This is a genomic window from Pseudorhodoplanes sp., from assembly GCF_050250235.1.
GTDB lineage: Bacteria > Pseudomonadota > Alphaproteobacteria > Rhizobiales > Xanthobacteraceae > Pseudorhodoplanes.
The window spans coordinates 115,343-210,059 of record NZ_JBFWPA010000003.1 but is presented as its reverse complement, the minus strand read 5'-3'; the positions used below and the strand labels follow the sequence as shown (position 1 = coordinate 210,059).

At 63.3% G+C, this 94,717-nt stretch carries 67 protein-coding genes and 1 pseudogene (1 of these 68 only partly in view); 33 read left to right on the top strand and 35 right to left on the bottom strand.

What is annotated here, in order from left to right; translation table 11 throughout:
• Positions 1-411: 411 nt before the first annotated feature.
• From AB7F49_RS03105 to AB7F49_RS03085, 5 genes are all read right to left on the bottom strand, one after another.
• Positions 412-1,536 (bottom strand): zinc-binding metallopeptidase family protein, encoded by a 1,125-nt coding sequence (locus AB7F49_RS03105; RefSeq protein WP_428520206.1) that lies wholly within the window; start codon positions 1,534-1,536, stop codon positions 412-414.
• 66 nt (positions 1,537-1,602) lie between these two features.
• Entirely contained in the window at positions 1,603-2,484 is an 882-nt protein-coding gene (locus tag AB7F49_RS03100; protein ID WP_428520204.1) for a transglutaminase family protein, read from the bottom strand.
• Positions 2,481-4,961: a circularly permuted type 2 ATP-grasp protein gene (locus tag AB7F49_RS03095; RefSeq protein ID WP_428520202.1), complete on the bottom strand. Its 2,481-nt coding sequence runs from the start codon at positions 4,959-4,961 to the stop codon at positions 2,481-2,483. The genes AB7F49_RS03100 and AB7F49_RS03095 overlap by 4 nt, the downstream gene beginning before the upstream one ends.
• Positions 4,962-4,985: 24 nt before the next feature.
• The gene (locus AB7F49_RS03090) at positions 4,986-8,300 is read right to left on the bottom strand and encodes a DUF2126 domain-containing protein (RefSeq protein WP_428520200.1); all 3,315 of its coding nucleotides are present in this window, start codon (positions 8,298-8,300) and stop codon (positions 4,986-4,988) included.
• Between the two features lie 170 nt (positions 8,301-8,470).
• Positions 8,471-10,501, bottom strand: a complete 2,031-nt coding sequence (locus tag AB7F49_RS03085; RefSeq protein ID WP_428520198.1) for a sensor histidine kinase — start codon at positions 10,499-10,501, stop codon at positions 8,471-8,473.
• Between the two features lie 277 nt (positions 10,502-10,778).
• Between AB7F49_RS03085 and dxs the strand changes: the two genes are divergently transcribed.
• Entirely contained in the window at positions 10,779-12,701 is a 1,923-nt protein-coding gene (gene dxs / locus AB7F49_RS03080) for a 1-deoxy-D-xylulose-5-phosphate synthase (protein ID WP_428520196.1), read from the top strand.
• A gap of 364 nt (positions 12,702-13,065) precedes the next feature.
• On the opposite strand, the gene AB7F49_RS03075 is transcribed toward dxs, so the two are convergent.
• The 3 genes from AB7F49_RS03075 to AB7F49_RS03065 all read right to left on the bottom strand — a co-directional run bounded on the left by AB7F49_RS03075 (position 13,066) and on the right by AB7F49_RS03065 (position 16,454).
• Positions 13,066-14,142 carry an alpha/beta fold hydrolase gene (locus AB7F49_RS03075; protein ID WP_428520194.1) on the bottom strand — a complete coding sequence of 359 codons (1,077 nt, stop codon included), beginning with the start codon at positions 14,140-14,142 and terminating at the stop codon, positions 13,066-13,068.
• Between the two features lie 91 nt (positions 14,143-14,233).
• Positions 14,234-15,442 carry an FAD-dependent monooxygenase gene (locus AB7F49_RS03070; protein ID WP_428520192.1) on the bottom strand — a complete coding sequence of 403 codons (1,209 nt, stop codon included), beginning with the start codon at positions 15,440-15,442 and terminating at the stop codon, positions 14,234-14,236.
• Positions 15,443-15,461: 19 nt separating this feature from the next.
• Positions 15,462-16,454, bottom strand: a complete 993-nt coding sequence (locus AB7F49_RS03065; protein WP_428520190.1) for a Bug family tripartite tricarboxylate transporter substrate binding protein — start codon at positions 16,452-16,454, stop codon at positions 15,462-15,464.
• Positions 16,455-16,672: 218 nt separating this feature from the next.
• Here AB7F49_RS03065 and AB7F49_RS03060 point away from each other — a divergent pair, with 218 nt between their 5' ends.
• The 5 genes from AB7F49_RS03060 to AB7F49_RS03040 all read left to right on the top strand — a co-directional run bounded on the left by AB7F49_RS03060 (position 16,673) and on the right by AB7F49_RS03040 (position 22,840).
• Positions 16,673-17,473 (top strand): alpha/beta fold hydrolase, encoded by an 801-nt coding sequence (locus tag AB7F49_RS03060; RefSeq protein WP_428520188.1) that lies wholly within the window; start codon positions 16,673-16,675, stop codon positions 17,471-17,473.
• On the top strand, positions 17,470-18,741 hold the full coding sequence (locus AB7F49_RS03055) for an acyl-CoA dehydrogenase family protein (RefSeq protein ID WP_428520186.1): 1,272 nt from the start codon (positions 17,470-17,472) through the stop codon (positions 18,739-18,741). The genes AB7F49_RS03060 and AB7F49_RS03055 overlap by 4 nt, the downstream gene beginning before the upstream one ends.
• 182 nt (positions 18,742-18,923) lie before the next feature.
• Entirely contained in the window at positions 18,924-20,429 is a 1,506-nt protein-coding gene (locus tag AB7F49_RS03050) for a long-chain-fatty-acid--CoA ligase (RefSeq protein ID WP_428520184.1), read from the top strand.
• Positions 20,430-20,583: 154 nt separating this feature from the next.
• Positions 20,584-21,678 (top strand): NAD/NADP octopine/nopaline dehydrogenase family protein, encoded by a 1,095-nt coding sequence (locus tag AB7F49_RS03045; protein WP_428520182.1) that lies wholly within the window; start codon positions 20,584-20,586, stop codon positions 21,676-21,678.
• Positions 21,679-21,856: 178 nt separating this feature from the next.
• The gene (locus tag AB7F49_RS03040; protein ID WP_428520180.1) at positions 21,857-22,840 is read left to right on the top strand and encodes a 3-hydroxybutyryl-CoA dehydrogenase; all 984 of its coding nucleotides are present in this window, start codon (positions 21,857-21,859) and stop codon (positions 22,838-22,840) included.
• A 147-nt stretch (positions 22,841-22,987) separates the two neighbouring features.
• Here AB7F49_RS03040 and AB7F49_RS03035 read toward each other — a convergent pair whose 3' ends face one another.
• Genes AB7F49_RS03035 through AB7F49_RS03020 form a run of 4 tightly spaced genes read right to left on the bottom strand, consistent with a single transcriptional unit; the run spans position 22,988 to position 26,356 of the window.
• Positions 22,988-24,034: a peptidase M29 gene (locus tag AB7F49_RS03035; protein ID WP_428520178.1), complete on the bottom strand. Its 1,047-nt coding sequence runs from the start codon at positions 24,032-24,034 to the stop codon at positions 22,988-22,990.
• Complete coding sequence (locus AB7F49_RS03030; RefSeq protein WP_428520176.1) at positions 24,034-24,804, bottom strand: ABC transporter permease; 771 nt, start codon at positions 24,802-24,804, stop codon at positions 24,034-24,036. The genes AB7F49_RS03035 and AB7F49_RS03030 overlap by 1 nt, the downstream gene beginning before the upstream one ends.
• Complete coding sequence (locus tag AB7F49_RS03025; protein WP_428520174.1) at positions 24,801-25,583, bottom strand: ABC transporter permease; 783 nt, start codon at positions 25,581-25,583, stop codon at positions 24,801-24,803. Before AB7F49_RS03025 ends, AB7F49_RS03030 begins: the two co-directional genes overlap by 4 nt.
• Positions 25,580-26,356, bottom strand: coding sequence for an ABC transporter ATP-binding protein (locus AB7F49_RS03020; protein ID WP_428520172.1), 777 nt, complete (start codon positions 26,354-26,356; stop codon positions 25,580-25,582). The genes AB7F49_RS03025 and AB7F49_RS03020 overlap by 4 nt, the downstream gene beginning before the upstream one ends.
• Positions 26,357-26,810: 454 nt before the next feature.
• On the opposite strand from AB7F49_RS03020, the gene AB7F49_RS03015 reads away from it, so the two are divergent.
• From AB7F49_RS03015 to AB7F49_RS02990, 6 genes are all read left to right on the top strand, one after another.
• Positions 26,811-27,779 carry a helix-turn-helix domain-containing protein gene (locus AB7F49_RS03015; protein WP_428520170.1) on the top strand — a complete coding sequence of 323 codons (969 nt, stop codon included), beginning with the start codon at positions 26,811-26,813 and terminating at the stop codon, positions 27,777-27,779.
• A 150-nt stretch (positions 27,780-27,929) separates the two neighbouring features.
• The gene (locus tag AB7F49_RS03010; RefSeq protein ID WP_428520168.1) at positions 27,930-29,174 is read left to right on the top strand and encodes an acyl-CoA dehydrogenase family protein; all 1,245 of its coding nucleotides are present in this window, start codon (positions 27,930-27,932) and stop codon (positions 29,172-29,174) included.
• Between the two features lie 64 nt (positions 29,175-29,238).
• Positions 29,239-29,958 carry an SDR family NAD(P)-dependent oxidoreductase gene (locus tag AB7F49_RS03005; protein WP_428520166.1) on the top strand — a complete coding sequence of 240 codons (720 nt, stop codon included), beginning with the start codon at positions 29,239-29,241 and terminating at the stop codon, positions 29,956-29,958.
• 305 nt (positions 29,959-30,263) lie between these two features.
• Positions 30,264-30,686 (top strand): SxtJ family membrane protein, encoded by a 423-nt coding sequence (locus AB7F49_RS03000; protein WP_428520164.1) that lies wholly within the window; start codon positions 30,264-30,266, stop codon positions 30,684-30,686.
• 10 nt (positions 30,687-30,696) lie between these two features.
• A complete protein-coding gene (locus tag AB7F49_RS02995) occupies positions 30,697-30,849 on the top strand; it encodes a DUF5989 family protein (RefSeq protein ID WP_428520162.1) in 153 nt (50 codons plus the stop codon).
• Positions 30,850-30,861: 12 nt separating this feature from the next.
• Positions 30,862-32,697, top strand: coding sequence for a carbamoyltransferase family protein (locus tag AB7F49_RS02990; protein WP_428520160.1), 1,836 nt, complete (start codon positions 30,862-30,864; stop codon positions 32,695-32,697).
• On the opposite strand, the gene AB7F49_RS02985 is transcribed toward AB7F49_RS02990, so the two are convergent.
• Positions 32,670-33,884, bottom strand: a complete 1,215-nt coding sequence (locus tag AB7F49_RS02985; RefSeq protein WP_428520158.1) for an SGNH/GDSL hydrolase family protein — start codon at positions 33,882-33,884, stop codon at positions 32,670-32,672. The genes AB7F49_RS02990 and AB7F49_RS02985 overlap by 28 nt on opposite strands.
• Before the next feature lie 186 nt (positions 33,885-34,070).
• Here AB7F49_RS02985 and AB7F49_RS02980 point away from each other — a divergent pair, with 186 nt between their 5' ends.
• Positions 34,071-34,541 (top strand): hypothetical protein, encoded by a 471-nt coding sequence (locus AB7F49_RS02980; RefSeq protein ID WP_428520156.1) that lies wholly within the window; start codon positions 34,071-34,073, stop codon positions 34,539-34,541.
• Positions 34,542-34,795: 254 nt separating this feature from the next.
• Positions 34,796-37,888 carry a hypothetical protein gene (locus AB7F49_RS02975; protein WP_428520154.1) on the top strand — a complete coding sequence of 1,031 codons (3,093 nt, stop codon included), beginning with the start codon at positions 34,796-34,798 and terminating at the stop codon, positions 37,886-37,888.
• A gap of 62 nt (positions 37,889-37,950) precedes the next feature.
• On the opposite strand, the gene AB7F49_RS02970 is transcribed toward AB7F49_RS02975, so the two are convergent.
• Positions 37,951-39,144 (bottom strand): acyl-CoA dehydrogenase family protein, encoded by a 1,194-nt coding sequence (locus AB7F49_RS02970; protein ID WP_428520152.1) that lies wholly within the window; start codon positions 39,142-39,144, stop codon positions 37,951-37,953.
• A 26-nt stretch (positions 39,145-39,170) separates the two neighbouring features.
• On the bottom strand, positions 39,171-40,325 hold the full coding sequence (locus tag AB7F49_RS02965) for a CaiB/BaiF CoA transferase family protein (protein ID WP_428520150.1): 1,155 nt from the start codon (positions 40,323-40,325) through the stop codon (positions 39,171-39,173).
• 180 nt (positions 40,326-40,505) lie between these two features.
• Here AB7F49_RS02965 and AB7F49_RS02960 point away from each other — a divergent pair, with 180 nt between their 5' ends.
• Positions 40,506-41,468 carry a tripartite tricarboxylate transporter substrate binding protein gene (locus AB7F49_RS02960; RefSeq protein ID WP_428520148.1) on the top strand — a complete coding sequence of 321 codons (963 nt, stop codon included), beginning with the start codon at positions 40,506-40,508 and terminating at the stop codon, positions 41,466-41,468.
• On the opposite strand, the gene AB7F49_RS02955 is transcribed toward AB7F49_RS02960, so the two are convergent.
• Positions 41,469-43,826 carry a xanthine dehydrogenase family protein molybdopterin-binding subunit gene (locus AB7F49_RS02955; RefSeq protein ID WP_428520146.1) on the bottom strand — a complete coding sequence of 786 codons (2,358 nt, stop codon included), beginning with the start codon at positions 43,824-43,826 and terminating at the stop codon, positions 41,469-41,471. It abuts the gene before it with no gap.
• Between the two features lie 170 nt (positions 43,827-43,996).
• Here AB7F49_RS02955 and AB7F49_RS02950 point away from each other — a divergent pair, with 170 nt between their 5' ends.
• The 5 genes from AB7F49_RS02950 to AB7F49_RS02930 all read left to right on the top strand — a co-directional run bounded on the left by AB7F49_RS02950 (position 43,997) and on the right by AB7F49_RS02930 (position 49,181).
• Positions 43,997-44,497, top strand: coding sequence for a DUF3237 domain-containing protein (locus tag AB7F49_RS02950; RefSeq protein WP_428520144.1), 501 nt, complete (start codon positions 43,997-43,999; stop codon positions 44,495-44,497).
• A gap of 14 nt (positions 44,498-44,511) precedes the next feature.
• Positions 44,512-45,159 (top strand): hypothetical protein, encoded by a 648-nt coding sequence (locus tag AB7F49_RS02945; RefSeq protein ID WP_428520143.1) that lies wholly within the window; start codon positions 44,512-44,514, stop codon positions 45,157-45,159.
• Between the two features lie 152 nt (positions 45,160-45,311).
• Positions 45,312-46,268 (top strand): sulfate adenylyltransferase subunit CysD, encoded by a 957-nt coding sequence (gene cysD / locus AB7F49_RS02940; RefSeq protein WP_428520212.1) that lies wholly within the window; start codon positions 45,312-45,314, stop codon positions 46,266-46,268.
• Complete coding sequence (gene cysC, locus AB7F49_RS02935; protein ID WP_428520141.1) at positions 46,268-48,130, top strand: adenylyl-sulfate kinase; 1,863 nt, start codon at positions 46,268-46,270, stop codon at positions 48,128-48,130. The genes cysD and cysC overlap by 1 nt, the downstream gene beginning before the upstream one ends.
• Positions 48,131-48,182: 52 nt before the next feature.
• Positions 48,183-49,181: a DUF808 domain-containing protein gene (locus AB7F49_RS02930; RefSeq protein WP_428520139.1), complete on the top strand. Its 999-nt coding sequence runs from the start codon at positions 48,183-48,185 to the stop codon at positions 49,179-49,181.
• 54 nt (positions 49,182-49,235) lie between these two features.
• Here the strand turns inward: AB7F49_RS02930 and AB7F49_RS02925 are convergent, their stop codons facing one another.
• The 7 genes from AB7F49_RS02925 to AB7F49_RS02895 all read right to left on the bottom strand — a co-directional run bounded on the left by AB7F49_RS02925 (position 49,236) and on the right by AB7F49_RS02895 (position 59,355).
• Positions 49,236-49,853, bottom strand: a complete 618-nt coding sequence (locus AB7F49_RS02925) for a thioredoxin family protein (RefSeq protein ID WP_428520137.1) — start codon at positions 49,851-49,853, stop codon at positions 49,236-49,238.
• 28 nt (positions 49,854-49,881) lie between these two features.
• Complete coding sequence (locus AB7F49_RS02920) at positions 49,882-51,990, bottom strand: protein-disulfide reductase DsbD family protein (protein ID WP_428520135.1); 2,109 nt, start codon at positions 51,988-51,990, stop codon at positions 49,882-49,884.
• A 13-nt stretch (positions 51,991-52,003) separates the two neighbouring features.
• Positions 52,004-53,437, bottom strand: a complete 1,434-nt coding sequence (locus AB7F49_RS02915) for an MFS transporter (protein WP_428520133.1) — start codon at positions 53,435-53,437, stop codon at positions 52,004-52,006.
• Between the two features lie 4 nt (positions 53,438-53,441).
• A complete protein-coding gene (locus tag AB7F49_RS02910) occupies positions 53,442-54,332 on the bottom strand; it encodes a polyphosphate kinase 2 family protein (RefSeq protein ID WP_428520131.1) in 891 nt (296 codons plus the stop codon).
• A 16-nt stretch (positions 54,333-54,348) separates the two neighbouring features.
• Positions 54,349-56,886 carry a plasma-membrane proton-efflux P-type ATPase gene (locus AB7F49_RS02905; protein ID WP_428520129.1) on the bottom strand — a complete coding sequence of 846 codons (2,538 nt, stop codon included), beginning with the start codon at positions 56,884-56,886 and terminating at the stop codon, positions 54,349-54,351.
• A 218-nt stretch (positions 56,887-57,104) separates the two neighbouring features.
• On the bottom strand, positions 57,105-58,214 hold the full coding sequence (locus tag AB7F49_RS02900; RefSeq protein ID WP_428520127.1) for a hypothetical protein: 1,110 nt from the start codon (positions 58,212-58,214) through the stop codon (positions 57,105-57,107).
• Positions 58,215-58,311: 97 nt separating this feature from the next.
• The gene (locus AB7F49_RS02895) at positions 58,312-59,355 is read right to left on the bottom strand and encodes a phytanoyl-CoA dioxygenase family protein (RefSeq protein WP_428520125.1); all 1,044 of its coding nucleotides are present in this window, start codon (positions 59,353-59,355) and stop codon (positions 58,312-58,314) included.
• 169 nt (positions 59,356-59,524) lie between these two features.
• On the opposite strand from AB7F49_RS02895, the gene AB7F49_RS02890 reads away from it, so the two are divergent.
• From AB7F49_RS02890 to AB7F49_RS02875, 4 genes are all read left to right on the top strand, one after another.
• Positions 59,525-60,520, top strand: a complete 996-nt coding sequence (locus tag AB7F49_RS02890) for a UDP-glucuronic acid decarboxylase family protein (RefSeq protein ID WP_428520123.1) — start codon at positions 59,525-59,527, stop codon at positions 60,518-60,520.
• 68 nt (positions 60,521-60,588) lie between these two features.
• A complete protein-coding gene (locus AB7F49_RS02885; RefSeq protein WP_428520121.1) occupies positions 60,589-61,947 on the top strand; it encodes a cytochrome P450 in 1,359 nt (452 codons plus the stop codon).
• A 5-nt stretch (positions 61,948-61,952) separates the two neighbouring features.
• Positions 61,953-63,119, top strand: a complete 1,167-nt coding sequence (locus AB7F49_RS02880; protein WP_428520119.1) for a glycosyltransferase — start codon at positions 61,953-61,955, stop codon at positions 63,117-63,119.
• Positions 63,120-63,179: 60 nt separating this feature from the next.
• Positions 63,180-64,112: a class I SAM-dependent methyltransferase gene (locus AB7F49_RS02875; protein ID WP_428520117.1), complete on the top strand. Its 933-nt coding sequence runs from the start codon at positions 63,180-63,182 to the stop codon at positions 64,110-64,112.
• A 3-nt stretch (positions 64,113-64,115) separates the two neighbouring features.
• On the opposite strand, the gene AB7F49_RS02870 is transcribed toward AB7F49_RS02875, so the two are convergent.
• On the bottom strand, positions 64,116-64,943 hold the full coding sequence (locus AB7F49_RS02870; RefSeq protein ID WP_428520115.1) for a sterol desaturase family protein: 828 nt from the start codon (positions 64,941-64,943) through the stop codon (positions 64,116-64,118).
• 9 nt (positions 64,944-64,952) lie between these two features.
• Positions 64,953-66,464 (bottom strand): LTA synthase family protein, encoded by a 1,512-nt coding sequence (locus AB7F49_RS02865; protein ID WP_428520113.1) that lies wholly within the window; start codon positions 66,462-66,464, stop codon positions 64,953-64,955.
• A 149-nt stretch (positions 66,465-66,613) separates the two neighbouring features.
• Between AB7F49_RS02865 and AB7F49_RS02860 the strand changes: the two genes are divergently transcribed.
• Positions 66,614-67,879: a capsule biosynthesis protein gene (locus AB7F49_RS02860; RefSeq protein WP_428520111.1), complete on the top strand. Its 1,266-nt coding sequence runs from the start codon at positions 66,614-66,616 to the stop codon at positions 67,877-67,879.
• 53 nt (positions 67,880-67,932) lie between these two features.
• Here AB7F49_RS02860 and AB7F49_RS02855 read toward each other — a convergent pair whose 3' ends face one another.
• From AB7F49_RS02855 to AB7F49_RS02830, 6 genes are all read right to left on the bottom strand, one after another.
• The gene (locus tag AB7F49_RS02855) at positions 67,933-69,237 is read right to left on the bottom strand and encodes a glycosyltransferase family 4 protein (RefSeq protein ID WP_428520109.1); all 1,305 of its coding nucleotides are present in this window, start codon (positions 69,235-69,237) and stop codon (positions 67,933-67,935) included.
• 198 nt (positions 69,238-69,435) lie between these two features.
• On the bottom strand, positions 69,436-70,800 hold the full coding sequence (locus AB7F49_RS02850) for an aminotransferase class I/II-fold pyridoxal phosphate-dependent enzyme (RefSeq protein WP_428520107.1): 1,365 nt from the start codon (positions 70,798-70,800) through the stop codon (positions 69,436-69,438).
• Positions 70,797-78,269, bottom strand: coding sequence for an SDR family NAD(P)-dependent oxidoreductase (locus tag AB7F49_RS02845; RefSeq protein ID WP_428520105.1), 7,473 nt, complete (start codon positions 78,267-78,269; stop codon positions 70,797-70,799). Before AB7F49_RS02845 ends, AB7F49_RS02850 begins: the two co-directional genes overlap by 4 nt.
• A gap of 169 nt (positions 78,270-78,438) precedes the next feature.
• The gene (locus AB7F49_RS02840) at positions 78,439-79,782 is read right to left on the bottom strand and encodes a glycosyltransferase family 4 protein (protein ID WP_428520103.1); all 1,344 of its coding nucleotides are present in this window, start codon (positions 79,780-79,782) and stop codon (positions 78,439-78,441) included.
• Complete coding sequence (locus tag AB7F49_RS02835) at positions 79,782-79,961, bottom strand: hypothetical protein (protein WP_428520102.1); 180 nt, start codon at positions 79,959-79,961, stop codon at positions 79,782-79,784. The genes AB7F49_RS02840 and AB7F49_RS02835 overlap by 1 nt, the downstream gene beginning before the upstream one ends.
• Positions 79,962-80,038: 77 nt before the next feature.
• On the bottom strand, positions 80,039-81,526 hold the full coding sequence (locus AB7F49_RS02830) for a glycosyltransferase family 4 protein (protein ID WP_428520100.1): 1,488 nt from the start codon (positions 81,524-81,526) through the stop codon (positions 80,039-80,041).
• A 451-nt stretch (positions 81,527-81,977) separates the two neighbouring features.
• Here AB7F49_RS02830 and AB7F49_RS02825 point away from each other — a divergent pair, with 451 nt between their 5' ends.
• A complete protein-coding gene (locus tag AB7F49_RS02825) occupies positions 81,978-83,237 on the top strand; it encodes a hypothetical protein (RefSeq protein ID WP_428520098.1) in 1,260 nt (419 codons plus the stop codon).
• A 216-nt stretch (positions 83,238-83,453) separates the two neighbouring features.
• Positions 83,454-84,362 carry an FkbM family methyltransferase gene (locus AB7F49_RS02820; protein ID WP_428520096.1) on the top strand — a complete coding sequence of 303 codons (909 nt, stop codon included), beginning with the start codon at positions 83,454-83,456 and terminating at the stop codon, positions 84,360-84,362.
• Here the strand turns inward: AB7F49_RS02820 and AB7F49_RS02815 are convergent.
• Positions 84,325-85,371, bottom strand: a complete 1,047-nt coding sequence (locus tag AB7F49_RS02815) for a hypothetical protein (protein WP_428520094.1) — start codon at positions 85,369-85,371, stop codon at positions 84,325-84,327. The genes AB7F49_RS02820 and AB7F49_RS02815 overlap by 38 nt on opposite strands.
• A 258-nt stretch (positions 85,372-85,629) precedes the next feature.
• On the opposite strand from AB7F49_RS02815, the gene AB7F49_RS02810 reads away from it, so the two are divergent.
• The 4 genes from AB7F49_RS02810 to AB7F49_RS02795 are packed head-to-tail and all read left to right on the top strand — an operon-like array spanning position 85,630 to position 89,516.
• Positions 85,630-86,700, top strand: a complete 1,071-nt coding sequence (locus AB7F49_RS02810; RefSeq protein WP_428520092.1) for a capsule biosynthesis protein — start codon at positions 85,630-85,632, stop codon at positions 86,698-86,700.
• Positions 86,693-87,517: an ABC transporter permease gene (locus AB7F49_RS02805; RefSeq protein ID WP_428520090.1), complete on the top strand. Its 825-nt coding sequence runs from the start codon at positions 86,693-86,695 to the stop codon at positions 87,515-87,517. The genes AB7F49_RS02810 and AB7F49_RS02805 overlap by 8 nt, the downstream gene beginning before the upstream one ends.
• Positions 87,514-88,785: a capsule biosynthesis protein gene (locus AB7F49_RS02800; RefSeq protein ID WP_428520088.1), complete on the top strand. Its 1,272-nt coding sequence runs from the start codon at positions 87,514-87,516 to the stop codon at positions 88,783-88,785. Before AB7F49_RS02805 ends, AB7F49_RS02800 begins: the two co-directional genes overlap by 4 nt.
• Positions 88,785-89,516, top strand: a complete 732-nt coding sequence (locus tag AB7F49_RS02795; protein ID WP_428520086.1) for an ABC transporter ATP-binding protein — start codon at positions 88,785-88,787, stop codon at positions 89,514-89,516. The genes AB7F49_RS02800 and AB7F49_RS02795 overlap by 1 nt, the downstream gene beginning before the upstream one ends.
• Before the next feature lie 134 nt (positions 89,517-89,650).
• On the opposite strand, the pseudogene AB7F49_RS02790 reads toward AB7F49_RS02795, so the two are convergent.
• The 3 genes and pseudogenes from AB7F49_RS02790 to AB7F49_RS02780 all read right to left on the bottom strand — a co-directional run.
• A pseudogene (locus tag AB7F49_RS02790) lies at positions 89,651-89,770 on the bottom strand (IS3 family transposase); the annotation flags it as partial.
• Between the two features lie 14 nt (positions 89,771-89,784).
• Positions 89,785-90,462: a class I SAM-dependent methyltransferase gene (locus tag AB7F49_RS02785; protein ID WP_428520084.1), complete on the bottom strand. Its 678-nt coding sequence runs from the start codon at positions 90,460-90,462 to the stop codon at positions 89,785-89,787.
• Positions 90,463-90,943: 481 nt separating this feature from the next.
• Positions 90,944-91,888 carry a hypothetical protein gene (locus tag AB7F49_RS02780; RefSeq protein ID WP_428520082.1) on the bottom strand — a complete coding sequence of 315 codons (945 nt, stop codon included), beginning with the start codon at positions 91,886-91,888 and terminating at the stop codon, positions 90,944-90,946.
• A gap of 325 nt (positions 91,889-92,213) precedes the next feature.
• Here AB7F49_RS02780 and AB7F49_RS02775 point away from each other — a divergent pair, with 325 nt between their 5' ends.
• Both AB7F49_RS02775 and AB7F49_RS02770 read left to right on the top strand, forming a co-directional pair.
• Positions 92,214-94,451 (top strand): FkbM family methyltransferase, encoded by a 2,238-nt coding sequence (locus AB7F49_RS02775; protein ID WP_428520080.1) that lies wholly within the window; start codon positions 92,214-92,216, stop codon positions 94,449-94,451.
• 141 nt (positions 94,452-94,592) lie between these two features.
• Positions 94,593-94,717: the start of a hypothetical protein gene (locus tag AB7F49_RS02770; protein ID WP_428520078.1), read on the top strand. 835 nt of this gene lie beyond the right edge of the window; 125 of the gene's 960 nt are visible here — the first part of the coding sequence; it begins with the start codon at positions 94,593-94,595; its stop codon lies off the right edge, out of view.

The window sequence follows — 94,717 nt, the reverse complement described above, 5'->3', positions numbered from 1 at the left end:
ATAGCCGGATACGATCGCTGTATGGCTTTCGTTGGCGACCACCTCGGCGGTCGTCGGGCCGGCGGAGGGCAGCGCAGGACAGCCCGCGAGAGCGGCGACCAATGCGCAACAAAGTCCCGCGCTCAGATGCCGCAATGGCACTCCAGAGCCCTCCGATTCACAACCATTCGTTACCATAGACCGTAAATATGGAGCGGCAATATGGACGAACCGTTCATCCGCCGGGTGTGGTAGCCCGGCCACAGCCGGAAAAGGTGGGTCAACACACTGATAAGAAACGGGTTTCTGATCTTTTTGCAGGGTTCGATGGGTGTCATGCGGAAACAACTGGTGGAAAGAGTACAACGCGATTAACCGGGGGTAACCAAAACCGCCGGACGCCCGCCCCAAAGTTCCCGGCCGCCCGCTGCCTCACCCAGGCAGCGGCCCAGCGGCTCCTCTCTTGAGAAGAGCGATCATCGCCTTCAGCGTGACCTCGTCCGCGATGTCGGGTGGATGCGGACACCGGTGGACCAGCCGGTAGACGTAGTCGAGCTTGACCACGATGGCGGGAGCGATAACGAATGGATAGAGGTCATTCAGGCCCATCGAGCGGTTGAGCGAATTGATTGCGAATGTGAGCGGCAGCCAGGCCTCGATCAGCTGGTCGATGGTTGCGCCGTAAGGATCGAAATCGACCGGCGTCTCCAACGAGGCCGCGCTCGCAACCCGGGGTTGCGTGCTTACGCCGAAAGCGCGGGCGGTCTCGAGCGTATCCACGATGTGGAAATAATGCGCCCATGTCTCGGCGAAATCCTCCCACGGATGCGCGCTGGCGTAGGCCGATACGTAATTCGCGGCCCAATCCGCCGGCGGCCCGCTTGCGTGATGACGCCGCAGCGCCTCACCGTAATCGGCACGCTCGTCACCGAAAACCGAGCGAAACGCCTCGATCGAGCTTTCGTTGTTGGCGAGCAAATCCCAGTAATAATGCGCGATCTCGTGCCGGAAGTGACCGAGCAGCGTGCGGTAGGGCTCGCCCATGGCTCCGCGTTGGCGCTCGCGTTCCGAATCGTCGGCTTCCGCGAGGTTGATCGTGATCGCACCGTTCAGATGCCCGGTCACGACCGGCTGATACGTGGTTGCGAGAAAATCGAATGCCAGTCCCGCCGGATCCTGCACCCAGGTCACGAGCGGCAATTGCAGCCGCAGCAGGCTGTAGAACAACCTGCGCTTCGCCGTCTCAAGACGGCGCCACAGAACCAGATTATTGCCGGCGGAGAGGTCGGGGATGGTGCGATTGTGTCGGCAGGCGACGCAAAAGCTTTGCCCGCTGTCGGCGGCGACAAGCCAGTTGCAGCTCTCGAATTGCGCATTGGCACAAAAGCCGTACTGCCTTTCCGTATCCGCAAGCGCGCGCCACCCGGTATTCACCGGATCGAGTGCGGTCATCCGCGTCAGCCTCGGCAGGTAGCCGACCTTGCGGCTGCAGCTTCCGCAGACGACATTCTCGAAATAGAGCGGCTGACCGCATCCCTGGCACACAAACAGCCGCATCTCGCCCTGTCACCCTTGCGAACGGTCAGAACGAACGGGGTCCACGCAAGGTTCCGGCGCCTCGGTTCATGCCGCATCGACCGGAATCACATCGACCTCGACCTTCAGCTCGTTCTCGCCGGAGCCCACGAAGACGCCATAAACCGGCGACACATCCGAGAAGTCCCGCCCGATTGCGAGCGTGATGTGATCCATTCCTGCCAGGATGGCATTGGTCGGATCGAACCCGATCCAGCCATTGTCCGGCCCGGTCCAGGCCGACACCCAGGCATGGGTCGCGTCGGCGCCCTGCAGGCGCGGTTTCCCGGGCGGCGGTATCGTGCGCAGATAGCCGCTGACATAGGCAGCCGGCAGGCCGAGCCCGCGCAGGCCGCCGATCATGATCTGCGCGAAGTCCTGGCACACGCCGGCCCGCTGCGCGAAGGCCTCGGCGATGGATGTCGAAATCTCCGTGGCGTCCGGCCGATAGTCGAAATCGTCGCGGATCCGCGTCATCAGATCGGTGCAGGCCTCCACGATCCCGCGTCCTGGCGTGAAGCTCGCCCGCGCGTAATGCGTCACCTCGCGCGCCAGCCTGATGCGCGGACTCGTGAACATGAAATGCGTGGGCGCCGCGGCGCTCAGATCGCGCTCCGACAACGCCGCCCGGCTGACGCACTCCCATGCCAGATCGGGGCCGGAAAGTTCCGGCCGGGGCGCAACCTCGACGCGGGCGATGGACCGGATCTGCAGTTCGGTATGCTGCGTGTCGATGCTCACCAGTTCGACGACATTGCCGAAATAGTCGCGATGCGACGTGGCGTGATCGGGCTCCGGCGAAATCCTGACCTCGTGCGCGAGGCTGCGCTGCGTCAGCGTGTTGCGCGGCGTCAGCCGCAACGCAAGCGAAGCCGACGAGACCGGCGCCTCGTAGGAATAGGCGGTCAGGTGATCGATGTCGTAGATCACGCGAGACTGCTGATTCCGGCCCCGACCACGCCTGTCTGACGCCGCAGGAAATAGCGCGCGGCGACGGCGTGGGCGAAGCTTGTGATGCGCTGCTCGATCGCAAGCACGACGGAATCATCGAGATTGTGCGCCGTGGTGGTTTCCAGATCGGTAGCAAGCCGCGCGGCAAGACGCTGCGGCTCTTCCGGCACCCCGTCGAGGTGAAGCGCCGGGAGGGTGGCGACATGCCTGTTGATGGTCATCAACTGGAATCCCACGGAGCGCGGATTGTAGGGATCGAGCATCGCCATGTCGCGCACCGGGGCGAGCGCGATCCCCGTCATGTAGCGCGAGCGATAGGTGATCTGGCAATCGATCAGATCAAGCATCACGTCGAGGTCTTCGGCGCTCGCATCGTCCGAAGCGAATAGCCGCGCCAGCCGACAGGTATTGATGGCACGCTCGGTGCGCCGCCCGATATCCAGAAAGCGCCAGCCGGCATTGCGATTCATGTTTTCCTGACCGAGACCGGACAAGGCGGCGAGAATTTGCAACGCGCGATCGGCGGCATCGAGCACGTCGGTCTCGCTCGGCAATTCACCGACATCGGACAGAAGCTCGTCGAGCCGACGCGACAGCTTTGAGGCATCGACCGAAATCCGTTCGCGGATGACGGAGCCGGCATTGCGGGCCATGCGCACGCCCGACAGACCCGACCCATAGGCGTTCTCGTCCGCGAGCGCGGTGCGCGCGATGACCAGCGTCGAGGCGTCCTCCTGCTCTTCCGGCACCGCGCCCCATGCCACCAGCTGACGGGTGAGCTTCTCGATGGTCGCGGGCACATTTCCGGAGACGAAATCCATATCGATCGCGCGGGCACACAGGCAGCGCACCACGCGCAGCGTCGCCTCCGCGCGCTCCAGATAGCGCCCGTACCAGAACAGGTTGTCCGCCGCACGGCTCGGGATATTGCCGAGGATGCGCTGGATATGGATATCGGTGCCCGCCGGAAGAAGCGTTTCTGGCGCAACCGGTCTGCTCGACAGCACCCAGACATCGGCGGATTGCACGCCTTCGCGCATGCTGATGGCGCGTGCATCGGACTGCGCCGAAATCCGGCAGAAGCCGCCGGGCATGACTTCCCAGCCATTCGCGGTCGCCGCCGCAAACACGCGCAGCACGAACGGACGCGGCACCAGCCTGTCGCCGGCCCAGACCGGCGTGGTGGAGAGTTGCACCACTTCCTGACCGACAAAGTCGACGCCACGCTCCTCGATCGCCTCTCGCAGCGTCTTGCGCTGGGCCTCGTCCAGGTCGGCAGGCAGAATCTGGGTCTCGCCGAACAGTTCCGGAAGGCGGCCGGCAAAGGCGCCGGAAATGGCCATACGGTTGAAATTGTCGAGCACGCGGCGGCGGCCGGCTTCGTCGCCGCACCACCACGTCGCGATATTGGGAAGCGCCAGTTTCTCGCCGATCAGATGCGAGGCGAGCGACGGCATCACGCTCATCAGCGCGCGCGACTCCGCGAAGCCCGCGCCCGGCATGTTGGCGACGACCGTACCGCCATGGCGCAGCGCCGAAACAAGGCCCGGGATGCCAAGTCGCGACTTCCCGTTGAGTTCGATTGGATCGACATAGTCCGAATCGACGAAACGCCAGATCACGTCCGCCCGCTTCAGGCCGGCGATGGTCCGAACATGGGTGACCCCGTCATGAACGACGAGATCGTCGCCTTCCAGCAGCAGGAAGCCAAGATAGCGCGCCAGATAGGCCTGTTCGAAATAGGTCTGGCTGTATGGCCCGGGGGTAAGCAGGCAGATGCGCGGTTCGGGGCGCTCGGCAGCGTCGGCGAGCGTCGAACGGAAATCGCGGAAAAATGGCGCGAGCCGACGCACATTCATTCGCCGGTAGCCGGTCGGCAGCGCCCGCGACATGACCAGGCGGTTTTCCAGCGCATAGCCCGCACCCGACGGCGCCTGGGCCCGATCGCTCAGGACCCACCAGCGGCCATCGGGACCGCGGCCGAGGTCGACCGCATAGATATGAAGCCAGCGCCCGTCCGGCGGCTCGACCCCGACCAGCGGCCGCATGAATTCGCTCGAACCGGAGACCAGTGCCGCCGGCAGCACGCCGTCCTTCACCAGACGGCCCTGGCCGTACACGTCCGCGAGCATCGCCTCGATCACGCGTGCGCGCTGGGTGACGCCGGCAGCGATCGCATTCCATTCTTCGTCTTCGATCAGAAGCGGCAGCCGGCTCATCGGCCAGGTGCGTTCGCGTGCCTCGCCGTGCACGCGATAGGAAACGCCGATGTCCTGCAGATGCCGGTCGACAGCCGCCAGCGACTGTTCGTCGGCCGAAAGCTGATGGAGAAAATTCAGCCAGGCCCTGCGCGGACGCCCGTCAGGCCCGATCAGCTCATCGGGCACCCCGCTGAGCGGCACATAATCGTCGTACCAGGCCGGGCGCGGCGTTTCGGCCGAAGCCGCTTTATTCATGGGTCATTCCACCGCTATGGGGCACTAGTCCGGACGCCGTGCGCTGCGGCGCAGATCGAGGGTCAACGGGAATTCGCTCGCCGGCTCTTCCGGCGGCAAGTCCACGATTCCCGCAGTATGTCCGTGATCCTGGAAGCGCGCCAGCCGCCGCGCCTCCGCCTCGTAGGAGTTGACCGGAAAGGTCTCGTAGTTGCGGCCGCCGGGATGCGCGACATGGTAGACGCACCCGCCCAGCGAACGCCTGTTCCAGGCATCGATGATGTCGAAGGTCAGCGGCGCGTGCACCGGAATCGTCGGATGTAGCCCCGAAACCGGCTTCCAGGCCTTGAAACGAACGCCCGCGGCCGCTTCTGCGGTCTCGCCGGTCGACGCCATCGGCATCCGGCGGCGGTTGCAGGCGATGACGTGCCGCTCCGGCACGAAGCCCGTGACCTTCACCTGCAGGCGCTCGACCGACGAATCGACGAACCGCACCGTACCGCCTGCGGCGCTCTCCTCGGCCAGCACATGCCAGGGCTCCAGTGCCTGCCGCAGTTCAAGCCTGACGCCGGCATATTCCACGGCCCCGTAGAACGGAAACCGGAATTCCCATTGCGCCTTGAACCAGTCCGGATCGAAGTGATAGCCGGCGCGACCGAGATCGGCGAGCACGCCGAGAAAATCCTGCCAGACATAATGCGGCAGCATGAAGCGGTCATGCAGCGTCGTGCCCCAGCGCGTCAGCTTGCCGAATTGCGGCTCGCGCCAGAACCACGACACCAGCGCGCGGATCAGCAATTGCTGCGCGAGCGACATCCGCGGATCGGGCGGCATCTCGAATGACCGGAACTCGATCAGTCCGAGCCTGCCGGTCGGGCCGTCGGGCGAATACAGCTTGTCGATGCAGATTTCCGCGCGATGCGTATTGCCGGTGACATCTGCGAGGATGTTGCGGAAAAGCCGGTCGACCAGCCATGGCGGCACGTAAGCTTCACCCTCCGGCATCAGATCGAGCGCGACTTCGAGCTCATACAGGCCGTCGTGGCGCGCCTCGTCCATGCGCGGCGCTTGACTGGTCGGACCGATGAACAGGCCGGAGAACAGGTACGACAGCGACGGATGCCGCTGCCAGTAGAGCACGAGGCTGCGCAACAGGTCGGGCCTGCGCAGAAACGGCGAGTCAGAAGGCACCGCGCCGCCCAATACGACATGATTGCCGCCACCGGTGCCGACATGTCGGCCGTCGATCATGAACTTGTCGGTGCCGAGCCGGGTTTGCCGCGCTTCCTCATAAAGGTCGGTGGTGATCCCGACCGCTTCGCGCCAGTTCGACGCCGGATGCACGTTGACCTCGATCACGCCGGGATCGGGCGTCACCTTGATGACGTTCAGGCGCGGATCGTGTGGCGGCGGATAGCCTTCGATATGAACCGGCGTCCCGGTCGCACGCGCGCTGTGTTCGATCGCGGCGAGCAATTCGAGATAATCCTCGAGCCGCTCCACCGGCGGCATGAACACGCAGAGGATGCCGTCGCGCGGCTCGATCGAGATCGCGGTACGCACGGCGCCCGCAACTGCGACCTGCTCGACCCGGGTCTGGCGATCCGCATTGGCCTCTGCCGATCCGCCACCATCATTATAGATTTGCGCCAGTTGTTCGCGCGACGGCAGAGGCTCGCGCGGCTCGGTCGGGTCCTGCGGGTGGACATAGGGATAGTCCGACCGCGGCACCCAGGGCAGCGCACCCAGTGGCAGCCGGAAGCCCACCGGAGAGTCGCCCGGCACCAGAAACAGCTTGCCGCGGCGCAGCTTCCATTTCTCGCTCTTCCAGCGGCGGTCGGTCGATCGCGATTGCCAGGCCTGGATCGGCAGCACGAATCCCGACGGCTTCGACAGGCCGCGCTCGAAGGTGCGGACCATGCGCGCGCGGGTTTCCGGATCCTCGATCTTCGGATCGGTCGGATCGACATTCTCCGGCAGTTCGGCCTCCTTGAGCGCCCAGACGGCAGGGTCCTCGAAGGCCGGGAGCGCGAAATCGGCACCGACACCCAACCGGTCGGCAAAGTCGACGGTGAATGCCTCAGCCTGTTCAATCACGGCGTCGCGCGGACCCGCCTCCCGCGCGATCAGCGAGGCGTCGCCCCAGATCGGCTCACCATCCTTGCGCCAGTACAGCGCGAAGGCCCAGCGCGGCAGGCTCTCGCCCGGATACCACTTGCCCTGCCCGTAATGCAGAAACCCATTCGGCGCGAAACGCGCGCGCAGCCTGCGGATCAGGGTGTCGGCCAGCGCGCGCTTGGTTGGGCCGACAGCGGCCGTATTCCATTCCGCGCTTTCGAAGTCGTCGATCGAAACGAAGGTCGGCTCGCCACCCATGGTGAGCCGGACATCGTTCGCTTTCAGGTCGCGATCGACCTGCTCGCCCATCGCATCAAGCTTGACCCAGGTCTCGTCCGAGAACGGCTTGGTGACGCGCGGCGCCTCGTGGATACGGTCGACCCGCATCTCGAAGCCGAAATTGATGTTGGCCGCATCGACCGTGCCGGTGATCGGCGCCGCCGACTGGTAATGCGGGGTCGCGGCGAGCGGGATATGTCCCTCTCCGCACAGCAATCCCGAGGTCACGTCGAATCCGACCCAGCCGGCACCGGGAACGTAGATTTCCGTCCAGGCATGCAGGTCGCAGAAATCCTTGTCGGTGCCCTTGGGGCCTTCCAGCGGATCGACGTCCGCTTTCAGCTGGATCAGATAGCCCGATACGAAGCGCGCAGCGAGCCCGAGATGGCGCGCGACATTGACCAGCAGCCAGGCCGAGTCGCGACAGGAGCCGGACGCGATCGAAAGCGTCTCCTCCGGCGTCTGAACGCCGGCTTCCATGCGGATCAGATAGCGAACGCGCTGCTGTAGCCTGTGATTGAGGCCGACCAGGAAGTCGATTGTCCGCTCGCCGCCGCTTGGCAGAGACGCGACGAATTCGGACACCAGCGGACCGGCCGGCTCCGGGGTCAGATAGGCGGCAAGATCGACCTTCAGGTCGTCGGTATAAACGAAGGGGAAATATTCCGCGTAGGACTCGACGAAGAAGTCGAACGGATTGATCACCGACAGATTGGCGGTGAGATTGACCTCGACCCGGAATTCCTCGGTCTTCTCTGGAAATACCAGTCGCGCCAGCCAGTTGCCGTGGGGGTCCTGCTGCCAATTGATGAAGTGCTGCGATGGCCGCACGTTCAGCGAATAGCTCGGAATCTGCGTCCGGCTATGCGCCGCCGGCCGGAGCCGGATCACCTGCGGCCCAAGACCGACCGGCCGGTCGTAGCGGTAGGAGGTGACGTGGTGAAGCGAGACTAGGATCGCCACTGCGCCGACTTCCGAAATGCATCAATCATGGTGGCGCACATCCCCCTCGCACGCGCTGCGCCGTCAGTGTAGCAAGGCGGACGGAGCGCCCTCGCCTACTTTTATTGCAACGGCCGCACAAGATCGGGTCAATGGCCGTCGGCGATACCGCGTCCCGACCCGAACAACCATCAGGCGATTGCATTGATCAGCGAGTATGGCGCCTCGAGTTTCCATACCACCCCGGATTCCCCAAACGAATACTCGATGCTGGCCTGCGGCACATGCGAGGCGATCCGCTTGAGCACGGTGGAGCCAAACCCCTCCCGTTGCGGCGGGGTTACCGCCGGTCCGCCCTGCTCCCTCCATTCGATCTGAAATTTTCCCCCGTCCGTGACCCGCCATCGGATGATCACGCAACCGCTTTCCTGCGAGAGCGCGCCATATTTGGTCGCGTTCGTCGCCAGTTCGTGAAACGCCATCGCAAAGACCTGCGCAACGTCGGGCTTCAGCAGGACATCGACACCCTCGGCATCCACCCGGTTCCGACTGGCAAACGGCGCAATCTGGGATTGCACGACCTCCGCAACCGAAGCACCTTCCCAATCGTGCTGGATCAGCAGGTCATGAAGCGCGGCGAGCGAGTGCAAGCGGCTGTCGAAAGCCCGCTGGAACTCGCCAAAATCCTCGGTCTGCTTCGCGGTCTGTCGCGCGATCGACTGGATCACGGTCAGAAGATTCTTCGACCGGTGCGAGAGCTCCCGCATGACAAATTCCAGATGCTGCGCTCGTTTCTCGAGATCCGTCACGTCGGTTGAGACGCCGACGATGCCGATGACCTTCCCGGACGGATCACGCAACGGCGTCTTGGTGGAAAGGAACACCCGCCGGCCATGAACGCCGGTGAAGGGCTCCTCGAATTGCATGGATTCGCCGCGCTCCATCACAATCCGGTCGTTCTCGACGATCCGCTCGACCTCGTCACTGTTTGGATGCCATTCGATCGCACCGCGGCCTTTCACGTCGTCAAGCGTCTTGCCGTAAAGCCGCAGCGTTGCAGGATTGGTAAGAATTGTCTTGCTGTCGGCATCCTTGACGTAGACGAGGTCGGGCGTGAGATTGATGATCGAATGCAGAAGGTTGGATGTGCGATGCAGTTCCGCCACCGCCTGGTCGCGCTCCCTGATCATGCTCTCGGCTTCGATCAGGGTCCTTCCGACATCGTTGAATTCGGAAATCGAATGCGGTTCCCAGCGCAGCGGCTCACCCTTCCCTAGCGCAAGCGCATTGCGTTGCAGGGCCTGTACCGCGGATATGGTGCTTCGCCCGGCGATCGCAGCCAGCAGCAATGCCAGCGAAACAGCGGCGACCAATGCCGCCAGCACGATCAACCGGCTGCGGCCCGACGCGGCATTCATCAGGTGCTCGGGAACCGCAACCACGGCCGTCCAGCCCGACAGATCGGATCGCTGGAACGAACTCTCGACCGGCACGCCTTCGTGGGTGACGTTTGAAAAGCTGCCGGTGCGCGCGCCACTGCGTGCCGCCTCGATCAGTTCCGGCCGTCCCGGCTTTCCGATATGGAATTGCGGGCTATGGCTTCGGGCAACGAATATGCCATTGCGATCGATGATGGCGGCGATCCATTCGGCGGGCAATCCTGCCTGCTTCAGGGTGGAACTCAGCAGGTCGGGCGAAACGCTCATCGACAACGCATGGGTCGCGGGCTTGCCTGGCAAGGGCACGGTGACCAGGGCCAGCGGAGCTTTCGTGATCGCCCCCGTGACGACGTTGGAGACCTGGGGGCGATCGACGGCGACCGGAGTCACATCAGCGGGCGCCGAATCGGGCGATCCATCCGGGGCACGCGTCGACAGGATGTGCTTGCCGCTGCTGTCGTGCAAAATGACGGCTTCGTTGAAATGCGCACCGACCGCCGTTGCCATCCGGAGCGCCTCCGCGGACTCGAATGAAAGGCTCTCGATGGAAGCGGCAACTGTCTTCAGAGCGGCGATCCGTTCGGCAATCAGCCGGTCGATGAGGAACGCCGCGTTCGTCGCGACGTCCAGCCGCCGCGCCTCGATCACCCGTCTTTCCGCGTCGGAATAAAGCCAGCCCAGCGCCCCGATCGCGAGCAGCATCGGGAGCAATACCAGTCCGACGATCATGAGCGACCGCGAATAGACCGTGGAAAGGGCGCCGCGAAACCCGCTGTGAACCATGGGCCGATGATGCCAAAGAATGTGTCGATCACATACTGTCGTCTGGTCTGCAAGAGCAGACGATGTGCCGGCTCAGCGGGTTCCCGAGGCCCGATACCACCGGCGATGGCACCGCGGATGCCCGGTACCGGCGACGACGTGCCGTCATCGGACGGCGTCGGATGCGGCCGCTGGCAAAGGCTTCAGCCGGCAAATTGCCCCGGCTGCCAGCAGCCGCTATAGCCATTGTCGCAAAAGTCATTAGATAAGATACCCGTCCAGAAATCAGGGAAATTCGGTGTCCCAGGCTTCCAAAACGCCCCTCCTCGACCGGGTCCATATTCCCTCCGATCTGCGGACCCTGCCGGAATCCGACCTGCCTCAGTTCGCCGCGGAACTCCGCAAGGACATGATCAATGCGGTTGCCGTCACCGGCGGCCATCTGGGTGCCGGGCTTGGCGTGGTCGAACTCACCGTCGCCCTGCATTATGTCTTTGACACGCCCAACGATCGGCTGATCTGGGATGTCGGCCATCAGGCCTATCCGCACAAGATCATCACCGGCCGCCGCGACCGCATCCGCACGCTGCGCCAGGGCGGCGGCCTATCCGGCTTCACCAAGCGCGCCGAAAGCGACTACGATCCGTTCGGTGCCGCGCATTCCTCGACCTCGATTTCGGCCGGCCTCGGCATGGCGGTGGCGCGCGATCTGAAGAAGGAATCGCGCAACGTGATCGCGGTGATCGGCGACGGCGCGATGTCGGCCGGTATGGCCTATGAGGCGATGAACAATGCGGGCGCGATGAATTCGCGCCTGATCGTGATCCTCAACGACAACGACATGTCCATCGCCCCGCCGGTCGGCGCCATGTCGGCCTATCTGGCCCGCCTGCTGTCAGGCAAGACCTATCGAGGCTTGCGCGAGATCGGAAAGCAGCTTGCGCACCGGCTGCCGAAATTTTTCGAGGAGCGCGCCCTGCGCGCGGAAGAATACGCCCGCGGAATGGTGACCGGGGGCACGATGTTCGAAGAACTGGGCTTCTATTATGTGGGCCCGATCGACGGACACAATCTCGACCATCTGCTGCCGGTGCTGAAGAATGTCCGGGATGCCGAAAGCGGTCCGATCCTCGTCCACGTCGTGACGCAGAAGGGCAAGGGCTATGGTCCCGCCGAAGTGTCGGCAGACAAGTACCACGGCGTTACGAAGTTCGACGTCGCAACGGGCGCACAGTCGAAGTCGAAGGCCGCGGCGCCGGCCTATACCAAGGTTTTCGGAGATGCGCTGGTGGCCGAGGCGCAGCGCGACGACAGGATCGTGGCGATCACGGCCGCTATGCCATCCGGCACCGGCCTCGACCTGTTCGCGAACAAGTTTCCGGATCGCTTCTTCGATGTCGGTATCGCCGAGCAGCACGCGGTGACTTTCGCCGGTGCGCTCGCGACCGAGGGGCTCAAGCCGTTCGCCGCGATCTACTCGACATTCCTGCAGCGCGCCTACGATCAGGTCGTGCATGATATCGCGATCCAGTCACTGCCGGTGCGCTTCATGATCGATCGCGCGGGCCTCGTCGGCGCCGACGGGCCCACCCATGCCGGCTCCTTCGATGTCGCCTATCTGGGCTGCCTGCCGGGCTTCGTGATCATGGCCGCGGCGGATGAAGCGGAACTGGTTCACATGGTTGCGACGGCGTCAGCGATCGACGACCGGCCCTCGGCCTTGCGTTACCCGCGCGGCGAAGGCACCGGCGTTGCGCTGCCGGATCGTGGCATCGCGCTCGAACTCGGAAAGGGCCGGATTGTCCGCGAGGGTACCAAGGTTGCGCTTTTGTCTTTCGGAACCCGTCTGTCGGAATGCCTGAAAGCGGCGGACGAACTCGCCGGGTATGGCCTCTCGACCACGGTTGCAGATGCGCGCTTCGCCAAGCCGCTGGACACCGATCTGGTGCTCAGGCTCGCGCGCGAACACGAGGTGCTGGTCACCATCGAAGAAGGAGCGATTGGCGGTTTCGGCTCCTATGTCCTTCAGGCTCTTGCAGAGAATGGTGCGCTGGAGAACGGGCTGAAAGTCCGCACGATGGTATTGCCCGATGTGTTCATCGATCACGACACACCGGCGGCCATGTATGCGAAAGCCGGGCTCGATGCTCCTTCGATCGTCGCAAAGGTCTTCGAGGCGCTCGGCCGCGAGATGGCGGCGCGGAACAAGAGCGCGAGCTGACTGCCTCTCGATCGCCGTTGGCACCAGGCAAAGAATCAGGAGCGCGCCTCAGGAAAGAGAAAGGGCCCGGCACGAACGCCAGGCCCCTCGCTGACGATTGAGCGGCGTCCGCAGCCAGCTCAAAGACGCCGTCAAGCGTCGTTGCGCGGATTGACTTGCGTACATGCGCGCTGCCACCTCATCATGTCGTCAGACATCGACTCATAGATGCCCGCCATCACGATAACCGGAAACCAAAGCAGCATTGGCATTGCGAATTCTCCTGCGCGCGAATTCCGCGCCGCGATTGCACCACCTGACCACGTGGCATGAAAACGCTGCAAGGCGTCCATGGTTCCGGCAGATCTGTGCAGCTTTCGACCGCTCAGCGATCGCCCCGACGGCCGAGACCGTGGTCGCGGGCCATGATGACGGCCTGGGCGCGACTTCCGACCTGGAGTTTGTCGAAGATCGTTGAAACATGGTTTCGGACCGTCTTCGCCGTGATTCCGAGTTCACCGGCGATCTCCTGATTGCCCTGACCTCGCGCAATCGCATCCAGCACCTGACGTTCCCGCTGCGTCAGACTGCCAAGTGCCGCCGCGGGCGGCAGCGATGCCGGCAGGAATTCGTCGACCGCGGATGTAAACGGACGCCATCCCGGTTCGGGATCCACCAGAATGTGATTGCCGCTGTCGATCGGCACGAAGCGTGCGCCGGGCACGAGGCTCGCAGCCAGTCTCCCTTCCTCGAAAGGGACGATGGGATCTCCGTTGGCATGCAGGATCAGGGTCGGGCACTGAACAAGCTGCAAGGCAGCCCGAAGGTCGAGACGCCAGTAAGACCGGATGATTCCGACGGCGACCTGGGGCGACGTTGTGGCGCGCAACAATTCGCTCAACGAGCGATTATATTCGGGCGGCGCGTCGGGCGCATGCATCGCGGCGAAAAAACCGGCGAACGCGCTGCTCCGGGTCGTCCAGCCGAGCTGGAAAGCTTCGAGGCGCGCTTCTGCTTCCCGATCCTCGTCCGGCGATCGTGACCGGCACAACCGCCCGCGGGTATGGCATCCCCACAAAACAAGGCGCTCTATCCGGTCCGGATATCGGCCGGCATACCTGACCGCCGGAGCGACGTTTCCGGCTGTCCCGAAAAAGATGAAGCGGCCAAGACCCGCGGCATCCACCACCGCTTCGAAATCCTCCGCCAGTCGTTCCAGCGAGATGTCCGGCACGTCGCGGTCGGACAACCCGCAACCTCGCAAATCGTAACGGAAAACGCTGTGCCGGCGGCCTAGCCAGGACAGCCAGGCCGACCAGACCGGGTTGTGCCAGTCCAGTTCGAGATGCCGGGCGAAATGCCCCACCCAAAGCAGCGGCGGCCCTTCGCCGAAGCTGGCATAGGCGATGCGCGTTCCGTCGGCGCTACGACAAAAGCGAATATGCTGGTGCGGTGACGGCATTGCGCCCTCCGCACATGAGTATATCGCGGCGGCGCAATGAAGACGAGGGAGCGCGAGACAGCAATACGCCTTCAGACAGCAATACGCCTTGTCAAGCCTGCGCCTCGCCCGCGGCACCGAACTGACGCATGACAAGCGCTGGCGAACGATAGAGTTCGCCCTGCCTCCTTTCGTCACGCGGTTTCAGTTGCGCTTCGAGATAGGCGCCAAGCTCTCGCCCACGTGCGACGAGCCGCCGGCCATATCCAAGACGCTCGGCCTCGTAGCTTTTCAGCGCAGTGTTCAGATCGGAACCGCAAGCGAGCAGGTTATCGGCAAGAAGCGCTGCATCCAGCGCTGCCTTGGTCACCCCGGTGCCGACATGCGGACGGGCGACAAAAGCCGCATCGCCAAGCAAGACCACGCGTCCGAACACCAGCCGCGACGCCTCGAAATCGAAAATTGGCTGGAGAACGGGATTCTGGAGCGCCCTGAACAGGGCAGCCATTTGCGGAGCCAGAATCTCCGCACGTTGCTTCAATTCATCAATGACCGCCGGACGCACATGTCCCGGAGCGATCGACATCCGGCGACCCGCTCCCGCGTCGTCGATGCACCATTCGCGCAATCCAATCTCGAGGTCGGCCGGCCTGAACCATGTGATCTGCACCCGGCCGGCACCGCCGGAAGCCGATGCAGGCATCGGCACCGACAATGCGAGTTCGCCCTCGGGAAAGCAGAAGTTCATGTGCTCGGAAGTCAATCGATGCCACTCGGGTGGGACGTCTGCAGCATCGACGGCGCCACGCCACGCGACATAGCCGGCATAGCGCGCTTTGGCGTCCGGAATGAATTGTTGTCGTACAGTCGAGTGAATGCCATCGGCTGCGATCAGGAGATCGGCCTCGACCTGTGCTCCGTTCGAAAAAACGGCGCGAGCGACGTCCTGTTCCTGCTTCACCCGATCGAGAGCCATGCCGCCCTTGTATTGGGGCGCAGGCAGCGCCGACCGCAGCGCGCGATAGACGCAATCCCAGGCGGTCGCGACCGATGCTATCGGCACCTCACAATGAACCGTACCGTCCGGATTCAGACACAAACGTGACCTGATGCGAATACCGATCCCATCATCCACGAGAATGCCGATACGCCGCAAGACAGCAAAGAGCGAATCATGCGTTCCAAGTCCTGCACCGCGACTTGAAAGGTCGGCAACCGATCGCTCATAGACGGTGACGCTCCAGCCGCTTGCGCGAAGAAGGTTGGCAGCGAACAAGCCTCCAAGCGATCCACCGATCACAACCGCGCGGCGCCCGTTCATGATCGGCGCCCGTGGCGTTTCAGCGCGCTTCGAGCGCGGCGGCTTCGAGCATCCGGGCCCATCGCTCGCGCTCGCGCTCGAGGAAGGCAGCTGTCTCACCCGGATTGCCGCCGACTGGCTCCGCCAGAAATTTGCGGAAGCGCTGCGACACGTCAGGCTCGCGCAAGATATCGGAGATGGTACCGGAAAGCTTTTCCGCGATCGGTGCCGGCGTCCCGGGCGGAGCCACGACCGCGAACCAGGCCGTCACCACGAAGCCGGGATATTGCTCCGCAATCGCCGGAAGGTCCGGCAATTCAGAAAACCGTTCCGCGCTGGTGACGCCCAGTGCCTTGAGCTTGCCGTCCTTGAGCAGCGGCAGCACGTTGAAGGTATTGTTGAACATCATGTCGACATGGCCCGCGGCCACATCTGAGAGAGCCCGCGCGAGACCGTTATAGGGAACATGCGTCATGCGCACGCCTGCGCGGTCAGCGAGCCACTCCATCGCGAGATGAGGCGAGCTTCCGACCCCGGCGGATGCATATCGCAACGCGCCGGGATGGGCTCGCGCATAGGCAATCATTTCCGGCAGCGTGGAAAATGGCAGATTCGGTGCCGCAACCAGCACATTGGTAATCGTAGCCAGAATGGTGACCGGCACGAATGCTTGCGGATCGAAACCGACCTTCGCAAAGAGCTTTTGATTGACCATAAGCGGCGGCGGCGGTGTCGCGAGCAAGGTGTATCCGTCGGGCGCCGCCTGTGCTGCGGCCTCCGCGCCGAGATTGCTGTTCGCTCCCGGGCGGTTCTCGATCACGACCGCGTGGCGCCACAGGGCGGCAAGCTTCTCTGAAACGATCCGCGGCAGGATGTCCGCGGCCGCGCCGGGCGGGATCGGGACGATCACCTTGATCGCACGGCTCGGATACGCGGCATCGGAAAGCACAGGACTTGTCGGGAGCGTTGCGACAACCGGAGCCAGGGCCAGAACCAGAGCCGCTTTCATTCGCCAGGTGGCAGCGTTCGCCATGAGCTCACCCCTGAGTACAGTATGGGCCGCGAGTCATGACTCATCATCGCGGCCGCCACATGGGCAGATTGTCCTACCACGGGAGAAAATCGCTGCGGGACAAACGGGACAATGGAGGTCGGCAGAATATTTTAGATATAAAATTGTTTGACCGGCGGGCGCTGTTCCCTACGATAGCGGCGAAGAACGCCGACCATCCCAGACACTCTGACGAGCGAATGCCAGACAACGACCTGCCATCACCGACAAAAGGCGTCGTTTTCATCCACGGCGTCGGCGGATCAGCGCGAGCCTGGCAATGGCAGGCCGAGAGTTTCCGTGCGGCCGGATATATTCCGCTGGCTTTGGACCTGCCCGGCTATGGCGGTCGTCCGGCGATCGAACGCATTGATTTCGAAGAGTTTTCCGAGGACGTCGAGGCGCAGATCGCGGCCGCCGGAATGGTGCGGCCGGTGCTCATCGGCCATTCCCTTGGCGGCATGATCGCGCAGACCATGCTGCGGCGAAAACCCGATGGATATCAGGCGGTTGTGCTCGTAGGCACCAGTCCTGCGTTCGGCAAACCGGACGGGGATTTCCAGAAAAAATTCGTCGCCGATCGCCTGGCCCCGCTGCGATCCGGCAGGACCATGGCCGAGCTCGCGGCCGGAATGATCAATGAAATCATAGGCCCGAACGCAAATCCGGAAGGGAAGCAGATAGCGATCGCCTCCATGGCGTCGGCGCCGGCCGCGACCTATCAGGCCTGCGTGGAGGCGATTGTAACCTTCGAAGAACGCGCCAACCTCGGCAATATAAGAGTGCCGACGATGTGTCTGGTGGGCGAGTTCGACACCAATGCTCCCGCGCCCATGATGGAGCGCATGGCCGCGAAAATTCCCGGCGCCAAGTTCACCCTCCTGCCCGGCCTCGGCCATCTCCCCAATCTGGAAGACCCGGCCGCCTTCGACGCGGCGGTCCTCGGCTTTCTGCGCGACCTCGATGCCAGCGAACCAACCACACGGAGTGCCGCCGGATGAACAAAATCGACATCGACAAGGTCGATACCGACGCCCCGATCTTCGCGCCCGACGCGTTCAGGCTGAACGATTTCCAGGCCGAACTGATCGCGAAATGCCGGCGCTTCGGCAAGAAATATCTGGCGCCGCGCGCGGCGCAACACGATCGCGACGCCACCTTCCCGATCGAGAACTTCCGCGACATGCATCCCGAGGGTCTGCTCGCGATCTGCATCCCGAAATCGGATGGCGGCATCGGCGCCGACTACATGACCTACAGCCTCGCCGCCGCCGAGATGGGACGCTATTGCGGCGCGACCACCTTGTCCTGGAACATGCATGTCTGCTCCACGCTGTGGTCTGGCCCGCTCTCGGATGACATGGAAATTCCGGCCGACGTGCGCAAAACCCACCTTCAGCGGCGTGCCGTTCACTACAAGCGCATCATCGATGACGGCGCCGTCTATGCGCAGCCCTTCTCCGAAGGCGGCGCCGCGGCGGCGGGCGCCGTCGCCTTCGGCACCGAAGCAAGACCGGTCGACGGCGGCTACATCGTCAACGGCAAGAAGATCTTTGCCTCGCTTTCCGGCTCGGCCGACTATTACGGGGCGCTGTGTACCCGCCGCGCCGAGGGCGAGGAAGCCATGCGGCGCAACACGCTCTATCTCGGCATTCCCGCCAATGCGCCGGGAGTCTCCGTGACCGGCGACTGGGACCCGCTCGGCATGCGGGGTACGGTCTCGCGCACGCTGATCTTCAAGGATGTGTTCGTGCCGGAGGACGCGGCGCTGATGCCGCCCGGCGTCTATTATCAGGCGGTGCTTCGCTATCCGCACATGTTCCTGACGCTTTCGCCCACCTATATGGGGCTCGCACAGGCGGCCTACGACTTCACCGTGGCGTATCTTCGTGGCGAAGTGCCCGGCATGCCGCCAGTAAAGCGGCGCATGTTCCCGACCAAGCAGCTCGCGGTCGCCGAAATGAAGCTGATGCTGGAACAGACCAAGGCGCTCTGGTTCCAGGCGATCAGCGAGGCTCGTGCGAATCCGTCGAAAGATTCGATCCTGCGAGCTTATGCCGCCCAGCACACCGTGATGGAGAATGCCAATGCGCTTGCGGTCAAGGCGATCCGCACCTGCGGCGGACAGGCAATGCTGAAGAGCCTGCCGTTGGAGCGCATCTATCGCGACAGCCGCTGCGGGTCGCTGATGCTGCCCTGGACGGCGGAAATCTGCATGGACCGGCTCGGCAAGGAGACGCTGTATGAGCCTGGCGAGAAGGATGAATAAACATCTCTCGTGTCCCGGACGCGGCGCAAAACGAAGCAACGCGAAGTTGTGCGCCGCTGATCCGGGACCCACTCAATTCTACTTCTCTGCACTATGGGTCCCGCTTCTGCAGCGCATCACTTCGTGCCGCGCTGCGCCCGGGACACGAGGCTTGGGTTCGCGGCCGGTCTAGAAATAACTCCATGGACCTCTCCGACCTCATTGCCCGCAACGCCGACTTCACCCCGGACAAGACCGCGATCCGCTTCGGCGACCGGACGCTCAGCTATGCCGCGTTTCATGCCCGCATCGCCGACACCGCACGTGCGCTGAAATCCGAACTCGGCGTCGGACGTGGCGACCGCGTTGCGATTCTCGCCGCCAACCATTCCGATTATCTCGTCACGCTTTACGCCTGCGCCAGGCTCGGCGCGATGCTGGTGACGCTGAACTGGCGGCTGGCGGTTGCCGAGCAGCTCTACATCCTGACCGACAGCGGCGCGAAGGTGCTGGTGGTGGACAAGGAATTCTCCGCCGTGGTCACGCAGCTTGCGCAACAGCTTCCCGACATCAAGGTGGTCGGCCTCGACTACACGCCCGCGGGCGCACCATCGTTCGGCGATCTGCTCGCGGCAGGCTCGGGCGACGGGCGCAATCCGCACACCGACACCTCCAATCCGCTGCTGCTGGTCTACACCTCCGGCACCACCGGGCGCCCCAAAGGCGCGGTGCTGCGCCAGGAGGCGCTGGTCTGGAACGCGCTGATGAGCCACCACGCGCATGACATGCGCTCGGACGATCACATCCTGACCTTCCTGCCGATGTTCCATGTCGGCGGCCTCAACATCCAGACCACGCCGGCCCTGCAACTCGGCGCGACCGTCACGATCCAGCCGCGCTTCGCGCCGGACACCGCGCTGCAGGCGATTGCGACCGACAAGCCGAGCCTGATCGTGATGGTGCCGGCGGTGATGCAGGCGCTGAGCCAGCATCCGCTCTGGGACAGCACCGACCTCTCGGGGATTCGGGCGGTCGCCACCGGTTCGAGCCAGATTCCGGTGCCGCTGATCAAGGCGTTCAATGAGCGTGGTATTCCGGTGATCCAGATTTATGGCTCGACCGAAACCGGCCCGACCGCCGTCTATACCCGTGTCGGCGGCGATCTCTCCCGCATGACCTCGACCGGGCTGCCCGGCCTCTATTGCGAAGCCAAGGTCGTGGACGACGACGGCCGCGAAGTGCCGCACGGCACCAGCGGTGAAGTGGTCATCCGCGGGCCGAACGTGCTCTACGAATACTGGGGCAATGCGGATGCAACGGCGGAGGCTCTGCGCGACGGCTGGTATCACACCGGCGATATCGGCACCCGCGACGCCGACGGCTATTTCTATATTCAGGACCGCAAGAAGAACATGATCATCTCGGGCGGCGAGAACATCTATCCGGCGGAGGTGGAGCGGGTGCTGCACGACCATCCCTGCATCGCCGAGGCGGCCGTGATCGGCCGGCCCGATCCGAAATGGCAGGAGGTACCGGTCGCGTATCTCGTCTGTCGCAAGGACATGACGATCGGCGCGGAGGAGGTGAAGACTTTTGTCGGGCAACATTTGGCGCGCTTCAAGATTCCCCGCGAGATCGTCTTTGTTGAAAGCCTGCCACGCACCGCGCTCGGCAAGGTGCAGCACTTCATGCTGCGGGAGCGGGAGTGATCTCGTGTCCCGGACGCGGTGCAGCATGAAGCAAAGCGAAATGATGCACCGCTGAGCCGGGACCCATATACCGAAGAACAAATTGGTCCCGGTTCTGCAGCGCACCGTTTCACGCTGCGCTGCGCCCGGGACACGAGACTTGGAGACTTGATCGATGCGCATCGCAGTTCTGGGTGGCGGCAACGGATCGTTCGCGGCGGCGGGAGATTTCGCGCTCGCCGGACACGACACGCGGCTGTGGCGGCGTGACGTGCCTGCGGTCGAAGCGCATCGCGCTGCCGGATCGGCCATTCTGATCAAGGATTATTCCGGCCAGCGGGTGGCGAAGCTGTCGCTCGTCACCAACGACATCGCCGAAGCCGTTCGCGACGCCGAACTGATCGTCTGCCCCGCGCCCGCGCATGCACAAGCCGACATCGCCAAGACACTGGCGCCGCATCTGAAAGACGGACAGGTGGTGTTCCTGCCGCCCGGCACCTTTGGCTCGATGTTGTTCGCTCAGGCGATGCAGGCAGCGGGCAACAAGGCGAAGGTCGCCTTCGCCGAGACCGGTACCTTGCCCTGGCTCACCCGCAAGCACGGCCCGTTCGAGGCCGCGGTGACGGTGCGCGCCAAGCGGCTGCCGACCGGCGTGTTTCCGCTGACGCTGAAAGATCATGCGCTGAAGGTTATCGGCGAAGCGTTCCCCGGCGTGATCGAGGATTGCGGGGATGCGCTGTCCGGCGCGCTGATGAATGCCGGCGGCATCATCCATCCGCCGCTGATCACCATGAATGCCGGGCCGCTCGAGCATTTCGAGAGGTGGGACATTCACAAGGAAGGCACGCAGCCCTCGATCCGCCGCGTGACCGACGCGCTCGACGCCGAACGGATCGCCGTGCGCGAGGCGCTGGGTTATTCGGCCCCGCATTTCCCGCTGGCCGACCACTACGCCAAGGAAGGCGACGAGTGGATGTATGGCCGCGGCTCGCACGACAAGCTGACCGATTCCGGCGACTGGCGGGAGCACATCGTCCTGACCCGGCACCGCTACATGCTGGAAGACACCCGCATGGGTCTGTCATTCCTGACGTCGGTCGGCGAACTCGCCGGCGTGCCGACGCCGCTGGCGCGCGCGTTTCTTGCGATCGGCGGCGCCGTGGTGGGCGAGGATTTCGTGGTAACGGGGCGGACGCTGAAGGGCATGGGGCTTGGACGATATGACAAGGCGGGATTGCAGAAGCTGCTGCGGGATGGGTTTGGGGGATGAAGTCCCGTCGGCAAGAACGTCTCTCGCGTCCCGGACGCGACGCAGCATGGAGCGGAGCGGAATGGTGCGTCGCTGAGCCGGGACCCATTCGAAAGGCATTATGGGTCCCGGTTCTGCAGCGCACCGTTTCACGCTGCGCTGCGCCCGGGACACGAGACCAATTTCGGGGTAAGCGATCATGACAAACCGCGACACCATCGCCTGTCTTGGTGCCGGCCGCATGGGACGCGGCATTGCCGTCGTGTTCGCCTATGCTGGGCATCCGGTGAAGGTGGTCGACTTCAAGGCGCGCAGCGCGGAGGACTTCGAGAAGCTCGAAGCCGAGGCGCTTGGCGAAATCCGCGGCGTGCTGACCTCGCTCGCGGCCTTCGGCATGTTCGATCCGGCGAAGGTGGATGCGATCCTGTCGCGCGTCAGCATCGTGCCGGAGAGCGGCGCGCAGGCCGCCTTCTCCTCAGCCGCGGTGATCTTCGAGGGCGTCCCGGAAGTGCTCGACCTCAAGCGCGAGGCGCTGGCGCGGGCCTCGCAACTTGCCGGCCCCTCACCGATCATCGCCTCGACCACATCGACCATTCTGGTCGACGACATTTCGAGCGCCGTCGAACATCCCGAACGCTTCCTCAACGCGCATTGGCTGAACCCGGCGTTCCTCGTACCGCTGGTCGAAATGTCGCCCGGCAAGCACACCGATCGGGCGGTCACCGCAAAGCTGAAGGCGCTGCTCGAAGGCATCGGCAAGGTGCCGGTGATCTGCGCGGCGCGTCCGGGCTACATCGTGCCGCGCATCCAGTCGCTGGCGATGAACGAGGCTGCGCGCATGGTCGAGGAAGGCGTCGCATCGCCGGAAGACCTCGACAAGGCGATCAAGTACGGCTTCGGCTTCCGCTTCGCCGTGCTCGGCATGCTGGAATTCATCGACTGGGGCGGCGGCGATATTCTCTATTATGCGAGCCGGTATCTGACCAAGGCGCTCGACAACGACCGCTATGCCTCACCCGACATCGTCGCGCGCAACATGGAAGCCGGACATATCGGATTGAAGACGCAGCGCGGCTTCCTCGATTACGAGGGCATGGATGTCGACGCCTATCGCGCCGACAGGCTGAAGGCGTTCGTGGCGATGCTGCGGCATTTCGATCTGGTGAAGCCGCCGGTGGTGTGATCTTTACCCTCCCCCGCGAAGCGGTGGGGAGGGTCGATCGACTGAGTGGAGCGAAGGCGATCGGGGTGGGGGGATTTTTGAGAGCAGCCCCCCACCCGGCTCGCTACGCTCGCCACCCTCCCCACCGCTTCGCGGGGGGAGGGAAAGTCACCCGAATACATCCTGCAGCACGCCGTTCTTCACCACCACCGTGTTGTCCAGCGTGATGGTGGTCTTCATCACCGGCAGATCGAAATGCCCCGCGGTGTAGCGGCCGGCGAATTCGTTGGCGCCGGTCGAGAACAGGAAGTTGCCGGGCACCGCGCGGATTTCGGTGCCGTTGGTGTCGCGCTGGCCGTACATCGCCAGCGCCTCATAGCGCGCGCCGGGATTCATGCCCCATCCGACATGCGACACCGCATAGGCTTCGCGGTCGCCCCAGGCGGCGAGATATTTGCGAAACATCTCGGCGTCGGTGCCCTCGCCGATGATGTCGGTGATGTAGTCGTCCTTGAAGTCGAGGCGGATCGGATCGGCCATGTAGCGCTTGAAGGTGAGGTTGATGTCGCCGCGGTCCAGCACCAGCCGGCCATTCACCGAGTTGGCTTTCGGGAAAGAGACCACGATGCCACCGGGCCAATGCGCGAGCGTGCCGGGCTTCTCGGTCCAGCCCCAGATGCCGACGGTCTGCGCGCCCTCCATGTTGACGTCGAGATCGGTGCCGGCTTCGGATGTCACCTTCATGCGCTTGGAGCCGCGCAGCATGCGCGCGGCGTTGCGGACCTGCGTTTCGAGCGCAGGATCGGGACGCATGCGTTCCAGCGCTTCCGGATGCTCGTTGGAGATCACCATGATGCGGGCGCCGGCCTTCAGGATGTCCGGCGTCTCCGGTGCGTGCATCAGACCTTCCAGCGTGCAGTCGACCACGAATCCGGCCTGCTGCAGCGCTGAGACCACCGGCGCAAGCTTGCCGATCGCCAGGCTCGCGCCTGTCGAGCGGATCGGGACGATATATTGGTTGCGCGGGGTCGGCACCACCACATGGAACGGCTTTGCGCCCAGGCGCAGCAGAGCCAATTCGGCAAGCTGCACATTGAGCTGGCGCGACTGGGTTTCGGACAGGATGGCAGCGGTGTCGCCCGTCTTGACCGCGCATTTTTCAAACAGCTCGCAGAAGGCGTCGATCCACTTGCCTTCGATCCGGTCCGCCAGCATCAGTTTTCCTCCGGAAATCCGACCAGGAGCCAGGCCCGCAGCGCGTTGAACGCGCCATTCAGGATCAGGCCGAGCGCCGAAATCGCGATGATGGGCACGAACATGTCCACCGTCTGGAAATTGCGCGCGGCCCGGACCAGGAGCTGCCCGAGCCCGTCGGTCGAGGATATCATTTCCGACAGAAAGACCACGATGCAGGAAATGACAAGGCTGATCCGGCAGCCGGTCAGGATCGAGGGGAGTGCGGCCGTCAGCACCACGGTGAACAGGGTCTTCAGCCGGCTCACCCCCATGGCTCTCGCCGACCAGACCAGCTTCGGCTCGACCGAGATCGCGCCCTGATAGGTTGCGAGCAGGATCGGGAACAGCGCGTCGGCGAAAACCAGTGCAATCTTGGACGAATGGTCGAAGCCGAGCGTCAGGATGAAGGCTGGATAGAGCGCGATTTTCGGCACTGGCGCCAGCACCCGGATGAGGGGGCGCAGGAGCGCCCCAATCGTGGGACTGCCCGCAGCGGCGATCCCGAGGCCAACGCCGACGATCACGGCAAGGCCGAAGCCCCAGAACAACCTGTACAGCGTGGTCGCGGCGTGGCCGAGGAAGGTCGGGTCTCCAAGCAGCTGGATGAAGCGCCCGAACACCGCGCCGGGCGGCGGCAGCAGGGTTGGCGGGGCAAAGTTGAACGCGGTCAGATATTGCCACAGCAGCAGCAGCAGCAGGATCGGGATCAGCCCGATCGCAATCTCGGAGAGACGGCCGCGCGCGCTCATGCCGAGCCGACCGCGATCTGATGCACCGGATCGGCCCATCCAACCATAACGTTGCGAAACCGTTCGAACAGCAGGTCGAGCACGAAGCCAAGCACGCCCACGATCACGATCGTGGCGTAGACGGTGTGGTATTGTGCGAGGTCGAGCGAGTTGAAGAGAAGGTTGCCGATGCCGGCCTGGCGCACGATCATCTCGCTGGTGACCATGGTGATCAGCGCCAGCACGAGGCCGGTGCGGCAGCCGACCATGATTTCCGGCAACGCCGCCGGCAGCACGATCCGGAACAGCCGCTCGCGCGCCGACATGCCCATGGCGGCGCCGGACCAGAGCAGCTTTTCGCCGACCGCCCTGGCGCCCTGATAGGTGTGATAGATCAGCGGCAGCGACACGCCGAGGAAGATCACCAGCGTCTTCGACGCTTCCCCGATGCCGAGCCACAGCATGATGATCGGCATCAGCGCCGCTTTCGGCACCGGATAGATCATCATGAACAGCGGATTGAAGAACGCCGCGACCTTCTTGCTGCGACCCATCATCAGCCCGATCGGAACCGCGAACACGAAAGCGAGCGCGAACCCGATCACCATGCGGCGGACCGACGACAGAATGTCGTAGAGCGAGCGCGGATCGGTCAGGATTGCCGGAAGATCGCGCAGCGTTTCCCAGGCCGTCGGCAGCGATTCCAGCGCGATCAGGCGCGCGCCGATCTCCCATGCCACCAACAGCGCGAAGCACGCGATCAGCGGCGGAACGCCGGGGATGGCGGTGAGGTTCTTCATGCGTGCGCCGCCTCGTCCGCCGGATTCTCCATCATCTTCTCGATGCCGACCACGTATTCCTGATACTTGCGGTTGACCAGAAGCTCCGCCCGGTGCCGCGGTCGCGGCAGATCGATCGGGATGATCTCCTTGATGCGGCCGGGCGAGCGCGTCATCACCATCACCCGGTCGGACAGGAACACCGCCTCGTCCACGCTGTGGGTGACGAACATCACGGTCTTGCGGTCGCGTTCCCAGATGTCGAGCAGTTCGTTCTGCAGGCGCACGCGGGTATGGGCGTCGAGCGCACCGAATGGCTCATCCATCAGCAGGATTTTCGGGCGGTAGGCGAGCGTGCGGCAGATCGCGACCCGCTGCTTCATGCCGCCCGACAATTCCTTCGGGTAGAAATCGGCATAGCGGGTGAGATTGACCATCGCGAGCAGTTCGCGCGCACGCGCTTCGGCCGCCTTGCGGCTCTCGCCCTGCTCGAGCAGCCCGTACATGACGTTACCCAGCACCGTCTTCCAGGGAAACAGCGCAAATTCCTGGAACACCGGTCCCCGATCGGGGCCGGGCCCGTCCACCGGCTTGTTGTCCACGAGGATGGTGCCGGTCGACGGCGGCACGAAGCCGCCAACGATATAGAGCAAAGTCGACTTGCCGCAGCCCGACGGCCCGAGGATCGAGACGAACTCGCCATCCCCCACCTTCAGGTCGATATCGGTGATCGCGAGATGAGGCCGGTTGCGCTGCGTGTCGAAGGTTTTTGACAGGCCTTCAATCGAGATCATCGTGCAGCCAATAGCCAAGCATTAACGTCCACCTCTATGCCGCTCGTCGCCACACCTGTGTCTGCGCCTCGCGCAGCCCGAGCCTAAGACTTGGGCGGCGACCCGGAGCCAGACTTGCTGGATTCCCGCTTGCGCGAATAAGCGGAGAGCGGAGGAGTTGCATCACGCAGGCTCAAGGCGTGCGCACGATAGCGGGGCGTTGGATGAGCGGCAAGCACCCGGAATCGGCAGCGATTGCGTGCGTGATGGGCACAATCGGACGTGAATCACGGGCTTCCAGCATCGAAACTCGCGAAAAGCAAATATTGAGGGCTGGGGCGAGAGAACCCAAAGCTCCGGGTTGCAGCCGCAGCGACTATGGCGTTACTCTTTCACATTGTAGGCGATCATTTTCCGTGATCTGCTGCAAAGCATCCGGCGTAGTCTGGCTGTCCAGCGATTGTTGGCAAGCGTCGTGGAATGGTCATCAAAACCATCTCGGGTCGATCAAGGCTTTGGCACCTGGGCTGATGATCTGGCCGCGGCATTCGTTCGGCTCGAGCCCCGCAAGATTGCCGATCAGCCCTTCCAGGGAACGATAGCAAGGGCTGACGCCGACCCCGTAGCGGTTTCCCGGGTCACCGCAAGCAGACACACCGTTCTGCGCCTTCCCGCGCATATCGCGCGAAGCAGCGATGACCTGAGTTTCATAAACCTTCAACTGAAAGGAACAGGCCGGTACGCCCAGCGCGGCCACGAGCAAGTCTGCGGCCCAGGGGATCTCGCGGTGGTGGATACGACGGAGCCCTTCGAAATCGCCAACGGTCTGGACTTTGAATTGTTCTGCTTTGCGATTCCCCGAAAACTTTTGCCACCCGGCTTCTTCGAGCGGCCACGGCTGAGGTTGGCCGGCACTGAAGTCGGCAGGGCGCTTTCGCGAGCGCTTGCCGGCCACGCCGAGCTCTGCCTCGCCTCAAACGTGCCCGAAGTCCTGCTGTCCGCAAGCGGTGCGCACATCGTCGATCTCGTGTGCCATGCGCCCTGCGCGATCGAGGAAGAGCCAGCCAGACGGTTGAATGCGCCCGTCTTGATGTCGATGATGCTGGACCATATTGCGCATCACAGCGACGACTGCGATCTCTCCGCCGCTACATTGGCGCGAACATTTCATTGTTCGGAGCGTTACGTCCACAAGCTGTTTGCATCGACCGGCCGTTCCGTCGGCGAGCACGTCAACGACCGGCGAATCGCCGCCTGCATTCGCGACCTCCTGGTGCAGCCAAAGCGGACCATCGCCGAGATAGCATTCGCAGCGGGCTTTCGGGATATCTCGCATTTCAACCGGCTCTTTAAGCGCCTGAATGGCACATCCCCGCGAGAATTCCGCCGTGCGGGCCCGTCCGACGCCGTCGCGATGCGCCGACGAAGCGGGACGCTGACCTGAGGCAGCAAGACCGCGGCGGGGTTGGCCGCCAGAATGCGCTTCACCCGTGCGCTGGAAGCCAAGAAATCGGGCGTCAGCATCCAAGACCTGCCCGCTTCGATCCGATAACCGTCGCCCATCGACAAGCCGCTATCAGGCGCGGATAAGTCCATGGCGATTGATTTTGCATTGACCCCTCGGCAGCGTGATCTTCAACGCGAATCCCGCAACTTTGCGCGCGACGTGCTTGCCGGCGCGCGCATTGCGGAATCGCTGCCGACGCCGGAGGAGCGATTCCTCGCGACCCGGCCGGTCTACGAGGCCATGGTGGCGGCCGGCTTCCTGCGCAAATGCGTTCCCGCTGCCGCCGGTGGCGAGAACGCCGGCCTGGTCGACATGGCCATCATGGCCGAGGAGTTCTACAGCGTGGATGCGAGCGTCACGCTGACGATGCTCGGAACCGTGCTTGGCTTTCTGCCGATCCTGCTCGGTGGCACACCGGAGCAATGCGGCCGGTTGCTTGGCCCTTTCCTGAAAACGAGCGGGGCGCCGCTGGCCAGCTTCTGTGCCAGTGAACCCGGGGGAAGCGCCAACGCAGCGTCTCCGCCGCCGGGCGAAGGTGTGCGTACCACGGGCAGGCTTGCGGGCGACAAATGGATCATCAACGGCCGCAAGAAATGGGCTTCGTCGGCGACCGGATGGGACCGCAAGGGAGCCGACATCCTGTGCGTCGTGTGCCGAACCGATCCCCTCGCGGTGCCCACGGAGGCGATCTCGATCATCGTCGTTGAACGCCCTGCATCCGGTATCGTTTTCGAGCGCGCAATCGACACGATTGGTCATCGCACGCATCTCGTCCCGGAATTCCGTCTCGACAATGTCTCTGCGCCGCGGGACAATTTGCTTGGCGAAACGGGAAGCGGCCTTGCGCTCTCGGCGGCCAGTTTCACCGGGACCGCGGCGCTGGTCGGGATTTTCGGCGTCGCGCTGATGCGGGCGGCGTTTGAGTTTTCGCTGCACTTCGCCAGAAACGAAAAGCGCGGCGGCGTTCATCCCATCATAGAGCATCAGGCCGTAGGATATGCGCTGGCCGACGCCAAGACGTCGATCGAAGCGGCGCGGTACCTCAGCTGGCGCGCCTGCCATGCGGTCGACACGCAATCGCCTGCTGCCGACGAACTTGCGATCCAGGCCAAGATTTACGGGTCGGAGACGGCGGTTCGCGTGATCACCGATTTGATGCGAGTCGTCGGCGTCGACAGCTATGACCGCGAGGTTCCGCTTGGACGGCTTCTGCAGGACGCGCTCGCGCTTCCGATCTTCGACGGGGGCAACATGGGCGTTCGCCGCCGCCAGCTCCACACCATGCTGAAATCGCCCGACTACGACCCGCTCGCGGCGATCAGCACAGCCTGAAGGAATACACCTCGACCGCAACAGATCGTCATTTCCGTCAGTCATCCACAGAACGGTCCAAACCATGATCACAGCAAACCCAGTAGCGGTTGTAACGGGAGCGTCGCAAGGAATTGGAGCGGCAATCGTCAAGGCGCTCCGAGCGCGCAACTACCGCGTGGTCGCGACCTCGCGCTCCATCCAGCCAGGCGGCGATCCGGATACCGTGACGGTGCAGGGAGATATCGCCGATCCGGACACTGCTGACGCGGTCTTCAAGCAAGCCCTGGATCGCTTCGGCCGGGTCGACACGCTGGTCAATAACGCGGGCATGTTCATGGCCAAGCCGTTCACGGCTTACTCCCGGGACGATTACGCGCTCTACACAGCAACCAACGTGACCGGCTTCTTTCACATGACCCAACGCGCGGTCGAGATCATGGAACGCCAGGGCCGCGGCCACGTCGTAACGATTACGACCAGCCTGGTCGACCAGCCCATGACCAGTGTGCCGTCCGTGCTCGCATCGCTCACCAAGGGCGCCCTGAATGCGGCGACAAGGTCGCTCGCGACCGAGTTCGCACGGAAAGGTATCCGCGTGAACGCAGTTTCTCCCGGGATCATCAAGACACCGATGCATCCGGTCGAGGCCCATCAGGCTCTCGCCGCATTGCATCCCATGGGTCGGATGGGTGAGACGTCGGACATCGTGGATGCGGTGCTGTATCTGGAAACCGCAGGCTTCGTGACCGGGGAAATTCTTCACGTCGATGGCGGCCAGGCAGCCGGTCACCACGCGATCTGATCCGCCCTGCAGTCCGAACCATCCGTCCGTCGATACGATCGCGGCATAGCGAGAAGGTTGCGACCGGTCCGGGCGAGGACGCGGTCCTTCGGGGGGTACCGCCCCGCGGATGCCGGCGGCTGCGCGCCCCGCAAGGGCCGAATTCCGCCGTCAAGAAGGCGCCTTGCGGGGGGTCCCGGGGCACACCCGGCGTGCGGACATCGCCATCTTCCGGCCGGAGAATATCGAGGTTGACCCCGCGGACGCGATGTCCCATGCCTACGCACCGTTTGGAGCCCCTCCAATCGGACACCTGCGCAAGCGCCATGCACGAGAACTTTTCCCGCGAAGAAACCATCGAAGGTTCGTCGGATCGAGCCTTTGGCGTGGTGATGGCCGCATTCTTTCTGGTGGTCGGGCTGTTCCCGCTCATTTTCCGCTCGTATCTGGATATCCGCTGGTGGTCGATCGCGATTGGCGTGGTCTTCGCGGCATTGGCCTGGCTACGGCCCCGCATGCTGAACCCGCTCAACCGGTTGTGGCTTCGCCTCGGCCTGTTATTGTCGAAGATCGTAAGCCCGCTGGTGCTGGCGCTGCTGTACTACGCCACCGTAACACCCATCGGCCTGCTCATGCGTGCCGCCGGCAAGGACCCGCTGCGGACGCGCAGAGACCCTTCCGCCCAGAGCCACTGGATATCACGCGAGCCACCGGGCCCCGCTCCCGACACCATGCGGAACCAGTTCTGAGAGATCGAGCATGCTTTCGTTCCTGCGTGAGTTCTGGCGGTTCCTGCGCGTGCGCAAGAAGTATTGGCTGCTGCCGGTCTTCGTCATGATGGCGATTTTCGGCGCGCTGATCGTCCTCACCAAAGGATCCGCGGTCGCTCCTTTCATCTATACGATCTTCTAGATATTGCCTCCGATGCGCATTCTCGGATTGTCCGCATTCTATCACGACAGCGCGGCCGCGCTGGTCGAGGACGGCCGGATCGTAGCCGCGGCCCAGGAAGAGCGCTTCACGCGCAAGAAGCACGATTCCGGCTTTCCCCATCACGCGATCGCCTTCTGTCTCGAGGCAGCCGGCACCGACCTCGACGGCATCGACCAGGTGGTGTTCTACGACAAGCCGTTCCTGAAATTCGAGCGCCTGCTCGAAACCTATCTGGCTTTCGCGCCGAACGGATTTCGCTCCTTCCGCATGGCCATTCCGCTGTGGCTGCGCGAGAAGCTGTTTCAGAAGCAATTGCTGCGCGACGAGTTGCGCAAATTCTCCGCCGACTTCGACTGGGAAAACCGGTTGCTGTTCACCGAGCATCATCAAAGCCATGCGGCCTCGGCCTTCTTCCCCTCTCCGTTCGAGGAGGCGGCGGTGCTGACGATGGACGGCGTCGGCGAATGGACGACAACCTCTACCGGTTTCGGACGCGGCAACACGCTGACCATCCGCAAGGAACTGCACTTTCCGCATTCGCTCGGCCTTCTGTACTCGGCCTTCACCTATTACACCGGCTTCAAGGTGAATTCCGGAGAATACAAGGTCATGGGGCTCGCGCCCTATGGCGAGCCACGTTACGCCGGCCTGATTCTGGAACATCTGATCGACCTGAAGCCGGATGGAAGTTTCTGGCTCGATCAGAGCTATTTCGATTATTGCACCGGCCTGCGAATGACGAACGAAAGATTCGACCGGCTGTTCGGCGCGCCGCCGCGCAGTCCCGAAGAATTGCTGACGCAACGGCACATGGATCTCGCCGCGTCGATCCAGGCGGTCACCGAGGAAGTCGTGCTACGGCTGACGCGCGCACTCGGCGCGGAGACCGGCAGCGACAATCTGTGCCTTGCGGGCGGCGTCGCGCTCAATTGCGTGGCAAATGGCAAGGTGCTGCGCGACGGGGCTTTCAGGAATATCTGGATCCAGCCGGCCGCAGGCGATGCCGGCGGCGCCATCGGGGCGGCGCTCGCCGCCTATCACATGTATCACGCCAGGCCGCGCGCGATCGGGGACCGGATCGACGGCATGAGCGGGTCCTATCTCGGCCCCGCCTTCAGCGACGACGACAGCGAGCGGCGCCTGCGCGAGGCCGGGGCGAGGTTCACGCGACTTGACGACCATGCAATGGTCGAACGCGCGGCCGCGGATCTGTCGCAGGGCAAGGCGCTCGGCTGGTTCCAGGGAGCGATGGAGTTCGGCCCGCGCGCGCTCGGCAACCGCTCCATCATCGCCGATGCCCGATCAAGCGACATGCAGTCGGTACTCAATCTGAAGGTGAAATATCGGGAGTCGTTCCGCCCCTTCGCGCCGGCGGTCCTGCGCAGCGATGTTGCCGAGTGGTTCGACCTCGACAGCGACAGCCCCTATATGCTGCTGGTCGCCGACGTCGTTGCCCGCCGGCAGCGCCGCATGACCGCAGAGGAGCAGGCGCTGTTCGGCATCGAGAAGGTCAATGTGCCGCGCTCCGACATCCCGGCTGTGACCCATGTCGATTATTCGGCGCGCGTGCAGACCGTGCATGAGGAGACCAATCCGCGCTTTCACGCACTGCTGACGCAATTCAAGGCGGTGACCGGGTGTCCGGTCCTCGTCAACACAAGTTTCAATGTGCGCGGGGAGCCGATCGTTGCAACGCCGGAGGATGCCTTCCGCTGCTTCATGGGCACCGAACTCGACGCGCTCGCGGTCGGCAATCTCTATCTGGTCAAGGAAGAGCAGGACATGTCGCTCAGGCGCGATTACAAGGGCGCCTTCGAGCTGGACTGAGCCGGGACAAGGAAGCGGCTGCAGACCCAGTCGGCAATCAGCTTGCCGCCCAGCGCGTTGCCTGTACCGTTCAGGTGCCCGCTTCCGAGCTTTGGCGGGAACCCGTAAAGAAAAACACGCTCGCGGTCGCCGTGCTCCCGGAACGGCTCCAGCAGGCTGAGCGTCGGCATCCCGTTCTGCGTCGCGAATTGAGCCAGCCGGCTGACCGGGTAGTCGAGGTCGGCGGCTCCGATCGCCTTCGCATTGCTGTCGCGTTCGGCTTGGCCAGGCAGGGCCTGCACCGGATCGGGAATGATGACGAGGCCGAAGCCGAGCTGCCGCTGCCGCGACCAGTCACGCATCTGCAGGAAGGTCTTCTCGGTCACGGACCAGGCCGAGCGCCAGGTCTCGTCGCCGGGCGGTGCGTAGAGTCCGATCGCTTCCGGACGGTAACGCCCCCGCAGCTTTCCATCGACGGCGGTGCTGAATTCAAGCGGCGCCGGCACCATCGTCTTGCCGCGCGTGACCTGTTTGAGCGCCTGCAACAGATAGGACGAATTGACCAGCCGCCGCTGCCAGTCTGAACGTACCTCGTTGCGAAACGCCTCGCTGTCGCGGAAGCTCGTGTCGAGTTGCAGCGCGCCGTCCGGCTTTTCGAGGAAATAGGGCTTGGTCTTCTGGCCCTCCACGCTGAGCGCCTGGCTGTTGTTCATCACATCGTTGCCGGCATAATATCCGACAAGCACGAGCTGCGGCTGAAAGCCGGCCACTTTCTGCTGGAGCTGCAGAAACTGCTGACCGGTCCCGTAGCCGGAGACACCGAAATTCAGCACCTCGACGCGACGGCCGGCCAACGCGGGACAGGATGCGATTTCCTTTTCGACGACGCGGTTCAGCGCCTCATCCTCGCTCAAATTCGTGGAGTCGAGGAACGAATCGCCGAGCATGGCAATGCGGATCGTTTTCCCGTCCGGCCGCTCCGGCCAGTCCGGGCCCCGAAAACCGTAACGGTTCATCCGCACATGGGCGGTGTTCTCGTGGGTCGACCAGCCGCTGACATGGGGCCGAAACGACCAGCCGAGGTCCCGGTCCGGCTGGGCGAAGAGCGGGAACGACCAGCCCAGCAGCCGCAGCATCGCCTCGATCAGCACCAGGCTGAACAGCAAACTTGCAGCAACCAGTCCGGCCTGCTTCAGCCAATTCGACATGCGCGACGTCATCGGGCGCCTTTATACCCGTGCAGACACCGGAAAAGGAATGGGGTTGAAGGAATATGCGAGGTAAGGCAACGTCGTGAAGGCGAGTGGCAAGAGCAACGGACCGGCGACTCGTCCGATTGACGCACAGGTAATTTCATGATCAAGGCGCTGGGACTTGGCGGCCTGAGCCTGCTGATGCTGGCGCAGGCCGCAACGACCGCCGATATTGCCACGGACAAGTTTCATGACGAATTCAACACGGCGGTCGGGCGCCGCGGCGGCAAATTCCAGCTCACGTTGAGCGGGTGCCAACTTCAGGACAATGGTCAGCACCATGTTTGCTATTACGCGCTGGGCGAGGATGTGGCCGTACAGGTTCAGGGCGGTGAAAGAGAACGGCTCGTCGACCGGATCAAGGCAACTGTAAAGACCGGCAATGAAGGGTTCCAGAAGATCGGCTATCTGATCACGGCGGTCGCGCTAACTTTCTTTCCCGACATGACGAAGTCCGAGATCAACAGGCTCCTTGACGAGACCACCGCCGGGCGCTTCGCGGAATCGCGCCCGCAGAACCAGCGCTCCCTCACCTTCCACATGGAGGTGGAGAAGAACAACTGGATCTTGCCGAACAAGACCACCTTGACGATTTCCGTCACCCGGCACTGAGCCGGGGCCGCTCCGGCCTCCCGAACGTGTCCAAGAGCCGCGGGCGCCGGCGGTGATGCGACAGCCCGCCCGGATGGCGGGGCAAGGCCTGCCTGCCGCGAATCTCAAGAATCTGTGATCGAAAATCCCGCCGAAAGCTGTCCAAACGACGCGATTTTTCCGCTCCACGGCGGATTTCCGCCCGCCAAGCCTGAACTTGGGACCGGTCCCCTCCGACAAATCGCAGAGACACACTTCTCGGGTGGGAGGCGACAATGGCACAACCGACAACACAAGAAGTCCTGATGTGGGCGCTACTGAACCGCGCGCGCCTCAACCCGCAGGGCGAAGGCATCGACATCAACGAAGGCGGGGTACGAGACTTCAATGGCAATCCGGTCTTCCTGACCGCTGAATCCCGACAGCCGCTCGCCTGGAACGACAAGCTCGGCGACCTGACCGACTTCCACAATCAGGAACAGCTTGCCGCCCAGAAGATGTTCCACCACCTCGGCGATGCTGCGGCCGCCGCTTATCACCGCCACGGATATCAGTTCAGCTGGCGCGGCGAGAACGTCGCCAATGCGGATCTCTGGGGCAATGTCACGCAGGATACGGCCATCGCCCTGCAACATCAGGGCCTGTTTCACGACACGCACTGGGATGGCCGCGGCCACCGTTACAACATCCTTCTCAACGATTTCCAGGAGGTCGGCGTTGGTCAGCTCATCGGAACCCTGAACGGCAAGACCCAGTCGATCATCACACAGAATTTCGCCAAGCCGACCACCAACACCCAGTTCTTGACCGGCATCGCCTACAACGACAGTGACGCCGACAAGTTCTATTCGATCAATGAAGGCCGGGCCGGCGTCACCGTCACAACGACCGCTGGCAGCGTTTCGACCGCGAGCGCGGGCAATTACTCAAAGGAAATCTCCGCCGGAGTACAGACCATCTCGTTCTCCGGTGGCGGGCTGCCGACCTCGATCTCGGCCGAGATCACCGTGACGGCAGGACGCAACGCGCTGGTCAACCTGGTCGATACCTCGACGCTCGAAACCTCGGTCTCGCTGAAGGCGATCAGCGGCGTCGTCAAGATCATCGGCCTCGGCAATATCGGGCTGACCCTGACCGGCAACGCGCTCGACAACACCATCGTCTCCGCGCTCGGCAGCGACACGATCAACGGCGCAGACGGCACCGACACGGTGGTCTATTCCGGACTTCGCGCCAGCTACGTCATCAACACCAATGTCGCGACCGGAATCACCACCGTTACCGGATTCGGCGCAACCGACACGCTCTCCCTTGTCGAAAAGCTGCAATTCAGCGATCAGTTCATCACCATCGGCGGGCCCGCCAACCGCGCGCCCACCGTTGCAGTCGCGGACAAGGCACTGAACATCGGGCAAGCTGCCAATATTGCATCCTGGGTGGCCTATTCCGACCCCGATGGCAATCCGGCGACCCAGTTCCAGCTCATCGACAACGGCGCCGCGGCAAATAGCGGTGTATTGCTCGCGCCGAACGGCAGTGTCGTCGCCGCAGGCACCACTCTTTCGGTTTCAGCCGCCGATCTCGCCAATGACTTGATCCGCGGCGGCACGGCCGCGGGCACCGAGACCGTGCAGATCCGCGCTTTCGACGGCACGACCTGGAGCGCCTGGGACTCGTTCAACTTTACCACCAATCCTCCGGCCAACCGCGCGCCGACCGTGGCGGTCGGTGACAAGACCCTGGCTGCCAACGCGGCCGTGAAGATTGCCTCCTGGGTGTCCTACAGCGATCCCGATGGCAATCCGGCGACCCAGTTTCAGCTCATCGACAACGGCACCGCGGCAAATAGCGGCGTATTGCTCGCGCCGAACGGCAATGTCGTCGCCGCAGGGACCACTCTTTCGGTTTCAGCCGCCGATCTCGCCAACGTCTCGATCCGCGGCGGCACCGCGGCGGGCACCGAGACCATGCAGATCCGTGCGTTCGACGGCACGGCCTGGAGCGCCTGGGACTCGTTCAACATCACGACTACTGCGCCGCTGAACCGCGCCCCGGTCGTCACCATCGACGACAAGACGCTCAAGGTAAATCTCTGGGGCCAGGTGACCGACTGGCTAAAATATTCCGACGCCGACGGCAATGCGGCAGTCCAGTACCAGTTCATCGACAAGTTCGCCGCCACCGGCAGCGCGTATTTCTGGAACAACGGCGTCACGCCAGTCGCCAACCAGGTGTTCACCGTGAATGCCGCCGACATCGGCAATGTCTGGGTGCGCGGCGCGACGGTCGGCGGATGGGACAACATGGAAGTCCGCGCTTTCGACGGCACCAGCTGGAGCGCATGGGACTCGTTCAAGGTCACCACGCTTCCAAACAACGCACCGGTCGCTCTGATCGCCGACAAGACTGTGAAGTTGAACCAGTGGGTCAACATCGCCGATCTCATCGGCTATTCCGACAAGGATGGCGACGCGGCGGTACAATACCAGTTCAACGACCTGTATGCCGGCAATGGCAGCGCCTATCTCTGGTTCAACGGAGCAAAGGTCGCCAATCAGGCTTTCACCGTGAATGCTGCCGATCTCGGCAATGTCTGGGTCCGCGGTGCTGCAGGTACTGGCTGGGACAACATGCAGGTACGTGCCTCCGACGGCATGTCCTGGGGCGCCTGGGATACCTTCAAGGTGACCACCGTCGCCAATTCCGCGCCGGTTGCGACCATCAATGACACGACCCAAAGCAAGAACCTCTGGGTACAGGTATCCACACTCGTCAAGGCGACCGACGCCAACGGCGACGCGATCACGGAATTCCAGTTCGTCGACCAATATGCCGGTGCGGGCAGCGCCTATTTCTATACGCCCGACAAGCCGCAGCACGCCGCGAACGAGATTATCACCGTCAAGGCCGCCGATATCGGCAATGTCTGGATCCGCGCCGGCCAGGGTGCAGGCTGGGACAACATGCTGGTCCGCGCCTCCGACGGAACGGCGTGGGGCACGTGGGACAGCTTCAAGTTCATCACCCTCAACAACGTCGCCCCCGTCGTCTCCGCGCAGGATATCGATCTGCGCATCGGACAGAAGGTTGCTGCGAAATCACTGTTCAGCGTGATCGATGGCGATGCCGGCGATGCGATGACGCAGTATCAATTCTACGACGATACGGCGGGAGCGAATTCCGGATATTTCGATCTCAACAAGACGGCGCTTGCGGCCGACACGACGATCACCGTGTCCGCGAGCGATCTCGGCAAGCTGAGCTACAATGCGGGCAGCGCGGTCGGCACCGACATGCTCTGGGCGCGCGCATTCGACGGCGACCTCTGGAGCGCCTGGCATCAGTTCGACGCCAACACGATCATCTGAACCGGATACGAAAGAATGGTTCCCTGACCTGTCCCCCGGACCACAATCCGGGGGACTTTTTTTCAATAAGACCGCGGCATGCCGAGAACGTTCTGGCCGATATAGGCGAGGATGAGATTGGTCGAGATCGGTGCGATCAGCGAGATGCGCGCGTCGCGCCACTTGCGCTCGACGTCGAATTCGCGCGCAGCAGCGAAACCGCCATGGGTCTGCATGCAGGCCTCGGCGGCATGCCAGGCGGCTTCGCTCGCAAGCAGTTTCGCCATGTTCGCCTCTTCGCCGCAGGACTTGCCGGCCTCGAACAATGCGCAGCCGGCGCGGATCATCAGGTCGGCCGCCTTCCACTCCGCATAGCACCGCGCCAGCGGGAACTGGATGCCCTGGTTCTGGCCGATCGGACGGCCGAACACTTCGCGCTCCTTCGAATAAGCCACCGCCTTGTTGATGAAGAACCGGCAATCGCCGGACGATTGGGAGGCCGCGACCAGACGCTCGGAATTCATGCCCGTCAAGATGTAGCGGAAGCCCTGCCCTTCCTCGCCGATCAGATTTTCCGCAGGCACTTCGAGATTGTCGAAGAACAGCGCATTGGTCTGGTGGTTGATCATGGTGTCGATGCGCTGCATCGACAACCCCTTGCCGAGCGCATCCTTCACGTCGACCAGCAGCACCGACAGGCCCTCGGTGCGCTTCTTGACAAGGTCGACCGGCGTGGTGCGCACCAGCAGCGTCATCAGATCGGACTTGTGAGCGCGCGAGGTCCAGATTTTCTGGCCGTTGACGATGTAGCGGTCGCCCTTCTTCTCGGCGCGGGTCTTCAGTTGCAACGTGTCGGAGCCGGTGGTCGGCTCGGTGACCCCGAATGCCTGGAAGCGGATCGTCCCCTCGGCGATGCCGGGCAGATACTTGTTCTTCTGTTCGTCATTGCCGTGACGGAGCAGCATGCCCATCATGTACATCTGGGCGTGACCCGCGCTGGCCTGGCAGCCATTGGCGTTGATCTCTTCGAGGATCGCGCAGCCCGCGCGCAGCGGCAGCCCGGAGCCGCCATACTCCTCCGGAATCTGCGCGGCAAGATAGCCTGCGTCGGTCAGTTCCCGGATGAACGCCTCGGCATAGTCGTCCTCGTCCTCGAGCTTGCGCCAGTATTCGCCCGGATATTTCCGGCAGATCGCGCGCACGCCCTCGCGGATCTCCGGATAGTCCTCACCCAGCGGGACTGAAACGCCGAGCGCATCCGCGTTGATGGCGTCCATGATTGTTGTCCTTCTTCCTGCGTCGCCTATGCAGTCGTGCGGCGTACAGCGTTTCCGGGCAGCAGCAGATCGTTGTCCTCCGCGAGCGCCGGCGGATTTTTCCTGAAGGCGGGGCGTATGCCGTCGAATTGCAGCGGCAGACCCATCAGCTGGAATTTTCCGTCGGTACTGGTCTGCAACATCCCGACCGCCCTGGTCTGCGGATGGTTCAACACCTCGTCGAGCGATTGCAGCGGCGCGCAGGGTACGGACGCGGCGGCGAGCGTGTCGATCCAGTATTGCCGCGGCTTGGTCCTGATCACGTCCGCCACCAGCGCATTGACCTTTTCGCGATTGCGCACACGGTTGGAGTTGGAACTCATGTCCGGATCGTCCGCCCATTCCGGATGACCGACGGCCTGCGAGAAGCGGCGGAACAGATTGTCGTTCGCCGCCGCGATTACCACCCAGCCATCGGTTGCCTGATACGCCTTGTAAGGCGCCATGCCGCCATTCTCGGAACCCACGCGCTTCGGCACATTGCCCGATGCGAGGTACATCGCGGTCGCCATGCACATCCACGACAAGGCGGTCTCGAACAGCGAGGTGTTGACCTCGCAGCCCTCGCCGGTGTCCTTGCGGCGAATGAGCGCCGCGAGAATGCCGATCACCGCCCACATGCCGGCGCCCTGATCGATGATCGATGGCCCGGTGCGCACCGGCTCGGCGCCCTCATGGCCGGTTACGCTCATCAATCCGCCGAACGCCTGCAGCAGCGGATCGTAGCCCGGCATGTGCTTCAGCGGCCCGTCGGCGCCGAACGCGGTGAGATTGCAGTAGATGAGAGACGGCTTGTGCTTGCGCAGCGACACGGCGTCGAGCTGATAGCGTTCGACCAGCCCCGGCCGCATGTTCTGCACCACGACATCGGCATGATCGACGATGTAGCGCCGCAATGTCTCGCGCTCGGACTCATCCTTCAGATCGATCGTCGCCGAACGCTTGTTGCGGTTGATGGCCTGGAACATGCCGGCCGCGCCATGCAGGAAGGGCGGACCCCAGTTGCGCGCATCGTCGCCACCTTCCGGATTCTCGATCTTGATAACGGTGGCGCCGAGTTCGGCCAGCACCAGACCTGCGATCGGTGCGGCGACGCTGTGGCCGAGTTCGACGACGACGATGTTTTCAAGCGGCAGCTTCATCAGATGAAAAGTCCTCTGGAAATGCAGGGAGGTAGAAGGCCCGGTTGTTGCCATGTCAACACAGTGTTTGGTAGGCCAACTCTTCGAGCGGAAGCGTTTGACCCCGTCCCGCCGGTCCATCCACAATGACGTCCGAGAAACAAGCATAGCCGGGTCAACCGGCCGCGTCCGGGAGGAACAATGACACGACGTCTCGCATCGCTACTGCTTGCTGCCGCCCTCACGGCATTCACCGCGCCCGCTGTCGGACAGACCTATCCGTCGAGCCCGATCCGCATCCTGGTCGGCTTCGGCCCCGGCTCGACGGCCGACACGCTGGCCCGGCTGGTCGGCAAGCATATGGAGCAGGCTTTCGGCCAGCCAGTCGTCGTGGAAAACCGGCCCGGCAATTCCTCGATGATCGCAGCCGAGACGGTCGCGCGTGCGGCGCCCGACGGATACACGCTGTTCATGGCGACGGTCGCGCAGACGCTCAATCCGGCGCAGACCAGGTCGGGCTTCGACCTGTCGAAGCAGATGGCGCCCATCGCGCTTCTGGGGGTCGTGCCGAACATGCTGGTCGCGCATCCGGACGTGCCGGCAAAATCGCTGAAGGATCTCGTTGCGCTGGCCAAGTCCAAACCCGACAGCCTGACCTTCGGAACGTCCGGCGCGGGAACGGCGAGCCACCTCGCAGCGGAGTTGTTCAACCAGAAGGCCGGCACCAGGATCGTCGCGGCACACTATCAGGGCGGCAGCAACCAGGCGCTGACCGACCTACTCGCCGGCCGGATCACGCTGATGTTCAATGTCGCCGCGACGCTCGCGCCCCATGTGAAGGCCGACAAGCTGAACGCGCTGGCGATCGCGCAGCCCAAGCGCGCCGGCATCATGCCCGATCTTCCGACCATGGCCGAAGCCGGCATGCCGGGCTTCGACGCCGGCATCTGGATCGGCCTGCTGGCGCCTGCCGGCACGCCTGCCGACATCGTCGACAAGCTGTCGAAGGCGGCCAACGAGGCGTTGAAAATGGAAGCCGTCATGAAAGCGATGTCGACGCAGGGAATCGACTCTCTCGGCGGCACGCCGAAGGAGTTCGCCGACTTCATCCGCGCCGATATCGACAAGTGGACGACGCTTACCGCGGCAATGAAGAAGAATTAGTCATGCGCTGGCCCAGGCGAGCGTGCCGCCCTTCCCCGATGCGCGTGCCCTGTTCATCGCCTCCCAGACCCGCGCGGGCGTCGCCGGCATGTCGATGGACTCGACACCCATCGGCTTCAACGCATCCAGGATGGCGTTGATCACGGTCGGCGGCGCGCCGATGGTGCCGCTTTCGCCGATGCCCTTGACCCCGAGCGGATTGGTCTTCGACGGCACCTCTTCGAGATGCGACTCGATCTCGGGAAACAAATCTGCGCGCGGCATGCCGTAATCCATGAAGGTCGCGGCCAGCATCTGCCCGTCCCTGTCATAGACCGCGTGCTCCATCAGCGCCTGGCCGATGCCCTGCGCGACACCGCCGTGAATCTGCCCGCGCACGATCATCGGATTCAGCACCACGCCGAGATCGTCCACCACGAAATAGCGGTCGACCCGTACTTCGCCGGTCTCCGGATCGATCTCCAGTTCGCAGACATGCGACCCGTTCGGATGGTTCGGCGGGTTGGTGGAATAGGTGCCGTTGGCCTCGAGGCCGACGCCCATCTTCTCGGTGAGCGGGCCCATCGGCGCATAGAAGGCCTTCGCAACCTCCGTCAGCGGGATGGTCTTGTCGGTGCCGACCACCCGGAACGCGCCGTCCTTGAATTCGAGATCGCCTTCGGCCGCTTCCATCAGAGCCGCCGCCATCGGCTTCGCCTTTTCGACGATCGCGTCGGATGCAATCTTGAGCGCGTTACCGCCGACCAGCGATGAGCGCGCAGCATAGGTGCCGCGGCCGAACGGCACCGATGCGGTGTCGCCCTGGATGTAGCGGATGGTCTCGAACGGCACGCCCAGCCATTCATGAACCAGCTGCGCGAAAACGGTGGCATGGCCCTGCCCGTGCGAATGCGTGCCGGCAATGATCGAGACCGAGCCCGACGGATCAAACCGCAGGTCCATGCGATCGTTGAAGATGCCGCCCTGCTCGATATAGTAGGTCACCGCGCGGCCGCGCAGCTTGCCCTCGCTTTCGGACTTCTTCTTGCGCGCCTCGTAGCCCTTCCAGTCGCTGACATCGAGGCACTTGTCCATCACGCGATGGAATTCGCCGGAATCGTAGACCCAGAAGGTCGGCGTGGTGTAAGGCAGCTTGCTTTCCGGGATCAGGTTGCGGCGGCGGATCTCATCCGACGGAATGCCGATCTCGCGCGCCGCCTGCTCGATCATGCGCTCGGTGAAATAGGCCGCCTCGGGGCGTCCGGCGCCGCGATAGGGACCGACCGGCGAGGTGTTGGTGAGGAGCCCCTGCACCATCACATGCAGCGCCTGGATGTCGTAGGCTTCCGGCGAGAAACGGAGCGCAAAGGCCGCCGGCACGAGGCCCGGACCGACAAAATAGGCGCCGACCTGATACAGCGCCTTCATGCGCAGCCCGAGAATCTTGCCGCTCTCGTCGAGCGCCATTTCGCCATACATGACCATCTCGCGGCCGTGGCGGTCGGTGAGCAAGCTCTCGGTCCGCGTCGCCAGCCACTTGACCGGGCGGCCGAGCTTCTTGGAGGCCCACAATGTCACGCAATCGTCCGGGAACGGACTGCCCTTGAGACCGAAGCCACCGCCAACGTCGGGCGAGATCACGCGAATCTGGCTCTCGGCACAGTGGAAGATGTGAGAGAGTTCCATCCGCACGCCGTGCGGGTTCTGCGAACAGGTATAGAGCGTGTACTGATCGTCGGCCTCGTCGTAATCGCCGATGGCGACCCGCGGCTCCATCGCGTTGGGCGCAAGCCGGTTGTGCTCGATGCGCGCCTTGACGACATGCTTGGCCTTGGCGAAGGCGGCGTCGGTCGCGGCCTGATCGCCGAACATCAGTCCGAACGCCCAATTGCCCTTCTCGTTGCTTTCCCAGACCTTGGGCGCACCCTCCTTGGCAGCGTCCTCGAGGTCGGCGACCGCCGGCAATTCCTCGTACTCGACCTCGACCAGGTCGGCGGCGTCGCGCGCCTGCGCGTGCGTCTCGGCGATTACGAAGGCGACGCGATCGCCGACATAGCGCACGCGATCGTCGCAGATCAGCGGCAGCCAGGTGCGGAAGCCGGCCGGCGCGCCGACCTCTTCCGGCATCGGATGGGCGGTCAATTCGCCGAGCTTGTCGGCCTTGGCATCGGCACCGGTCAGCACCAGCAGCACGCCCGGCGCGGCCTTGGCTTTCGAGGTATCGATGCTCTTGACCCGGGCGTTGGCGTAAGGAGACGCCACGGCGACCGCATAAGCCTGGTTCGGCAGGTTGATATCGTCGACATACCGCCCCTTGCCGGTCAGAAAACGCTGGTCCTCGACCCGCTTGACCGCCTGTCCGATGCCGAATTTGGCCATTCCGTCCCCCGCCTGGATTGGAGTCTTTGAAAACTACGATAGCGGCTATTGCGCCGCCTCGACAATGGCTTATTCGCTGCACCGTTTTGACCTTGGGCAGAATGTGGGCGGCTCGACCAAAGCATCACCGCCGACTAGGCTTCCCAAAACAAGCTCCGGGGGAAAACGCCATGATCGATGCTGCGCCTCTCGCGTCCCTGCTGCCGCGCGAAATGACCGAGCTGCGGCTGCGGCCGCTGTTTCTGTTCGAACTTGCGGTGAAGGCCGCGAGCGTCATCGGAAAGACTCCGGGCGTTGATCGCCGTGTGGGCGAGATCACCGGAGGCCGCTTCGAGGGCGAAAGACTGCGCGGCAAGATCCTGTCCGGCGGCAGCGACTGGCAGGCGGTGCGATCGGATGGCGCCTGGATGCTGGACGTCCGCTGTGTCATGGAGACGGATGACGGGGCGTTGATAGGCATGACCTATCGGGGCATCCGGCACGGGCCCAAGGATGTGCTCGATCGCATCGCCAGAGGTGAAGTCGTGGACCCCACCCTCTATTACATGCGCGCGACGCCCTATTTCGAGACCGCGTCGGAGAGATACAATTTCCTCAACCTGCTCGCATCCGTTGCCTATGGCCACCGTCTCGGGAGCGGGCCGGTTTACAGCGTGTTCGAAATCCTCTAGCGGAATGGCCTATCATGAATCCGATCCTGCGCCTGGTTGAAGACATTCTTAGCGACGGTGCCACGATGACGCTCGGGGCCGAACCACGCATGATCTTCGTTGTGCATGGCGCGATCACGGTGTCGGGGAAGCCAGTCATCGAGCAGGATGCATGGCACGGTGATGACGCGGTAACCGTGGTTGCAGGACCGGCCGGCGCCATGTGCTGGCGTTACGAGCTGTCACAATCGGCCGGCGACGACATGGTGATCGCGAACGGGGTCGCCTCCCGTACCAAGCTCGCGGCTCCGCTCGAACCGCTGCCGGCCGGCGACCGCCTGTTTCGCGGCGACAGTGTCGCCTTCCCGCCGGGCGGCGTGGCCTATCTTCATCGGCATCAGGGTCCGGGAATCCGCTGCCTGATCGAAGGCGGAATCCGTGTCGATACGCATGGCCGCTCAACCAGCTATGGCGTGGGCGGAGCGTGGTTCGAGTCCGGGCCGGAGCCGGTCTTCGCACAGGCCGCGCCGGACCGGCCGAGCCGCTTCATCCGGGTGATGATCCTGCCGCAGGCATTGCTCGGCAAAAGTTCGATCCAGTATGTCGACGAGGCGGACAAGGCCAAGCCCAAATCGCAGTCCTACAAGGTTTACGCCGACATGCCGATTGCACGGCGGGGATAGGCCAGAACCCGCCGCTTGGGGGCGCACCGCCTATCCGAAAGGCGCGGAGCGCGAGCGGAATCAAACCTCGACAGGACATGTCCGCGCCGCTAAATAGCGCCGTCCGACGCTGCCCCTTGGCTGCTAACTATCGGGCCGAAAGGCAGAAATTCCTGCCCCGGCCCGAGCCTCGCATAGAAAAGCTTTTCCCGAACGGCCTCATGACAAGCAACTTGTCCCGCCACCTGTCCAGCCTCGAGACAGAAGCCATCGTCATCCTGCGAGAGACAGCGGCGGCGTTCGAGCGCCCGGTGCTGATGTATTCGATCGGCAAGGATTCGAGCGTCCTCCTGCATCTGTGCCGCAAGGCGTTTCACCCGGCGAAGATTCCGTTCACCGCGCTGCATATCGATACCACCTGGAAATTCCGGGACATGATCACCCACCGCAACCGGATGGCGGCGGAGCTCGATCTGAACCTCGTCGTGCATACCAACCGGAAGGCGATCGAGGACGGCATCCACCCGATTAGCTCGGGCTCGTCGGTCTATACCCGCGAAATGAAGACGAAGGCGCTGCGCGATGCGCTGGATGCGGGCAAGTTCGATGCGGCCATCGGCGGCGCGCGGCGGGACGAGGAGCCGAGCCGCTCGAAGGAACGCATCTTCTCGGTGCGCGGGCCGAACCATTCCTGGGACCCGCGTCGGCAGCGGCCGGAACTCTGGCATCTCTACAATCCGCAGATCGCGCCGGACGAGACCATGCGGGTGTTTCCGCTCTCGAACTGGACCGAACTCGACGTGTGGGAATACATCCTGGCCGAGGACATCCCGGTGGTGCCGCTCTACTTTGCCAAGAAGCGGCCGGTGGTGGAGCGCTCCGGCAGTCTCATCATGATCGACGACGACCGGCTCGAAATCCTGCCCGGCGAGCAGCGCAAGGAGATCGTGATCCGCTTCCGCTCGCTCGGCTGCTATCCGCTCTCCGCCGCGGTGCTGTCGGATGCCGCGAGCGTCGCCGACATCGTCGAGGAATTGCGCACCACCCGGCAGTCCGAGCGCGCCGGCCGGCTGATCGACGCAGACGAAGTGTCTTCGATGGAACGCAAGAAGCGCGAGGGCTATTTCTGATGCGCGCCCCCATCTCCGAACGCGACCACCTGCGCTTCCTAGCCTGCGGCGCGGTCGACGACGGCAAGTCGACACTGATCGGCCGGCTGATGGCCGAGACCGGCTCGGTGCCTGACGACGTGATGGCGAACCTCATCCATCTGTCGAAGAAGTTCGGCACCACGGGAGAGGAACTCGACTACGCGCTGCTGCTCGACGGACTTGAAGCCGAGCGCGAACAAGGCATCACCATCGACGTGGCCTATCGCTATTTCGGCACCCCCAAGCGCGCCTTCATCGTCGCCGACACGCCGGGGCACGAGCAATATACCCGCAACATGGTGACCGGCGCCTCCAACGCCGAATTCGCGCTTCTGCTGGTCGATGCGAAGGCGGGGCTGACGCGGCAGACCCTGCGCCACAGCCGGATCCTGTCGTTGCTCGGCATCCGCCGCGTCCTGCTGGTCGTCAACAAGATGGATCTGGTCGATTGCCGGCAGGCGCCGTTCGACGCCATCCGCGACGAGTATCAGGTATTCGCGTCGCAGCTGGCCTTCGAGCATGTCGAGGCGATCCCGATCATCGCGCGCGACGGCGACAATATCGTGCGGCCCAGCGAACGCATGGGCTGGTACAAGGGTCCGACGGTGCTGCAGCATCTGGAGGCGGTTCCGGGCTCCACGCATCAGCATGAACAGCCGGCGCGCTTTCATGTGCAGGCGGTGGTGCGCACGCAATCCGGTGGCCGCGGCTATGCCGGCTATATGTCGTCGGGAGCCTTCAACCGAGGCGACGGCATCATCGTCGGCCGCTCGCTCCGTCCTTCCACCATCAAGGAAATCTACATCTACCCGGATACGGTGGACAGCGTCGAAACCGGTCAGGCCGCAACCATCGAACTCGCCGACCAGGTCGACGTGTCGCGCGGCGACATTCTGACACCGTCCGATTCGGCGCCCGAGGTTGCCGACCAGTTCTCGGCGCATCTCGTCTGGCTGAATGACAATCCGATGCTGCCCGGCCGAACCTATTCGCTGCGGATCGGTACCCACACCGTTGCCGCAACGATCACCGCGCTCAAATACGGCACCGACATCGAGACCGGCGAACATGCCGCGGTGACGACGCTTGCCATCAACGACATCGGCTATTGCAACATCGCGACCACGGAGCCGATCGCGTTCGACCCCTATGCCAAAAACCGCGAGACCGGCTCCTTCATCCTGATCGACCGGCAGACCGGGGCGACCGCGGGCGCCGGCATGGCGGATTTCGCGCTCTACCGCGCCAGCAATCTCGTCAAGCAGAGCTACGAGATCGACAAGGCGTTTCGCGCCAAGATGAAGGCGCAGCGCCCTGCAACGGTCTGGTTTACGGGGCTGCCCAGCGCCGGCAAGTCCACGATTCTGAATCTGGTCGAGCAGAAGCTCAGCTTGCGCGGCATCCACACCTACGCGCTCGACGGCGACAACATGCGGCTTGGGCTGAACCGCGACCTTGGATTCACCGAGGCCGACCGCGTCGAGAATGTGCGCCGCGCCGGTGAAGTCGCCCGCCTCATGGTGGATGCCGGGCTCGTGGTGCTGTGCGCTTTCGTCTCGCCATTCCGCAACGAGCGGCAATCCGTGCGTGAACGTCACGAGGCCGGCGAATTTCTTGAAGTATTCGTCGATACGCCACTTTCGGTATGCGAGGAGCGCGACCCGAAAGGGCTTTACGCCAAGGCGCGGGCCGGCAAGGCTTTCCATGTCACCGGTATCGACTCTCCCTATGAGCCGCCCTTCGACCCCGAAATCAGGCTGCGCACCGAACAGGGCTCGCCCGACGAGATGGCCGAGCAGGTCATCGCGCAGATGGCAAAGCTCGGCGTGATTGCGCGCTGACATCGGACTGATAAACCGGGGGTGTATCCTTCGGCCCTGAGGTGACCGCGCCGTGGCTGTCGGACTGATCGCGCTGCTCGACGATGTCGCGGCCATCGCCAAGGTGGCGGCGGCCCAGCTCGACGACGTTGCCACGCAGGCGGCGAAAGCAGGCGTCAAGGCTGCCGGCGTGGTGATAGACGACGCGGCGGTGACGCCCCGCTACATGACCGGTTTCGCCGCAGTGCGCGAGATTCCGATCGTGCGCAAGATCGCGATCGGTTCGCTGCGCAACAAGCTGCTGATCCTGCTGCCGGCGGCGCTGGCGCTCAGCTATTTTCTGCCGTCCGCGATCACGCCGCTGCTGATGATTGGCGGCGCCTATCTCTGCTACGAGGGCACGGAAAAGGTCTACGAGATCGTTTTCCCGCACAAGGCGCAGGCCCATGAGGCCGCTCTCGGCTCGATTGCGATCGACCCGAAGACCCTGGAAGACCAGAAGGTGGCGAGCGCGATCAAGACCGACTTCATTCTTTCGGCCGAGATCATGGCGATCGCGCTCTCGGTTATTCCGGCCAGCAATCTTTGGACGCAGGGCGCCGTGCTCGCAATTGTCGCGGTCGGGATCACAGCCGTGGTCTATGGCGCGGTGGCGATCATCGTAAAGGCCGACGATCTCGGCGTGATGCTCGCCGCCAGTCGCAGCGCGTCGGTGCTCGGCTCGGTGAGCCGCGGCGTCGGACGCGCCCTGGTCTACGGCATGCCGTATTTTCTGAAGCTGCTCAGCATCGTCGGCACCGCCGCGATGATCTGGGTCGGCGGCGGCATCATCGTTCACGGGCTGGAGACCTATGGATACACATCCATCGGCCACGCGATTCATCATGCGGCGGAAGCAGCCGCCCACGCCTCTCCCTTCGCGCAAGCGGCCCTGGAATGGATTGTCGGCGCCGCAGGCGCGGGCGTGGTCGGCCTTGTGGTCGGCGCGTTGCTGATCCCGGTGACCAGCTTCGCGATTGCGCCGCTCTGGAACGCCGCGAAGCGCCTGATCCGGCCGGCACGCAAAGCCTGAAAGAATGTGCCCGCGCGAGGCGGGCACATTCATGTCCGGCAAATTCCGTCGATATCAGGAATTGTATTTCACCACGCAGCCATAGGCGCGGGTATTGGTGGTCGACACCGGCTTGCCGGCCTTCAGTTCCGACAGCGCGTTGTCGACGAAGTTCTTCGCATCCTTGAGATCGGCGGTCCGCGCGGTCGGCTTGTCGTCGATCGCACCGGCATAGGCCAGCACGCCGTCCGGCCTGATGATGTACATGTGCGGCGTCACCAGCGCGCCATAGGCCTTCGCCACATTCTGCTTCGGATCGAGCAGCACGGCGCTCGGCGCCGCCTTGCGATCGGTGGTCAGGCTGTTGGCGCGCGCAGCGTCGGCGAATCCCTGCTCGCCGGGCGGCGATGAAATTACCGACAGCCAGACGATGCCCTGGTCGGTCCATTTCTTCTGCAGCGCCTGCATGTTGCCCGAGCCGTAATGCTTGCGGACATACGGGCAGCCGTCATTGGTCCATTCCAGCACGACGGTCTTGCCCTTGAAGTCGCCGAGATTGACGGTCTTGCCGTTCGTGTCGACCGCGGTGAAGGAAGGTGCCGGCGCACCCACCTTGGGTTCGGCAAGCGACGGCGTGGCGAACAATGCAACGGCCGCCGCGGCGGCGAGGATACCAAAGACCCGTCTGTTCATGTCAGTCTCCCGATTGCGTTTTCGATGACTAGAGTTGTGCGAGTTTTTCAAGGACCAGAGATGGCGTGAGGATTTGCGGCAGAACCAGAGGCTCGCGGCCGCTTTGGTACAGCACATAGAGAGGAACACCGGACCTTCCGAAACGCTCCAGCAGGCGCGTGATTTCCGGATTGCGGTTGGTCCAGTCGCCCTTGAGATAGGCGACGTTCTTGGCCGACAGGGCCTCGCGCACGGAATCGGTCGAGAGCGCGGTGCGCTCGTTGACGAGGCAGGTAATGCACCAGGCCGCCGTCATGTTGACGAAGACCGGCCGGCCCGCCGCGAGCAGCGTGTCGAGCTTTTGCTGGCTGAAGGCCTCATGTCCGGCGTCGCCGGACGATGCCGGCGCGACGGTCCCGGTGGCATGGTCAGAGCGGATGGTGACGGCGATCGCGACCACGGCAATGACCGCGGCGGTCGCCATGCCGCGAAAGGCGAGCGCGGAGGCGCCGCCCTGCCCCTGGACGAGACCATAAGACCATGCGGCGAATGCGATCAGCACGAGTCCGGCCAGCGCCGCCATCAGCCCGGCGGGACCGACCTGGAAGCTCAGCACCCAGATCAGCCAGGCGGCCGTCCCATAAAGCGGAAACGCCAGAAACTGCTTCATGGTCTCCATCCAGCGCCCGGGCCGCGGGAGCAGACGCTGCAGCCCCGGCACACATGCGAGAATGAGGAATGGCAGCGCGAGTCCGAAGCCGAGACTGAGGAACACCACAAGGCCGACCACAAACGGCTGCGTCAGCGCATATCCGATCGAAGCGCCCATGAATGGCGCGGTGCAGGGCGTGGCCACAATTGTCGCCAGCATTCCGGCAAAGAACGAACCGGACAGCCCGGTCTTCTGCAGCAATCGGCTGCCGCCGACCCGCGTCAGCGAAGTGCCGATTGGCAGAATGCCGGACAGGCTGAGGCCAAACGCGAACAGCACGAAGGCGAGCGTCGCGACCACCGCGGGCGATTGCAACTGGAAGCCCCAGCCGATTTCGGCGCCTCCCGCCCGCAATGCATAGAGTGCTCCCGCCAGCACCGCGAAGCTTCCAAGGATGCCCGCCGTGTAGGCGAGCCCATGCAGGCGGATGCGCGCCGGCGGTTCCGACGCGTGCTGGGTCAGGTGCAGGATCTTGATCGACAGCACCGGAAATACGCACGGCATCAGATTGAGGATCATGCCTGCGACGAGCGCGAGCAGCGCGGCCTGGATCAGCGATATCCCCTGCCCTGCCGACGGCGCCGGCTTAGCGTCGAGCGCGAAGGCATGCCGGACGGATTTGCCGCCAATGTCTTCCTCAACGACCAGCACGCCGTCGAGACGCTGCGGGACGGCGCGCGCGATCTGGCCACGTTCGATCGAAACCACCGTCCCTTCGGCGGACGCGGCCAGCGTCTGCGCTGCGGAATTGACGATCAGCGTGTTGTCGTATGGAAAGAAAGTCGCCGAACGGACCGCATCCTTGCGCAGATCGGCGCCACTCAATGCAAGTGTAATCGTCTTCGGATCGGCATCGAAGGTCGCGGTCCAGGGCGAGGGCTGCGGCAAGAGGCTGCGCGCGACGTCGAAGACTTTGCTGCTTGCGGCGTCCGTCGCGCCGCCACCTGCCGCGCCATCCGAAACGGACAGCGGCAAAGACACGCTGGCTTCGCCCGGGATGCATTCCTTCTCGCAGACGAGAAAGGCCACCTCCGCGTTCAGCGTAACGTCGGCGCCCGGCTTCATATCGCGCGGCGGCGTGATGCGCGCCAGCAGGACGGTCTCGCCTTCGTAGCCGAAGCTCGTGACCGGACCGACCCTGATCAGCGATGGCGCCGGCCATTCCAGTTCGGATGTGCTGAAGCCAGCCGGCAGCTTCCAGGTCACTGTCGTCGGCTCACCGGAGTCGCCCGGGTTGCGCCAATAGGTGTGCCAATGCTCCTTCATGGTCAGGCGGATGCCGACCTGAAATGGCTCGCCTGGTTGGATCGCCGCAGGCTCGCTCAGGAGCTCGACCTTGACGAGATCGGACGCGTTCTGCGCGCGCGCCGGAAAGACGGCCAGCGCCAGCAGCACGGCGCCAGCGACCGCGACGTGACAAAATCGTGACGGAATGACGCGCCTCATGAGTCCCAGTTTATCACCCGGCGTGACGGCCTTGCGATGCGACGATCGGCTGCGACACCTCCTCCAGCCCGCGGCCTTCCGGAATATCCCGGATGATCTTGCCGAGAATGAGAGTGATTGCGGCGCCGAGTGTGCTTACGATGGCCATGAGGAACAAAACCCCGGCCACGCCCCAGAATTCCTTGACCTGCGGCAGCAGAAAGATTCCCAGCGTCGCACCTGTCTTGGCGGCTGCCGCGGCAAAACCGCTCGCCGATGCCCGGACCGCGGTCGGGAACAGTTCGGGCGCCAGGGTAAAAGTCGTGGCGTTGGGTCCCGCATTCATCGCCAGATTGAACAGAACGAATCCCAGAAAGATCAGCGCGATATGCGGGCTGGCGCTGCCTGAGGACAACACCGCCGCGAGCAGGATCAGCATGCCGAGTGTCATGCCGGCAAATCCAACGACCTGCATGTGCAGCCGGCCGAAGCGCGGCACCGCCCACAGGCCGATCAGGAACCCGAACAGCAGGAACAGATCGATCGTTGCGCTGCCCTGCGCGGCCGCGAAGTCGGCGGCGACCGGATCGTGCGCCTTGGCGCCAAGGTGGAGCGCGGCGAGGATAACGGGCGTGAACAGCCCAACCCCGTAGGTCGCGATATCCATCAGGAACCACGGCACCGACACCAGCGCGGTGCGTACGCGATACGGTCTGGAGAACAGAACCGACATGCCGCGCTCCGCCGAGGGGGGCGCTGACATGGGGCGATCGATCGCCACCCTGGCCAGCCCGGTAACGACATGCGCCGCCTTGTCCGGATGGCCGTGTTCGAGCAGCCAGCGCGGACTTTCCGGCAGCCACATCCGCGCCAGCATGAAGGCGAACGCTCCGGCGCCGGTCGCACCCACGATGAAGCGCCAGTCGATCGCGCTGCCGTGCAGTTGCAGCAGCGGCAACGCGATGGCCGCTGCCATCAGCATGCCGACCGATTGCAGCGCGATGGTCGCGACCATCATGCGGCTGCGTGCGCGCTTGGGCATGGTCTCGGAGACGTAGGAGGCGCTGACCGGAAAATCGATGCCGATGCCGACGCCGATCAGAAACTGGCCGAACAACACCGCCAGCGCGTTCTCGGCTGCACCGCTGAAGACCGCGCCGGTGGCGAGGATCGCCATGTCGATGATCAGAAGCGGCTTGCGCCCGAAGCGATCCGCGGCGGCCCCGCCGAATGCCGCGCCGATGGCCGCGCCGAGCACCAGGGCAGAGCCGATCAGCCCGACCATCAGCGGGCCGAGATCGAACCGGCTGGTCAAAAGCGGCATCGCCACGCCGAGCGAGAAGATCGAGAACCCATCCAGTAGCGTGCCGCCGCTGGCGAGCAACCAGATGGCGTATTGGCGCGGCCCCATCGGGGCGTGGTCGAGAATTCCGAAATGCGGGACCGGCGGCTGTCCCTGAACGGCCATCCGGCTAATCCTTCTTCGAAGCCTTGCCGCGCTTGTTCTTGCTTTCCCTGGCCTTTTCGCCCTCGGCTTTCGCGGCCGAATGATACAGCCTGCGAATCTCGGCGAGGTCCACACTCGGCTTCGGCAGCTTCAGCTTCATGTCCTCCATGGTGTCGGCGATGATCTGCGAAACCGCGAGATTCCTGAACCACTTGTGGTTGGCCGGAATGACGTACCACGGCGCGTGTTTCTTCGAGCATCTGGTCAGCGCATCCTCGAACGCCGAAATGTAATCCTCCCAGAAGTTGCGTTCCTCGTAGTCCGAGCTGCTGATCTTCCACTGCCGAGCAGGATCGTCGAGCCGTTGCTCGAACCGAGCAAGCTGCTCCTCCTTCGAAATGTACAGAAAGAACTTGAGGATCGTGGTGTTGTTGTCCTCGACCAGCAATTTCTCCCAGTCGTTGATGAAATCGTAGCGCGCCTTCCACACGGACTTGGGCACCATCTTGTGCACGCGCTCGACCAGCACATCCTCGTAATGCGAGCGGTTGAACACCGCGACCTCGCCCTTCCCCGGCGCATGCGGATGGACCCGCCACAGGAAATCGTGATCCTTCTCCTCCGGTGTCGGCTGCTTGAAGCCCTGCACCTTCACGCCCTGCGGGTCCATCGCGCTGATGACGTGCCAGCAGGTGCCGTCCTTGCCGGCGCCATCGATGCCCTGCAACACGATCAGCAGCGCATGATTGCGGTCGCCGTAAAACAGCCTCTGCATGTCGGTCAGCTTCTGCCGGTACCCATCGAGATGCTTCGCAGCCTCCTGCGCGGACCGGATGCCGCCGTCAAACGAGGGGTCGATGTCCTTCAGGCGGAACGGCTTGCCCGGCGTGACCAGAAGCTTCTTCCTGAAGTCCATGTCGCTCTCCAGTCGGTCAGTTCGCAATCGGCTTGGCGAGACTTCGCATCTGCGCCGCGTTGTCCTCGAAGTGGCGGACATAGATCAGCTTCACGATATCGATGACGACCATCCAGATCAGGCACCAGGCCCACACCGCCGCGATCGCGCTCCAGGGCAGCGCCGGCATCAGGATGCCGAAGCCGCAGATCAGGATGGCCACGACCTGCGTCGCGACGATCGCGAGGAACAGCGGCGCGCTCGGATAGGGCGGGACAAACACCGAATGGCGCGTGCGCACCACGAAAAGAAGGAGATGCCCGCCGACCGCGAGCTGCAGGAACATCGCGGTCTTCAGGCTGTCGCGGTCGAGCGGAATACTCGCCGTGAGCGATTGATTGCCGATCCATTCAAGACCGACCAGAAGCAGCCCAAGGCTTTCGGCAAATGACAGCAGCCCCATCAGGCCGGCAAAGACCAGCACCTTGTGCATGTCCCAGCGCTCCGGCTTGGGTGCCGGAGTCACGTTGTCATAGGCGATGGTCATGATCGGGATGTCGTCGAGCAAAGCCAGCACCACGATCATCACCGCGGTCAGCGGCTGAAATTCGAAGAACACCACCGACGCCACCACCAGCAGCATGATGTCGAGCGTCATCGCGATGCGGTAATGCACGTAGCTCAGAACGCGCTGGAAGATCTGGCGCGCGCCGACAATCGCATTGACGATGGTCGACAAGCCCGGCGCGGTGAGGATGAGCGCGGCTGCGCTGCGGGCGGCGTCGGTCGCGCCGCTCACGGCGATGCCGCAATCGGCCTGGCGCAGCGCCGGCGCATCGTTCACGCCGTCGCCCGTCATGGCAACGATGTGGCCGCGGCTCTGCAGCGCCTTGACGATCTCATATTTGTGCTGTGGGAACACGCGGCCGAAGCCGTCGGCGCGCTCGACCGCTTCGGCGATCTGCGGCGTGATGGTGGTGGTGCCGTCCTTGAACAGGTCGCTCGCGACCAGCAGGCGATCGCCCATGCCGAGCTGCTTGGCGATCTGGTCGCCAATCGCGACATCGTCGCCGGTCACCATCTTGACGTTGAGCCCGAGCTTCTCGGTTTCGGCGATGGTGGCCTTCGCATCCGGACGCGGCGGGTCCTGCATGGTGACGAGGCCGACAAGCTGCCAGGTTTTTCCGTCGTCCGAACGGCCGACCCCCAGCGCGCGGTAGCCGCGCGAGGCAAGATCGGCGACGGTGCCGTTGTATTTCGCAAGCGTTCCTGGATCGGGATTGGCCAATGCAGCGATTACCTGCGGGGCACCCTTGGCATATTGGACCGTATGACCTTGCGCATCGACCACCGTTGCAACCGTACGCTTGTTGACCGGGTCGAACGGCACGAACGCGGTCTCCTTGAACGACGCGAGCGCCGCCTTGTCCTTGAGCGCGCGCAGCACCGCCAGATCGATCGGGTCCTCGCTTGAGGTCTGGGTCGCCAGAGCCGCCCCGACCAGCACGTCTTCGAGTTTGGCAGCCCCGAACGGGATCGGCGCATCGACCGTGAGCTGGTTGAGCGTCAGCGTGCCGGTCTTGTCGCTGCACAGCACATCGACGCCGGCCAGTTCCTCGATCGCCGACAGCCGCGACAGGATCGCCTTCTGCTTCGACAGCGCATAGGCGCCGATCGCCATGGTCACTGACATGACTGCCGGCAATGCCACCGGGATCGAAGCAACCAGCAGGATCAGCACGAATTGCAGGATCGAGCCGACCGTCGCCCAGTCCCAGGACGGCGCCACCACGATGTGGCGATAGACCTCGACGCTGACCAGCACCAGCGCCAGCGCGAACGCGGTGACGATGAGAAAATCGCCGATCTGCAGCACCGCCTTCTGCGAATGCGACACGGTGCCGGCGGATGCCACCAGCCTGGCGGTGCGCCCGAAAAAGGTGTTGTTGCCGGTCTTGGTGACGACACCGGTCATGTCGCCCTGCTTGGCGATGCCACCGGAATAGGCTGCGTCCCCGACCTTCTTGGAAACGGGGAGCGACTCGCCGGTCAGCGCCGACTGATCGACCGTGAGATATTCGCCCTCGATCAGGAGAAGATCGGCCGGCACGATCTGGCCGGCGGTGACATTCACCACATCGCCCGGCACGAGGTCGGCAGCATCGATCGAGGTCCAGGCGCCGTCGCGCAGCACGCGCGCCTTGGGAGCGAGCCCCTTCTTCAGAGCATCGAGCGCATTCGAGGCCTTGTAATCCTGCCAGAACCCGACCGCCGCATTGTAGATCAGGAGCCCCGCGACCACGAAGAAATCCGACCAGTCGCGGCGAATGAGCGAGATCAGCGCCGCCGCCTCGATCATCCAGGGCAGCGGCCCCCAGAAATAGGTGGCAAGCTTTTTCCAGCGGCTCTCGGTCTTGTCGGCAATGGCATTCCTGCCATAGCGCGCAAGGCGGGATGTGGCGTCTGCGCCGGTCAGCCCCTTCGGTGAGGTCTCAAGTGACGTCAGTTCGGCTGCGATGGCGGAGGCGTCCAAGGCCGAAGCCGGTTTGCTCCCGGACGTAATGTCACTGGCCACGCGCGTCGTCCCCTCGAAGGCTGAGCCTTGCCGGCCACCTTATACCGGCGCATCGCCGGGCGTCACCCCGCGGGGCATCGCATCCTTTGCCCCTGGTTAGACAGGACCATCGATGTTCTTCCGGCCAACAGCTCCCCGCGCGCAGCGAAATCCGTCCCGGGCAGAACCTTGTCGCATCGTGCGTCTCAGCCGATCGGGCAAGACCCGGACCGCCAGGATCATCGTGCTTTCTGCTCGCCGATCGTTCCATCCAGGTGCGCTGCCGGATCGCCTCCAAAATGTCCGGCGGTGACATAGTGCAACAGCGCGCTCTCTCCGGGTCGCAGACCGTGCGCGCTTGCATAGTCATTCGGATCGAATGCCGGATTGGGTCTGCGTCCATCCGCTTCGCCGGACTTGATGTAGTGCAGCAGCGGATCGACGCCGCTCGCACCCACGTCCGGATAGCTCGCCAGGTAGAACGCTTCGTCGAACAGCCCGGAGTCGCGAATGCGCTGCGCTTCCCGTGCCCGCCGCCCGGCGCGCGCTATGAACCAATCCATCGTCAGCCAGTGGAAGGGCGACCCCAGAACAGCCAGAATTTCGGCGACGCGCATGCCGTTGAACAGCACCAGGTAGCGATAGCGGTCGAAGTCGAACAGCGAGCGCCGCGTGCCGGCCATCGTGTGACTGGAATCGATGCGGCGATCGCCGGTATCTCTCTGGAAGGCGACCATCGGAAACAGCGCATACATTTTCGGAAGCAGCGATGTGGCAGCGTCGATGGCCGGGCTCAGAAGCGACCATAACGGAATTTCGGCGGCGCGGGGCCGATAGCGGGCGTACCATTCAAGCATGGGCGTGTGGGCGATGTAGGCATGCAGCGCGCCGGACCGCGCGCGGACCACACCGCGCCCGACCGGATAGGCCTGGACCGGGACGTGGCCGAGATACAGGCCCCACCAGTCGTCCGGCAGTGCCTTGAAAGTCCGGGAAACCCGCGGTGAGAATTCCGCCACCGGCTGATTGAAGGCGACGTCATCTTCCATGATGAGAACGCGTTGGCATCCGCGTGCCAGCGCGTGGCGCGCCGCGTCGCGGTGAGATTCCCAGATCGCGGCATTGACGCGCTCCTTCAAGCGGTTGGCCCGCCGCAATACGACGCGGCGGCAAAGACCGATGTCGTGAAAATGCGCAACGACGCTCGCCTCGCGCTCGGGGCTTTCCGCAAGCGTCAGGCAATACGCAGCATCGATATCGAATGCCGGCATCGGCTTCCGGCCGGAGCAATAGGCGCAGTCCGGGTTCGGCGCGACCGGTTCGAAAACAGCGGCGTCCGCTTGCGTCATCGCCTCAGGCTCTCATGCGCACGCACGCGTCAGACAGAGGATGCCGACAGGACGCGGAATATCGACCATGGACATCATCTGGCGAGCGCAGGACCGTTCAAATCTGTGGCGGCGCGTCGATGCGCATCTGGCCGACCGGCTTCCATGGCATCGGAGCGATGCCAAAACGGTCGAGGGTCGTCAGGAACGATCCCATGCGCTCTTTCACGACGGGAAAAGCCAGCGGATCGAGCCCGGTCCAGGGGAGGAAGGGGTTGCGCCGCAGCGTGGCGTAAAGCTCGACGCGGCGGGTCGCGGCCGGACTCGGTGTCCGGCCATGGAAGCCGAAGGTGTCCGCCACCACGAGCGTATTGGCGCGCACGGTCACCGGCAGTGGCTGCGGCAGCCCGAGCGCGCGCAGATCGTCGTTCGAAATCCGGAACGAACCTTCCGCGTGGTCGCGCATCGCATGGCTGCTGGCAGCGAGACTTTGCGCACGCTCCCATTCCAGGCGTCGCGGCGTCAGAACATTCGAACCGGGAACGTAGAAGAAGGGCCCGTCGTCGGGGCCGACATCATGCAGGAAGAACCAGGCCTTGGACGTGGAATGGAAGGTGTCGGCATGGATCGCACATTGCGGATCGTCGGCGCCGACCCCCTGATTGGCCAGGATGCACTGGATCGAGGTTACCGGCTGCCCGCCGGTCGCGCCGGCAAACCGCAGCAGCGCCGCGACCTCGGGGCTGGTGATGAACCGTCCGAGTGCCGGATTGTCCTTGCGTAACGACGCAGCGTCGAGGAATACGCGCCGGGTCACGGTGTGGCCCTGCCGCATTTCGCGCAGGTCCCATGCGCGTCCGAAGACTTCCGTGCGCAGGCGCTCGAATTCCGGCACGGGCAGAAAATCGCTCTTCACGACGAAGCCGTCGCGCAGAAGTGCCGTGCGGTCCGCAGCATCCAGGCGCGCCGCCAGCAGATTGCGGCGGTAACGGCCGAGCCGCTCCGCCATCCGCACCCGCGCCGCATGCAGCCCGATTTCGTTGAGCCGCCGGCTGCCGAGTACCGGGTTGCCGATGAAGGATTTGGCGCCGGTCAGGATCGAAAAGGCGTAGAGCGGGGTCTTCGCCGCCGCCGTCAGCTTCCGCAACCCGCTTGCCGTCATCCCGATGCCACTCCCGCGGAAACGTCATATCACGGGGCCCGCAACCGGGCCAACGGGCACCCACCGGTCCGGAACCAAGTCAACCGGCGCGCCCGGCCCATGCCGTGGGAGGCGATATTTCGGGTGCTGTTTGCCGGCCCCCCCGGTACAGTGTGACGACCGATGGGGGATGTCAGTGCATCTTGAAAAGCGGATTCTGGTGACCGGTGGCGCGGGCTTCCTGGGCTCGCATCTGTGCGAACGGCTGCTCGGCGGCAGAACATCGGTGCTGTGTGCGGACAATTTCTTTACCGGGTCGAGACGCAACATCCAGCCGCTCCTGCAGCATCCCGGCTTCGAACTGGTGCGCCACGACGTGACATTCCCGCTCTATGTCGAGGTCGACCAGATCTACAATCTTGCCTGCCCGGCGTCTCCGATTCACTATCAGCGCGATCCGGTCCAGACCACCAAGACCAGCGTGCATGGCGCGATCAACATGCTGGGGCTCGCCAAGCGCACCAAGGCGCGCATCCTGCAGGCATCCACTTCGGAGGTTTATGGCGACCCGCTGTTCCACCCGCAGAAGGAAGAGCATTGGGGCAACGTCAATCCGATCGGTGCGCGCTCCTGCTACGACGAGGGCAAGCGCTGCGCCGAAACGCTGTTCTTCGACTATTGGCGCCAGCATCGCATGGAGATCAAGGTCGCCCGGATCTTCAATACCTACGGGCCGCGCATGCATCCGAACGACGGCCGGGTGGTTTCCAATTTCATCGTGCAGGCCCTGCTCGGCCGCGACATCACGATTTTCGGCGACGGCAGCCAGACCCGCTCGTTCTGTTACGTGGACGATCTGATCGACGGGCTGATCCGCCTGATGGATAGCTCCGCCGAGGTGACCGGGCCGCTGAATATCGGCAGTCCGGAGGAGATCGCGATCGGCGAGCTTGCGACCGCGATCCGCGATCTGGCGCGTTCGAAGTCGCGCATCATCATCCGGCCGCTGCCGGAAGACGACCCGCGGCGGCGGCGGCCGGACATTTCGGCCGCGCAACGCCTGCTCGGCTGGGCGCCGAGTACCGATCTGCGCACCGGCCTGTCCCGGACCATCGCTTATTTTGAACAACTGCTCGTCGAGCAAGGCAGTGCCGCCTTGCTCGAAGAGAGTTCTGCGCGGGCCTGATCCGCTACCATGACAAGGTTCGGCCAGACCTCTAGATTGGCTGGGTCCGCAACAGCCCCGAGCGGCATTTGACCGATTTCATCCCGCCCTACCCGCCGCGCTTCACAACGAAGCTGCCGGTCTGGAAGCGCCTTCTCCTGGCGCGCCGGAGCCTCATCGGCATGTGGGAGGAGAAGGATTTCGAGTACGAATTCGCGTCAGGCCGGCTGCTGACGCGGCAGACCTTCCTGTGCAATTGCCCGGATGCGGTCCGCTTCGCATTCAGTACGCACAATGACAGTTTCGAACGCAAGAGCCCGCAGCAGCGGCATGCGCTGGCGCCGCTGGTGGGCGATGGCACCATCATCAGCGACGGCCCGACCTGGCGCTTCCGCCGAAGGCTGGTCGCCCCGATCATCCACGCATCGCGACTGGCGGATTTTTCGGGCGTGATGGTGCAGGCCGCGGTCGAGACCCGCGATCGCTGGCTGGCGCTGCCGCCGGGAACGGAAATCGACGTGCATCGCGAGATGGGCACGCTGACCGCCGACATCATCTGCCGCACCGTGTTCGGCAGCAGCCTGCCCCGCGCCGACGCGCGGGAGGTGACCGAAAGCTTCTCGGACTACCAGAATCTGATCGAGCAGGTCGATCTTGCCTCGCTGATCGGGCTGCCGGACTGGTTTCCGCGGCCGCGTTCACGCGCTTTGCGTGACGCGGTGGCGCGCATTCACGCCGTCCTCGACCGCCTGATCGCGGACCATCGCGACGGCGACGAGACCTCGGTGCTGGGACGCCTGCTCCATGCGCGCGATGCCGATACCGGCGAGCCGCTCGGCGCCGAAGCGCTGCGCAACGAAATCGCGGTGGTGTTTCTTGCTGGCCTCGAATCCAGCGCCAACGGCATGACCTGGACCTGGTACCTGGTCTCGCAGGTGCCCGAGGTCGAAGCCAGACTGCATGCCGAGATCGACGAGGTCCTGGCGGGCCGCCTGCCGGCCTTCGAGGATGCGCCGAAACTCGTCTACACGCGCGCCGTCATCGACGAGACGCTGCGGCTGTATCCGCCGCTTCCGTTCCTGTCGCGGGAAGCGGTGCGCGAGGAAACCTTCCGCGACCGCACGATCCCGAAGGGGTCGCTGATCTTCGTGGTACCCTGGCTGCTCCATCGCCAGCCCAAATTCTGGGACCGGCCCGACCATTTCGTTCCCGATCGCTTCATGCCCGGCAGTCCGCCGCCTTCGAAATTCGCCTATATCCCCTTCAGCATCGGCCCGCGCATCTGCTCCGGCATGGCGTTCGGGACCATCGAAGCGATCCTCTGCATCGCCACCATCGCGCAGAAAATCCGCCTGACGCTCAGGCCGGGCTACGAGGTCCGCCCGGTCGCGCGGCTGACGTTGCGTCCCGACGGCGGCATTCCCATGACCGTGCACCCGCGTCCGTGAATCCGATGGAATACCTCTATCTCCTGCCGCTCGCTCTCTGGGTCTTTCTCGCCGCGGTCGCCTGTTACGGCGTCTACGATTGCATCTCGACGCTGAAGCCGCCTCCTAGGATCGACTGGCGGCCGGACAACATCGTCCTGATCATTCCGGTGCGGCATGTGCCGCCGAATTTCTTCGCATTGTGGGATGCGATCCGCGCCCAGAACCTGCCGCCGACGCGGGTAATTTTCGCGGTCGAAGACCTGGAGGATCCGGCGGCGGCGGCCGTGCTGTCGTTCAAGAATGGTCCGCCCGTCGAGTTGATCGCATCGGGCCCGACAGCCGCACGGGCGCAAAAGGTCCATAACCTGCTCGCGGCGCTCGATACCCTGCGCCCGGAGGACGATGTCATCGTCTTTGCCGACGCCGACATCATTCCGAAACCGGACTGGATTCAGCGGCTGGTCGTTCCGCTGAAGAACCGGGAGATCTATGCGGTCTCGGGCTATCGCTGGATGACGCCGTCGGACGATGCCTGGTCGAGCGCGGTCGTCTGCGTCGCCAATGCGTCGGTTGCCACCGTGCCGCGCTGGCGATACTGGGACACCGCCTGGGGCGGATCGACCGCATTGCGCCGCGACACCCTCGATGCGCTCGATCTGCCGAACCATTGGAAGAATCTCGTCCTGGACGACGTTCCTTTCACCCAGGCGGTCAAGGCGCTGGGCGGATACATCACCTCGCCACAGAGCCTGCTGGTACCGTCACCGATCGCCTGGGACTGGTCCACCGCTTTCGCCTTCGGGCGCCGGCAATATCTGCTCGCACGCTGGTTCGCGACCTGGCTCTGGCTGGTTGGCGCCGCAGGCACCACGATCCCGCTGATCGGCTGGGCGGTCGCCCTCCCCTATGCGCTTGCGGGGAACGGCTTTGCCATCGCCGCCATCCTCGTCGCCAATGCGCTCGACCAGGTGCGCGCGAGCCTGCGGCTGCGCGTCTCGCGCATCCTCTGGAACGAGGAAATGCCGCGACGCATGGCTCTCATCGACCGCTTCGCAACCCCGGTGAGCCTCGGCTTCCACGCCGCCGTCGTCTGGTCGACCCTGTTCAGCTACTCGATCACCTGGGGCGGGCGCACCTACCGTGTCGACCCGAGGGGAAGGGTGCTTCGCATCGACGTGCATCCGTCATAGGGTCGTCCCTCACAGGCCGCCCGACCTGCGCGATTCCGATCCCGGGAGCCGAAAAGTTTCATGTCCAACGTGTCCCCACCCCCCTGCCCGATCACCGGCGCACCACCGGTTCGCCACGTGCAGCGCATCAGTCCGACGCTGCTCAAGGACCTCTGGCGCATCATATTCAAGGTCGACGTCACGTCGGATTTCGCGGGCGTGGAGCGCTTCGACCTGTGGGAATCGCCGACCGGGCTTCACTATTTCAGCCCGCCGCTCGCAGGCGACACCGGATTTTACAAGTCGTTCTACGACGGCATGCGCCGCCGCGGTCATTATCCGGAGCATTCCATCCGCGGCGCATTCCGGGTGGCGGCAAGCGAGATCGGCGACGGCGAACGCGTGCTCGATGTCGGCTGCGGCTATGGCGGGCTTCGCACTCTGATTCCGCATGCCCGCTATCTCGGTCTCGATCCGAACTTTGGCGGCGAAGCGGACTGGGCGTGCAAGGAAACACTCGAACAGCATCTCGAAACCATGGAAGGTCAGTACGACGTCGCCTGCGCCTTCGAAGTGATCGAGCATGTTCCCGATCCGGCGCTGATGGTGCGCAACCTCGCCCGCGCGGTCCGGCCCGGCGGCCGCGTCATTGTCAGCGTGCCGCATGTTCCCTCGGCCCTGACGCGCATTCCGAATTTCGTCCTCAACGCGCCGCCGCACCATCTGACCTGGTGGACCGATCCGGCCTTGCGCGCGGTCGCGTCGCAGGCCGGCCTCGAAACGGAAAAGATCGTTGCGCCACCCTGGTGCGACGTCTCGTCGAAAATGTATTGGGTCGATCGCTTCACCCTGATCAAGTCGAGCGACGTCTATTTCCGGCATTCATGGCCGATCCATATCAGCAGCATGATCGGGATGGCGCTTGGAATCGCGGCCGACAAGGCCTTCGGTCCGCCGAAAAACGCACGAGACGAAGGCGCCGGCCTGCAGCTTTTCGCGCGCAAGCCCGACTGAGCGCTACTCCTTCGCGGCGACCTTCTGGTTGTCGAGGTCCGCGCGGTTCTCGAACCGCTCGACCGTCGCATCATATTGCGGGTGCAGCGTTCCCATGACGCGGTCCCAGAACGAGAAGGTGTGCGCGTAGTTGTAGCGGAAATGGCTGTGATGCTGATCGTGAAACACCGTACTCGACAGCGGCCAGGGCGTGCGCCCCAGCGGTGAGGCGAAATGCTCGAAGCCGGCATGGCCGACCATGCCGGTGACCTGATCATAGATCTTGTGGAGCGCCAGCATCGGCCAGGGGATCGGAAACACAAACACCACCAGCGCGAAATAGAGCTGGTGCAGAATTGAATCGAGCAGCGTCTCGTGATGCACCGACCACACGGTAGGGGCGATGCTCTTGTGATGGCGCGCGTGGAAAGGATAAAGCGCCTTGGTGTGAAACAGGCGGTGAACCCAGTAGAACCAGGTGTCGTAGAGCAGGATCGATACCACAAGCGTCAGCGGACCGGTCCACCAGTTCAGCGGCAGCGGCGTCAGCGCCCATCCCTGGGTCTGCGCGAAAATGCCCGCGGCGACGCATAGCGACAGCGACAGGACCGAGCCCGGCGCATGCACCAGTTCGCGCCATTTGTGCGGGTTGTCCCGGTCCTTCTGAACCCGCCGCTCGGGGTGGCGTGCGTTCAAGATCTCGAAGAACAGGCCGGTCAGAATACCGGTCAGGACGACGCCGAGCACGACGGCCAGATAGAGGGCGGCAAACTCCGCCCATCCGGCGCCGGGCTGCAGCGCGCGCAAGAGCACGTCGGGCGTCAGAGAGCCAATCCGGTCGAACAGCGTCATGAATCCATTCTACGCGCCCGCAGGCTGCCGTTCCACCGTTCCGGCGCGAACCTGCTGGAGCACATCCAGGATCGTGCCTGCCAGCTGCCCGAGCGACAGATCGCCCGTCTTTCCTCCCGGCAGCCAGGTTCCGTCACGCCATCCCATGACGACATAGTCGGTGCGGGTGTCGGGGAAGGGTTCCGCCAGTTCGTGCAGGGTCGGAACATGGTCGCCGTAGAAGGCAAACACGGCTGGCCGGGGCTGCGCCTCGATGCCGGCGATCAGCCGGGCAATCATGCGATCGGTGTTGCGCAGATGGTAGACATATTGGTCCACCGGGTCATCGATACCGGCGATCCGGCCCCTTCCCCAGGGATTGTGATTCTCCATGGTCGCGGCCATGCAGAACAATGGGGCGTGTTCCGAGGCGACCAGTTCCAGCACACGATCTGCGACCGCGAGATCGGGCACGTAATAACCCTCGCGCGCGGTGTCCGCGAACGCCTCCTCACCGATCAGCCGTTGGAATCCGAGCTTTGGCATCGCGGTTTCGCGGTTGAAGAAGGCGATGTCGAAGGGATGCACGAAAGCCGTGCGAAAGCCGTGGTCGCGCAGATGATGAGCGATGGTTCGCGGCGGATGACGCAGCCGCCAATAGGGATGCAGCGCATCCATCCCGAAGACCTGCAACGGAAGCCCGGTGAGGAAAGAATATTCGCAGCGCAAGGTCCAGGCACCCTGTACCGGAACGGTCAGCGGCCCGTGCAGCGCCGACTTGGCGCGTGCCTCGGCCAGTCCGGGCAGCGAAACATCGCGCAACCCGATGCGGGCCAGGTCGACGAATGACTCCGCCTGCACGACAATCACCAGCGGCGAGGGTTGCTCGTTCGCGGGCGGCATCACGGGCCAGGAACGCGAGACCTCAGCATGCCTGCGCCAGGCGATGACCCCCGCGAGCGTCGCCCCGGCAAATCCCAGCACCGACACGTCACGCGCCGGATCGGGCGGCATCAGGCGGGCGTGGATCGCAGACACGATCGTTTCGGGCAGCGGGCCGGCGAACACCAGATAGACCATGATCGCGGTGGCAAGCGACATGGCGATGAGCGGCGTCCAGCGGTCCGGATGCCGCAACACTGAAATCTCAATCCATGCGAACCACAGAGCGATCACGCCGAGCAGAAGCAGGACGCCGACCCAGAACACCCAATGCCGCAGGAATTCCGCGCGATAGAGCCGCGGGTGCCGCCAAATCTGCGGCGTCAGGGTGAAGTCCATGAAATTGACCGGCTCCAGCACGTCGCGATATTTCAGGTTTGAAATATGCACGACAATTGCAAGCGTGATCAGCGCGGAGATCGCGGCAAAGGCCGGACGGCCGGACGGAGCAAACCAGACTGCGAACAGCAGCGTCAGCGCGAACAGCGACACCGCATAGGCCCATGCCGGCCGGCGGAGCAGGTCGCTTCTGGGCAGGGCTCGGGCATCGATCAAGAGCGCCAGCACCAGATAGGCCATGAACGTCCCGGACGACAGCAAGCGAAGGTCCCCTCTTTCCGGTCGGCTCCGGGCGCAACCGGCCTGAACGATAGGGCCACAGGATATTGACTTATGCAATGCTGCGTGCTTGCCACTTTGCAGGATGCGAGCCCCCTCCTGTCCAATGCGAGCCACCTTCCTTTCAGCGCATGTCCAATGACTCCAGCGCCAGCAATCCGGCGAACACACCGAGCCTGCATGTGCTGTTCCTGCAGGGGCCGTGCTCGTATTACATGGAGCAGGTCGGCCGCCGTCTGATTGCGCGCGGCCATCGCGTGTCGCGCGTCAACCTGCATTTCGGCGACAAGCTGTTCTGGCGCGGCATGCCCGCGAAGAACTATCGCGGGAAACTCGCGAACTGGCCGGATTATATCGCGCGAGTTCTCGACGACGATCCGATCACTCACCTCATCCTGCTCGGCGACATGCGGGCCTATCACCGCATCGCCATTGCCGAGGCACGCAAGCGCGGCGCCGAGATCGTCTGCGCCGAGCTTGGCTATCTGCGTCCCGACTGGCTCGTCCTCGAACGCGACGGCATGAGCACCCATTCGCGCATGCCGCGCGACCCCGAAACCATCCGCACACTCGCGAAACAATACCCGGTGCCGGATTTCACCGTAAAGCTCAAGCCACCTTCGTTCTGGTATTTCTCGACGCTGGACATCGTCTACACGCTCGGGGCCTATGCATTCGGTGCGCTGTATCCGCATTACCACCGGCACGCTATCGATCATCCGGTGCTCGTCTATCTCTCCTGGATCCGCAGGCTGGCGCTGGCTCCGATCGAGCGGCGCCGCACCGCCAGGGCACTCGAAGCGATCCGGACCTGCACGGATCCCCTGTTCATCCTGCCGTTGCAGCTTTCGACGGATTTCCAGATTCGCGCGCATTCTCCCTATCCGGACATGGAAACGGCGGCGCGCGAGGTTATCGCCTCGTTTGCCGCCCATGCGCCGCGCAATGCCAGGCTCGTCGTCAAGCTGCACCCGCTGGACCCCGGACTGACTCCGTGGCGGCGGATGATCGAGAGGTTTGCGTCGAAGCTGGGCGTCGGCGACCGCGTGTATTTCGTCGACGGCGGCGACCTGCTCGCCATGCTGCGCTCGTCGGCCGGATGCGTCACCGTCAACAGCACCGTCGGCATCGAGACCATCCGCGAAGGGCGGCCGCTGAAGGTACTCGGCGGCGCCGTGTTCGACGTCCCGGGTCTTGTCTTTCAGGGATCGCTCGATGCGTTCTGGGCAAATCCCACGCCGCCCGACCGCGCCCTCACCGACGACTTTCTCCGCCTGCTCGCCGGCGCCATTCATATCCGCGGCGGCTATTATACCCAGGAGGGGCTCGACATGGCGGTGGCGGCGACCGTCGAGCGCCTCGAAAACGGGCTGCCCTGGCTGCCACCGCGTGACTGATTTTCGCAAAACACGAATTGCGGCGGCAGCGCGATCCCGTGCAGCTCCGGCGTCTATCGCTCGCGCAGCAAATCCTCGACCCGCGCCATATGAGCCTGCCAGGTCGGAGGCCGATAATTCCGCAACAGCGCGATCCGCGAGAGCCGGCGCTCGGAATGCGGCGACGCATAATCCTCAAGCGCCTGCACCCAGCCCGGTCCATCCACCGGACTGATATATTCGGCGAAGGCGCCGCCGACCTCCCGATGCGCCTCGATATCGGAGGCCAGCACGGGGGTTCCGAGCGCCAGCGCTTCGGCGACCGGAAGCCCGAATCCCTCGACCCAGGACGGTGCGATCAACGCCGCGGCGCCGCGCAGCAGAGCGATCATTCCGGTATCGCCGAGGGCGTGGGCCTCGATCACGGTGGGTGCAAGGCTGACGCTGCGATCCAGCATGTTCGAGACATTCTCGATTTCCCAGCCGCGATTCCCGACCACGACAAGCCGTGCGCGCAGCGTATTGCCGTTGTCGGTCCATCGCCGCCACAGCGTCAAAAGAAACTCGAGATTCTTGCGCGGCTCGATGGTGCCGACCACCACGAAATAGGGAACCCGCGCCTCGACCGGCGCGATATGCCGGCAGGTCTCGAATGCCGAAGCGACGCCAAGCGCAATGACCTCGCAGCGCGGCACGTTCTGCTCGCCGAAGTGACCGAGCAGGGAGCGGCGCGTATATTCGGAATTCGCCACGATCACCGAGGCGCGGGCGACCATGGTGTCGACCCCGCTCTGTCGGCGATCCGCCTCTCCCGGACGGCAATATTCGGGATGCAGGACCGGGATGAGATCGTGCAGCATGAACAGGCCGCGTGCACGCGCGGCATTCATCCAGGCGAAACGCAAGGCTCTGTGCAACCGGAACTGCGACACGTGAATGTACCAGCAACCGCTGTCGCGAAGCTCCGACAGCAGCCGGCCCGCCAGCGGGCGAAGCGCCGAGCGAGCCCATGTCGCCGCCCGCCTGGCGCGGTGCGGAAGGTCCTTGCGCTGCTGCAACGGGCCGACATGGATCGGCGCCTTCGCCGTTGGCGCGGGTTCGTCGTGCAGCACCTGGCTGAGCGCCTGCAGGGTTCGATCCTGAGCGGGGTCGGCCTGACCGGCCAGCCAGTGGGATGATGCCTCTTCGATCAGAGGCCCGGCATATCGCGCATCGAGGACTCCGGAAAACGCCGGCCAGGTCACGACGAAACGAACATCTTCCTTCTCTGCAGCCCGAAGGAAATGTTGCGCATAGGCCATCTCGACCCGATCGATGCCGGTCGGCGTCCGCAGATGCAGCGTCTCGATCAGACGCGAGATGTCGACAAGAACCGCCATGCTAGCTCTGCGGCGTCCCGATACGGCCGCGTCCGGTGGCGCGGCGAGACGAAATGCCGACACAGGCGTGATTTCGCGGCGGGGCCAGGCCCATGCAATGGTTCAAGGCCGGCAGGACAGGAATTGCGTGCGGGCGGGGCGAGCGCATGCTTGCGGACAGCAAAGGCCGGATCGGTCCCTGTGGCAAGGCCGAAGCGTTCAACCGCCAGCCTGGGCCAGATTGGTGAATAGCGGCGGTTCCTTGCGCAGCCGCGACAACTCGCCCGCGGTCAATTCCACGGCCGCCTCGATCTGCGCCGCGGTATGGCGCGCGGTGATGAAGAATCGCAGCCGGCCCTGCTTCTCGCCCACCGCCGGAAAGATGATCGGCGTCACATAGAGGCCATGGCTCAGAAGCCGGTTCGACAATACCACCGTCGTCAGCGTATCGCCCACGATCACCGGCACGATCGAAGCCCCGATGCTCGGCCCGACATCCAGCCCGGCCGCGCGCGCGCGCTGCAGGAACAGCGAGCCATTGGCGCGCAAAGCCGCCACGCGTGCCGGTTCCTGATCGATGATCTGCAGCGCCGCCAGCGCGGACGCCGCCATCACCGGCGGCATGCCGACGCTGTAGACGAATCCGGAGCAATGGGTCTTGAGGAACTCGATCAGCGCCCGGCTGCCGGCAATATAGCCGCCGGTCGAGGCGAACGCCTTGCTCAGGGTCCCCATCCAGATCTCGACCTCGCCGGGGTCGATTCCCTGTTCCTCGGCAATGCCCCTGCCGCGCTCGCCAAGCACACCGCTGGAATGCGCTTCATCGACCATCAGCCAGGCGTCGTAGCGCCGCTTCAGGGCGATCAGCCGTTCCATGTCGGGGGCGTCGCCATCCATGCTGTAGAGGCCCTCGATCGCAATCATCGCGCGGCGGAATCGCGGGCGATGTTCACGGATCAGCGCTTCCAGGGCGTCGACGTCATTGTGCGGGAAGATCAGACAGGAGGCCCCGGAGAGCCTGGCGCCCTCGATCAGGCTGTTATGCGCAAGCGCGTCGGCAAAGATCACGTCCTTGGCCGTCAGCAGCGCGCCGATGACGGAAACATTGGTGGCGTGGCCGCTGACGAAGGAGAGCGCATCCTCGACACCGTGGAATTTGGCCAGCGCCGCCTCAAGCTCGCGATAGACCGGACGTTCGCCCGCGGTGGGCCGGCTGGCACCGACCGAGGTGCCATAACGGTCGATGGCAGCCTTGGCCTCGGCCACCACGCGGGGGTGGCCGTTCAGCGCCAGATAATCGTAGGTCGAGAAATTCACCACGGTGTGCCCGTCGATGATCGTGGTATCGGCGGCACGACCGTCGTGCATGCGGAAAAACGGAACGTCGATTTTCAGCATATCGGCGGTGGCACGCTGCACCCGCAGCGCCTGGTATTCCGGCAGCGCGGAAAAATCCGCTACCCGGCGGCCGACCGCCTGCGGGCGGTTGCGGCGCGGCTTTTCCGGCTTGTCCACGGAAACATTGGCCGAGGACCGCAGTCTGCTCAGCAACCGATCCGCAGCCGCGCGTTTGGAGTCGCTCATAGAATGCGATCCACCGACTTGGCACGACGCGCAACAGCAGCCGCTGTCGCCGCGACGTCAGCATCGGACAATGTTTCGGGAATCTCAACATGTTCCTGCGCCAGCACCGACATCTGACCCGACATCAGGGCCTTGTCCTGGCTGCGCAGAATTGCGGTCAGACGCTTGCTGATCTCGGCGATCGTGAGGCTCGAGGTCAGCGACATCAGCGGTATCTCGATGCCCATCTGCTCCTCCACCGCCATGCGCAGTTCCAGCATCATCAGCGAGTCCATGCCGAACTCGGATAGCGGCCGGTTGCGATCGACCTCGCCGGCCGGCAGGCGGAGCGTGCGCACGATGCTCTCCGAGATCAGATCGGCGAGTTTGGCCTGCACCTCGAGATCAGGCAGATCGCGCAGCTGCTGCAACAGCTCCGCCGCAACCAGCGACGATCCGTCGCCCGCAAGCTCGTCAAGCTGCAACTGACCGAACAGCGGCGACTCGACGACCTTCAGTTCCTTGCGTGCCAGCGCCCAATCCACCCGGGAATAGACGACCGCTGCGGTATCGACGTTGTGCGGGTCGCCCTCCAACAGGCTATCGAGGCCCGCGAGCGCCTCTGCCGCGGTGAGCGTGGACCGGCCGAGGCGCTGCGACAGGGCCGCACTGGCCTGCGCATTGCGCGCGAGGTAACCGACATCGCCGATGGCACCGAAGCCGACGGCAAGAGCGGGCAGCCCTTCGGCGCGACGACGCCGCGCGAGCCCTTCGAGATAGCCGTTGGCGGCGACGTAGCTCGTCTGCCCGACATTGCCGATCATTCCCGCGACAGAGGAGAACAGCACGAAGCAATCGAGGTCGAACCGGCGTGTCAGCCGGTCGAGATTGGCGGCGCCTGCGACCTTCGGCCGAAGCACGGTCTCGATCCGGTCGCGATCGAGATCGGCGGCGAATCCGTCGTCCAGCACCATCGCCGCATGGAACACGCCCTTCAGCGGCGGACCGCCATCGAGGGTCCAGAAATAACGCTCCAGTGCCTCCGCGTCGGCAACATCTACCGCCACCACATCGACCGTCACGCCATTCGCCTTGAGCGCGGCGATCTCGCCGGCGCATTCCGGCAGCGGCCGTCCCGAGCGGCTCAGCAGCGCCAGGTGACGGGCTCCCTTCGAAACCAGCCATTGCGCGGTTGCAAAGCCGAAACCGCCGAGCCCGCCCACGATGAGATATTGAGCGCGCGGATCGACCGAGAACGCAGTCTTCGGATGCACGGGCGCGCGCATCCGCGGCGGCCGGATCAGGATCTTGCCGATATGGCCGGAGCGCTGCATCAGGCGGAATGCCTCCGAGGCATTCTCCGCTTCGAATACGCGGTGGGGCAATGGCAGCAATTGTCCGGCCTCGAACAATGCCATCAGTTCTGCGAAGATGCGCTCGGTCAGCGCCCGATGACCCAGCAGCAGCTGATCGGCATCGACACCGAAATAAGACAGGTTGTTGCGGAACGGACGCAGGCCGAGATGCCGGTTCTGGTAATAGTCGCGCTTTCCCAGTTCGAGGAAGCGGCCGAACGGCTTGAGGCAATCGATGGAACGCTCCATCGCCTCGCCGGCAAGTGAATTCAGAACCACGTCCACTCCACCGCAGCAACGCCGGACCTCGTCCACGAAGGACAGACTGCGCGAATCGAAGACGTGATCGGCGCCCAGATGCTGCAGCAGGGTCCGGCGATCCACCGAACCCGCAGTCGCGATCACCTTCGCGCCGCGAAGCTTGGCGATCTGCAAGGCGGCGAGCCCGACGCCGCCGGCGCCGCCATGGATCAGGACGGTTTCACCCGCCTCAAGTCGCGCCAGATGCACCAGCGCATACCAGGCGGTCAGGAACGCGACCGGCAGCGTCGCCGCCGCCTCCAGCGACATGTCGTCGGCAATCGGCGCCGCCATACGGGCATCCACGACAACGTGACTGGCAAATCCCCCCGCGGTGAATGCGACCACCCGGTCGCCCTCGCGCAAGTTCCGCACCTCCGCGCCGACGGCGGAAACGATGCCCGCGCATTCCATCCCGATCGACGGTCCGGTGAAACCGCATTCCAGCGCCTCGTCAGGCAGAAGCCCCAGGCTCCACATGACATCCCGGAAATTGAGACCGGTTGCCGCGACCATGATCTCGACCTGATCGGGCGCCAATGCCGGGCGCTGTGCCCGGCGCCACGTGAAGCTGTCGAACAGTCCGGACTGTGCGAACGAGAGTTGAACGACATCGCCGTCCGTCCGATCGGCCAGAAGTCCGCCGCGCGTCACGCGCAACACCGCCTCCCCGTTTGCTCGGAGCGCCAGTTCCTTTTCGGACGTTGGATGGGCAATCGCTTCTGCGGCGCGGCTGGCCGCCGCGTCGAGCGCAAGCTGCGGATCGAGATCGAGGCAGCGGATATCGAGGTCGGGGCGCTCGTTCTGGATTACCCGCGCCGCCATCCACAGCCCGGTCTGGACCGGATTGGGCGCCTTCGCATCGACCATGCCACTGAGCGCACCGGAACAGACGATCCAGAGGCTGAAGCGACGTTCCTGTGGAGCAGCGGTGGCGAGCTGGATCAAGGCTGCAAGCGGGCGCGTCAGCGCATCAACGCCGTCTTGCGCGCTGCGCGGATTGGCAACGAAGACCACGTCCGTGACCGGATGACCGCCGCGCAGTTCCCCCGGAACGTCGGCCAATGCCATCTTCCGCACCCGCCGCTGGGTGCGGCCATCGACGGTGTGAAACGGCACCACGCGCGCCGCGTGCTGCAACCGCTGCTGCAGCAGATCACCGAAGGCCTGGGTATCGGCATCGCAAACCACGATCATCGAACGCGACACCACGTCCGCGGCCGGAAGGATCCGATCCTTCTTGATGCTGGCACTGATCAGGACGCCGCCATCGATCGCCTGTACCGTCTCGTCGATGAGGCCGGCCTCCTGCAGCATCGGGACCCAGTCGCGCTCCGACATGATGGTCCCGGTCGGGAAATCCGGGCTGACCGAATGTGCCCACCAGCCCGCCATCTGTCCATGAACCAGATCGCCGAACAGGGAAGGCAAAGGCTCCGCCGCAATTAAGGCACCGCCGGAGCGCAGGGTGCCCGTCATCAGGTCCAGCCGTCCCGGCGCGGCTGCGACCCGGTTCAGAGATCCGGCACACAGGATCAGATCATAGGCGCTTCCGGAATCGATCGCCTGATCCCAGGGCGTCATGCGAAGCCGCTCGTCGGTGAACGGCGAGCGGCGCACCGCGTCGAGATATTCGGATTTCGGATCGGTGACGACCAGGGTCGCGCGCGGTGCCCTGCCCCAGACGCGGGCCGCCAGCGGCAGATTGGCAGCGCCGATCACCAGAATGCGCAGCGGCCGGTCCACGGGCCAGCGTTCCAGGATTTCGGCAGCGCCCTGGTACACCACCTCGACCAGCCGCGCGGCCGCAGGCGAGCCGCGCTCGAGGTGATCGAGGATGGCCGGGCTGAAGCCGAGGCCCTGATCGAGGCCGTCGCGCAGCAGCCGGGGAAGGAGTTCCGGCAGCCGGGCGAGGCAGGTCGCCTCGGCGATCCAGGACGGATAACGCGTCACCAGCACGTCCACCAGTTCGGCAATGCTCGGCGCTTCCGCGCGTGGCAGGAGCACCCAGCCGTCATCCTGTTCGCGTGCGAGGCCGGCGTCGGAAAGCGCAAGAAACATCTGGCTGAGCAGCGGCCAGGCAGACAGCGCCACCCTGCCTTCGGCAACCAGGTCGGCGATGGCAAGCTCGCTGTCACGTCCGGCAAGGCCCAGGATCGCGTCATAGGCGACAACGCGCGCCCCCGCATCGAGCACCAGCGCCGCATCCTTCTGCTCCGCGGCATCACCCGCGGTTCGAACGGCCTCAAACAATGTCCGCGCCGGACCATCGACGCAGACAGCCGGAAGCGCCGATGGCTCGGACGCACGATGCAGAAATTCAAACCCGGTGCGATAGACCAGGTCGTCCGGTGTCTCCCTTGCGGCGCGCGAGACGATCCGGCAGCGGGCCTCCCGCAACTCGGCAACAGGCACGCCCGCCTCATCGAACAGCAGGAAATCGGCAACCTGCGAGCGGGCATTGGACGAGGTGATCTGGACCGAGGCCGAGGCGACGACCGCACCGGGCCTGTAGACCCGGAGCGAACCGGCTCGCACCGGCAGCAGCAGCGCATACGGGTCGATCGACGGATCGGATTCGGCAAGCGCGATCAGAAGATGAAATGCCGCGTCAATCGCGGTCGGATCGAGCACGAATCCGTCATGTTTGCCCGACTGCGAATTCAGCACGGCCCGCGCGTTGCGGTCGTCGACGATCTCGATCGATTCGATGCGCCGGAAAGCCGGGCCGTAGGAGAGACCCCGGCGCTCCGCCTGCGCGTACACCTCGTCCGCATCGAGGCTCAACTCGGCAAGCGGAGCGAAGCGTTCGGTGCCGCCCGCAACCGGCGCTGCGGCGATCGTCGCTTTGGCATTGAGCGCCGGTCCATCCGCCGAGGGTCTGGGCCCGGAACGCATTTCAAGGGTGTTGGTCTCCGCCGACAGGCGCGTCGTGACTTCGAACGATCGGCCGCTGTCGAACACCAGCGGCCGCAGGATTTCGAGATCGCGCACCTCCAGCGGTCCGTCGCCGAATGTTTCGCGCGCCGCGGCCAGTGCGACCTCGATAAAGCCCGCGGCGGGAAAAACCGGGGCATTGTCGACGCGATGGTCGCCGAGCCAGGACAACAGTTGCGGGTCGATGGTCGCATACCACATGCCCGCGCCGGCGCGGGTTGCCTGCCCGAGCAGCGGATGAGCGGCGCCGGCGAATGCCGACAGCGCTTCGCCGGTCCGCTCGATCTTGAAGCGGCGATGTTGCCAGGCATAGGCGGGCAGTTCGGCCGCCGGCCGCTGCGCGGGGCCAGCGAACCGATCGATATCCACCCGCCCGCCCGCGATCAGGGTGCGCGCGGCGCTCGCCAGTATCTCGTCGGCTCCTGCATTCGGGTCCCGGGACAGCGTCTGGATCACCACGCCCTGGGTACCGGACGTCCTGAGCGCCTCGTGCATGTAGCCGCCCAGAACCGGATGGGGCCCGATCTCGACCACGACACGCATGCCCTGGTCGATCATGGTTCGGACGCCGGCGGAAAACTGGACCGGCTCGCGGACGTTGCGCCACCAATAGCGCTCGTCGAGCGCCTCGCCCGGCAAGGTCCCGCCGGTGACGGTGGAGACGAACGGGATGCGCGAAGCCTGCGGAGCGAGACCCTTCAGGTCATCGATCAGTTGCCGTTCGATCGGGTCCACCAGCGCGCAATGGAACGGATAGTCGAGATCGAGGCGCCGGACACCCCAGCGTTCCTGCTCGGAGAATCGCAGGAAGGCGTCGATCGCCGCGCGCGGGCCCGCAACCGTGACGCTGCGGCCGGAATTGATGGCCGCGATTTCGAGGCTGGGAAACGACCCGTGGTCGAGCAAGGCCTGCATGTCGCTTGCCGATACCAGGGCGGCCGCCATCGCACCGCGATAGCGCGTGATCTCCTGCCGCTGGCTGCGCGCCAGCACGACCCGGATCGCGCTTTCGAGATCGAGGGCGCCGGCGCACCATGCCGCGGCGATTTCACCGACGCTGTGCCCGATCGCGGCGGCGGGTTTGAGCCCGCGCATCCGCAGCGCCTCGACAATTGCGACCTGCATGGCGAGCAGCAGCGGCTGCGCGCGGCTGGCGCGCCGGATGTCGATCGCCAGTTCGGGAGAATGCAGCGCATCCGCGACCGACCAGCCGGCCAGGCGCATGAAGCACCGGTCGAAACGTCCCAGGGCCTCGCGGAACGCGTCATCGCCGCTGAAGGCCGCAAGCCCCATGCCCGCCCATTGCGCGCCATTGCCCGAGAACACGAAGGCGACATCGAGGTCGTTGCCGATCGCCGACCCCTGCCACACGCCCGCGCCGCCCCGGGCCAGCCCTTCGGCGAGGGGCGGCGCCACGACCATGCGCTCGGACAGCAGATCGCGCGCATGCGCGGCTGCGTTGGCGATCGCTGCCGCATCGGCTTCCGGAAGCAGCGCGGAATAATCGGCGGCGAGCGCCTTCAGCGCCGCGCTTCCGTGCGCGGAAAGTATGAGCGGAGCCTGGGTGCCAATGGTCGCGGGCGCGGCGGCGGGCGCTTCGCGCAGCACCACGTGCGCATTCGAACCGCCGAAGCCGAATGAATTGATGCCGGCATAGCGCTGCTTGCGGCCGCGCGGAATCGCGACCGGTTGCGCCGCAACGCGCAGATTGAGGTCGTCGAAACGGATGTCCGGGTTGGGCTCGTTGAAGTGAAGCGAAGCCGGAAGCATTTCCCGCTCGAGCGCCATGATCGACTTCACGACACCCGCAAGCCCCGATGCCGGCTCGAGATGGCCGATATTGGTCTTCACCGAACCGATCGGCAGCGGCGAAGAACGGTGCTGTCCGAGCATGCGGCCGAGCGCCTGTGCCTCCGCCGGATCTCCGACCTTGGTGCCGGTCCCATGCGCCTCGATGAAAGCAAGTTCGTCGGCCGCGACCCCGCTCTGGTCGTAGACCTGGCGCAGCAACGCCGCCTGCGCATCGCTGGACGGCAGCGACAGGCCGACCGTGCGGCCGTCCTGGTTGGTGCCGGACCCGACCACCATGGCATGAATGCGATCACCGTTGCGACGCGCCGCATCTTCGGCGCGCAGCACGAGCGCGACTGCGCCCTCGCCGCGCACATATCCGTCGCCGGCCGCGTCGAAGGCGCGGCACAATCCGGTCGGCGACAGCATCGAGGCGCGCGAAAAGCCGAGGAACGAAAACGGCGCCAGCAGCATGTTGACGCCGCCGACGATCGCGGTGTCGATCTTGCCTTCGCGGATGGCTTCGAGCGCGACATGCATCGCCACGAGCGACGAGGAGCACGCGGTATCGACGGTAAAGCTCGGGCCATGCAGATCGAACGCATAGGACAACCGGTTCGATATCAGGCTCAGCGTGTTGCCGGTCATCATGTGCATGTCGACCGCGCCGGGGTCGAACATGAAGCGCGTCGCGTGATCCGAGGACGATGCGCCGACATAGACGCCGATATTTTCGCCGGCGATGCGGGACGGCCGCAGATTGGCGTGCTCGATGGCCTCGTAAGTCACTTCGAGCAGGTGGCGCTGCTGCGGATCGATCTGCGCGGCTTCGCGCGGCGAGATGCCGAACACGCCCGGATCGAAATCCCAGACGTTGTCGATCAGCCCGGCCGCGAAGGTATAGCTGCGACCGGGAACATCGGACCCGGCACGTGGATGATAGACCGAGTCGAGCGGGAACCGATCCGTCGGGATTGCTCCGACCGCGCAGCGGCGCTCGGACAACAGCCGCCAGAAGGTGTTGCGGTTCGTCGCGCCGGGAAAGCGCAATCCGTAGCCGATAACCGCGACATGTCGCTGTTTGGCCGGCTTTGATCCTCTTGCCACGCCCCCACCCCAAAAGGCCCGCGCAGGGCCTGATGAACACCTCCACGGCTCTTTTACGCCAAGTCGATTCCGGTTGTCATGTGCGCGATCTCAATTCTTGGATGAAAATTGTTGCGGCTTGACATAAAAGGTTATTGTATCCGATAGTGATCGGACATAGCCGATTCGGCTATTCGCCAATCGTGGCTTCCCGGTCCCTCAGCAAATTTTCAACCGTCCCGATGTGATCGTCCCAACTGCGCAGTTTCTGTGCAGCAATCCGGACCAGTGCCGCCTGCCGGCGGGGCGATGAGCGATCGCTAAAATCCTCAAAGGCCTGCATCCAGGCGCGTCCGTCCAGCGGATCCAGATATTCGGCCGCGCGTCCTCCGGCCTCGCGATGCGCCTGAATATTCGAGGCGATCACCGGGACGCCAGCCGCCAGCGCCTCCACCACCGGCAGGCCGAAGCCCTCGACCAGAGACGGCGCAAGCAGAGCCCGCGAGCCCTTCAGAAGGTGGGCCACCCGCCGGTCGGCCATTTCCGATATTTCGATCACGGTCGAGGCCAGCACAGGGCACCGGTCGAGAAGGTCGAGGGCGCTTTCGCCCGGTGCCGCCCTGCGCCCGACAATGACCAGTCGCGCGCGCGGCTTTTCGGATCTGCGAACCCATTCCCGCCAAGTATGAAGCAGGAAGGTGAGGTTCTTGCGCGCCGCGATGGTTCCCATCGCGAGAAAATACGGTGCGGCATTGGGCGCATGATCCGGCGCCGCGGTTTCGCTGAAAACCGGGTCCACACCGAGCGGCACGATTTCGCCGGGCGGGTTCGGCAATCGCTTGTCTCTCAGATAATCGTCCCAGGCCGCCTTGGTGGCCGAGGAGTTGAAAATGACCAGACTGCCAAGCCGCGCAATCGTCTCGATGCGGCGGCGGTGCCGGCCTGCCTCTTCGGCCGAGTAGAATTCGGGGTGGCTGATCGGCAGCAGGTCGTGGATCATGAACAGCGCCTGCCCGCCATCGCGCCTGATCCAGGCCAGACGCCTCGCTTCGTGCAGGTTCAGGTGCGAGATGTGCAGATACCAGGATTTTCGCTGAATCTCGATCTGACGGCGCCGTTGAAAGATCGAGCTCAGCGCCGCCTCGTAATAGGCGTTGACCACCAGCGCTCCGGTTCCCCAATCCATGATCCCGGCTCTCGGCTCGATGATCTTTTTCGGAATGGGAACCGGCGCTTCGCCGACGGGCAATGCCAGCGCCTTCATCAAGTGCGCGAAATTTCTGTTGCTGCGGACCTCGTCTTCCAGCGACCAGCGTTCGAGACTGACGCGGGCGACGTGGCGCGCAAAGAACGGACTGATCCTTCCGCTGATCAGCGGCGTCGTGATGAAGAAGCGGACGATGCCCGATTTGTATTTGTTGGCATAATGCTGGACGTAGGCGAACTCGACTCGATCAATGCCGGTCGGGGACGACCGGTTCAGCCGGGTCAGCAGACGCGAGATGTCGATAATTCTGCCAAGCCGCGCGCGCATCAGACTGGCCCTGGCATGGTCTGGTGACACCACTTGCGCAGCGAGGCATCCACTGCGAGGAAAGCGGGGCGCGGCGGATCGATCGAGGCGCCGGGTCGGACTTGCAGGATGCCGTAGTGTCTATCGGTCGAAAAGGCAACGACCGTCTCAATCGAGGCCGGCAGGAAGGACTCCGCCATGTTCCGGCACCATGCCACCATCCGCACCGGCGGGGCCAACGGTACACTGACGTTGTCGCAGGCTCCCAAGCCGGCCCCTACCGGTCTCGCATCGGCAGCTTGTCGATCGTGACGGCAAAAAACTCTCGCCACAACTCCGAAACCCGCTCGATCGAGAACCGCTGCAGAATGCCAGGAGCTTTCTCCAGCAGGCTCCGCCGCCGGCCGGCATTGTCAGGCGTATCCAGCAATTCTTCAACGCGCTGGCAGATTTCCGAGATGTCGTAGGGATCGGCGAAACTGGCCGCGTCCGTCAGCGTCCAGCGAAACACCGGCAGGTTCGAAACCACCGAAGGCGTTCCCATCCGCAGCGCTTCCAGCGGCGCAAATCCGAATCCTTCCGCGAATGACGGGAACACGCAAAGCTCGGCGCCGGCATAGAGCTGACGCAGTTCGACTGCCGTTACGTTCTCGAGATGGAACAGGTTGTGCGCCCGGACATGCGGACGCATCGCGGTGAGGATCGGGGTATTGAGCCAGCCGCCGCTCCCGACGATGACGAATTTCACGTCCTGCTTGGTGCGCGCCCGCAGCATTTCCCACGCCCGGATGGCGTTGATGAAATTCTTCCTCGGCTCCAGAGCCGACACGCTGATGATGTAGCGCAGCGGCTTTGCTTCGAGGCCCGCCCAATCGACCATCAGGTGGGAATCCTGCGCCGAATCCGACGAAGCGGCGCCGGGCGGAGACAGCGATATCAGCGAATGACGGCGCTCGATAATTCGCGGCACGTCCTCGGCGGCAATGTCCGAGCGGTCGAAGTCACCGATTGCGCACGGGATCGCGACCGCCCGCTCGCCCGCACCCGGCACGAGATTGTCGAGATCGTCGACGCTCATCGGCGAGTTGCAGACGAAAATGCCATCCGCCGCCGCGAACCGCGTATAGTTGAACTCCCGCTTCAGCGATGACCATTGGCCGCCCACCGTATCGGGATGGGTCATCGGGATCGCGTCGTGGTAGCGCACGATTCGCCGAACCCCCTGCGGGAGCCGGAGCGGCCGCGGCAGCGGAAAGACCATCGCATCGAAGCCCTGCGCATCGATCTGCTTGTACCGCCATTTCGGGAAGTAGATGCTGCGATCGGCCATTTGCGCAACACTCACGTCGGACACGAAGAAGTCGTGCGCGAGGATGTCACTGCGCTGCTGAGGGAGCAGGCTCTTGTCAAACAGCACGCGCCAGATCGCGTCGCTCTTCATCCAGTCGGGGACCCGCGCAATCGCGTGACCTGCGCGAGCGGCGGCGCGATATTCCTTCCAGAAGGCCTCGAGGATCGCAATCGCAGCCCGCGGCGGCAATCTCGGACGCGGCGAGGTACCCTGAATGATCGCCGCGATGCGCGCCGGCAGGTCGGTCGCCGCCTCGCGCAATCTGGGCATCGCCGCCCTCTCGTTCGGATATATCAGACCCGACAAGGAAATGTCCTTGTTGGCGCTGAGCATCGAAAAGATAAGACGGCTGTCGTGCCCGATTCCGGTATAGCCCTGACCAGCGCCAGACAAATCGAACAGGATCTTTTTCAACTGGTCCCTCTGGATATCGGCGCCGCGGCGCCATGTGACGTGCGGCGCACGTTGATGCGGCTGCGTGACAGGGCACTTGCTTTCGAAACAGTCGAATTTCCGAAATAGTCGATCGCCGCAGCGCCGTAAAGGAAAACCCGTGGGCTGCCGCGTGCGAGTGCCGGTCTCGAACACGGCATCCCCCACCCTTCGGACAGACTGATCGCGCCTGCCGATCGAGACCGCAAAACCGACAGAATACCGGCGCAGCGTTCCGGAACGCGTCCGGAAATCGCGCAGGCCATCCTTCCTGTTCCCGACCACGCACTTATGCAGTCTTGTATCAAGTGCTGCAATGAAGCGTTCGCCAGAGCGCGAAGCGGACGCTTTTTCGGGTGTTGACCTCGCTTTCGACACCTGCAATTGGAACTGCGATCCACGCATTCGATCACCTCCAACGAGCTTGCTGGAAATGGACCGTGCCCAGACGCCTCCGGCGGTTTTTTTTCTGCATATCCCAAAGACCGCCGGCACCAGCATCACGCAGATCATCGACCAGCATTATCACGCCGACGACATTTTTCCGTATCAGACCGCGCTGCAAATCCAGTCATCCCCCGCATTGGAGCGATTGCCGCTTCCGCGCCCACTGCAGAGCTACCGGCTTTTTCGCGGCCACTTCAAATGGACCCTGTTCAGGAAATTTGCCGCGCTCGTTCCGGATCTGCAGCCATTCACATTTCTGCGTGATCCGGTCCGCCATCACTGGAGCATGTATCTGCATCGCAGGCGGGACTCGCTCGAGTCACTCGACGAATTTCCTGTTCAGCGACAGATCAGCATCGCAGCGCGCGAACAGTCTCTGGTGGAGTTCATGAGGGCGGGCTATCTGGGACCGGGGCATCGGCAAATCTCGATGTTTCTCGACAGGGTGCAAATGCCCGACGATGAGGCGCTGGACCTCGCATTGCAGCGACTGCAGGCGCTTGCCATGTTCGGCCTGACGGAAGCCAGTGCCGAGTCAACGATATTGATGAATCGCGCGTTTGGCTGGCGCCATACCGGCGCCATGCCGCTCCTCAATTCCTATACCGGGGGAAGACGTGCGCTGACCCCGGAGGAACTGGAGGTCCTGCTGGAGATAACCGCGCTCGATCGCGAGTTTTACAGGCGGGCGCAGGACATCTTCTGGGATCGCGTCGATCGACTCAGTGGAGCAAGGCCTGACGATCGACCTCTCGCCCTGCCGGCGAAGATCGAAATGGATGCGGCTTTTGCCGGAGTGGGCTGGCATCTCAGGGAGGGAGGCCACCCTTCCGGACGGGATATCACGTGGCGATGGAGCGGGCCGCATTGTCACAGCCGCATCGATGTCGTGCTCGAACGCGTTCAGGACCTGCGGATCGAAATCTCCGTCTTCAATGTCATATCGCCCGACATCCACCGAACCATCGAGTTTTCCGTCAACGGCGCAATTCTGCCTGCCGACAGGCGCAAGACAGAGTCCGGCACGCTGATTTACGGAATGAATGTTCCGCTGGCGCTCGCAGGCAGGAATGGGGGAATGCTGCGGCTGGGCGTTCACGTCGCGCATACGCGCACGTTCCACGAATTGAACGCAGAGGTAGACGATCATCGTCCGGTAGGCGTCGCGATATCCGGGATCGAAATTCTTGCTGACGATGTGTCGGTTCTGGAGCGCGCCAAGCGCTGGGTCCATTCCCGTTCGTGAAACGCACGATCGCCGTATCCACCACAAGCGACGGCTTGCGGCCATACGCCCGCTGGTCACACGTTCAGGCCAGCCAGGAGGTGCCCGATTGCATGTCGATTGCATCGAAACGCCCCCGCCCGCAATGCCGCTATATGCTTGACCCGCCGCAGCCAAATCGAACACTATCGTTTCAATCCATCACTCAATATCCCGGTGCCTCGGCGGCGTAATGACATGCGGACTTTCTTTCAGAATCGCCGGTCGACGCAGGGCCACAAGGCCGATTTGACCGTCGAGCAGCAAGAGCAGCCGCAGCCGGCTCCGTGGCAGCGCTCCGATGTTGCCTATGCATATCTCGGGGATGGAGTCGGACTGGCGCTCACCCATCGCGGCCACAAGATTCTGGTCTTCACCCGCGATTACGGGATCGCGCCTCACATCATCGCCAACGGATTGTGGGAGCCCAATATCGAGAAGGCGATCATGCGGCTGATCGAGCCAGGCGCGACGATCGTCGAGGTCGGCTGCAATGTCGGCTATCACACGCTCGCGATGGCGCAGGCGGTTGGCGCGACCGGACATGTCTATGGGTTCGAGGCCAATCCGGAGCTTTTTTCGCTGCTACGGTGGTCCGTCGACCTGAACGGACTTCTTCCGCGAACCACGCTGTTCAACCACGCCGTGACCGATGCCGTCGGAGAAGTCCGTTTCGACTTCGAGCCGATCGCGGCCGGCGGCGGGCACGTCGTTACCAAGGACCATCGCGAAGGACCGAAGGCCATCACCGTTCGCTCCGAGCCGCTCGACAAGACTCTGGACACGCTGGAAGCCGCCGATCTGATCCGGATGGATGCGGAAGGCTCAGAACCGCTGATCATTGCCGGCGCCGTGAAACTGCTTGGCCGCTCTCCGAAGCTTCGCATCGTCACGGAATGGTCGCCCATCATGATGCGGCACCACGCCAGCGTCAGCGAATTCATTGCATTGCTGCGGAGCTTTGCCTTCCTTGCCTGGCGGATCGATCACGACGCTCAATTCGTGACCACTCCGATGGACGAGCTTGAGGCTCTGCCGCATTGCGAACTCGTCTTCAGCCGGGACGACCTTACGCCGCCGCCCCCTGCGGAGCCCGCTCAAGGGTGACGCTGACCAGATCGATCCAGCCCTCGATCGCCCCTTTCTCCAGAAAGAACCGGATTTCGATCGGAACGCGGTGGTCTTCGATCGCGAAGGGAAGCGAGAAGATGAAGGTTCCGGACTCCGGCAGATCAATTCGGCCGCCCGACAGAACCTCGCCGCACTTGACGTCCACCAGAAGCGTGTTCTGCGAATAGCTCTCTCCGATCTTGATCTGGACGGTGGCGCTCCAGAAGCCGCGCGGAAGACACAGGTGCGGCGCGTAGATCACGAATCGGGAGCGCCCGGCGAGTTCGAGCGGGCCGGAGACATATGCCCCCTTTTCGTTTGCGGTATGGAACAGCTGCTTCGGCCAAATGAATTGTGCCGGCGGACGCCCTTCAATCATCCTGTAATAAGGCTGCAGGACCAGCTCGACGAGCTCCCTGTCATCGCGATCCAGTTCCGTCGCCCATCTGCCAAGCGGCTTGGCAATTTCGACCTGTTGTAAGATTTGCGATTCGACCGAAGGGTCGGTCCCCCTCCTGTAATCCTTGATCAGCCGCGAAAGCACCTTTTCGGTGTCTGCCTCACTCAGATTCAATCCGTAATGCGCGGAAACCTCCCGCAGGAATCGTCGAACCGTGGTGTTGCTTCGACGGTGAAAAATCCTGGCTGAAAGCGACCCGTGAAACGTGCTCAGGCACGTGTAGCAGAGACAGGCGAACCGGATGGACTTTCGCGCATCGAGTTCACGGGCCTTCATCACGTAACCGACGACATCGGCCGGCTCTTCGACGAAAATCGTGAGGGGTGCCTTTACCCGAAGCAGCAGGTCCGCCATCTTCGCGTCGGGCGAATCCGAATAGATGATGACCTGATCATTCGCCCGCGCGCCGAAGGCTTTCTCCAGATCGGCAAACTTCACGGCCGCGATGTACTGGAATTTGCCGCGGGTCACTTCGACCGCGGTTCTCAGGAGCATGATCGACCAGGCCGTGAAGGCCGATGGGGTTCCCAGGACGGTCAGCAACATGGTCGGTTCATCGCCGCAATTCCAACACAAACAAGCCGCTCAGTCATGGCGATTCTTCTTTTATTTCAGAACTTTACCATAGTTGTGGTGACGCAATTTTCCTATTATTAGTGCTCGTGGGCGAATGGGGCATTGCAGGACGTGGCCGTTCCCGTTCAACGTATGCAAGGGATACTCGGCCTCCGGCCGGGCGTGAAGCGTTTTCAGCCGCTGCAATTTGGGGCGGTTGTGCGCCAGCGTTTGTCTGTCGCGCAGCGGATGCTCCTCGCCATTGTAATTATCCCGACCTTTATCGCCGCAATCTACTTTGGCCTGATTGCAAGCGACCGATATGTTTCGGAGGCGACCTTTATCGTCCGCGGCGCTTCGCAGCAATCGTCCAGCGGAATCACCTCAATGCTTCGGAGCTTCGGCCTGTCCCGTGCGGACGACGATACGCGCGCCGTGCAAGATTACATGCTGTCTCGCGTGGCCGTTCGCCAGCTGGATGCGCGGCACCCTCTAAGAGAAATCTATTCACGAAGCGGGACGGACTGGTTCACCAGATTCCCGTCCTTTTGGCGGAAAAACACCGACGAAGCGCTGTATGACTATTATATTTCGCGAGTGACCATTCTGTACAACCAGTCCACCGGCATCACCTCGCTTCGGGTTTCGGCCTTCACCCCGGAAGATGCACAGACACTCGCTCGAACATTGCTTTCACTCAGCGAGGAACTGGTAAACCGCCTCAACGCGAGAGCGCAAGGCGACGCGATCGAGCATGCCAGGTCCGAAGTTGCGCGCGCGGAAAGCAAGGTTATCGCTTCCCAAAGCGCAATCACGACGTTTCGAAACCGAGAACTCATCTTCGATCCGTCGAGCAATTCCGCCAAGTCGCTTGAGATCGTGGGAAAGCTGGCGAGTGAACTCGCGCGAACCAGAACCCAGCTCGACGAAACGCAGACCGCGGCCCCCTCTAACCCGTCGATTCAAGGCCTTCGAATCCGCTCGGCCGCGCTTCAGGAACAGATCAGGCTGGAACAGTCGAAATTGGCAGGCGGCAACGATGCACTGGCATCAAAGATGTCGGATTACGAACGCCTGGTGCTCGGACGGGAGTTTGCCGATCGCGAATTGACGCTTGCGGCAGGCGCCCTTGAGGTCGCGCGTCAGCAGGCTCGCAAGCAGCACATCTATATCGAAACGATCGCGTCGCCTCACCTGAGCGACGAGTCGACGGAACCGCGCCGCTGGCGCGGATTCTTCACGGTTCTCATATTTTCTCTCGCGCTGTTCTGTATCGCATGGTTCCTTTACGTCGGCGCCAAAGAGCAATTGCATGGGTGACGAACTCCGACGGCTGAGCAGCCGGATTGTTGATGCGCCGCTCGTTGCCGCGTTGCCGGCCAAGTCCCGCATCATCGGCGCGCTTATCATGCGTGAAGCCATGTCGCGCTTCGGCCGCGAGAACCTTGGCTTCTTCTGGCTGATGGCGGAGCCCCTGCTGCTCACGTTGGGAGTGATGGTGGCCTGGAGCATCCTGAGACACAATTCCAACACCGATGCGATCGGCATCGTTCCGTTTGTCCTGACCGGATACACGATGCTGACCCTTTGGCGCCACTCGGTGACCCGCGCCGTCCATGCGTTTCGGAATAATGCCGGTCTGCTCTTTCACAGGCAAATCTATTACCTGGATATCATAGTGGCGCGTGTGCTTCTTGATATGATTTCAATCGGGACTGCGTTCTTTGTCGCGTACGTGCCTTTCTATCTTTTCGAGATCATCGAACCGATTTATGATCCCCTTGCGCTCATCGTCGCATGGTTGCTGATGGGCTGGCTTTGCTTTGGGCTGGCACTCATTATCGCCGCTCTCACCGAAATGATCGACCCGCTTGCACACTTCGTGCAGCCGGTCATGTATCTGCTCCTGCCAATATCGGGAGCGTTCTTCCTGGTCGAATGGCTGCCCCTCAAGGTTCAAAAAATTGCGTTGATTCTGCCAATCGTCCATTTGATGGAAATGTTCCGATTCGGCCTGTTTGGGAACAGGACGATCACTCATTGGGATGTGGCCTACGTGGTTGCGTGCTGCATCTTTCTCACAACGGCTGGTCTCCTTCTTGCACAGGCTGCCAGAACCAGAATCCGGTTTGAATGAATGTCGTGACCAAACCAGTAACAAAGGCTCGTGGCAGAACCGCCCCTCCTGTTACGTTGGCCTCTACGGCACGACGTGCAGCAGAAGCCGCTCCGCTGGTCATTACGCCGCTGAACGACGGGTTCCAGACAGCAATCGAACCCGACGCCGCGCCGCCTCGGCATTGGGCGATCGAATATATCAGCCAGCACAAACTGTTTTTCTTCATTACGGTCCTGCCAACGCTGGTCTCGATTCTTTATTTCGGCCTTATTGCAGCCGATCAATACACTTCCGAGGCGCGCTTCATCGTTCGAAGCACATCCGGAGGCGGATCGTTTTCCTCGATTATCGGAAATGCTTCGACGAGCTCGCTTCCGACGGCTCCCCGGTCGCAGGACGAGACCTATGCCGTCAACGAATACATTTTGTCTCGCGACGCCGCGCGTGCACTCGCCAGCCAACATGGGCTCGACGAGATATTGGCGCGCCAGGAAGGCGACTTCATCAACCGCTTTCCGAACGTCTTCACACGAAATAATTTCGAGAAGTTCTATGAACACTACCTCAAATTCGTCACCGTTTCGATCGGGGAAAGCGGAATCAGCACGCTTGAGGTTCGAGCGTTCCGGCCGGATGACGCCCAGACCATTGCACTGGCGCTTCTTTCGCGCGCCGAACAGCTGATCAACAAGCTCAACGTTCGCGCAAGGGCCGACGCGGTAAAATTCGGTGAGGAGATCGTCCGACAGGCAGAGGCGAGGGTCAGTGACGTACACCAACGCATGACCGACTTTCGAAATCGGGAAATGATTGTCGATCCGAGCAAGCAATCTGCAACGACGCTTGAGCTCGTCGCGCAGCTCACAGCGGATCTTGCGCTCGAAAAAGCGCAGCTTGACCACATTATGACAATGACACCGAACAGCCCGCAGATTGAAGCGATGCGAAATCGCATTCGGGCGATGGAGCATCAAATCAGCCAACAGCGATCGGTCGTCACCGGCGGCGATCAATCGATGGCCAAGAAGCTCTCCGAGTTTGAACAGATCGTTCTCGAGCGCGAGCTCGCGGTCAAATCACTGTCGCTGGCATTTGTTTCCCTGGAAAACTCACGTCAGGACGCGCAGCGGCAGCAACTATATCTCGAACGCGTGGTTGAACCTCATCTGCCCGATTACCCGCTTTATCCGAAGCGGCTTTTTTCGATTGTTTTCGCTTTTGGGCTCTGCATTTCGATATTCTGGATGGTGCGGAGTTTTGTGGCGGCCATACAGGGTCATTCCTGATGGCAATCGGAACAGCAGCGCTTGATCGTATCGATGCACCCGTTCGCCTGGAAGATCTGGCGACAGCGCAGATTCATGAGCGCTCAATTGATGTCCGCAATATCTGCAAGGAATACCATACCGAGATTGGCCTCCGGCGGGTGCTCGACAACATCAACTTTTCGATTGGAGTCGGCGAGAAGATCGCCGTTCTGGGCCAAAATGGGGCTGGCAAGTCCACGCTGGTCAGAATCATCGGGGGCGTCCTGCCACCGACATCAGGCGTGATTTATCGCGGACTGACGATGTCGTGGCCGATCGCATTCAGCGGCGGTTTCTCTGCTCAGATGAGTGGATTGGACAACATTCGGTTCATTTCGCGCCTGTACGGAGTTCCCTTCGGCGATATTCTCGCCTATGTCGACGATTTTGCGGAACTGGGTCGTCAGCTTTTTCTTCCGGTCCGCAATTATTCATCCGGCATGCGCATGAGACTCGCTTTCGCACTCACACTCGCAATTGATTTCGAGTGCTACCTGATCGACGAAGTGATCGCGGTGGGAGACAAGCGATTTCGGGAAAAGTGCCACGAAGCACTCTTCGTGAAGAAGAAAGACCGCGCCATGATCCTGGTAACTCACAGTCCCTCGACGCTCAGGGAATATTGCAGCAAGGCATTGGTCATGAAGAATGGCCGGGGGCGCATCTTCTCCGATATCGAGTTTGCGCTTTCCATCTACGGATCATTATAGGCTCGGCCGCCCGGATGCCGGAGACTCAATGCTTTTCGCGTCGCTTCGGCTGGCGAGGTTGGCCCGCCGCCGAACTTCGATCCGGTGGCGTCCAGCGTGTGGAACCAGCGCCCATTCAGGATTCACACTTGCGAGAGGATGAGCTGCAGCAGCGTTCTGTCGAGGCTCAGGCCGGACACGAGCTTCCGCAACGTGACATTCTCGCAGGCAAGCTGCTTCAGCCGGCGCGTCTCGGTCGCCACCAGGCCGTCGTAACCGATATCCGACTTTATGTCGGTGCTGCCTGAGTCCCAGCCGGCTTTTGCATGAAGAACTTGCCGGCTCCGGTCGCCAGCAACAGGCTGTTGTCCGCCGCGAATCGATTTACCGCTCCAACAACGCCGGGCCATGCGGCTGAATAATCATCTCCGAATATTGCGCCGCCGGGCCGTAACGCACTGTAGTACAGATTCAAATCTGTCCTCACCTCTTCCTCTTCGTGCCCGGCATCGACATAAACGAGGTCAGGGGTAATTCCGAGGCGCTTGAGAAGATGATAGGCGGCAGAAGATGTCATCGGCAAGGGATAGACGCGATCCTGAATGTTCTGATCATGAATGTTCCTTATGAACTGACGGAACATCGTCGGATAGCCACCCTTCAACATGAGCGATTTGCGAAACTCCGGATTGATCCACAGCGTATCGTTCGACCCCAGCCAGGTGTCAATGCAGATAAACTCCGTCGGAAGGTCCATGGTCTTTGCGATCCCGGCCATATGACACAAGGAGGCCCCCTTCCATGAACCCACTTCAAATACGATTCTGGGTTTCACCAGTTCGAACGCCCTCTGAAAAACCAGGTTCGTGCTTCCCCATCCTTGGATATCCGGGGACAGACTCTGAAAGTCCAATTCGGAATAATCCCTGTTAAGACCGATTGAGCTGAATTTCTGAGCCAGGCTCATGGCAGCGTTCATCCTTTGGCTGATTGGTTGCGATCATTGGAGAGAAGCGGAAGAGTTCACTACGATTCAAGTTCCGATCCGTGCTCGGCGGACGTTCATTCGCCTCCGGCGTCTGTCAGGGCTGGGTTGGGGACGCTGCATCGGCTGCGATCGAAATAACCAAACCACATAGGCCGTTTGAGTCCCCCCGCAAGCGCCATCATCAAGCCGAGATGCACATGGACAATAGCACGACGGAAATCGCCTGCGCCCGATAGGGATGGCACTCACGAGTTGCTGTCGACCGGGGCTCAGACTCGAAGCCACCGGCATTTCCCCATTTGCCCAAGCCGTGTCTGGAACGCTGTTTTGTCTACTCTAGCGCATTCGGTCATTATCCCTCAAGCACGCTACCTGCGATTGCCTTCCTTGGGACCGACCTTGCACAAGCATTGCAATCAAATGCGTTCTTCAGCAGCCCGCCAGTGACCGGTTTCTCGTCCTACCGTTCGGCCCGAGACAGGCCTGTCAGGGTTCGCTTGATCTCCTGAAACGGATTGGATTTCCACCCAGAGATGGTCGCGTGCGGACGGCTGGTGGCGTCCTCTTCATGGCTTCGAGGTTGAGCCGGAGGCGTCTCGATCGGGGCGCTGGCGCTTTCCTGCTCCTGCCGAATACGAACCAAGCTGTCGTGATGCGCGGCAGCAGCCAGGAACTGCTCGCGCAGCTCCTGCTGCACTTCAGCGAGTTGCCGATACAGAAGGCTTCGTTCTGCGTCAAAAGTCTTACGCTGCTCGTCGATCTCGGACTGAAGTTCTCCGAGTTGCGCCTGTGCTTTGGTGAGCCCGGCCTCGGCAATCCGGAACTCGCTGAGCGCCGTGTCGGGATCAGTGGGAAATGAAAACGGCAATGGGAGCGATGCGGCCTCAAGTTCTCCATCCAAGCTCAGAGCTACCCGGTCGAATGCGACCGCCTGGCAGGCAACAATCGCCTGCCATGCCTTCCAGGCCGGCACGCTCAGTCTCAGCATCGCATGCGTCGGAGCGCCAAGCATTGCTAAACGTTGCATGAGCGCTGTCTGAAATAGCTGCGGATCCAGCTCGATCGCCGATATGGAAGCGAAAATTACGCGCTGGCGATGAAGACGATATGCCGATAGCAGAGTGCCGGCCTGCTGTTTCCAGACGGCCAGGCTCGCCGAGGGAGGACAGTTCAATACCAGCCCACGAGCCACCGCAATTCTCGCGGGGTCGTAGAGCACGAGGATTCGGCTCTCCGCCGATTCGGCGAGTGCCCGGCGAAGCGCATCAACTCCGTCCGGTTCCGAAGCTGAGATCGCAGTAATATCCCGGTCGGCCAAATAGGACTGGACCTGCTTGATGACGTCAACCTCTGCGGCTTGTCCCTCACCCCCGTCACCAAGGTTCGCCGTCCGTATGTCAAACATGGACTTTTGATCTGTGAAAGGTTTCCGCTCGACTGGAAATTACTGCGGCGGGACGCCACAATAGCATGACCCAGCACGAATAGGCGTCAAAATTGACATCGTCAATGGCGCGTCCGCACCAAGGAATTCCGTCCTTAGACGGCGACCGGAGGTCCATCAGCCCGAAACGCAAAGGGATCGATCTGCCGTATCTTGCTGCCGGCAAGAACAGGCGATACCAGCCGGCGAGCGACGGATGATCTTGAGGCTATGATTTGTCGGTCTGAAATAGGAAAATGGGTCTTGCGACCCGGTGAGAAAGCTAGTCGACAACAGAGACCAATATATGAACGTCCAATCCACGTCAGCAGCTTGGCTGGCGGCGATCGAACAGCGTGAGGAGATCGGAACCATTCTGCACCTTGGTGCTGGCTGGGGTAACGAGTTAGCGGCATGTCTGGAAACCGGCGCTCGAGAGGTTGTCCTGGTAGAACCGAACGCTGACTTTCTGTCAGCGCTTGAGCGGGAGGCCGAGAACAATCCTCGAGTGCGGCTCCTTCCCGTTGCGGTATCCGCAAAGCCCGGCCGCGCGCCGTTTCATCTGCTGAATTTTTCATCGCGGTCAAGCCTGAATGTACCCACCGGCCTGTCCGAGATATTTCCCGGACTGCGCGAGGTCGCAGAGGTTGTCGTTGAAACTCTCAGTATTGACCAGATTTTGGAGCGGCTTGCGCTCGACGTCGACGCGAGTCATGTCCTCATCGTCGATTGCCCCGGGGCAGAACACGTCGTGCTCGACTCGCTGCTTTCGATCGACCGGATGCTGCAGTTTCGCCACGTGTTCTTATACGGTGCGAAGGAGATAATGTACGATGGCAGCAGGTCCATCGACGAACTCGTCGCATTGCTGGAGAAGCACGGCTACCAGGTCGAGGGACGCGATACGACTGACCCGGATTTTCCTGGCTTCAGGATGCGGCTTGATCCGCTTTCGTTGGACAATGCGCGACTTGGCGCTCAGCTCCAACAGACTTTGATCGAAACTGAGACGCTTCGCGCTGAGGTCGCGGCGCGAAATGACCGAATAGCCCAGCTTGAGAAGGCCCTGACGGAAGCGAGGGACGAAGCCACGGGTATCGGCGGTGCACGTGCCGACATTGAGGCGATGCTTGAGGCGGCGAACGGCAGGCTGGCGGTGCGGGATATTCGAGTCGCTGAGCTTGAGACGGCGCTCGATCAAGCGCGATCGATGGCCGAATTCGCTGGCAAGGCGTGCGGCGAGGCTGAGACCCGGTTGAAAGCGGAGACCGACAGGCTCGCAGAGCGAGATATCGAGATAGCGGAGCTGGAGAGAGCGCTCACTGTGGTGCGGGAGGCAGCTGCGGATGTTGGCAAGACGCGGGTCGAAGCGGAGGCCAGGCTTGCGGAAGTAAGCAGCAGGCTGGCCGCCCGGGACGGCCTGGTGACTGAGCTCGAGAAGGCGCTGGCCGAGGCGCGAACGCTGGTCGAAGCTTCAGGGCAGGCGTGCAGCGCGAGCGAGGCCCGGCTGAAGGAGGAGAGTAGCAGGCTCGCGGCGCGGGAGGCGGAGCTCGAAAAGGCACTTGCCGAAGCTCGGGCCGCGGCCCACGCTGCCGGCAAGGCGCGTAGCGAGACCGAGAGCCGACTGAAGGAAGAGAGTGTCAAGCTCGCGGCGCGGGACGGTCGGGTGGCGGAGCTTGAGAAGCAACTCGGCGAGTCCCGGGCTGCGGCCGAGGTCGCAGCCAAGGCGCGGGGCGAGATCGAGGCCCGGATGAAGGAGGAGACCGTCAAGCTCGCGGCGCGAGACACTCGGGTGGCGGAGCTTGAGAAGGCACTCTCCGAGTCTCGGACAGCGGCCGAGGCTGCAGTCAAGGCGCGTAGCGAGACCGAGAGCCGGCTGAAGGAAGATAGCGCCAAGCTCGCGGCACGAGATGACCGGATCGCGGAGCTTGAGAATGCGCTGACTGTGGTGCGCCAGGAGACTGCAGCTGTTGGAAAGGCGCTCAGTGATGTGAAGGCTCAGCTTGGCGAGCAGGTCAAGATATCTTCCACCGAAACGGACCGAGCCAAGACTTTGGAAGCGACCCTCTCCGAGGCGCAGGGCTCGCTGAAAACTGTGGAGGCAAAACTTGCGGGAGCGGAAAGCCGAAATACGGAGCTTGACAGCAAACTCAAACAGGCACTTCAGGACGTTCATCTGGCGCGGCAGGATTTGGCGGTCGCCGTGCGTCTGAACGCAGTGGTTCAAATGGACTTCCGTGATTTGCAGGAACGCTATCGTGAAACGCTGCGGACAAAAGCAAGCCAGGAGGAACTGCTTCGTAACCTCACCCCCCGTCTGCAGGAGGCCGCGCTGTACTTGAGCGATGTTGCCTCAAACGAGACCGGAAAAACATCGCCGCTGACAAAGAAGCCCCCGAAGGAATACGGGATCGCCTCGGTTTCAAGGGATGGGAAGCAAGTCCCCACTCTCGCGAGCGCGCCAAAAAGTGAACAAAACAAGCCTGAAAGAAGTTCAATCAGAAAAGCCAGGGGGAGAGTTCTGAAGCCCGGGAGCCGGGATTAGACCCGACTTGCAGCGGAAGGCTGACTGCGAAACTCATAGAACGTTCTGATTTTCGACAACAAACTCGCCGCCGCAAAATCGGAATCCGGCGCGCCCGTTTTTCCATGGCATCGTGAATTCAAGTGCGGAGATTGTTTCGGGATGATCGACAGACCGAGAAGAACGACGCCAATCGACAAGGCTCTGGCCCTTCTGGATAATCATTTCGGACCAACCGAAGTGCGATCCTCCTTGAGTCTTCTGGAGCAGTGTGAAGCCTTTTGTGC

Coding starts and splice junctions, on each gene's coding strand:
- AB7F49_RS03060 (WP_428520188.1), top strand. CDS start 16,673: ATGCCAGACAACGACCTGCCATCACCGACAAAAGGCGTCGTTTTCATC.
- AB7F49_RS03025 (WP_428520174.1), bottom strand. CDS start 25,583: ATGAAGAACCTCACCGCCATCCCCGGCGTTCCGCCGCTGATCGCGTGC.
- AB7F49_RS02900 (WP_428520127.1), bottom strand. CDS start 58,214: ATGACGCAAGCGGACGCCGCTGTTTTCGAACCGGTCGCGCCGAACCCG.
- AB7F49_RS02915 (WP_428520133.1), bottom strand. CDS start 53,437: ATGGCCGTTCAGGGACAGCCGCCGGTCCCGCATTTCGGAATTCTCGAC.
- AB7F49_RS02925 (WP_428520137.1), bottom strand. CDS start 49,853: ATGAACAGACGGGTCTTTGGTATCCTCGCCGCCGCGGCGGCCGTTGCA.
- AB7F49_RS03020 (WP_428520172.1), bottom strand. CDS start 26,356: ATGATCTCGATTGAAGGCCTGTCAAAAACCTTCGACACGCAGCGCAAC.
- AB7F49_RS02960 (WP_428520148.1), top strand. CDS start 40,506: ATGACACGACGTCTCGCATCGCTACTGCTTGCTGCCGCCCTCACGGCA.
- AB7F49_RS02785 (WP_428520084.1), bottom strand. CDS start 90,462: ATGAGCCTGGCTCAGAAATTCAGCTCAATCGGTCTTAACAGGGATTAT.
- AB7F49_RS02850 (WP_428520107.1), bottom strand. CDS start 70,800: ATGAGCGACTCCAAACGCGCGGCTGCGGATCGGTTGCTGAGCAGACTG.
- AB7F49_RS02980 (WP_428520156.1), top strand. CDS start 34,071: ATGCTGGCGCAGGCCGCAACGACCGCCGATATTGCCACGGACAAGTTT.
- AB7F49_RS02870 (WP_428520115.1), bottom strand. CDS start 64,943: ATGACGCTGTTCGACCGGATTGGCTCTCTGACGCCCGACGTGCTCTTG.
- AB7F49_RS02855 (WP_428520109.1), bottom strand. CDS start 69,237: ATGGCGGTTCTTGTCGACATCTCGCGTCTGATCGAGACGCTGCATCTG.
- AB7F49_RS02860 (WP_428520111.1), top strand. CDS start 66,614: ATGTCCAATGACTCCAGCGCCAGCAATCCGGCGAACACACCGAGCCTG.
- AB7F49_RS03000 (WP_428520164.1), top strand. CDS start 30,264: ATGCACGAGAACTTTTCCCGCGAAGAAACCATCGAAGGTTCGTCGGAT.
- AB7F49_RS02840 (WP_428520103.1), bottom strand. CDS start 79,782: ATGCGCGCGCGGCTTGGCAGAATTATCGACATCTCGCGTCTGCTGACC.
- AB7F49_RS02800 (WP_428520088.1), top strand. CDS start 87,514: ATGAATGTCGTGACCAAACCAGTAACAAAGGCTCGTGGCAGAACCGCC.
- AB7F49_RS02995 (WP_428520162.1), top strand. CDS start 30,697: ATGCTTTCGTTCCTGCGTGAGTTCTGGCGGTTCCTGCGCGTGCGCAAG.
- AB7F49_RS03005 (WP_428520166.1), top strand. CDS start 29,239: ATGATCACAGCAAACCCAGTAGCGGTTGTAACGGGAGCGTCGCAAGGA.
- AB7F49_RS02950 (WP_428520144.1), top strand. CDS start 43,997: ATGATCGATGCTGCGCCTCTCGCGTCCCTGCTGCCGCGCGAAATGACC.
- AB7F49_RS03030 (WP_428520176.1), bottom strand. CDS start 24,804: ATGAGCGCGCGCGGCCGTCTCTCCGAGATTGCGATCGGGCTGATCCCG.
- cysC (WP_428520141.1), top strand. CDS start 46,268: ATGCGCGCCCCCATCTCCGAACGCGACCACCTGCGCTTCCTAGCCTGC.
- AB7F49_RS02970 (WP_428520152.1), bottom strand. CDS start 39,144: ATGGACGCCATCAACGCGGATGCGCTCGGCGTTTCAGTCCCGCTGGGT.
- AB7F49_RS02910 (WP_428520131.1), bottom strand. CDS start 54,332: ATGGACTTCAGGAAGAAGCTTCTGGTCACGCCGGGCAAGCCGTTCCGC.
- AB7F49_RS02990 (WP_428520160.1), top strand. CDS start 30,862: ATGCGCATTCTCGGATTGTCCGCATTCTATCACGACAGCGCGGCCGCG.
- AB7F49_RS02780 (WP_428520082.1), bottom strand. CDS start 91,888: ATGTTTGACATACGGACGGCGAACCTTGGTGACGGGGGTGAGGGACAA.
- AB7F49_RS03070 (WP_428520192.1), bottom strand. CDS start 15,442: ATGAACGGGCGCCGCGCGGTTGTGATCGGTGGATCGCTTGGAGGCTTG.
- AB7F49_RS02895 (WP_428520125.1), bottom strand. CDS start 59,355: ATGACGGCAAGCGGGTTGCGGAAGCTGACGGCGGCGGCGAAGACCCCG.
- AB7F49_RS02985 (WP_428520158.1), bottom strand. CDS start 33,884: ATGTCGAATTGGCTGAAGCAGGCCGGACTGGTTGCTGCAAGTTTGCTG.
- AB7F49_RS02975 (WP_428520154.1), top strand. CDS start 34,796: ATGGCACAACCGACAACACAAGAAGTCCTGATGTGGGCGCTACTGAAC.
- AB7F49_RS03050 (WP_428520184.1), top strand. CDS start 18,924: ATGGACCTCTCCGACCTCATTGCCCGCAACGCCGACTTCACCCCGGAC.
- AB7F49_RS02835 (WP_428520102.1), bottom strand. CDS start 79,961: ATGGCGGAGTCCTTCCTGCCGGCCTCGATTGAGACGGTCGTTGCCTTT.
- AB7F49_RS02795 (WP_428520086.1), top strand. CDS start 88,785: ATGGCAATCGGAACAGCAGCGCTTGATCGTATCGATGCACCCGTTCGC.
- AB7F49_RS02815 (WP_428520094.1), bottom strand. CDS start 85,371: ATGTTGCTGACCGTCCTGGGAACCCCATCGGCCTTCACGGCCTGGTCG.
- AB7F49_RS03075 (WP_428520194.1), bottom strand. CDS start 14,142: ATGCCGTCACCGCACCAGCATATTCGCTTTTGTCGTAGCGCCGACGGA.
- AB7F49_RS02775 (WP_428520080.1), top strand. CDS start 92,214: ATGAACGTCCAATCCACGTCAGCAGCTTGGCTGGCGGCGATCGAACAG.
- AB7F49_RS02805 (WP_428520090.1), top strand. CDS start 86,693: ATGGGTGACGAACTCCGACGGCTGAGCAGCCGGATTGTTGATGCGCCG.
- AB7F49_RS02955 (WP_428520146.1), bottom strand. CDS start 43,826: ATGGCCAAATTCGGCATCGGACAGGCGGTCAAGCGGGTCGAGGACCAG.
- AB7F49_RS02875 (WP_428520117.1), top strand. CDS start 63,180: ATGTCCAACGTGTCCCCACCCCCCTGCCCGATCACCGGCGCACCACCG.
- AB7F49_RS02890 (WP_428520123.1), top strand. CDS start 59,525: ATGTCAGTGCATCTTGAAAAGCGGATTCTGGTGACCGGTGGCGCGGGC.
- AB7F49_RS03035 (WP_428520178.1), bottom strand. CDS start 24,034: ATGCTGGCGGACCGGATCGAAGGCAAGTGGATCGACGCCTTCTGCGAG.
- AB7F49_RS03045 (WP_428520182.1), top strand. CDS start 20,584: ATGCGCATCGCAGTTCTGGGTGGCGGCAACGGATCGTTCGCGGCGGCG.
- AB7F49_RS03065 (WP_428520190.1), bottom strand. CDS start 16,454: ATGGCGAACGCTGCCACCTGGCGAATGAAAGCGGCTCTGGTTCTGGCC.
- AB7F49_RS02945 (WP_428520143.1), top strand. CDS start 44,512: ATGAATCCGATCCTGCGCCTGGTTGAAGACATTCTTAGCGACGGTGCC.
- AB7F49_RS03055 (WP_428520186.1), top strand. CDS start 17,470: ATGAACAAAATCGACATCGACAAGGTCGATACCGACGCCCCGATCTTC.
- AB7F49_RS02880 (WP_428520119.1), top strand. CDS start 61,953: ATGGAATACCTCTATCTCCTGCCGCTCGCTCTCTGGGTCTTTCTCGCC.
- AB7F49_RS03105 (WP_428520206.1), bottom strand. CDS start 1,536: ATGCGGCTGTTTGTGTGCCAGGGATGCGGTCAGCCGCTCTATTTCGAG.
- AB7F49_RS02820 (WP_428520096.1), top strand. CDS start 83,454: ATGCGGACTTTCTTTCAGAATCGCCGGTCGACGCAGGGCCACAAGGCC.
- AB7F49_RS03010 (WP_428520168.1), top strand. CDS start 27,930: ATGGCGATTGATTTTGCATTGACCCCTCGGCAGCGTGATCTTCAACGC.
- AB7F49_RS02920 (WP_428520135.1), bottom strand. CDS start 51,990: ATGAGGCGCGTCATTCCGTCACGATTTTGTCACGTCGCGGTCGCTGGC.
- AB7F49_RS03085 (WP_428520198.1), bottom strand. CDS start 10,501: ATGGTTCACAGCGGGTTTCGCGGCGCCCTTTCCACGGTCTATTCGCGG.
- AB7F49_RS02825 (WP_428520098.1), top strand. CDS start 81,978: ATGGACCGTGCCCAGACGCCTCCGGCGGTTTTTTTTCTGCATATCCCA.
- AB7F49_RS02810 (WP_428520092.1), top strand. CDS start 85,630: ATGCTCCTCGCCATTGTAATTATCCCGACCTTTATCGCCGCAATCTAC.
- AB7F49_RS03095 (WP_428520202.1), bottom strand. CDS start 4,961: ATGAATAAAGCGGCTTCGGCCGAAACGCCGCGCCCGGCCTGGTACGAC.
- AB7F49_RS02965 (WP_428520150.1), bottom strand. CDS start 40,325: ATGAAGCTGCCGCTTGAAAACATCGTCGTCGTCGAACTCGGCCACAGC.
- AB7F49_RS03040 (WP_428520180.1), top strand. CDS start 21,857: ATGACAAACCGCGACACCATCGCCTGTCTTGGTGCCGGCCGCATGGGA.